At 68.0% G+C, this 115343-nt stretch carries 93 protein-coding genes and 3 tRNA genes (2 of these 96 only partly in view); 41 read left to right on the top strand and 55 right to left on the bottom strand.

Translation table 11 applies throughout. The features are described from left to right. A protein-coding gene (locus tag K6V06_RS08200) for a response regulator (RefSeq protein WP_222241937.1) crosses the window boundary here: on the top strand, positions 1 to 475 show its 3' portion. The gene continues 188 nt to the left of window position 1, outside the view; 475 of the gene's 663 nt are visible here — the last part of the coding sequence; its start codon lies beyond the left edge, outside the window; its stop codon occupies positions 473 to 475. A gap of 104 nt (positions 476 to 579) precedes the next feature. Here the strand turns inward: K6V06_RS08200 and K6V06_RS08195 are convergent, their stop codons facing one another. Continuing rightward, positions 580 to 2082, bottom strand: coding sequence for a sodium:alanine symporter family protein (locus K6V06_RS08195; RefSeq protein ID WP_222241935.1), 1503 nt, complete (start codon positions 2080 to 2082; stop codon positions 580 to 582). Positions 2083 to 2479: 397 nt separating this feature from the next. Here K6V06_RS08195 and K6V06_RS08190 point away from each other — a divergent pair, with 397 nt between their 5' ends. Both K6V06_RS08190 and K6V06_RS08185 read left to right on the top strand, forming a co-directional pair. Further along, entirely contained in the window at positions 2480 to 3091 is a 612-nt protein-coding gene (locus K6V06_RS08190; RefSeq protein ID WP_222241933.1) for an HAD domain-containing protein, read from the top strand. Between the two features lie 83 nt (positions 3092 to 3174). Next, positions 3175 to 4158 carry a hypothetical protein gene (locus tag K6V06_RS08185; RefSeq protein WP_222241931.1) on the top strand — a complete coding sequence of 328 codons (984 nt, stop codon included), beginning with the start codon at positions 3175 to 3177 and terminating at the stop codon, positions 4156 to 4158. Positions 4159 to 4186: 28 nt separating this feature from the next. Here K6V06_RS08185 and K6V06_RS08180 read toward each other — a convergent pair whose 3' ends face one another. After that, positions 4187 to 5080, bottom strand: a complete 894-nt coding sequence (locus tag K6V06_RS08180; protein WP_222241929.1) for a c-type cytochrome — start codon at positions 5078 to 5080, stop codon at positions 4187 to 4189. A gap of 350 nt (positions 5081 to 5430) precedes the next feature. On the opposite strand from K6V06_RS08180, the gene K6V06_RS20680 reads away from it, so the two are divergent. After that, a complete protein-coding gene (locus tag K6V06_RS20680; protein WP_370637416.1) occupies positions 5431 to 8640 on the top strand; it encodes a transglycosylase domain-containing protein in 3210 nt (1069 codons plus the stop codon). Positions 8641 to 8879: 239 nt separating this feature from the next. Beyond that, a complete protein-coding gene (locus tag K6V06_RS08170) occupies positions 8880 to 9698 on the top strand; it encodes a hypothetical protein (protein ID WP_222241927.1) in 819 nt (272 codons plus the stop codon). A gap of 32 nt (positions 9699 to 9730) precedes the next feature. Here the strand turns inward: K6V06_RS08170 and K6V06_RS08165 are convergent, their stop codons facing one another. Both K6V06_RS08165 and K6V06_RS08160 read right to left on the bottom strand, forming a co-directional pair. Further along, positions 9731 to 10741: an LLM class flavin-dependent oxidoreductase gene (locus tag K6V06_RS08165; protein WP_222241925.1), complete on the bottom strand. Its 1011-nt coding sequence runs from the start codon at positions 10739 to 10741 to the stop codon at positions 9731 to 9733. 211 nt (positions 10742 to 10952) lie between these two features. Further along, entirely contained in the window at positions 10953 to 11927 is a 975-nt protein-coding gene (locus K6V06_RS08160) for a DedA family protein/thiosulfate sulfurtransferase GlpE (protein ID WP_222241923.1), read from the bottom strand. A 285-nt stretch (positions 11928 to 12212) separates the two neighbouring features. Here K6V06_RS08160 and K6V06_RS08155 point away from each other — a divergent pair, with 285 nt between their 5' ends. After that, positions 12213 to 12464, top strand: coding sequence for a GlsB/YeaQ/YmgE family stress response membrane protein (locus K6V06_RS08155; RefSeq protein ID WP_222242042.1), 252 nt, complete (start codon positions 12213 to 12215; stop codon positions 12462 to 12464). 46 nt (positions 12465 to 12510) lie between these two features. Here the strand turns inward: K6V06_RS08155 and K6V06_RS08150 are convergent, their stop codons facing one another. Continuing rightward, positions 12511 to 16629, bottom strand: a complete 4119-nt coding sequence (locus tag K6V06_RS08150) for a BTAD domain-containing putative transcriptional regulator (RefSeq protein ID WP_255581698.1) — start codon at positions 16627 to 16629, stop codon at positions 12511 to 12513. Between the two features lie 310 nt (positions 16630 to 16939). Here K6V06_RS08150 and K6V06_RS08140 point away from each other — a divergent pair, with 310 nt between their 5' ends. Next, a complete protein-coding gene (locus K6V06_RS08140) occupies positions 16940 to 18331 on the top strand; it encodes a tetratricopeptide repeat protein (protein WP_255581697.1) in 1392 nt (463 codons plus the stop codon). A gap of 216 nt (positions 18332 to 18547) precedes the next feature. Then, on the top strand, positions 18548 to 20143 hold the full coding sequence (locus K6V06_RS08135; RefSeq protein WP_222241921.1) for an ATP-binding protein: 1596 nt from the start codon (positions 18548 to 18550) through the stop codon (positions 20141 to 20143). Positions 20144 to 20236: 93 nt separating this feature from the next. On the opposite strand, the gene K6V06_RS08130 is transcribed toward K6V06_RS08135, so the two are convergent. Then, entirely contained in the window at positions 20237 to 21655 is a 1419-nt protein-coding gene (locus tag K6V06_RS08130; RefSeq protein ID WP_222241919.1) for a mannose-1-phosphate guanylyltransferase/mannose-6-phosphate isomerase, read from the bottom strand. Positions 21656 to 21746: 91 nt separating this feature from the next. Here K6V06_RS08130 and K6V06_RS08125 point away from each other — a divergent pair. From K6V06_RS08125 to K6V06_RS08075, 11 genes are all read left to right on the top strand, one after another. Further along, a tRNA-Asn gene (locus tag K6V06_RS08125) sits at positions 21747 to 21822 on the top strand. Positions 21823 to 21826: 4 nt separating this feature from the next. Beyond that, positions 21827 to 21902 (top strand) — tRNA-Gly (locus K6V06_RS08120). A gap of 32 nt (positions 21903 to 21934) precedes the next feature. Further along, positions 21935 to 22009: transfer RNA gene (locus tag K6V06_RS08115), tRNA-Thr, on the top strand. 324 nt (positions 22010 to 22333) lie between these two features. Further along, the gene (locus K6V06_RS08110; RefSeq protein ID WP_222241917.1) at positions 22334 to 22720 is read left to right on the top strand and encodes a cupin domain-containing protein; all 387 of its coding nucleotides are present in this window, start codon (positions 22334 to 22336) and stop codon (positions 22718 to 22720) included. Positions 22721 to 22801: 81 nt separating this feature from the next. Continuing rightward, on the top strand, positions 22802 to 23752 hold the full coding sequence (locus K6V06_RS08105) for a tripartite tricarboxylate transporter substrate binding protein (RefSeq protein WP_222242038.1): 951 nt from the start codon (positions 22802 to 22804) through the stop codon (positions 23750 to 23752). Positions 23753 to 24121: 369 nt separating this feature from the next. Next, entirely contained in the window at positions 24122 to 25288 is a 1167-nt protein-coding gene (locus K6V06_RS08100; RefSeq protein WP_222241915.1) for an acyl-CoA dehydrogenase family protein, read from the top strand. Between the two features lie 3 nt (positions 25289 to 25291). Further along, the gene (locus tag K6V06_RS08095) at positions 25292 to 26530 is read left to right on the top strand and encodes a CaiB/BaiF CoA-transferase family protein (protein WP_222241913.1); all 1239 of its coding nucleotides are present in this window, start codon (positions 25292 to 25294) and stop codon (positions 26528 to 26530) included. 4 nt (positions 26531 to 26534) lie between these two features. Then, the gene (locus tag K6V06_RS08090; protein ID WP_222241911.1) at positions 26535 to 27299 is read left to right on the top strand and encodes an IclR family transcriptional regulator; all 765 of its coding nucleotides are present in this window, start codon (positions 26535 to 26537) and stop codon (positions 27297 to 27299) included. 125 nt (positions 27300 to 27424) lie between these two features. Beyond that, positions 27425 to 28303, top strand: a complete 879-nt coding sequence (gene hisN / locus K6V06_RS08085) for a histidinol-phosphatase (RefSeq protein WP_222241908.1) — start codon at positions 27425 to 27427, stop codon at positions 28301 to 28303. Between the two features lie 130 nt (positions 28304 to 28433). Beyond that, positions 28434 to 29174 (top strand): IclR family transcriptional regulator C-terminal domain-containing protein, encoded by a 741-nt coding sequence (locus tag K6V06_RS08080; RefSeq protein ID WP_222242036.1) that lies wholly within the window; start codon positions 28434 to 28436, stop codon positions 29172 to 29174. Positions 29175 to 29643: 469 nt separating this feature from the next. Then, a complete protein-coding gene (locus K6V06_RS08075; protein WP_255581694.1) occupies positions 29644 to 29811 on the top strand; it encodes an IclR family transcriptional regulator in 168 nt (55 codons plus the stop codon). A gap of 172 nt (positions 29812 to 29983) precedes the next feature. Here K6V06_RS08075 and K6V06_RS08070 read toward each other — a convergent pair whose 3' ends face one another. The 7 genes from K6V06_RS08070 to K6V06_RS08040 all read right to left on the bottom strand — a co-directional run bounded on the left by K6V06_RS08070 (position 29984) and on the right by K6V06_RS08040 (position 37445). Further along, the gene (locus tag K6V06_RS08070) at positions 29984 to 30730 is read right to left on the bottom strand and encodes a flagellar brake protein (RefSeq protein WP_222241904.1); all 747 of its coding nucleotides are present in this window, start codon (positions 30728 to 30730) and stop codon (positions 29984 to 29986) included. A gap of 140 nt (positions 30731 to 30870) precedes the next feature. Continuing rightward, positions 30871 to 31422, bottom strand: coding sequence for an RNA 2',3'-cyclic phosphodiesterase (gene thpR, locus K6V06_RS08065; protein ID WP_222241902.1), 552 nt, complete (start codon positions 31420 to 31422; stop codon positions 30871 to 30873). A 51-nt stretch (positions 31423 to 31473) separates the two neighbouring features. Further along, positions 31474 to 32022, bottom strand: a complete 549-nt coding sequence (locus tag K6V06_RS08060) for a methylated-DNA--[protein]-cysteine S-methyltransferase (protein ID WP_222241900.1) — start codon at positions 32020 to 32022, stop codon at positions 31474 to 31476. A 1-nt stretch (position 32023) separates the two neighbouring features. Further along, positions 32024 to 33571: a DNA-3-methyladenine glycosylase 2 family protein gene (locus K6V06_RS08055; protein ID WP_255581693.1), complete on the bottom strand. Its 1548-nt coding sequence runs from the start codon at positions 33569 to 33571 to the stop codon at positions 32024 to 32026. Positions 33572 to 33770: 199 nt separating this feature from the next. Next, positions 33771 to 35318 carry a UxaA family hydrolase gene (locus K6V06_RS08050; protein WP_222241896.1) on the bottom strand — a complete coding sequence of 516 codons (1548 nt, stop codon included), beginning with the start codon at positions 35316 to 35318 and terminating at the stop codon, positions 33771 to 33773. 79 nt (positions 35319 to 35397) lie between these two features. Then, positions 35398 to 36405 (bottom strand): tripartite tricarboxylate transporter substrate binding protein, encoded by a 1008-nt coding sequence (locus K6V06_RS08045; RefSeq protein ID WP_222241894.1) that lies wholly within the window; start codon positions 36403 to 36405, stop codon positions 35398 to 35400. Between the two features lie 110 nt (positions 36406 to 36515). Next, a complete protein-coding gene (locus K6V06_RS08040) occupies positions 36516 to 37445 on the bottom strand; it encodes a dihydrodipicolinate synthase family protein (protein ID WP_222241883.1) in 930 nt (309 codons plus the stop codon). A gap of 104 nt (positions 37446 to 37549) precedes the next feature. Between K6V06_RS08040 and K6V06_RS08035 the strand changes: the two genes are divergently transcribed. After that, on the top strand, positions 37550 to 38434 hold the full coding sequence (locus K6V06_RS08035) for a LysR family transcriptional regulator (RefSeq protein ID WP_222241881.1): 885 nt from the start codon (positions 37550 to 37552) through the stop codon (positions 38432 to 38434). 47 nt (positions 38435 to 38481) lie between these two features. On the opposite strand, the gene K6V06_RS08030 is transcribed toward K6V06_RS08035, so the two are convergent. From K6V06_RS08030 to K6V06_RS08005, 6 genes are all read right to left on the bottom strand, one after another. Beyond that, positions 38482 to 40323, bottom strand: coding sequence for an IlvD/Edd family dehydratase (locus tag K6V06_RS08030; RefSeq protein ID WP_222241879.1), 1842 nt, complete (start codon positions 40321 to 40323; stop codon positions 38482 to 38484). A 47-nt stretch (positions 40324 to 40370) separates the two neighbouring features. Continuing rightward, positions 40371 to 41300, bottom strand: coding sequence for a tripartite tricarboxylate transporter substrate binding protein (locus K6V06_RS08025; protein ID WP_255581707.1), 930 nt, complete (start codon positions 41298 to 41300; stop codon positions 40371 to 40373). A 559-nt stretch (positions 41301 to 41859) separates the two neighbouring features. Then, positions 41860 to 42678, bottom strand: coding sequence for a GntR family transcriptional regulator (locus tag K6V06_RS08020; RefSeq protein ID WP_222241875.1), 819 nt, complete (start codon positions 42676 to 42678; stop codon positions 41860 to 41862). A 133-nt stretch (positions 42679 to 42811) separates the two neighbouring features. Next, positions 42812 to 43219, bottom strand: coding sequence for a RidA family protein (locus tag K6V06_RS08015; protein ID WP_222241873.1), 408 nt, complete (start codon positions 43217 to 43219; stop codon positions 42812 to 42814). A gap of 165 nt (positions 43220 to 43384) precedes the next feature. Beyond that, positions 43385 to 44140: an aspartate/glutamate racemase family protein gene (locus tag K6V06_RS08010; RefSeq protein ID WP_222241871.1), complete on the bottom strand. Its 756-nt coding sequence runs from the start codon at positions 44138 to 44140 to the stop codon at positions 43385 to 43387. Positions 44141 to 44199: 59 nt separating this feature from the next. Beyond that, positions 44200 to 45720 carry an NCS1 family nucleobase:cation symporter-1 gene (locus K6V06_RS08005; protein ID WP_222241869.1) on the bottom strand — a complete coding sequence of 507 codons (1521 nt, stop codon included), beginning with the start codon at positions 45718 to 45720 and terminating at the stop codon, positions 44200 to 44202. A 356-nt stretch (positions 45721 to 46076) separates the two neighbouring features. On the opposite strand from K6V06_RS08005, the gene K6V06_RS08000 reads away from it, so the two are divergent. Both K6V06_RS08000 and K6V06_RS07995 read left to right on the top strand, forming a co-directional pair. Next, a complete protein-coding gene (locus K6V06_RS08000; RefSeq protein ID WP_222241867.1) occupies positions 46077 to 46448 on the top strand; it encodes a PHA-granule associated protein 4 in 372 nt (123 codons plus the stop codon). 308 nt (positions 46449 to 46756) lie between these two features. Continuing rightward, a complete protein-coding gene (locus K6V06_RS07995) occupies positions 46757 to 47266 on the top strand; it encodes a hypothetical protein (RefSeq protein ID WP_222241865.1) in 510 nt (169 codons plus the stop codon). A gap of 112 nt (positions 47267 to 47378) precedes the next feature. Here the strand turns inward: K6V06_RS07995 and K6V06_RS07990 are convergent, their stop codons facing one another. Continuing rightward, a complete protein-coding gene (locus K6V06_RS07990) occupies positions 47379 to 48539 on the bottom strand; it encodes an acyl-CoA dehydrogenase family protein (RefSeq protein WP_222241863.1) in 1161 nt (386 codons plus the stop codon). A gap of 194 nt (positions 48540 to 48733) precedes the next feature. Between K6V06_RS07990 and K6V06_RS07985 the strand changes: the two genes are divergently transcribed. Next, complete coding sequence (locus K6V06_RS07985; RefSeq protein WP_222241861.1) at positions 48734 to 49651, top strand: LysR family transcriptional regulator; 918 nt, start codon at positions 48734 to 48736, stop codon at positions 49649 to 49651. A 159-nt stretch (positions 49652 to 49810) separates the two neighbouring features. On the opposite strand, the gene eutC is transcribed toward K6V06_RS07985, so the two are convergent. The 5 genes from eutC to K6V06_RS07960 all read right to left on the bottom strand — a co-directional run bounded on the left by eutC (position 49811) and on the right by K6V06_RS07960 (position 56732). Then, positions 49811 to 50581, bottom strand: coding sequence for an ethanolamine ammonia-lyase subunit EutC (gene eutC, locus K6V06_RS07980; protein ID WP_222241859.1), 771 nt, complete (start codon positions 50579 to 50581; stop codon positions 49811 to 49813). A gap of 9 nt (positions 50582 to 50590) precedes the next feature. Beyond that, the gene (locus K6V06_RS07975; RefSeq protein WP_222241857.1) at positions 50591 to 51991 is read right to left on the bottom strand and encodes an ethanolamine ammonia-lyase subunit EutB; all 1401 of its coding nucleotides are present in this window, start codon (positions 51989 to 51991) and stop codon (positions 50591 to 50593) included. Positions 51992 to 52622: 631 nt separating this feature from the next. Continuing rightward, positions 52623 to 53759, bottom strand: a complete 1137-nt coding sequence (locus tag K6V06_RS07970) for a CaiB/BaiF CoA-transferase family protein (protein WP_222242034.1) — start codon at positions 53757 to 53759, stop codon at positions 52623 to 52625. A gap of 43 nt (positions 53760 to 53802) precedes the next feature. Next, entirely contained in the window at positions 53803 to 54792 is a 990-nt protein-coding gene (locus K6V06_RS07965) for a tripartite tricarboxylate transporter substrate binding protein (protein WP_222241855.1), read from the bottom strand. A 101-nt stretch (positions 54793 to 54893) separates the two neighbouring features. Then, positions 54894 to 56732, bottom strand: coding sequence for an acyl-CoA dehydrogenase family protein (locus K6V06_RS07960; RefSeq protein WP_222241853.1), 1839 nt, complete (start codon positions 56730 to 56732; stop codon positions 54894 to 54896). 301 nt (positions 56733 to 57033) lie between these two features. Between K6V06_RS07960 and K6V06_RS07955 the strand changes: the two genes are divergently transcribed. After that, a complete protein-coding gene (locus K6V06_RS07955; protein ID WP_222241851.1) occupies positions 57034 to 57249 on the top strand; it encodes a DUF378 domain-containing protein in 216 nt (71 codons plus the stop codon). A gap of 99 nt (positions 57250 to 57348) precedes the next feature. Here the strand turns inward: K6V06_RS07955 and K6V06_RS07950 are convergent, their stop codons facing one another. Next, positions 57349 to 58395: a J domain-containing protein gene (locus K6V06_RS07950; RefSeq protein WP_222241849.1), complete on the bottom strand. Its 1047-nt coding sequence runs from the start codon at positions 58393 to 58395 to the stop codon at positions 57349 to 57351. 139 nt (positions 58396 to 58534) lie between these two features. Between K6V06_RS07950 and K6V06_RS07945 the strand changes: the two genes are divergently transcribed. Further along, the gene (locus K6V06_RS07945) at positions 58535 to 59452 is read left to right on the top strand and encodes a LysR substrate-binding domain-containing protein (RefSeq protein WP_222241847.1); all 918 of its coding nucleotides are present in this window, start codon (positions 58535 to 58537) and stop codon (positions 59450 to 59452) included. On the opposite strand, the gene K6V06_RS07940 is transcribed toward K6V06_RS07945, so the two are convergent. Further along, positions 59453 to 60136: a cysteine dioxygenase gene (locus K6V06_RS07940; protein ID WP_222241845.1), complete on the bottom strand. Its 684-nt coding sequence runs from the start codon at positions 60134 to 60136 to the stop codon at positions 59453 to 59455. It abuts the gene before it with no gap. A gap of 238 nt (positions 60137 to 60374) precedes the next feature. Here K6V06_RS07940 and K6V06_RS07935 point away from each other — a divergent pair, with 238 nt between their 5' ends. The 4 genes from K6V06_RS07935 (at position 60375) to K6V06_RS07920 (ending at position 63842) form a co-directional block, all read left to right on the top strand. Beyond that, the gene (locus K6V06_RS07935; protein WP_222241843.1) at positions 60375 to 60629 is read left to right on the top strand and encodes a FeoA family protein; all 255 of its coding nucleotides are present in this window, start codon (positions 60375 to 60377) and stop codon (positions 60627 to 60629) included. Positions 60630 to 60653: 24 nt separating this feature from the next. Then, the gene (locus K6V06_RS07930; RefSeq protein WP_222241841.1) at positions 60654 to 62543 is read left to right on the top strand and encodes a ferrous iron transporter B; all 1890 of its coding nucleotides are present in this window, start codon (positions 60654 to 60656) and stop codon (positions 62541 to 62543) included. A 27-nt stretch (positions 62544 to 62570) separates the two neighbouring features. Then, the gene (locus tag K6V06_RS07925; RefSeq protein ID WP_222241839.1) at positions 62571 to 62897 is read left to right on the top strand and encodes a DUF6587 family protein; all 327 of its coding nucleotides are present in this window, start codon (positions 62571 to 62573) and stop codon (positions 62895 to 62897) included. Positions 62898 to 63140: 243 nt separating this feature from the next. Then, a complete protein-coding gene (locus K6V06_RS07920) occupies positions 63141 to 63842 on the top strand; it encodes an OmpW family protein (RefSeq protein WP_222241837.1) in 702 nt (233 codons plus the stop codon). A 23-nt stretch (positions 63843 to 63865) separates the two neighbouring features. Here K6V06_RS07920 and K6V06_RS07915 read toward each other — a convergent pair whose 3' ends face one another. The 4 genes from K6V06_RS07915 to K6V06_RS07900 form a co-directional block, all read right to left on the bottom strand. Continuing rightward, positions 63866 to 65356 carry an AMP nucleosidase gene (locus K6V06_RS07915; protein ID WP_222241835.1) on the bottom strand — a complete coding sequence of 497 codons (1491 nt, stop codon included), beginning with the start codon at positions 65354 to 65356 and terminating at the stop codon, positions 63866 to 63868. A gap of 64 nt (positions 65357 to 65420) precedes the next feature. Further along, positions 65421 to 66362, bottom strand: a complete 942-nt coding sequence (locus K6V06_RS07910) for a tripartite tricarboxylate transporter substrate binding protein (RefSeq protein ID WP_222242032.1) — start codon at positions 66360 to 66362, stop codon at positions 65421 to 65423. 136 nt (positions 66363 to 66498) lie between these two features. Next, positions 66499 to 66849, bottom strand: a complete 351-nt coding sequence (locus tag K6V06_RS07905) for a hypothetical protein (RefSeq protein WP_222241834.1) — start codon at positions 66847 to 66849, stop codon at positions 66499 to 66501. Next, on the bottom strand, positions 66846 to 68219 hold the full coding sequence (locus K6V06_RS07900) for an acyclic terpene utilization AtuA family protein (protein ID WP_222241832.1): 1374 nt from the start codon (positions 68217 to 68219) through the stop codon (positions 66846 to 66848). The genes K6V06_RS07905 and K6V06_RS07900 overlap by 4 nt, the downstream gene beginning before the upstream one ends. Before the next feature lie 170 nt (positions 68220 to 68389). Here K6V06_RS07900 and K6V06_RS07895 point away from each other — a divergent pair, with 170 nt between their 5' ends. After that, positions 68390 to 69298, top strand: a complete 909-nt coding sequence (locus K6V06_RS07895) for a LysR family transcriptional regulator (protein WP_222241829.1) — start codon at positions 68390 to 68392, stop codon at positions 69296 to 69298. Positions 69299 to 69527: 229 nt separating this feature from the next. On the opposite strand, the gene K6V06_RS07890 is transcribed toward K6V06_RS07895, so the two are convergent. Further along, positions 69528 to 70961: an MmgE/PrpD family protein gene (locus K6V06_RS07890; protein ID WP_222241827.1), complete on the bottom strand. Its 1434-nt coding sequence runs from the start codon at positions 70959 to 70961 to the stop codon at positions 69528 to 69530. Positions 70962 to 71143: 182 nt separating this feature from the next. Beyond that, positions 71144 to 72046 (bottom strand): LysR substrate-binding domain-containing protein, encoded by a 903-nt coding sequence (locus K6V06_RS07885; protein WP_222241825.1) that lies wholly within the window; start codon positions 72044 to 72046, stop codon positions 71144 to 71146. A gap of 1110 nt (positions 72047 to 73156) precedes the next feature. On the opposite strand from K6V06_RS07885, the gene K6V06_RS07880 reads away from it, so the two are divergent. Genes K6V06_RS07880 through K6V06_RS07870 form a run of 3 tightly spaced genes read left to right on the top strand, consistent with a single transcriptional unit; the run spans position 73157 to position 77959 of the window. Then, complete coding sequence (locus K6V06_RS07880) at positions 73157 to 75079, top strand: PrkA family serine protein kinase (protein WP_222241823.1); 1923 nt, start codon at positions 73157 to 73159, stop codon at positions 75077 to 75079. A 36-nt stretch (positions 75080 to 75115) separates the two neighbouring features. Beyond that, positions 75116 to 76378: a YeaH/YhbH family protein gene (locus tag K6V06_RS07875; RefSeq protein WP_222241821.1), complete on the top strand. Its 1263-nt coding sequence runs from the start codon at positions 75116 to 75118 to the stop codon at positions 76376 to 76378. Between the two features lie 57 nt (positions 76379 to 76435). Then, on the top strand, positions 76436 to 77959 hold the full coding sequence (locus K6V06_RS07870) for a SpoVR family protein (RefSeq protein ID WP_222241819.1): 1524 nt from the start codon (positions 76436 to 76438) through the stop codon (positions 77957 to 77959). A 113-nt stretch (positions 77960 to 78072) separates the two neighbouring features. On the opposite strand, the gene K6V06_RS07865 is transcribed toward K6V06_RS07870, so the two are convergent. Continuing rightward, complete coding sequence (locus K6V06_RS07865) at positions 78073 to 80520, bottom strand: mechanosensitive ion channel domain-containing protein (RefSeq protein ID WP_255581690.1); 2448 nt, start codon at positions 80518 to 80520, stop codon at positions 78073 to 78075. Between the two features lie 302 nt (positions 80521 to 80822). On the opposite strand from K6V06_RS07865, the gene fusA reads away from it, so the two are divergent. Beyond that, the gene (gene fusA / locus K6V06_RS07860; RefSeq protein ID WP_222241817.1) at positions 80823 to 82925 is read left to right on the top strand and encodes an elongation factor G; all 2103 of its coding nucleotides are present in this window, start codon (positions 80823 to 80825) and stop codon (positions 82923 to 82925) included. Between the two features lie 35 nt (positions 82926 to 82960). Here fusA and K6V06_RS07855 read toward each other — a convergent pair whose 3' ends face one another. From K6V06_RS07855 to K6V06_RS07840, 4 genes are all read right to left on the bottom strand, one after another. Then, positions 82961 to 83830 (bottom strand): crotonase/enoyl-CoA hydratase family protein, encoded by an 870-nt coding sequence (locus tag K6V06_RS07855; RefSeq protein ID WP_222241815.1) that lies wholly within the window; start codon positions 83828 to 83830, stop codon positions 82961 to 82963. Positions 83831 to 83866: 36 nt separating this feature from the next. Then, entirely contained in the window at positions 83867 to 84547 is a 681-nt protein-coding gene (locus K6V06_RS07850; protein ID WP_222241813.1) for a histidine phosphatase family protein, read from the bottom strand. A gap of 180 nt (positions 84548 to 84727) precedes the next feature. Next, the gene (locus tag K6V06_RS07845) at positions 84728 to 86266 is read right to left on the bottom strand and encodes an acetolactate synthase large subunit (protein ID WP_222242028.1); all 1539 of its coding nucleotides are present in this window, start codon (positions 86264 to 86266) and stop codon (positions 84728 to 84730) included. 69 nt (positions 86267 to 86335) lie between these two features. Next, on the bottom strand, positions 86336 to 87127 hold the full coding sequence (locus K6V06_RS07840) for a GntR family transcriptional regulator (RefSeq protein WP_222242026.1): 792 nt from the start codon (positions 87125 to 87127) through the stop codon (positions 86336 to 86338). 389 nt (positions 87128 to 87516) lie between these two features. On the opposite strand from K6V06_RS07840, the gene K6V06_RS07835 reads away from it, so the two are divergent. Next, complete coding sequence (locus K6V06_RS07835; RefSeq protein WP_222241811.1) at positions 87517 to 88014, top strand: thioesterase family protein; 498 nt, start codon at positions 87517 to 87519, stop codon at positions 88012 to 88014. Positions 88015 to 88077: 63 nt separating this feature from the next. Here K6V06_RS07835 and K6V06_RS07830 read toward each other — a convergent pair whose 3' ends face one another. The 5 genes from K6V06_RS07830 to K6V06_RS07810 all read right to left on the bottom strand — a co-directional run bounded on the left by K6V06_RS07830 (position 88078) and on the right by K6V06_RS07810 (position 92916). Further along, positions 88078 to 89715, bottom strand: a complete 1638-nt coding sequence (locus K6V06_RS07830; RefSeq protein ID WP_222241809.1) for a sulfite reductase flavoprotein subunit alpha — start codon at positions 89713 to 89715, stop codon at positions 88078 to 88080. Continuing rightward, complete coding sequence (locus K6V06_RS07825; protein ID WP_222241807.1) at positions 89712 to 90806, bottom strand: FAD:protein FMN transferase; 1095 nt, start codon at positions 90804 to 90806, stop codon at positions 89712 to 89714. The genes K6V06_RS07830 and K6V06_RS07825 overlap by 4 nt, the downstream gene beginning before the upstream one ends. Positions 90807 to 90820: 14 nt before the next feature. After that, the gene (locus K6V06_RS07820) at positions 90821 to 91645 is read right to left on the bottom strand and encodes a DUF4198 domain-containing protein (protein WP_222241805.1); all 825 of its coding nucleotides are present in this window, start codon (positions 91643 to 91645) and stop codon (positions 90821 to 90823) included. Positions 91646 to 91732: 87 nt separating this feature from the next. After that, a complete protein-coding gene (locus K6V06_RS07815) occupies positions 91733 to 92257 on the bottom strand; it encodes a DUF2271 domain-containing protein (protein ID WP_222241803.1) in 525 nt (174 codons plus the stop codon). An 11-nt stretch (positions 92258 to 92268) separates the two neighbouring features. After that, a complete protein-coding gene (locus K6V06_RS07810; protein ID WP_222241801.1) occupies positions 92269 to 92916 on the bottom strand; it encodes a PepSY-associated TM helix domain-containing protein in 648 nt (215 codons plus the stop codon). A 497-nt stretch (positions 92917 to 93413) separates the two neighbouring features. Between K6V06_RS07810 and K6V06_RS07805 the strand changes: the two genes are divergently transcribed. Next, complete coding sequence (locus K6V06_RS07805) at positions 93414 to 94427, top strand: patatin-like phospholipase family protein (protein WP_370637415.1); 1014 nt, start codon at positions 93414 to 93416, stop codon at positions 94425 to 94427. 24 nt (positions 94428 to 94451) lie between these two features. Here the strand turns inward: K6V06_RS07805 and K6V06_RS07800 are convergent, their stop codons facing one another. The 4 genes from K6V06_RS07800 to K6V06_RS07785 all read right to left on the bottom strand — a co-directional run bounded on the left by K6V06_RS07800 (position 94452) and on the right by K6V06_RS07785 (position 98632). Further along, entirely contained in the window at positions 94452 to 95609 is a 1158-nt protein-coding gene (locus tag K6V06_RS07800; protein ID WP_222242024.1) for an acyl-CoA dehydrogenase family protein, read from the bottom strand. A 33-nt stretch (positions 95610 to 95642) separates the two neighbouring features. Next, the gene (locus K6V06_RS07795) at positions 95643 to 96521 is read right to left on the bottom strand and encodes a MaoC family dehydratase N-terminal domain-containing protein (RefSeq protein ID WP_255581688.1); all 879 of its coding nucleotides are present in this window, start codon (positions 96519 to 96521) and stop codon (positions 95643 to 95645) included. Between the two features lie 111 nt (positions 96522 to 96632). Further along, positions 96633 to 97454, bottom strand: a complete 822-nt coding sequence (locus K6V06_RS07790; RefSeq protein ID WP_222241797.1) for a CoA ester lyase — start codon at positions 97452 to 97454, stop codon at positions 96633 to 96635. Continuing rightward, on the bottom strand, positions 97451 to 98632 hold the full coding sequence (locus K6V06_RS07785; protein WP_222241795.1) for a CaiB/BaiF CoA-transferase family protein: 1182 nt from the start codon (positions 98630 to 98632) through the stop codon (positions 97451 to 97453). The genes K6V06_RS07790 and K6V06_RS07785 overlap by 4 nt, the downstream gene beginning before the upstream one ends. A 676-nt stretch (positions 98633 to 99308) precedes the next feature. On the opposite strand from K6V06_RS07785, the gene K6V06_RS07780 reads away from it, so the two are divergent. Then, the gene (locus K6V06_RS07780; protein ID WP_222241793.1) at positions 99309 to 99572 is read left to right on the top strand and encodes a hypothetical protein; all 264 of its coding nucleotides are present in this window, start codon (positions 99309 to 99311) and stop codon (positions 99570 to 99572) included. A 39-nt stretch (positions 99573 to 99611) separates the two neighbouring features. Here the strand turns inward: K6V06_RS07780 and K6V06_RS07775 are convergent, their stop codons facing one another. Beyond that, entirely contained in the window at positions 99612 to 100523 is a 912-nt protein-coding gene (locus K6V06_RS07775) for a DMT family transporter (protein WP_222241791.1), read from the bottom strand. Positions 100524 to 100879: 356 nt separating this feature from the next. Beyond that, on the bottom strand, positions 100880 to 101755 hold the full coding sequence (locus K6V06_RS07770) for an EAL domain-containing protein (RefSeq protein WP_222241789.1): 876 nt from the start codon (positions 101753 to 101755) through the stop codon (positions 100880 to 100882). Between the two features lie 307 nt (positions 101756 to 102062). Here K6V06_RS07770 and K6V06_RS07765 point away from each other — a divergent pair, with 307 nt between their 5' ends. The 3 genes from K6V06_RS07765 to K6V06_RS07755 all read left to right on the top strand — a co-directional run bounded on the left by K6V06_RS07765 (position 102063) and on the right by K6V06_RS07755 (position 107162). After that, positions 102063 to 104171 carry a diguanylate cyclase domain-containing protein gene (locus K6V06_RS07765; protein WP_222241787.1) on the top strand — a complete coding sequence of 703 codons (2109 nt, stop codon included), beginning with the start codon at positions 102063 to 102065 and terminating at the stop codon, positions 104169 to 104171. A gap of 162 nt (positions 104172 to 104333) precedes the next feature. Beyond that, positions 104334 to 105743 (top strand): class II fumarate hydratase, encoded by a 1410-nt coding sequence (gene fumC / locus K6V06_RS07760; protein ID WP_222241777.1) that lies wholly within the window; start codon positions 104334 to 104336, stop codon positions 105741 to 105743. Between the two features lie 483 nt (positions 105744 to 106226). Further along, a complete protein-coding gene (locus K6V06_RS07755) occupies positions 106227 to 107162 on the top strand; it encodes a 2-hydroxyacid dehydrogenase (RefSeq protein WP_222241775.1) in 936 nt (311 codons plus the stop codon). Here K6V06_RS07755 and K6V06_RS07750 read toward each other — a convergent pair. The 5 genes from K6V06_RS07750 to zwf are packed head-to-tail and all read right to left on the bottom strand — an operon-like array spanning position 107159 to position 112501. Beyond that, positions 107159 to 108580: a HAMP domain-containing sensor histidine kinase gene (locus tag K6V06_RS07750; RefSeq protein WP_222242020.1), complete on the bottom strand. Its 1422-nt coding sequence runs from the start codon at positions 108578 to 108580 to the stop codon at positions 107159 to 107161. The genes K6V06_RS07755 and K6V06_RS07750 overlap by 4 nt on opposite strands. Continuing rightward, positions 108580 to 109287 carry a response regulator transcription factor gene (locus K6V06_RS07745; protein WP_222241773.1) on the bottom strand — a complete coding sequence of 236 codons (708 nt, stop codon included), beginning with the start codon at positions 109285 to 109287 and terminating at the stop codon, positions 108580 to 108582. Before K6V06_RS07745 ends, K6V06_RS07750 begins: the two co-directional genes overlap by 1 nt. 30 nt (positions 109288 to 109317) lie before the next feature. Further along, entirely contained in the window at positions 109318 to 110304 is a 987-nt protein-coding gene (locus K6V06_RS07740; RefSeq protein ID WP_222241771.1) for a glucokinase, read from the bottom strand. A 30-nt stretch (positions 110305 to 110334) separates the two neighbouring features. Next, complete coding sequence (gene pgl / locus K6V06_RS07735; RefSeq protein WP_222241769.1) at positions 110335 to 111015, bottom strand: 6-phosphogluconolactonase; 681 nt, start codon at positions 111013 to 111015, stop codon at positions 110335 to 110337. Positions 111016 to 111055: 40 nt separating this feature from the next. Then, positions 111056 to 112501 (bottom strand): glucose-6-phosphate dehydrogenase, encoded by a 1446-nt coding sequence (gene zwf, locus K6V06_RS07730; protein WP_222242018.1) that lies wholly within the window; start codon positions 112499 to 112501, stop codon positions 111056 to 111058. Between the two features lie 204 nt (positions 112502 to 112705). Between zwf and edd the strand changes: the two genes are divergently transcribed. Next, positions 112706 to 114604, top strand: coding sequence for a phosphogluconate dehydratase (edd, locus tag K6V06_RS07725; RefSeq protein WP_222241767.1), 1899 nt, complete (start codon positions 112706 to 112708; stop codon positions 114602 to 114604). Positions 114605 to 114935: 331 nt separating this feature from the next. Here edd and K6V06_RS07720 read toward each other — a convergent pair whose 3' ends face one another. After that, on the bottom strand, positions 114936 to 115343 hold the 3' portion of the coding sequence (locus tag K6V06_RS07720) for a mechanosensitive ion channel family protein (RefSeq protein WP_222241765.1). Its footprint extends 477 nt past the window's final position; the window shows 408 of its 885 coding nt (coding positions 478–885); its start codon lies off the right edge, out of view — the gene reads right to left on this strand; it ends in the stop codon at positions 114936 to 114938.

Genomic DNA, 115343 nt, shown 5'->3' with positions numbered 1-115343 from the left:
CCGGGACGGTCTTGGCATGCTTGGCCAGCTGCGGCGCGGCCATCCCGGCCTGCGTATCGTCGTGCTGACAATGATGACCAATCCGCTGATCCTGCGCGCGATCGCCGATGTGCCGGTGCAGGGCCTGCTGCTCAAGGACTCGCCGCTTGACGAACTGATCCATGCGCTGGTCCAGATCGAGCGCGGCCTTTCGTATATCGGGCGCTCGGCTGCGCGGGTACTGGCCGAGTCGAGCGCGCGTTATCCCTGCCAGGACGAGCGCGCCGGCGTGCAAAGCCTGTCCGTGCGAGAGACCGAAGTGCTCAGGCTGTATTTGAGCGGCAAGTCGGTGACGCAGATCGCGTCGTCGCTCAGCCGCAGCGTCAAGACGATCAGCCGGCAGAAGAATTGCGCGATGCAGAAGCTTGGCGCGAGCAACGACAGGGAACTGTTCGACTACGCCGCCCGGCAGGACCTGCTGATGGCGTTGAGCTGAGCATGGCAGCGGCGCGCATCTTGCGCCCTGGGCGCGGCACCGAGGTCGGAAAAGAAAAAGGGACCGGACGATGCCGGTCCCTCCCGTTGTCGGCTCTCGGCCGATTACTCGCCGCCGCGCGGTTGCGGGACGGGCTGTGCCAGGGTGCCGGTCGTATCGATCTCCGTCGGCTCGCCCGCGGCGCGCTTCTCCCAGAACACGGCATTGGGGATGCCCAGCGGGCCAGGTACGAACTGCGGATCCAGACCCTGGCGCTTCTGCGCCTCATAGTCGCGCAGCGCCTTCAGCGCCGGCTTCTGCAGGATCAGGATCGCCACGATGTTCAGCCATGCCATCAGGCCAACGCCAATATCGCCAAGCGCCCAGGCCACCGTCGCGGTGCGCACGCAGCCGTAAAGCGTGGCCCCAAGGATCAATACCTTGAGCAGGAAGATCATCCACGGACGATGCAGCTTGCGGTTGATATACGCGACGTTGGTTTCCGCGATGTAGTAGTAGGCAACGATGGTGGTGAAGGCGAAGAAGAACAGCGCAATCGCGACGAAAGCCGCGCCAAAGCCCGGCAGCACGCTTTCCACCGCCTGCTGGGTATAGCCGGGGCCGGCTTCGATGCCGCGCAGGCCGGTATGCAGCGCCTCCTTGGCCGGACCGACGACGTTGTAGGCGCCGGTGATCAGCACCATGAACGCGGTGGCCGAGCAGACGAACAGCGTATCGACATAGACCGAGAACGCCTGCACCAGACCCTGCTTGGCCGGGTGCGACACCTCGGCGGCCGCCGACGGGTGCGGGCCGGTACCCTGGCCCGCTTCATTCGAGTAGACCCCGCGCTTCACGCCCCATTGCACCGCGAGGCCGAGCACCGCGCCAAAGGCCGACTCCATGCCGAACGCACTGCGCAGGATCAGCGCCACCACGCCGGGCAGCTGTTCGATATTGAGCGCGACGATGACGCAGGCCACGAGGATGTAGCCGAGCGCCATGAAGGGCACGACGATCTCGGCGAACTTCGCGATCCGCTTGACGCCGCCGAAGATGATCAGGCCAAGCAGGATCACCAGCACGGCGCCGGTGACGGCCGGGTCCACGCCGAAGGAATTCTGGATGCCGGCCGCGATGCTGTTCGATTGCACGCCGGGCATCAGCACGCCGCAGGCGATGATGGTGGCGACGGCGAAAATCCACGCATACCAGCGCACGCCCAGGCCCTTCTCGATGTAGAACGCGGGGCCGCCACGGTACTGGCCGTTGACGTTTTCCTTGTAGATCTGGGCGAGCGTCGATTCGACGAACGCGGTGCTGGCGCCAAGGAAGGCCATCACCCACATCCAGAACACCGCACCGGGACCGCCGAAGGTGATGGCGGTCGCGACACCCGCGATGTTGCCCGTGCCGACTCGCCCCGACAGCGACATGGTCAACGCCTGGAAGGAACTGACGCCTTCCGCGGAGGACTTGCCATCCAGCATCAGCCGGATCATGCCGAAGAAGTGCCGAACCTGCGCGAAGCGCGTGCGGATGGAAAAGTAAAGGCCGACGCCCAGACACAGGTAAACCAGTGCCGGGCTCCAGATGATGCCATTGACGGCATCGACCATTTCGTTCATGGCGAGTCTCCGAATGGATTTGTCAGGCGGGTGCCGCCCGTCGTTCAGCGGCATCGGCACCGATATGCGCCTCGCCGCCCCCTGGAAAAGGCGTAACCATACAACAAGCCGGATTCACTAGGGAGAACCCTGAGCTGTCAGCGGCAGGCCATCCCGGCGCGTTCTGTGAAAGGCATGCCCGCACTTTGTGTCGGCACGAAACAAAACGGTTTGGCGAGGCGCTGTTTTTACCGCGAAGAACAAAGTCTTACAGAACTGTTGCATCTGACCGGCACCGATGCACGGTACGCGCGCCCGCGCCGAGCGTACGCTACTTGTGACGCCAGCGCGGGCGCGCGCGCCACCCGTGCGCACGCTGCCCGCCGCTCCAACCGCTTCATCAGGATGCAAAGCCCTTATGTCCGATCGCCTCATCATGCTCGATGTGCCCGGAGTCCTCTTCTCCGAACGTTCCGCCGCCCGGCTCGGCGGCATACCGGAGCCCGGCATGCCGGGCGCGCTGCGGCGTTTCGATGCCGTCGCCGTCGGCTTCGTCCGCCGGCTGTTCGGTGTGACCGGCGCGCGCGTGGTGCTGCCTCACGAATGGGGCCATGGGGCCGCACAGGCGCTGATCCAGCAGCTTGACTTGCAGGTCCAGGCGTTCGCTCCCGACGCCCCGGGCGGGTTCGCCGGCCAGATCGACGCCTGGCTGGCGCGCCAGCCGGCCGCGCCCCGGATGGCCGTGCTCAGCGCGGACCCCGCCATGGCGATGTCGTTGTTCGGCGCGGCGGCGATCGTGGTGGACCCGGAAGTGGGCCTGACCGTCGACGATTACCGCCTCGCGCTGGACAAGCTCGGGGTAGCCGATCCCGCCGCCACCTGCCCGTCGGCAGCCCCCGATGCGGCGCTGCGCGAGCGCCTGCGCCGGCTTGGACGGTCGTTGCCGCATGCAGCCGGCACGGGCGCTGCCGTCCCCGCAAGCGGGCGCGGTGCCCCGGTTTCGACGGTAGCGGAGACCGCGCCCGCCTGAGTACGCGCACCTGCCCGCCGCTCGGCGGGGCCATTTAGCGGCGGCAGATGCACAACCGCGTCAACCGCCTGCATAATGCCGCCATGCAAGTCTGCTGCGCGACCGGCGGGGAAGCGCCAGTCAGCGACCCCTCCTACCGTGTCACAGGCGGTCATGTGCGCATGCCGCCCGGGACCTTCTTTTCCTGCTGGCGGGCAGGACTGGCGGCCATCGCGCTGCTGGCTCCCGGCGTATCGACGCCGCTCTTCGCCGCAGCCGAGCCCGTGGCCGACCAGCGGCGGCAGCAAATCTCCTCCAACGGGCCGTTGCCCGCTTCCGCAGACCTGGAGCGTCCGCCGATCTGCCTGGCACCCTGGTTTCGCGCAGGCGCGCGCGCGCAGCTCGAAGCGGATGGCAAGATGCCAATGTCGATCACCGTCACGGTGCACCAGCCCAGCTTCGCCGAGGACAGCTGCGGCGCCTGGATCGACATTCATTCGAAGTCCGCGCTTGCGGCGACCATGGGGCCGCCGGTCGTCATGGACCAGGTGCATCGCCTGAGCTTCGGTCCAGGGCGCATCGCCGATGGCGATGCCATCAGCAGCCATAACGCCACGATCAACGCGCAAGCCCGCTATGGCCGCCTGTTCGGCGTGGCGTCGTTCGAGGGCAAGGGGTTTCTCAGCTACGCAGGTCGCGACATCCGGGAAGGCATGACCCTGCCCGGCGAATCGCTGCGATCGAGTGCGAGTCTGCAGATCCACAGCCTGCATACCGGGGAACCGGTGACGACGATCGAGATACCGAAGGCTTCCATCGAAATCGGTTCGCGCCAGGTCGGCAAGGCGCAACGCATTGCCACCGCACTCGGGCCGCGCGACTGCCTGCCGATCCGCTTCGAAAAACGGACCTCGCTGGGCACCGTGCTGATCGGCGGCGAGCCCGAAGCGATCGACCCGTTCACGATGTCGGTGACCGACTGGTACTGCCCTTCCGAAGCGTTCGTGCTGCGCAGCGAAGTTCAGCAGGGTGATGACGTGCAGACCATAGACACCACGGCCATCGGCTTGCCCGAGGGAATGCGCTGACGCACCCGGCGGCCCGGTTTCGTGCGGTCTAGCGCGAGGCCTGCGTCAGCGGCAATTCGCGCAGATGGAGCCACAACGCGGTCAGGTCCGTGTCGCTCATCCTGCTGAGCGTGTCGAACGGCATGACCCGGCTCACTTCGCTGCCATCGGGCCGGCGGCCGCTGCGCATCATCGAGACGAAGCGCTCGGCGGTGTCGTAGCGGCTCATTGCCGCGCCGGGGCGCAAATCCGCGGCGGGGGGCCAGTCCGGCGGCGCGCCGGGAATCTTGCCGCCTGCGAGATTGGCACCGTGGCAGCCGATGCAGGAGTTGGCCACATAGGCGCCATAGGAAGCGGTCGCCGCTGGCGGCTGCGGCGCAGGCGGCGGCAAGGTGTGGTCGATCTTGGCGGCGGCGTCGCGGATCATGCCGTAGCCGTACATCGCCCAGACCAGCGAGGGCAGCTGTACCTCGCCCGAGCCGCCCGGCAGGGCCGGCAGGCTGCGGATATAGCCCACCAGCGCGGACAGGTCGTCGTCGCTGAGCTGGTTGTAGTCTTCGCTGGGCATGATCAGCAGCGGCCGTCCGGTGGGCGAGACGCCGTGGCGAATGGCCAGCACCCAGTCGACCGGCTCGTACTCCGCCACCTGGGGATTGCCGGCGGTGATGTTGGGCGAGCGCACGTACAGCCCCTTGCCATCGCGCAGCACCACCTTGCCGCGTCCATCGGCGCCGTGACATTCCATGCAGCCCCGCGAGTCGTACAGGTATTTGCCGCGCGCCAGTGCCTCGGCATCGGTGCGCCATGAGACCGGTGCCGCGTCGACGTCCACCCTGCGCTCGGCCTTGCGCTCGCCCAGCCAGATCCCCACTCCGAAGGCGATGGCGGCGAGCAGTGCAAGCCCCCCGAGCACGCCGAATCCGATCCACCATACCCGTCTCACCGCGCACCCCTCCCGAACCGTTTCCACGCCGTTTCCGAACCGAATGGCAGGAAACGCAGTATTTGAGCGAGGCCGCACAGGCCGGGTCGGTGCGCAACCTCACCAAGCGGGAAAACCCTCGGCGTATTTGTGCAACACGGGAGGGAGAGCAGAACGCACAAAGTGCTCCATCCGCTCCTCGCTTTGGTCGCCCGCCGGGACTACAGCAAATTTCCCTGTCCACAACGCTCCCAAGTGCGACGCAGGCATGGATACTTACGTGGAAGGCAAGCGGCCCGTAGCGCGCAATGACGCTTCACTCGCGTTTCGATTTACGTATCCGATCGACCAACTGCATCGTGCTTCGAACCGTGCCACGACGAATCTGGCCCATCCTTCTGCTGGTGGCTCTGGTGGGCTCCGTTTGCTATTTCGCCGCCCATCTGGTCGCCGAGGAACTGCGCACCTCGCGCTGGCAATCGCGCTACTTCTGGGAATGGAGCCAACGGCTGACCTGGCAGACCGCTGCCGGCCCGAGCGACCGTATCCGCTTCCCGGATGCCGGTCCCTATGACATGCGGATGGGCTATGCACGCCTGCCGCACTACACCGAGATGCTGGAAGCGCGCGGCTTTGTGCGCGTGCATCAGGTCCGCATGTCCGACGCCCTGCTCGATTATCTGGACCGCGGCCTGTATCCGCCCTATGCGGAAAAGACCCGCGCCGGCCTCGCCCTGCTCGATTGCCATGGCGACAGCGTGTCGGTGCAACGCTTCCCCGAGCGGCATTACCGCGACTTCGCCGACGTGCCGCCGGTGATCGCGCGCTCGCTGCTGTTCGTCGAGAATCAGGGGCTGCTCGATCCCGAATACCCCACGCGGAATCCGGCACTGGACTGGCGCCGGCTCGGGCGGGCCGGACTCGATCAGGTGTTGAGCGTGGTGGACCGCAATCGCGAGACACCGGGCGGCAGCACCCTCGCCACGCAGATCGAGAAGTACCGGCACTCGCCCAATGGACGCACGTCCTCGGTCGAAGAGAAGCTGCGCCAGATGGTCTCCGCATCGGTGCGCGCCTATCGCGACGGGCCCGATACCAGCCGTGCCCGCGAGCGCATCGTCACCGAGTACCTGAATACCGTGCCGCTGTCGGCCCGTAACGGCCATGGCGAGATCCACGGCATCGGCGACGGCATGTACTACTGGTACGGCGAGGATTTCGACACGGCAAACCGGCTGCTGCGCCAGCTCGGTCATGGCGACCTCGGCCCGCACGACGCCTTGCAGGACGAGCCGCCCCACCCCATCCGCGAGGGCATGCCGAAGGGCATGCAGGAGGCGGTGGAAAGCGGCTTGCGTCCGGGCCAGACGGAGGGGTTGCGCACCGTTGCACAGGCGGTGATGCCCGATGCCCCGACCAACGCGGCGCAGGCCGTGACGCGCCGCACCCCCGGCACGACGCTCGATCCGCGCCAGGCGCAGGTCTACAAGCAGGCGCTGTCGCTGATCATCGCGCAGCGCCGGCCGTCCTACCATCTGCGCCGTTACGACACCAATCTCGAGCCGCTGACGGACAGCTACCTGCGTTTGCTCGCCTCGGCCGGGGTCATCTCGACGTCATTGCGCGACGCCGCGCTGGCGGCGCGGCTGGACAAGGCGCCGGTGCCGACGCTGCCGCCGCCCGACCCCTTCGTGACCCGCAAGGCGGTCAACCAGGTGCGCGCCGACCTGTCGCGGATGCTGGGCGTGGGCAGCCGCTACGACCTGGACCGGCTCGACCTGACCGTCTCCAGCACCATCAATACGCAGGCGCAACGCCTGGTCACCGATACGCTGATGCGGCTGCGCGACAAGGACGCCGCGCGCGAACTTGGTCTGTACGGCAAGAACATGCTGAACGAGGGCGACGATCCCTCGCGCCTGGCGGCCAGCTTCACACTGTTCGAGCGGGTGGGCAATGCCAGCTACCTGCGGATCCAGGCCGACAATATCGACCAGCCCTTCGACCTGAACAGCGGCGCCCGGCTGAACCTGGGCTCGACCGCCAAGCTGCGCACCATGATCACCTATCTGGAGATCATCGCGGAACTGCACCAGCAGCTCTCGGCCATGACGACGGCGCAGCTGCGGGCACTGCCGGTGGCGCCGACCGATGCGCTGCGCCGCTGGGTCGCCGATCAGCTGATCGCGCAGCCGGACCTGTCCCGCGCGGCGCTGCTCGAAGCGGCAATGGAGCGCAAGTATGCCGCGGGCGCCGGCGAGGCGTTCTTCACCGGCGGCGGTCTGCAGACGTTCTCCAATTTCGACCGCTCGGCCAAGGTCGAACCGATGACGGTACGCCGCGCGTTCCAGCATTCGGTCAACCTCGTCTTCATCCGGATGATGCGGGACATCGTCCGCTACGAAGTCCATCGCGAGGTGCCCAACGCCGCCGAGCTGCTGGCCGAGCGCGACGCCCCAGGGCGGCGGGAATGGCTGGTGCGATTCGCCGACGAGGAAGGCAGCCAGTTCCTGACCAGCTTCTATCGCAAATATCGCCCGCTGGACAAGGACGGTCGGATCGCCCTGCTGCTCGAGCGGGTGCGGCCGGTGGCGGTACGGATCGCGGTGGTGCTGCGCAGCGCCGATCCGCAGATGGACGAGCAGACCTTCGCCCGCCATCTGCGCGCGAAGCTGGGCAAGCCGGCGTCGTCGGCCCTGGACGAAGGCGAGGTGCTGGAGCTGTACGACAAATACGGCCGGGACAAATTCTCGTTGAACGACCGCGGTTACCTGTCGCGCATCCACCCTCTCGAGCTGTGGCTGCTCGACTATCTGAACCTCCATCCGGAGGCGACGCTGGACCAGGCGCTGGCCGACAGCAAGGACGTGCGGCAGGAGGTCTACAGCTGGCTGTTCCGCACGCGCAGCAAGGCGGGGCAGGACAACCGCATCCGCATCCTGCTCGAGCGCGATGCCTTCGTGCGGATCGGCGAGCGCTGGCGCCGGCTCGGCTACCCCTTTGAATCGCTGACGCCGTCGTACGGTTCCGCCGTCGGCGCGTCGGGCGACCGCCCGGCGGCACTGGCGGAGCTGGCGGGCATCGTGCTCAACGGCGGCGTGCAACCGTACACCGAGACGATCCGCGAACTTGACTTTGCCGTGGGCACGCCCTACGAAACGCGCTTCCGCCTGCAGCCGCGCGAGGGCAAGCGGCTGCTGGATGCGGACGTGGCGGCGCTCGCGCGGCGCTCGATGCTCGACGTGGTGGAGGGCGGCACCGCCCGCTCGGCGTCCGGCGCCTTCCCGGCCGAGCTCGGCATGGCGCTGGGCGGCAAGACCGGCACGGGCGACCACCGGCACATGGTGTTCGGCCGCGGCGGCTATGTCATCGCCTCCCGGGCAGTCAGCCGGTCGGCCACCTTCGTCTTCGTCATCGGCGAGCGCTACTTCGGCACGGTGACGCTGCACGTGCGCGGACCGCAGGCGGCGCGCTACAGCTTCACCAGCGCCCTGTCGGTACGGCTGCTGCGCGCGCTGGCGCCGACAGTGGTGGCGATGAACCCGCAGGCCGGGCCCGCGCCGCTGGCGTGCACCCACTGACTCCCGTGCGGATAGCGCGGGCGTCTCGTTCACCCGCCGCCGGCCGCTCGGCCGCAGCGGCAGGAGTGCCCATCTGTTCGTTGCCCCACCAAACCCGCCCCGCGCCGCCACGCCTGCGTCGCGCGGCGACTATGCCGGCGCGGTTCCCCCGCATACCATCGGTTCAATGGCTGGCGCCGGTTCCAACGGGTCGAAACGCATTGCCGGCGACGCCAACGACCAACGGGAATGGAGGGACTTTGACCAGCTATATCGAGGAGTACTGCGCGCGCATCCGCCGAGGCGGCGCGCCCGCCGTCATTGCGCAGCCTGTGGTAGTGGACAGTGAAGGCGCCTACCGGATGAGCTACGTACCGTTCGAGCATACGAATGCGACGGCGCGTCTGGTGCTGGTCAGCCTGACGCCCGGCCACATGCACGTGCGGCTGGCCGCGCAGACCACCGAGACGCTGCTGCGTTCGCACGCCGCCGAGCGGGTGATCGAATGCGAGAACAAGCGTCAGGTCGAACTGGGCGGACCGCTGGTGCGGCCGAACCTGGTGCGCATGCTGGACCATTTCGGCATCCCGGCGCTGCTGGGACTGCATGGCGCATCGGCGCTGTGGGAGGAGAGCTTTCATCTGCTGCAGCCGCTGGCACTGCTGCCGCACGCGGCCACGCGCCGCGGCCTTGCCTTCGACGGCTCGTTCGAGGAGATGATGAGCGTGACGATCTATCGCCACGCCTACCAGCAGCTGTTCCTGGACCGGCTCGCGCGCATCCACCCCGAGGCCGTGTGTATCGCGTTCGGCCGTACCGCCTGGGCGGGGCTCGGCCATGCGGTCGAGCAAGGCGTGCTCAAGCGGGAGCAGTTGCTGGGCATGATGCCGGTGCCGGCACGCGCGGGCAGCATGGTGCGCTACTTCCTCGGCCAGATCGCGCCGGAAGCGCTCTCGCCCAATGATCCGGTGCGCCACCGCACCGCGTGGCTGGATGGGGCACGACAGGAGCTGATCGAAGCGGTCAGGCGCCGGCGCCAGGACGGCGCACCGCGGGGGATCGCCAGCGCCGCCGCCTGACGGCGCAACGCCGGGAGCAATGCACGGTCTGCCTACAGCGCCGGCCTGGCCTGCACTGCGCGGGCTGCGCGCGCCGCCAGATCGAACGAATGCAGGCGGGCATCGTGATCGAAGATCTGCGCGGTCAGCATCAGTTCGTCGGGCCGGAATTCGTCGACGAATTGCTGGATGCCGGCCTGTACCGCGGCAGGATCGCCCACCACCGAACAGGCCAGCGAGCGGCGAATATGGGCGGCCTCGGTTTCGCTCCAGCGGCTTTCGATGTCGTCCACCGGCGGCTGGATGCGGCCGGGCGTGCCGCGCACCAGGGCCAGGAACTGCAATTGCAGCGAGGAGAACAAGCGGCGCGCCTCCTGCTCGGTGTCGGCGGCGAACACGTTCAGGCCGAGCATGACATGGGGTCTGTCCAGCGTCTCGGAGGGACGGAAGGTACCGCGGTACAACTCGATGGCCTGGCGCATGAAACCTGGCGCGAAATGCGAGGCAAAGGCGAACGGCAGGCCCATCGATGCGGCAAGCTGGGCGCTGAACAGGCTCGAGCCCAGCAGCCACAGCGGTACCTTCAGGCCGGCGCCCGGCACCGCGCGCAGCCGCTGGTGCGGACGCGGTTCGTCGAAATAGGCCTGCAGCTCCTCGACGTCCTGCGGGAAGGTGTCCGCGCTGTCCTGCGCGATATTGCGGCGTAGCGCACGAGCGGTCAGCTGGTCGGTGCCCGGCGCGCGGCCCAGCCCCAGGTCGATGCGGCCCGGATAGAGCGAGGCCAGCGTGCCGAACTGCTCGGCCACCACCAGCGGGGAATGATTGGGCAGCATGATGCCGCCCGAGCCGACGCGGATGGTGGAGGTACCGCCGGCCACGTAGCCGATCAGCACGGCGGTGGCGGCGCTGGCGATGCCGGGCATGTTGTGGTGCTCGGCAAGCCAGTAGCGGCGATAGCCCCAGCGCTCGGCATGCTGGGCCAGATCGAGCGAATGGCGCATCGACTGCGCGGCGTCGCTGCCTTCGGGAATCGGGGAAAGGTCGAGCAGGGAATAGGAAATCATCGTGGCGGCGGGCAAGAGTTGGGGGACTGCCGGCGGACTGCCCGAGCCGGCGCCATGGCGCCCTCGGCCGGGGTCCGTCTTGTGGCTGCCGGCGCGCGGTGCGGCGGGCCAGCGTCGAAAGCGTCCACTATAGGCCGTCTCCAACCGCGTTGTCAGAAGGGTCTAAATCGACACCCTTGCCGCCAGCGTTGCCGTCGCGATCAGGTAACTTCTACATCGCAACCAACGGCGGCTGGTCCGGATCCCCGCCCTGCGCCTCGGTTCCGGCACGGCTTTGCTGTGCCTGTTTCCACGCGTCATAGCCGCCGGCAAGGGCCCAGGTGTTGGCATAGCCAGCCGCCACCAGCCGCTCGGCCAGGATCGCCGCCGACAGCTCGTTCGGGCAGGCGCAATAGACCACCACGTCGGCGTCCTGGGGATGCTCGTTCAGTAGTGCCAGGGGCGCCTCGGGATCGACCAGCAGCGCGCCGGGGATGCGCTCGATGGCGCCGTCCGGCGCCCGCACATCCAGCACCACCGGCAGGCGTCCCGCCACCCGGCGCGCTTCCAGTTCGTCCACGCTCATGCGCGGCACCCGGCGGGTGCGGCGCAGCAGCCGGCGTCGGGCGTGCCAGCGCCAGCCAAGAAACGCCACCAGCGCGCCCGCCGCGATCATCAGTGCCGCATGGCCATAGGTGCCGACCGCGTCGAGTACCTGATCGATGGCTCGATGAAAGGCCGCGCCCACCATCAGCGCCCCGCCGGCCCAGACCACCGCGCCGATGGCGTCGTAGAAGAGGAACACCGAATAGCGGGTACTGGTCATGCCGGCCATGGCGGTGGACAGCGCGCCGGCGCCGGGCAGCAGCTTGGAGAACACCAGCGAGCGAGGGCCGAGCCGCAGGTACAGAGACTGGGTCTGCCGGATGCAGCTGTCCTGCGACAGCGACACCTTGCAGATGGTGCGCAGCATCGGCGCGCCCAGGCGCTTGCCGGCGAAATACCACAGGCTGTCGGCGATCAGGCAGGCCAGCACCACCGCGCCAAGCACCGCCGCGATCGATGGGCCGGTGCCACGCATGCCGAGCGCGCCGGCCACCAGCAGGATCGGATAGGCGGGCAGCGGCACGCCTGCCTGCTCCAGCAGCACGTTCAGAAACACCAGACTCAGTCCATGCTGCTCCAGCAGCGCCTGTATGGCATTCACGTCGATCTCCGGTCCCGCTCGGGATACGAGGCTGGTACGCGGCGGCAAGCGCGGGTACCCATGGCGGGACACGTTCCAGGGAAACGGTTGAAAGGACCGCCAGTTTGCCAGCCCCCGGCGGTTCCTGCGCGTCCGGCAATTGCATGCTGGCTTCAAATTTGCTGAAGCGGGAAGCGGCGCCGGGGACTCGCGAGCCGGAGCATGCCATGGCAAGATGGCAGCACCGCGGCACACGCCCCCGGCCCTACCCTTGCCAACCGTAGTCAACTGCAGGAGAAGATGCTTATGCTGTCATTCCTCGGTACGATCCTCGTCGGCCTCATCGTTGGCCTGATTGCCCGCGCCATCAAGCCCGGCGACGACAAGATGGGCTGGATCCTGACGATCCTGCTCGGTATCGGCGGCTCGCTGGTTGCCGGCTATGTCGGCCAGGCGCTGGGCTGGTATCGCCCCGGAGAGCCAGCCGGCTGGATCGCCTCGGTGATCGGCGCGATTGTGCTGCTGGCGATCTACGGGATGGTCAGGCGCCGCAGCTGACCGAGGCGGGTCGGGCGCGGCGCGCCTGTATGCCGCCCCCACGGTCTCAGGCCGCCGCCCCGAACCGCCGCAAGACGGCGTCGATGCGGCCCAGGGCGTCGTGCAGCCCCGCCTGCGCGCCCTCGGCCCGCAGTGCCCGCAATTGCGCCAGGCGCGGCTGCCCCGCAGGGCGGCCCGCCCGCTCGTCCCGTCCAAGCGCTGCCAGCAACTGCGCGCGCCGCACATGAAAACTGCCCCAGGGGAACGGCTCGGCCGCCATGTAGTCGCGTAGCGCATTGGCAGCGCGCTCGGCGGCCTCCCAATCGCCGGCCTGCAATGCCACCTCGATTTCCGCCTCGTACAGGTCCAGGTGGCAGTGGCTGACGCAGCCCTGCGCCAGGATGCGCTCGCCCTCCTCGATGGCGGCACGCTGGCGGTCCGGGTCGGGAGTGATCCGGGCCAGAAAGCCGAGAATCATGGGTCCCGAATAGCGCAGGCCCGTGGCATGGCTCAACGCCATCGCCTCGGCCAGCATGCGGTCCACCTCGGGCCCGGGACTGGCAGGCGCCTGGCCATCCGCGCGCAGCTTCGCCAGCGCCAGCGCGCGCCTGCCCAGCAGCTCCGCCTCGAAGCGCCGGGCGCCGAGCCGGCGCGCGACCGCCAGGCCCTGCTCGGTGTGGCGCAATACCGCGGCGAAATCGCCGCTCAGCTGCGCGGTGGAGGCCATCACGTCCAGCGCCAGCACCTCGATGCGCGTGTCGCCGATCCGGTGGGCGATGCGCAAGGCCGCCTCGCAGTTCTCGTGCGCCTGCGGCAAGGCATGGCACATCAGGTCCACCACGGCCACCATCGGCAGGTTGGCGCCTTCGATGCGCACAAACCCCTGTTGCCGCGCCAGCGCGACGCAGCGGGCAAACTGCTCGCGCGCCGTCACCATCCGGCCCTGCTGGTACGAGGCGTCCCCCAGCCCACCGAGCGCCCGCACTTCCCCCAGTGCGGAATGGGCGGCCGCCGCGTGATGCAGGGCCTTCTGGTGGGCCGCCAGGCACGCTTCCATATTGCCCATGGGGAAATGCACGTTGCCGCGCAACGATTCGATCTGGGCCAGCATCTCGTCGGTGCCGGTGGCCAACGCCGCCCGATGCGCGTGTTCCAGCGCGCTCAGCGCTTCCTGGTACCGATCCAGCAGCCGCAGCGAGGCGGCCACGCCAAACCAGGCGCGCGCCTGCTGGCTATCGTCGGCGGCGAGCGCCACCGCCTGGCGAAAGGCGTCCAGCGCGTCGGCGGGCTGGCCCAGGTCCAGCATCAGTTCGCCGCGCAGGCAGTCCAGCGATTGGCGCACGCGGTCGTCGGGCGCCTTTTCCACCAGCTGCAGCGCCCGCTCGACCAGCCGCAGCGCCCGCTCGTTGCGGAAGTGCGTGGCCTCGTGCCGCGCGGCGGCCTCGTAGGCGCGCGCCGCGTCGGCATCGCCGGCCGCTTCGAGATGCTCGGCGTGCAGCGCGGGATCGCGGGACCGGTACCAGTCGGCCGCCCGGCGATGCAGCGAGAGCCGGCGCGACTTGAGCAGCGAGGCATAGACGGCCTCGTGAATCAGCGCGTGCATGAACAGGAAATCCTCGCCCTCGGGCCGCACCATGGCCTGGCGCACCAGCGCATCGCAAGGATCATCCGAGCGCCCGAGCAGATAGCGCAGCGCGGCGGGCGAGAAGCGCTGCCCCAGCACCGCGGCGGCCTGCAGCGCCAGCCGGTGCTCCTCCGGCAGACGATCGAGCCGCGCCAGCACGATGCTCTGCAGGCTGCCCGGCAGCGCGTCGGCGTCCGACCCGCTTTCCGCATTGCGCAGCAGCTGGTCCAGAAAGAGCGGATTGCCTTCCGCCCGCCGGATGCAGGAGTGTGCCAGCAGGGGACCCACATGCCGGTAGCGCGTCGCCAGCTCCCGCGCCTCGTGTTCGTTCAGCGGACCCAGGTCGATGGTGGTCAGCGACGCATTGCCGGTGGCGGCGCGCCAGGCGCTGTCCAGCAGATCCTGTTCCGGACGCACGGTCAGCGCCAGCACCAGCGGGCAGGTGCGCGTGGCGCCGGCCAGCCGCGCGAGGCAGGCAAGCAAGGCCCGCTCGGCCCAGTGCACGTCTTCGACCACGATCAGCAGCGCCTTGCGCTCGCTGCGTTGCGTGGCCAGCGATACCAGGCAGCGCTGCGCGCCCTGCTGGCGCACCGCCGGCTCCATCGCCGCAAGCGCCGCCGCCTGCGCGGGGGTGCAGGGAATGTCGAGCAGGTCGCGGGCGAACGCCTCGTCCTCGTCCGCGAGCCTTCCCGCCGCCACGGCCTGCGACACGGCTTGCGACAGCGCGTCGGCCCCCGCATTCGCGGCGACGCCGAACAGGTTGGCCATCAGCATGCGCAGCGGATCGCCGGCGCGGTCCACGCCAAAGTCGAGCACCAGCGCACGCAGCGCGTCCATGCCGTGCTCGCGCGCCAGCGCCAGGAACCGCTCGGCCAGCCGGCTCTTGCCGATGCCGGCCTCGCCCCGGATCACCACCACGCGCCCCTGCCGCGTGCGCAGACAGTCGCCGGCAACCCCGGCCAACTGCACCAGCTCCGCGCTGCGGCCGACAAAGGCGTGCTGGGGCGCGGTTTCCGCGGGGTCCAGAAAGCGGCGCACCGCCCATAGCGGAATCGGCTCCGGAATTCCCAGCATGACCAGGTCGGTCAGATGGCTGGCATCGAGCCGGCCCGGCAGCGCGAGATACACGCGGTTGGATACCACCGTTTGCCCCGGCTGCGCGTGCTCCATTACCCGCGCGGCCACGGCGACCGGGGCGCCGGTCAGCGTCATGCTGCCCCCCGATGCGCTGGCCGACAGCACCTGCCCGCTGGCCACCCCCACGCGCGCGCGCACCGGCGCGGCGCACCGCGGGCAGAGCGCCTCCAGCCCGCCGTGCAGGGCGGTGGCCACGTGCAGGGCGCGCTCGGCATCGTTGCCGTGGGCCACGGGCACGCCCAATACCACGGTCAAACGCGCCCCGAGAGCATCGGTGACATGGCCGCCGCAGCTGGCAGCCAGGGCGTGCCCATGGTCACGCCATCGCACCAGCACCTCGTGCATCTGCTCCGGGTCCAGCATGCCGGTGCCGGGCGACTCCATCGAGGCACTGGCAAGGTCGACTTCGGCGACGACGACCACCGCGTGGCGAAGCTCGGGACCCGGGGCGGGCATCGCGGCCGGCGACGGGCGTGCCGTGGCGTCCCCTGCCTGCGCTGCCCGATCCGGCATGGCGGCGGGCACCGTAGCCGGAGGCGGCGAGGAGGCGCTGTCCGTGCCCGGTGCAAGCGGCTGCGGCCCAGCGGCGCCTGAGGCGGGAGCCGCCGTCGCCGTACCGGCCGGCGTACCCAGGACACCGGGGACCGGCTCGGCGGCCTCGCCCTCCTCGTCGCCCAGTGCGGTGCCATCGACCGGTTCACCTGCACGCCGGCTGCGCAGTAGCGACTGATACAGCGCATCGGTCTCCGGCTCGGGGGAGACACCCAGCTCCCGTTGCAGCACCGCACGGCAGATCCGGTACTGCTTGAGCGCCGACGCCTGCCTGCCCTGCCGCTGGTACAGGCGCATCAGCGCCCGGTGGACCGGCTCGCGCAGCGGATCCATCGCCAGCAGACGCACCGCACAGGCGACCGCGCGCTCCAGGTCGCCCGCGGCGCGGTGCGCTTCCACCAGGCGCTCCAGCAACCCGCCGGCCAGGGCGCGCAAGCGCTCCCGCTCGATGGTGAGCCACTGGTCGAAGGCGGGCGAACCGGCGTCGAAGCCGTCGAGCAGGTCACCCCGATAGAGATCGGCCGCGGCCTGCAGCGCGGTGGCGTCGTTGCCGCGCAGATGCGTCTCGAACAGGACCACATCGGCGGTAATCCCCGACAACAGGACGCGGTCGCCTTCGGCGATCGACAGCACCTCGGCGCCTGCCGCGCGCCGAATCGCACTGAGCGCCTGGCGCAGGCTGGAACGTGCCTGCTCGGCGTTGCTGTCGGCCCACAGCAGGGCGGCGAGTTTGTCACGCGGCTGGGGCCTGCCCGCGGTGAGCGCAAGATAGGCCAGCACCGCGCGCGCCTTGCGCGCGGAAAGCGTGATGGCGTCTCCGCTTGGCGAGCGCAACGCGAAGCCGCCCAGCAAATCGAGACGAATGTCCGCCATGGCCAGAGCGCCCCTGGGGGCTTTGGTACTTGCGGTGGGAGCACTGCCGTACGGCCAGTGCCCGTGCGGGCGCGCGCTTTCGCGCAAACTGCCGCGCAGCTGTCCAGATAGTCGTTATAGACGACGCAGCGCGGCAATTCGGAAACGAATCGCGCATTCACGCCGCGCGAGCGGCCCAACTTTCACGCTTCTTTCACGCCGCGCCGCACGGACCCTTCACAGCCCCTTCCTACGCTTGGCCTTACCGGTTTCACCGGCAAGGGCCTGGCATTCCAGGTCCGTTGTATCCGCCTCGACCAAGGAAGACATCATGGAACACACCGACGCACGGCATCTGAAGGTCTCGTCCGGCAACAGCCGGTCGATCGAGCGCTACGACGCGGCGCTCGAGCTGTTCAACGGCTATTACGGCGACCCCCTGACGCTGATCGAAAACGCGCTCGCCGAAGAGCCGGACTTCATGATGGGCCACGCCATGCGAGCCGGACTACTGGTCACCGCCGGGGACGGCGCCGTGATGCCGATGCTGCGCCAGGCGCTGGAGCAGGCGGACGCGCACCTGGGGCGCGCCAACGAGCGCGAGCAGCGCCATCTGGCCGCCGCCCGTGCCTGGCTGGAGGGCGACTTCTGCCGCGCCAATCGCCTGTATGGACAGATCGTGGTCGATTACCCGCGCGACCTGCTGGCGATCCAGGTCGCTCATCTGACCGACTTTTTCCTCGGCCAGTCCAGCATGCTGCGCGATCGCGTCGCCCAGGTGCTGCCGCACTGGAATGCCGCGGTGCCGGGCTTCAGCCATGTGCTCGGCATGCATGCCTTCGGTCTGGAAGAGACCTTCCTGTACGAGCAGGCGGAAGAGCGCGGCCGCTTCGCGCTGGAAATCAATGCGCGCGACCCCTGGGCCATCCATGCCGTCGCGCATGTGATGGAGATGCAGGGCCGCACCGATGACGGCATCGAATGGCTGCAGGCACGCGCCGCGGACTGGTCGCAGGACAACATGATGGCCGTGCACAACTGGTGGCACCTGACGCTGTTCCACCTCGAGCGTTGCGACACGGAGCGCGTGCTGGCCCTGTACGACGAGCGGATCCGCTCGGGCCATTCGGCCGTCGCGCTGGATGTGATCGACGCCAGTGCGATGCTGTGGCGGCTCTGCTTGCGCGGCGTCGATGTCGGGGACCGCTGGAAGGAGCTGGCCGACACCTGGGAGGCGCGCGGCGCCGAGGGGCAGTACGCCTTCAACGATGTCCACGCGGCGATGGCCTACCTGGGGGATGACCGGCCGGCGGCGTTCGCCCGGCTGGTCGCGGCGATGGAGCGGGCGGCGCGCGGCAGCGGCGCGAACGCGGCAATGTCGCGCGACGTCGGCCTGCCGGTGGTGGAAGCGCTGATCGCCTACGAGGCGCGCGATTACGATCGCGTCATCGAGTTGCTCGGCGCGACCCGGCTGATCGCGCAGCGCTTTGGCGGCAGCCATGCCCAGCGCGACGTGCTGAACCTGACCCTGATCGAGGCGGCGTTGCGGGGTGGCAACACCCGGCTGGCCCAGGCGCTCGCCGCCGAGCGGACGGAGCTCAAGCCGATGAATCCGAGCCTGCATCGGCTGGCCCAGCGGGTGCGGGCGCTGGCGATCGAAGACGACCTGGAGGCGGCAGAGCAGCGCACCTCGCCGGTGGCAGCCGTGCAGCGGGCCGCCTGAGCGGCATCGCCAACACGGGGGTCGCGCCTTGTCGAGCTCCCTCCCCGAGTGCTTCGGCCAGGGACCGGATGCGGCGCCGCCCCGCGGTTTGCAACTCGCAGCCCCGTCCTTGACGGGGCTTTTTTCCCGCAATGTGGCCCTTGCGGCCATTGCAGGGTGGCCGGGCAATGTGCATTAGTTGTATTCTTCCGACATCTTCAAGCGGAAGCGAATGCCATGCCATCCACCCCCACCCCCGCACGGGGGGCACCGGCAAGACCCGCGCAGACGGACACCGGTGCACGCCTCGAAAGCCGCTATCAGATGCTTGTCGAGGCCATCCAGGACTACGCCATCTTCACGCTCGACCCCCGCGGCAATGTGACCAGCTGGAACCGCGGCGTGGGCAAGATCAAGGGCTATGCCGCCCACGAGATCATCGGGCGCCATTTTTCCTGCTTCTACACGCCGGATGCCGTCGCTCGCGGCTGGCCGGAATTCGAACTCGAGCAGGCGGCAAAGATCGGGCGCTTCGAGGACGAGGGCTGGCGCGTGCGCAAGGACGGCACGCTGTTCTGGGCCAACGTCATCATTACCGCGCTGTACGACGAGCATCGCAATCTCGAAGGGTTCGCCAAGGTGACCCGGGACATGAGCGAGCGCAAACGGCTGCAGGAACTCGAAGAGTCGAGCCGCCGCATGAGCCAGTTCCTGGCCACGCTGTCGCATGAACTGCGCAATCCGATCGCGCCGATGCGCAACGCCGTCAACCTGATGCGGCTGGAAGGCGTGGCGGTGGGCAGCGCGGCCAGCACGACGCTGAGCCACTGCCAGGCGGTGCTGGACCGCCAGTTGACGCACCTGACGCGGCTGGTGGACGACCTGCTGGATATGGGACGAATCACCTCGGGCAAGGTCGAGCTGCAACTGAGCCGCGTCGAGCTGTCGGACATCGTGGCGCGCGCGGTGGAGTCGGCGCGCCCGTCGCTGGACCGTCGGCGGCAGCAACTGGACCTGCGACTGCCGCCGATGCCAGTCGTGCTGCGGGCCGACTCGATCCGGCTGATCCAGGTCTTGCAGAACCTGCTGCTGAACTCCTCCAAGTTCTCGCCCCCGGCCAGCCGGATCGAGGTGTCCTGCCAGCTGGAAGCGCAGGCGCTGGAGCTGCGCGTGCGGGACGAAGGGCGCGGCATCGCGGCGGAGGACCTGGAGAACGTCTTCGACCTGTTCTTCCAGAGCAAGGCCGGCGCCAAGGTGTCGGAGGAAGGCGGCCTTGGCATCGGCCTGTCGTTGTGCCGGTCGCTGGTGGAACTGCATGGCGGCAGCATCCGGGCCAGCAGTGCCGGCGAAGGGATGGGCGCCACCTTCACGGTGCGGCTGCCGCTGGGGCTGGCGCCGGCGGAAGAAGCGAGAGACACGCGGGTGCCGGAGGCCACGCGCCAGCTGCGCGTGCTGGTGGTCGACGACAACCGCGATTCGGCCGACAGCCTGGGCATGCTGTTGCAGGTGCTGGGACACGATGTGCGCGTGGCCTACGATGCCGAGGAAGCGATGGAGCGCTCCAGCGACTTCGTGCCCGATCTCGCCCTGCTGGACCTGGCGATGCCGATGGTCGACGGCTTCGCCCTGCTGCGGGGCTTGCGCGCGCTGCCGGAGTGGCAGCACACCGTCTACGCCGCGATGACCGGTTTTGGCCAGCCGGGCGACCGTGCGGAGAGCAAGGCCGCCGGCTTCGCCTTCCATATCGTCAAGCCGGTAGAGCTGCCCAAACTGCAGATGCTGCTGGCGGTGGTGGAGAGTGGACAACTGCCGGAGGCGGACGAACGCGGGTAAGCCGGATAGGGGGCGTGCCTGCTCGCCGGGTCGGCTCGCCTTGAATGAACCCGGTGCATGGACCTGGTGCATGGGTCCGGTCCACCGTCCGGCTCAGGCTCCTCGCCCGTAGTTGTCTTCGAACCGGATGATGTCGTCCTCCCCGAGATACGAGCCCGATTGCACTTCGATCAGCTCCAGCGGAATCTTCCCCGGATTCTCCAGGCGGTGGCGAGCACCGAGCGGAATATAGGTCGATTGGTTCTCGGTCAGCAGCATCACCTTGTCCTCGTTCGATACGCGCGCGGTGCCGCGTACCACCACCCAGTGCTCGGCGCGGTGGTGATGCATCTGCAGGCTCAGTGACGAGCCGGGCTTGACCACGATGCGCTTGACCTGGAAGCGGTCGCCATGGTCGATGCCTTCGTAACTCCCCCAGGGGCGGTACACGCGGCGGTGCGTGACGGACTCGCAGCGATGGCACTCGTTCAGACGCTCGACGATCTGCTTGACGTCCTGGGTCCGGTCCAGATGGGCGACGAGCACCGCGTCCGCGGTCTCCACGATCACCAGGTCGCTGACGCCAACCGCTGCAACCATGCGGTGTTCGGCCCGGATATACGAATTGCTCGCCCCCTCGGTCAGCACGTCGCCGAGGGTGGCATTGCCGTCGTCGTCGCGCGGCGCGATTTCCGATAGCGCGGCCCAGGAGCCGATGTCGTTCCAGCCAAGGTCGGACGCCGCCACCACCGCGGCGCGGCCGGTCTTCTCCATCACGGCGTAGTCGATCGACAGCTCGGGGCTGGCGCTGAACGACGCCTCCTCCAGCCGCAGGAAATCCTCGTCGCGCGAGCTCGCCTCGAGCGCCTCGCTCGCGTGCCGCAGAATGGCAGGCGCATGCTGGCGCAGTTCGTCCAGAAAGGCCGAGGCCTTGAACAGGAACATGCCGCTGTTCCAGTAGTAGCCGCCCTCCTGCAGGAAACGGCTCGCCGTGGCGTCGTCCGGCTTCTCGACGAAGCGGTCGATCTGGTAGACGCCGTCCCGCAGTGGCGTGCCGCGGCGGATATAGCCGTACCCCGTATGCGGGCTGGCCGGTTCGATGCCGAACGTCACCAGGAAGTCCTCCTTCGCGACCTCGGCCGCCATCGCGGTCAGTTCCGCGAAGCGGCTGGTGTTGCAGATGACGTGGTCCGATGGCATCGCCAGCAGCAAGGCATCGCCGCAATCCTGGAGCGCGAGCAATGCGGCCACCGCGACGGCAGGCGCGGTATCGCGCCCCACCGGCTCCAGCACGATGGCGGACGCCTCGATGTCCGCGCTGCGCAATTGCTCCGCGGCAAGAAAGCGCTGCTCGGCGTTGGTAATGACGATAGGCGGGGCCGCGCCCGCGACGCTCCTCGCGCGCAAGGCGGTCTGCTGGACCAGCGTCTGCTGACCGACCAGGGCGAGGTACTGCTTGGGGAAACCGCCACGCGACATGGGCCACAGCCGCTTGCCGCTGCCGCCGCACAGAATCACAGGGATGATTTGCATGTCAACTCCGTGGTATCGCAAAAGCTGCAATTGGCTTGCAGTAACGGCAAAAGCGATAGTAGAATCCGGCCTCTTCGCATTGCGATGCAATTCCCCGATAGCTCAGTCGGTAGAGCGACGGACTGTTAATCCGCAGGTCCCTGGTTCGAGCCCAGGTCGGGGAGCCATCAAGCGGGAGTAGCTCAGTTGGTAGAGCGCAACCTTGCCAAGGTTGAGGTCGCGAGTTCGAGACTCGTCTCCCGCTCCAAATGCCGGTTCGTCTGAACCCGGCTATGCAATGCCCATGTGGCTCAGTGGTAGAGCACTCCCTTGGTAAGGGAGAGGTCGGCAGTTCGATCCTGCCCATGGGCACCATCCCCATTGCCGTTCCCCCCATCTCGTTTTCGTGCAGCGCCACGGCCTTCGCCGGCCCGAGTAGCGTGGCCTTTTGCCGTTCGGTCGTGTTGTCGTCGCCGCGGGCAGTCGTAGCGGAAACGCAACTTCCAGGCCAGACGCGCGCCTTTCCTTTCGGCTGACGCCGAACGCTCCACCGTTGCGGTCCCTCCGCCAGATCCCTGCTGCCGCAGGACGTTTGACGCGCCCTCGTTTACCCGCGGGAAGCGGAAAACGCCTTGACCTTCTACTTCACGTATATGAATACTTATTCGAAATACGGAAGGAAACGGAAGCGGAGCAGACATGCAAGACCACCCTACCTACTTCGTGTCGCTGGCCGACACCCCCGGCTACCACCCGGCCAACCACGTCGGCACGCTGAACCGGCGCCTGATCGGTCCCGACACCGTCGGCGCCCGCCAGCTCGAGGTCGTGCACGGCACGATCGAAAAGGGCAAGGGCGCACTGCCGCATGCGCATCCGGGCATCGAGCAGGTTTGCTATGTGCTCGAAGGCCGGGCGCTCGCCGAAGTGGGCGGGCAACGGCGCGAGCTGGGCCCCGGGGATTGCTGCTTCTTTCCCGCCGACGCCATGCATGTGTTCACCGTGATCAGCGACGAGCCGGTGAAGGTGCTGGTCATCTATTCGCCGCCGTATGAGGAGTCGCCCGAGCGCGTGCGGCGGCCCTAGCCAACGAGGCAGTGCAAGGCAAACAAAACCACAACGAGGAGACATGCCATGAACAAGCAATGGAAGCGCACGCTATCGCTGATGGGCGTATGCGCGGGTCTGCTGGGGTTAGCCGCCAGCACGCCGGCTCTGGCGCAGAACTTCCCCGACCGTCCGGTCAAGCTGGTGGTGCCGTTCGCGGCGGGCAGCGGTACTGACGCGGTCGCACGGCTGACGGCCAAGCATCTGGGCGATGCGCTGGGGCAGCCGGTGCTGGTGGAGAACAAGCCGGGCGCCAACGGTACCATCGCCGCCGAATACGTCGCCAAGGCCGCGCCCGACGGCTATACGCTGTTCATGACGACCAACACCACGCACTCGGCGAACCCGTCGCTGATGAAGCAGCTGCGCTACGACCCGGTCAAGGACTTCGCGCCGGTCGCCCGCATGGGCAACCTGCCGTTCATGCTCGTGGTCAGTCCGTCGCTGCCGATCCGCACCGTCAGCGAGTTCATCGCCTACAGCAAGGCGCATCCCGGCATGTCCTACGGCAGCGGCAACAGCACCGGCATCGTCTCCGGCGCGACGCTGGCGCGCATGGCGGGGCTGAACCTGCTGCACGTGCCGTACAAGAGCACGCCGCCGGCGATGACCGACGTGATCGGCGGCCAGATCCAGCTGATGTTCGTCGACTTCGCCGCGGGCATCGCCAACGTCCGCGCCGGCAAGCTGCGCGCGATCGGCGTCACCACCGCACAGCCGAGCAAACTGTTGCCCGACGTCCCGCCGCTGGCGAGCGTGCCCGAACTGAAGGGGTTCGACATCACCTCCTGGAACGGCGTGTTCGCGCCCGCCGGCACGCCTGCGCCGGTGATCGAGCGGCTGAACCGCGAGCTGGTGGCGATCGTCTCCAATCCGCAGCTTGCCTCGCAGTACAACGCCTTCGGCTTCGAGCCGATCGGCAGCACGCCCGGGGAGCTGGGCAAGTTCGTCTCGGCCGAACTGGACAAGTGGTCGCGGCTGGTGCGCGATGCGGGGATCAAGCCGGAGTGATCCGTTTCGCGCTGGTTTGCCAGCGCCACAGTCGTTCGCACAACTGTTGTCGTCCCCGCGAACGCGGGGACCCAGTGGCTTGAAAACCGCGATGTCGCTGAACGAAAGACGCTGGGTCCCCGCCTGCGCGGGGACGACGGGGTGGTCGGCAAGCGCCGCCGTCCTTCGCACACCCCTGTCGTCCCCGCGAACGCGGGGACCCAGTGGCTTGAAGACCGCGATGTCGCTCAACGAAAGACGCTGGGTCCCCGCCTGCGCGGGGACGACGAGGTGGTTGGCAAGCGCCGCCGTCCTTCGCCACCCCTGTCGTCCCCGCGCAGGCGGGGACCCAGTGACTCAGACCCACCAAAACACTCGATCGAGGCTCCCTTGAACTTCGAACTGACCGATCAGCAGCATGCCATCGTCGAGGCCGTGCGCAGTGTCTGCGCGCCGTTCGACATGCACTACTGGGACGAGCGGGACCGCACCGCGACGTTTCCCCATGACTTTCACCGCGCCCTGTGCGAAGGCGGCTGGCTGGGCGTAGCGATGCCCGAAACGCTGGGCGGCGCGGGGCTCGGCATCCTGGAAGCCGCGCTGGTGATGCAGACCATCGCCGAGTCCGGCGCGGGCATGAGCGGCGCCTCCGCGGTGCACATGAACGTCTTCGGCCTGAACCCGGTCGTGGTGTTCGGCTCGCCGCAGCAGCAAACCCGTTTCCTGCCGCCGCTGATCGCGGGCCAGGAAAAGGCCTGCTTTGCCGTCACCGAGCCGGATGCCGGGCTGGACACGACCCGGCTCAAGACTGTCGCGCACAAGGTCGAGGGCGGCTATTCGGTCAGCGGCCGCAAGATCTGGATCTCCACGGCGCAGGTGGCCGACCGCATGCTGCTGCTGGCCCGTACCCGGTCGCTGGCGGAGGTCGGCAAACCGACCGAAGGACTGACGCTGTTCTACACGGCGCTGGACCGCGAGCGCGTGGAAGTGCGCGAGATCGACAAGATGGGCCGCGCGGCGGTCGATTCGAACATGCTGTTCATCGACGAGCTGTTCATCCCCGAGGAGGACCGCATCGGTGAAGAGGGCCGCGGCTTCGAATACATCCTGCATGGGTTGAACCCGGAGCGCATCCTGATCGCCGCCGAAGCGGTGGGCCTCGGTCGTGCGGCCCTGTCGATCGCCACCGAGTATGCAAAGGAACGGGTGGTGTTCGGCCGCCCGATCGGCACCAACCAGGGCGTCCAGCATCCGCTGGCGCTCGCGTGGATGCAGCTGGAGGCCGCCAACCTGATGGTGATGAAGGCCGCGGCCCGCTACGACGCCGGACTGCCCTGCGGCGCGGAAGCCAACGCGGCCAAGTACCTTGCCGCGGAAGCCGGCCACAACGCCTGCCAGACCGCGGTGCTGACGCTGGGCGGCATGGGCTACTCGCGCGAGTATCGTGTGGAGCGGCTGCTGCGCGAGTCCTACATCCCGCGCATTGCACCGGTGAGCCCGCAGCTGATCCTGTGCTTCATCGCCGAGCGCGTGCTCGGCCTGCCCAAGTCCTACTGAACCATGGCACCTGATCCGATCCCAGCCTGGCAGCCGGACGACGAGGCCGGCGAACACAAGCCGACCGGGCCGCTGGCCGGCGTGCGTGTCGTCGACATGACGTCGGTCGGCATGGGTCCCTATGCGACGCAGATCCTTGGCGACATGGGTGCCGACGTCATCAAGGTCGAAGCGCCGGAAGGCGACGTGTTCCGCCATGCCGAACCCGCGCTACACCCGGCGATGGGCGCGGCGTTCCTGAACCTGAACCGCAACAAGCGCTTCGCCATGCTGGACCTGAAGCGCGACGGCGACCTGGCGGCGCTGAAGACGCTGATCGCCGGCGCCGACGTGTTCGTCTCCAACGTACGGCCCGCCTCGCTGCGCAAGCTGGGGCTGGACTATGCCACCCTCGCGCCCGATCATCCCCGGCTGATCTACTGCGGTGCCTACGGCTACGCCGACGACGGCCCCTATGCCGGGCAGCCGGCCTTCGACGACATCATCCAGGCCCGCAGCGGCATGGCCGCCTTCCAGGGCGCGAACGAGGACGGCCCGCGCTACGTCAACACCATCCTCGCCGACAAGGTGGCGGGGTTGACGGTGGCCTACGCGATTCCAATGGCGCTCTACGAGCGCGAGCGCTCCGGCCGCGGGCAGGCGATCGAAGTGCCGATGTTCGAGACGCTGGTGTCCTTTCTCGCGGTCGAGCAGCTGGCCGGCCAGACCTTCGTGCCGCCCCTGGGCGCCGCGGGCTACGGGCGCGTCATGTCGCCGCATCGCAAGCCTTACCGCACCAGCGACGGCTATCTGGCGCTGCTGCCCTACACCAGCGCGCAGTGGACGCGGTTCTTCGCGCTGGCCGGCCGCGGCGACCTGGCCGCCGATCCGCGTTACGCAACCCCGGCCGGGCGCAGCGCCAATATCGACACGCTGTACGCCACCCTCGCGGACATCGTCGCCACCCGCACCACCGCGCAGTGGCTGGCGCTGCTGCGCGACGCAGACATCCCGCACGGCGAGGTACCCGCATTCGACGCGGTGCTCGACGACCCGCACCTGCGCGCAACCGGCTTGGTGCGGGAATACGACCACCCCACCGAGGGGCGGCTGCGCACGGTGGGCATTCCGACGCGGTTCTCGCGCACGCCGGGTAATATTCGTCGCCTGCCGCAAGCGCTCGCCTCCCGTCAGCGGGAGCAGGAGCCGGCGCCACCAGACGATGCCACGCGGGCCGGCCCCGCGCGCAACAGCCCAGGATGACAGCATGACCACCGCCGAGCCCGCCGAGCGCAGCGCCGCCAACGTCAAGACGGCGCTGCGCGTCATCGAGATCATGGAGATCTACGCCCGCGAGGGCCGGTCGCTGACGCTGACGGAGCTCGCCAGATTGCTTGGGGCGCCAATGTCCAGCTGCCTGGGGCTGATTCGCACGCTGGCCTCGCTGGGCTACCTGTACGAATCCGGCCGGCGCCAGGGCTATTACCCGACCGGCCGACTGCTGGCGATTGCCGAACGCATCGCCGCCAACGATCCTCTGCTCGAGCGCGTTCAGCCGGTACTTGAGTCGCTGCGGGACGAAACCGGCGAAACGGTGATCTTCGGCAAGCTGCGCGACGACGGCCGCGTGCTGTACCTGGCCGTGTTCGAGTCGCGCAACCCGGTGCGCTACACCGCCTCGGCGGGCGAGCACCGGCAGGCCCACACCAACTCCATCGGCCGCGCGTTGCTGGCGGCGCTGCCCGACAGCGAGCGCGATGCCGTACTGGCCAATGCCAGTTTCACGCCGCTGACGGCCCGGACACTGCCCGATCGCGCCGCGTTGCAGGAAGAACTGGCCCACAGCCGGCAGCGCGGCTGGGCCCGCAACTTTGGGGAATCGCTGGCCGACCTGGGCGCGATCGCGATGCCGGTGATGCTCGGCGGCGCCATGTATGGCATCTCGGTGGCCGGTCCGCTGTACCGCGTCGAACCGCGTGAAGCCCAGCTAGCCGCGCCGCTGCGCGCGGCGGTGCGGGCACTGCAAGGTTGACCGCGGGTGCCCTCGGCGGCAAAGCCTGATACGATTTTCGCTTTTCCGGCCCGGCAGGGCCCGTCGGCTTGCCGGCGAACCGGCCGCTGCTGGCTCGCCCGCATCCGCTTTCTCCTCTCGTCGCCATGACACCGACTGATTCCGCTGCTTCCGCCGCCTCCGCAAATTCCGCCAACGGCCCCCGGAGCGATCCGGCCCTCGCCGAATACCTGGCCTTCGCGCACGAGCTGGCCGATGCGGCGGCATCCTGCACGCTGCCCCTGTTCCGCTCGCGCATGGCGGTGGACGACAAGAGCGCGGGCCGCGACGTCGCGCAGCCCGCGCTGCGCTACGACCCGGTGACCGAAGCCGACCGCCGCGCCGAAGCGGCGATGCGCGAGCGCATCGCGGCGCGCTATCCCCAGCACGGCATCCTCGGCGAGGAACACGGGCGCGTCGCAGGGCAGACGCCGTGGACCTGGGTGCTCGATCCGGTCGACGGCACCCGCGCCTTCATCTCGGGCCTGCCGCTGTGGGGCACGCTGATCGCGCTGAACGATGGCACGCGACCGGTGCTCGGCATCATGGACCAGCCCTTCACCGGCGAGCGCTTCCATGGCGATGGCCGCGCGGCCATGCTGCGGCGCGCCGGGCACGAAGAGCGGCTGTCCAGCAGTGCGTGCGAAACGCTGGCCGATGCCACCGTGATGTGTACCACTCCGCAGATGTATGCCGACGAGGCCGACTGGAACGCCTTCCAGCGGGTCGCGCAGCAGGCACGCCTGCTGCGCTATGGCGGCGACTGCTACGCCTATTGCATGGTGGCGGCCGGGCACGTCGACGCCGTGGTGGAAGCCGGGCTGCAACCCTACGATGTGCAGGCGCTGATCCCGATCATCGAGGGCGCCGGCGGCGTGATGACCGACTGGAACGGTGGCGACGCCCAGCAAGGGGGACGCGTGGTGGCGAGCGCCAACCCGCGCCTGCATGCGCGTATCCTGGCCACGCTGCGTGCCGGCAGCTGATCCAGCCGCCATGACTGCGCGCAAGCCGTCCGTGCCGGGCACGGGCCCTTCTACTGCGGCCGCACCGGTGCGGCTCGACGCCCCGGCCCGCCCGCAGGGGCTGGAGCGCTATGCCGGCGATCCCAATTTCATGCTGTCGCTGGCGCGCGGGCTGACGGTGCTGGAGGCCTTCTCGGAGCGCAAGCGTCCGCTCACCATCGCCCAGGTGGCCCAGCGTACGGGGCTGTCCCGCGCCTCGGTGCGCCGTTGCCTCTATACGCTGGAGCAGCTGGGCTACGTCAGCCAGGAGGACGGCCGCTTCGCGTTGCGCCCGCGGGTATTGCACCTCGGGCACGCCTATTTCTCCTCCACGGCGCTGGTGGCGCAGGCTCAGCCCATCCTCGACCAGCTCAGCCGCACGCTGAACGAAACCTGCGCGCTGGCGATCCTCGAGGACACCGACATCCTCTATCTGGCGCGTTCGGAAGTGCGCCGCGTACTGACCCACGCGCTCGGCATGGGCAGCCGGCTGCCCGCCTTCTGCACGTCCGTGGGCCGGGTGCTGCTGGCGGACCTCGATCAGGCGGCGCAGGACGCCTATTTCAGCCGCGCCGATCTTCATCCCCGCACCGTGCAGACCAAGGTCACCCGCGCCGAGCTCGAGCGCTGCTTCGTCCAGGCCCGCAATGACGGCTATGTGATCGTGGACGAGGAGCTGGAGCCGGGTCTGCGCGCGATCGCGGTACCAGTGCCGGACGAGAGTGGGCGCGCGGTGGCCGGGATCAGCGTCAGCGTGCGCGTCGGCGAAGTCGATGAGCCGGACATGGTGCGGCGCCTGCTGCCGGCCATGCGCGAAGCCTCTGCCGCAATGGCTCGCCTCATTACTGGCTGAGCGCTGCCAATTCCACGTGAAGCAATCCCGCCTTTGGTGCGGATTGCATGGCGCCGCCGGAAAATTTCCCGAATTGGATGTATCGGGGATCACTGCATCCCCGATTTATTTTCGGTACGTGTGCGGGAAATGTGCGCGAAATGTGCGCGCAACCGGCACGCAACAGGCGCATGAGCCGGCACTCTTCTGTGATGTCGTGCGTTTCCCGTGACCTTCGCGAGGTGCCGGCATTTGTGCCCGGGCCGTGGCGCTTCTCTCCGTTTTGGCGGTCACTCGAAGAAACAGTGGGTAAAAGCCTCTATGTTCGTTTTAAACGGATTCGTACAAATTCGATAGAATCGACGCTCGTTGGAGCGAATTGCATTGCAAGTCGCTCCAAATGAGTGATCGGGGCGACACTAATATGACTTTCGAAAAACTCTCACTCGGGGCAATCGTTGCGGACATGCGCAGCGGGGAGCGGCCGCTGATGCCGGCAGAACATGCCTATCTGGCCGAGCTGCGTCAGCGCATCGCGGCAGGGTCGGAGAACCTGTGGGACATCCTGGCGAATGAAGGCATGCCGAGCAATGGCGGCCGGCTGTCCGGGGATGTGATGCTTGCCATCACGATGGTGGCACAGACCAAGCCGCAATGACGGCTTGCGCGGTCCTGCCGCGAGAGGCCGGATCCGCTGCTTTCGCCGAGTCGGCGAGCGATTTGCCGCCGGCATCTTTTGACCGGCGTCTTCCAACACGGCTTCCGTCCAGGCACCGCCTGCTCGCCTGACTCAAGCCGGCCGGCCCGCCGGGGCGAGCCGGCACCGCGCCTTAGCCGCGGTGCGCCAGTTCCAGCGCGAACACCAGGCGCTGCAGCATGTTCTCCACGCGTCCGTCGATATTGACGAAGGTGCAGCCGAAATGGTGGATCGCGCTCTCATCGCGGCCCACCAGCCAGTGGCCGACCACGCGCAGATCCAGATCCAGTTTGCCGAGCTGCCCGAAATCCAGGCGGGCCCGCGACAGCTCCGCACCCACCGGAAGCTGCGCGTCGCCGACGGTGCGCGAGCGCAATCCCACGCCGGAGAGCGACAGGTCCGAGATATCGAGCTTGACAATGCGGCCGTCCTCGAGACGTCCCTCGCACGAGTAGCTACGGGTCACCAGCGTGCGCGCGCGGAAATGCCGGCGGCGCTGGAAGTGATAGAGCTTGTCCGGGAACAGCGCCTGCAGCGCGGGGCCACCCTGGAAATCGATCGGCGTCGCCGTTCCGATCTCGAAATTGACCGGCACGCCGCGCAGCGAGGCCGCGAACGCGTTCTTCTTCGATTCCATCACCGCCTTCGATTCGTCATCGGTGCGGCACCAGTCGAACACGAAGGTACGGCTGGACGGGTCCACATGCAGCAGTGCGGTGACGGTCTCCCTGGCGCGGTCAGTGCGCACGTTGACCGTGCACTTCTGCCAGGCGAGATCGCGCAGCACAGTGCCGATCTGCGACGAATGGGTTAGCCGGTACTGCTCGTCCGCCGCCAGATGCTGCGGCTGCGAGGCTTCGGTGGACTCTTGGGGGTTCATGGGAATACGCGGTGCTGGATACGGACGCGCGCGGCGCACGCGCGACTGGCGCCCTGCCGCCGGCAGGCGGTGAGGACTCTAGTGCAAAAACGGCCAGAAGCGGACAAAACTTTAGCCCGACTTCCGTGGGGTTGTCCGGCTTATGCCGCGAGCGGATAGCCGCGCCGCTGGCGATGCTCGGCGCCGCCGGGCAGCAGGCGGCTCTCGTACAGGATGAAGCGCGATACCGTCCAGCCGGGGAACGTCATGCCGCCATGCTGTGCCAGCCATTGTTCGACCGCTGCGGCACCGGTGCGCGGCCCGATGCGCGCCACGGTCAGATGGGGATGCCAGGCGCGCCGCTCGCGGGCAATGCCGGCCGCCTGCAATGCCGACTCCACTGCGGCCTGCAACGCCAGCAGCGCCGGCTCCGGCCGGACACCGGCCCATAGCACGCCGCCGCCGCGTGCGCCCGCAGGGGAACCGAAGCGACCCACGCCCTCGACGGCCAGCGCGAAAGGCGACGCCCGCACGCGGGCAAGCGCTGTCTCGATGCCAGGAATGCCGGCTTCATCGACTTCGCCGATGAAGCGCAGCGTCAGGTGGATCTGGCTGGCCGGCGACACGCGCAGCCCCGCACCTGCCGGCACCGTGGCGCGCAGGGCGATGGCCAGTTCCGCTGGCGTATCAAGGGCGACGAATAGCCGCGTCAAATCCGGCTCCTGTCATCGTGACGATGCTCCGGTCGATGCAGCGTTGGCGTATCAGGCCGCCAGAGGCGAGCCCGCCCACTCGCTGCACCGCAGCCCAGCGCGCCAGCGCGCGTCGCCCTCGATGCCCAGCAGCGCCTGCTTGCGCTCGATGCCGCCAGCATAGCCGGTCAACGCACCTGCGGCACCCAGCACGCGGTGGCATGGCACGATCACCGAAACCGGATTGCGCCCCACCGCCATGCCGACCGCACGTGCGTGCGCGGCGGGCAGGTCCAGCCTGCGCGCCAGCGCGCCATAGCTCACGGTTTCGCCAAAGGGAATTTCCTGCAGCGCTTGCCAGACACGCTGCTGGAAGGCGCTGCCCGCCAGGCGCACCGGCAGGTCGAAAGCGCGGCGTTCGCCCGCGTAGTACTGGCCGAGCTGCTCGATTGCCGCATCCAGCAGGCGGCGGACAGGACCGTCCTCGCCACTGGCTGCCAGCGCGAACGGCCCGGCCGGGTGATGCTTCTGGCCGGCGAAGAACACGCCGGTCAGCGCATCCGCCTCCGCGCGCAGCAGCATGGGGCCAAGCGGGCTGGAGAAAGTTCGATAGTGCGTCATGTCACGACTCCTGCAAGGGCGCCACCTCCGGCGCCGGGATGATCGCAGCGGCCTGCGCAGTTGCGCCGGTGCTGCGTGTCTGCGCCGTCTGCTCGGCATACCGCTGCCACAGGTGCATCGCCGCATAGGCGCGCCACGGCGCCCACTGCGCGGCGTGGCGGCGGACCTGGCCGGCCGTGGCCATGCCCATCACCTTGCGCAGCGCGTAGTCGCTGGCGGGAAAGGCATCCGGCCATCCCAGCGCGCGCATGGCGACATACTGCGCCGTCCAGTCGCCCACGCCGTCGATGTCGCACAGGGCGGCCACCGTCTGCTCGGGCGGCGCTTCTGCTTCCAGGGACAAGGCACCGCTCGCGACAGCATGGGCAATCCGGTTCACGGTGCGCGCCTTGCCCGGCGGAATGCCGCACGCTTCGAGTTGCGCCGGGGCAAGTGCCGCCAGATCGGCGGCGGCAGGAAAGCACAGCCGCAGCTTGCCATCGGGCGCGGGAATCGGCATGCCGTGCGCGGCGACCAGACGGCCCAGCATGGCCCGCGCCTGCGCCACCGACACGACCTGCCCCAGCACCGCGCGCACCGCGATCTCGAAGCCGTCCACCGCGCCCGGCAGCCGCATGCCGGGCGTCGCCGCCGCCAGTTCCCCGAGGTGCCCGTCCACCACGTCGGGCCGGCAGCCAAGGTCGCACAGCCGCCGCACCTTGCCCAGCACCTGCGGCACGGCATGGGCGAGCGTGGGCGACACGGCGACCCGCAGCAGGCAGCGCGACGGCACCAGCGTCAGCCGGAACCACCCGCGATGGACGCGGCCAGCCACCTCCACGGCGACCGTTCGCCCGTAGCTGCCACCATGCATATCCGGCACGAATTGCTCGACGCCCTCCACCACGCGCGCGCCAAGGAATGCCATCAGTGCAGGCCATGCCATCGGGGGGCGGTAGCCCAGCTCGAACACCAGCTCGTCGGCCGAGACTTTCGCCGCATTGCCGCGCCGGATGGTGCCCGGCGCGATGCCGTAGCGCGAGCGCAGCAGCTCGTTGAAGCGCCGCACGCTGCCGAAGCCGGCCGCCATTGCCACCTCGGTAATCGGCAACGCGGTATCGGTCAGCAGGCGCTTGGCCAGCAGCAGACGTTGGGTCTGCGCGTACTCCAGCGGCGTCACGCCGTACTGCGCCTGGAACAGCCGGCGCAGATGCCGATCGGTCACGCCGATGCGCGCCGCCAGCGCGGGCAGATCGGCGTCGGCAAGGAATCCCTCTTCGATCAGCCGCGCCGCCGCCTGCGCCAGCCGGCCGGACAGTTCGGACAACGCATGACCCGGCGCCAGCTCGGGCCGGCAGCGCAGGCAGGGCCGATACCCCTGCTTCTCCGCCGCCGCTGCGGTGGGGAAGAAGGTGCAGTTCTCCCGCTTGGGCGTGCGCACGGCGCAGATCGGGCGGCAGTAGATGCCGGTGCTCGATACGCCGACGAAAAAGCGCCCGTCGAACCGGCGGTCGTGCGAGACGATCGCGCGATAGCAGGTATCGGGGTCGAGGGAGGATTCGCGTTCCATGGTTCGCATCCTACCGCGCCCAGGGAAAGCGGATTGGCCGGATCCGGACATCAAAGTCCGGAGGTGCGTCGGTGGTGGGCTGCCCTCTCCCCCGGCCCCTCTCCCGCAAGCGGGCGAGGGGAGCAAACCCGCCGTGTTTCGCTTCGTGCCGGTTTTCCCCCTCTCCCGCAGGCGGGCGAGGGGAGCAAACCGGGTGGCCTCAGCTCATGATGCCGATATGCCAGGGCACGAACTCGTGGTCGCCCAGCCCCAGCATCTCGCTCTTGGAGCGATGGCCCGAGGCGGTGCGCAGCATCAGCCGGAAGATGTCCTCGCCGACTTCCTCAATGGTCTTCTCGCCATCCAGGATCACGCCACAGTTCAGGTCCATATCCTCCTCCAGCCGGCGGTACATCGGCGAGTTGGTCGCCAGCTTCAGGCTCGGCACCGGCTTGGCGCCGAACATCGAGCCGCGTCCGGTGGTGAAGGCGATCAGATTGGCGCCGCCCGCAATCTGTCCCGTGGCGGACACCGGGTCGTAGCCCGGCGTGTCCATGAACACCAGCCCGCGTTGCGTGACCGGCTCGGCGTAGCGATAGACCTCCATCAGCGGGCCGGTACCGCCCTTCATCGAGCTGCCCAGCGACTTCTCGAAGATGTTGGCCAGGCCCCCCATCTGGTTGCCTGGGCTCACCTGTCCGTTGATCTGCACGTCCCGGCCGACCGAATATTCCTCCTTCCACCAGCGCACCCGCTCCGCCAGCTTCTCGCCCACCGCGCGACTGGCCGCGCGCCGGGTCAGGGTATGCTCGACGCCGTAGATTTCCGGCGTTTCCGACAGGATCGCCGTGCCACCGTGGCGCACCAGCAGATCCACCGCCGCGCCCAGCGCCGGATTGGCCGTGATCGACGAGAAGCCGTCCGAGCCGCCGCATTGCAGGCCCACCACCAGATGGCTGGCCGGCACGGTGCGGCGCTCCACCGCATTCACCTCGGGCAGCATCGCCTCGACCGCCGCGATGCCTGCCTCGATGGTGCGGCGGGTGCCGCCGCTTTGCTGCATCACGAAGGTCTTGAGCAGCGGACCGTCCGCCAGCTGCTGCGTATCCAGCAGCCCCGGCAACTGGTTGCGCTCGCAGCCAAGGCCCACGATCAGCGCACCGCCCAGGTTGGCGTGGCGCGCATAGCCGGCCATGGTCCGGCGCAGCAGGTCCATCGGCTCGCCGGTCATCTCCATGCCGCAGCCCAGCGAATGGCTGAAGGCCACCACCCCGTCGATATTCGGATACGCCGCCAGCCGCTCCGGCGTGAAGTACTCGGCGATCTTGCGCACCACCGTAGCGGAGCAGTTCACGGTCGACAGGATGCCCAGATAGTTGCGCGTGGCGACGCGCCCGTCGCGGCGAACGATGCCTTCGAAGGTGGCCTGCTGCCCGGCCGGCACCGGCTCGACGGGCACGTAGTCGCGGCCATAGGCGTAGTCGCGCTCGTACTCGCGAAAGTCCACGTTGTGCGAATGCACGTAGCTGCCGGGCGCGATATCGGTCGCGGCGAAGCCGATGCAGACGTTGTACTTGACGATCGGCTCCCCGGCGCGGATCAGGCGCGCGGCGATCTTGTGGCCGGCGGGCACCTGCCCGCGCGTGGTCCAGTCCTCGCCGGGGATGGCGGTGCCGATGCCCACGTCCATGCGCGCGACGAGCACGTTGTCGGCCGGATGCAGACGGATGCACGGTCCGATGACACGTTTTTCTTGGCGAGAGATCATGCTTGGGTCTTCTATTACGGTTGAAACGGGCGGATGACGGGAGGAACCCGGACCGGCGTTGCCGGCCCGGCGTGCCGGATCACTCCGGCTGGATGCCCGCCGACTTGACCACCTGGGCCCACTTGGGCACCTCGGCGGTCATGAACTTGCCGAACTGCTCGGGATTGGTGCCGACGATGGTCAGTCCCTGCTCGGCGAACTTTGCCTGCATGTCGGGCGTCTTGAGCGCCTGCTGCACCTCGTCGCTGATCCGCTTGGCGACCGGGCGCGGCGTGCTGGCCGGCGCGAACAGCCCGTACCAGGTCAACACCTCGAAGTTCTTCAGGCCCGCCTCCGCAACGGTGGGAAGCTGCGGCAGGCCCGGCGCGCGCTCCAGGCTCGATACCGCGATCGCCTTGAGCTTGCCCGACTTGATCATCGGCGCGACCACCGGCAGGTTGGCGAACATCAGCGGCACCGTGCCGGACATCACGTCGGTCAGGGCCGCCGACTCTCCCTTGTAGGGAATGTGGGTCAGCTTGACCTCGCTCATGCTCTTGAACACCTCGCCGGCGATATGCTGCGGACCGCCCGCGCCCGAGGACGCATAGCTGGCGATCTTGCCGCCCTTGGCCAGCGCGACCACCTCCTGCACCGTGGCGGCGGGCACCGACGGATGCACCACCATCACCAGCGGCATCGACACCATCTGCGTCACCGGCAGAAAGTCCTTGAGCGGATCGAACGGCAGCTTGGCGTACATGCTTGGCGCGATCACCATCGTCGATTGCGAAGCGAGCATCATCGAATAGCCGTCGCCGGGCGACTGCGCGACGTTCGCCGCCGCGATGGTGCCGGTCGCGCCAGGGCGGTTCTCCACCACCACCGGCTGGCCCATCTGCTGCTGCAGGCGGGCGCCGATCTGCCGCGCGACGATGTCCGCGCCTCCGCCGGGTGCAAAGCCCACCACGATGCGGATCGGCTTGCTCGGATAGTTGTCGGCGTGCGCCGGCGGCAGTGCGCCGGTCGCGGCAAGGGCGGCGACTGCCAGCATGCCGCCGCGCAGCAGGGTACGGCGCACGCGGGAATGGGTGCGATGCGATGTCATGGGGAGTCTCCTCTACGGTTGTATTTGTGTGGTTTGCGCGGGCCTGGGCCCGGCGGCACTGCCTGACGACCCAACGCGCTGCAACGGCCGGCACGACGCCGAGCGAGGCGCTATCCGCGCAGCTGCTGCGCGCCCGGCATGCGGAAGTCCAGCGCCGCCAGCGCATCGTGCAGGCCCTTGCGCTGCGCCGGGTCCAGTTCGGTCAGCGGTGGGCGCACCGTGCGCCAGGCATCGTCGCCGCTATGCTCGGCGATGGCCTCCTTCATCGCGGCGATCATCGGATACTGCTGGAACGCGGCGCGCGTGCGGTTCAGCGCGGCTTGCTGCGCATCCGCATCCTCGCTGCGCCAGTTCTGCGCGAGCGCGACGATCGGCCCCGGATTGACGTTGGCGGTGGCGGTAATGCAGCCGGCCCCGTTGGCGCGCAGCGTATCGAGCAGCAGCGTTTCCGTTCCGGCCATCACGCGAAAACCGCGCGGCCCGAAGCGCTCGATCATCGCGCTCGTATTGCTCCAGTCTCCCGAGCTGTCCTTGACACCGGCGACCACGCCCGGGAATGCATCGAGCAGCCGCTCGATCAGCGCAAGGCTGAGCGGCACCTGGCTCACCGGCGGGATGTGATAGAGGTAGACGCGCAGCGCGCCGTCACCGACCTGTTCGATCACCTCGGCAAACGCGCGGAACAGCCCTTCGTCGCTGACGCCCTTGTAGTAGAACGGCGGCAGCATCAGCACGTTCTGGCAACCCGCGCGTACCGCATGCCGCGTCAGTGCGACCGCGTCGGGCAGCGCGCAGGCGCCGGTGCCCGGCATCAGCATCGACGGCGAGACGCCGGCCTCGAGCAGCGCGTCCAGCAAGCCCTGCTTCTCCGCCACCGACATCGAGTTGGCCTCGGAGTTGGTGCCGAACACGGCGAGCCCCACTCCCTGGTCCGCCAGCCAGCGGCAGTGCCGCACGAAGCGGTCGGTTGCCGGGGCATAGCGCCGATCGAACGGTGTCAGCACCGGTGAATAGACCGTGAGCTGGCGGGTTTCGGCCATGGTTTGTCTCCTCGTTTATGCGAATTGAGGCCGATTCTAGGTTGGGCCAGAATGCAAAAACAGTATTGATTGGCATATTCAAACGATAAGGACTTTGTGTTCCCATGGACGTGCGCTATCTGCAGAGCTTTGTCGCGGTGGTCGAGCACGGCTCGTTCGCCGAGGCCGCCCGGCGGCTGGGTCTGACTCCCGCCGCCATCGCCGCGCGCGTCAAGGCGCTGGAGGAAGCGCTGGACACCGCGCTGGTGCGCCGGGCCGGACGGACCGTGCTGCCGACCCAGGCGGGGCTGAAGATCCTGGGGAAGGCGCGCGGCGTGGTGCGCGATGTGCGCGACCTGCGCGCCGCGGCCAATGACGACAGCCTGCTGGGAGAACTGCGCCTGGGGGTGTCGACCTCGGCGCTGACGGGGCTGTTGCCGCCGGTGATGCGCGAACTGTATGCCGCCCATCCGCAATTGAAGATCTTCGTCGAGCCGGGCTCGTCTGGTTACCTGTATCGGCGCGTCGTCGCCGGGGAACTGGACGCCGGCATCATCGTCGAGCCGCAGTTCGCCATTCCCAAGGCGTTCGACTGGCGTGTGCTGGTGGAGGAGCCCTTCGTCGTGCTGGCCCCGCCAGCGCTCGCCCATCGCCACCCGCACGAGCTGCTGGCGAACGAGCCCTTCATCCGCTACGACCGCGGCATGTGGGGCGGCATGCTGGCCGACCGCTATCTGCAGGAACACGGCATCGTGCCGCAGGAACGGCTGGAGATGGACGCCCTGAACGCCATCGCGGCGATGGTGCATCAGGGCATCGGCGTGTCGCTGGTGCCCGACTGGATCATGCTGGAGGCGCCGGGCCTGCAGGTCGCACGGCTGCCCCTGCCGACGCCGGCGCCGGTGCGGCGCGTGGGCTTCCTGTGGTCACCGCATGCGCCGCATGCGGGGCTGTCGCGGTTGTTTCTTGAGCAGGCGGAGCGGGTGCTCGGGCGGAATCGGACCGAATGAATGTTGCGCTGGGGCGAGGCGTTTCGTCACCTCGCCCGCCTTCCCGCTTACCGCTCCCCGCCGCCGGGCTGGTCCGCCCCCTCCGCCCGCAGAAAATCAAAATCCACCCCCTTGTCTGCCTGCGTCACGCTTTGCAGGAACAGCTTGAGGTAGCCGCGCCCGGCACTCGGCGTGGTCTGGGGCAGCGCCGCCAGGCGTTGCTGCAGTTCGTCGTCCGAAATCAGCAATGACAGCTCGCGGCGCTGCACGCTGAGCCGGATCCGGTCGCCGGTGCGCACGCACGCCAGCGGCCCGCCGATCGCCGACTCGGGCGTGACGTGCAGCACCACGGTGCCGAAGGCCGTGCCGCTCATGCGTCCGTCGGAGATGCGCACCATGTCCTTGACGCCCTGGCGCGCCAGCTTGCGGGGGATCGGGATATAGCCGGCCTCGGGCATGCCGGGCGCACCCTTCGGGCCGATACTGCGCAGCACCAGCACGTCGTCGGCATGCACGTCGAGATCGTCGCGGTCGATCCGCTCGATCAGGTCCGCGGCATTCTCGAACACCACGGCCCGACCCTCGTGCTCCATCAGGCCGGCATCGGCAGCGGACTGCTTGATGATCGCGCCGCCGGGGGCGAGGTTGCCCTTCAGGACCGCCATGCCGCCCTGCGGATAGATCGGATTGTCGACGCTGCGCACGACATCCTGGGCAAACCCGGGGCCGGCGCGTTCGATTTCCTCGCCCAGGGTCCTGCCGGTGACGGTCAAGGCATCGAGCCGCAGCAGCGGCTTCAGTTCGCGCAGCAGCGTGGCCATGCCGCCGGCGCGATGGAAGTCCTCCATGTAGTGCTGCCCCGAAGGCTTCAGGTCGAGCAGCACCGGCGTTTCCCGGCCCATCCTGTCCAGCAGCTGCAGATCGATATCGTGGCCAAGCCGCCCTGCGATCGCCGCCAGATGCACCAGTCCATTGGTCGAGCCGCCGATTGCCAGCAACACCCGCATCGCGTTCTCGAACGCGGCCGGTGTCAGCACGCGGTCGATGGTCAGTCCCTCACGCGCCATCGCCACCGCGCGCGTGCCGGTCTGCTCGGCGATCCGGATGCGGTCGGCGGTCACCGCCGGCGGCGACGCGCTGCCGGGCAGCGCGATGCCCAGCGCCTCGGACAGGCATGCCATGGTACTGGCGGTACCCATCACCGAGCAGGTGCCGACGCTGGAAACCAGTTGATCGTTGACGTGCGAGGTTTCCTCGGCATCGATCTCTCCCGCGCGAAAGCGCGCCCAGTAGCGGCGGCAATCGGTACAGGCGCCGACCCGCTCGCCGCGGTGCGAACCGGTCAGCATCGCACCGGTGACCAGCTGGATGGTCGGGATGCCGGCCGACGACGCGCCCATCAGCTGCGCCGGCACCGTCTTGTCGCAGCCGCCGATCAGCACCACCGCGTCCATCGGCTGCGCGCGGATCATCTCCTCGGTGTCCATCGACATCAGGTTGCGCAGATACATGCTGGTCGGCGCGGCGAAGCTCTCGTGGATGGAGATGGTGGGGAAATCCATCGGCAGGCCGCCGGCCAGCATGATGCCCCGCTTCACCGCCTCGATCAGCTGCGGCATATTGCCGTGGCACGGGTTGTAGGCGCTGCCCGTGTTGGCGATGCCGATCACCGGCCGATCCAGCGCGCCGTCGGTATAGCCCGCCCCCTTGATGAAGGCCTTGCGCAGGAACAGCGAGAAGCCCTGGTCGCCATAGCTGGTCAGTCCCTTGCGCAGTCCGGTGCTGCCCGGCGACTGGTTGCGCCCCGCATCGTCGGCCGCCGGGGTGTTCGCCGGCTTGTTCGCCGGCTTGTTCGCCGGCTTGCCGGCCTGATTGCCCCCACCCTCGGGTGCGTCCGCTTTCTTCGTCATCGTCATCGCTGATTGGTTTGCAGATGGATTTGTTTGCGGGCCGGTGTTCAGTCCCCGGCCTTGATGCCGGCGTCGTCGATCACCTTGGCCCACCGGTTCACTTCCGCGCGCAGTCGCTCGCCCGCCTGCGCGGGATCCGTGGGTTCCGCCGCGTACACGCCCTGGCCGAGGAACTGCGTCTTGACGTCCGGCATCTTCAGGATCTGCGCAAGCGCGCGGTTCAGCTTCTGCACCACGTCGGCTGGCGTGCCGGCCGGCGCGAGTACCCCGAAGGTGGAGGCCACATCGAGCACGCCCATGCCGAGCTCCGCGGCAGCGGGCACGTCGGGCAGCATCGAAATCCGCTTGGGCGTGGTGACCGCCAGTGGACGAAGTTGCCCGGACTTGATGAAGGGCTGTGCCGCCGGCACCGTCTCGACCATCATGTTGACCTGCCCCCCGACCAGATCGGTCATCGCCGGGCCGCTGCCCTTGTAGGGAACGTGGACCATGTCGATGCCGCCTTCCTTGCGCAGGATTTCCGCGGCCATGCGCTGCGGGGCGCCCGGCCCGGACGAGGCGTAGTTCAGCTTGCCCGGATTGGACTTGCCATACTGCACCAGCTCCGGCAGCGTCTGCACCGGCAGCTTCGGATTGACGACCACCACCAGCGGCACCGAGCCGACCACCATCACCGGCGTGAAGTCCTTCAGCAGATCGTAACGCAGGCGGCCCTTTTCCAGCGTGGCCATCGTCGAGTGCGAGGTCAGCGCCCCCATCAGCAGCGTATAACCATCCGGCTCCGCGCGCGCCACCGCCTCGGCGCCGATATTGCCGCCGGCACCGCCGCGGTTCTCCACCACCACCTGCTGCCCCAGCGCATCGCCCAGGCGCGCGGCGACGATGCGGCCGATCACGTCGGTCGCGCCACCGGGGGGATAGGGAATCACCAGCTTCAGGGGCTTGTCGGGATACGCGGCCCAGGCCGGGGCCGGCATGGTCACGGCCAGCGATGTCAACGCCAGCAGCGCAAGCGTGCCGCTCGTGCGGCGGCGCAGACGGCTGAAGCGCGGTCCGGCGCCCTGGCCCTTCGGCAGGGCATCGTCGATCTCATCCGACACAGGGGACCGGACTGCGCCGGCACTGACGGTGGGGTGCGTCATGTCGTCTCCTCGCTATCGTTATGGGTAGCGCGGCCCTCCCGTGTGCGGTCGGGCCACGCCACGCCATTGTGGCGAGACGCAGCCCAAAGAAAAATGCGCTTCCCGGATCGATAAACCAAAGAGATTTTGTTGTCTGGGCGCTCGCCACGGCAGGCCCGTGGCGCCGGGCCGTGTCAGTCTTGCCGGGGGGCTGCCGCCCGCACTAGCGCCGCGGTGCTCAGGCCGCGGCGGTACATCGACGCCCCGCTACCCTCTCCCCCGACCCCTCTCCCGCCGGGGCGGGAGAGGGGAGCGAACCGATAGCGTCGTGCGAGGGCCCTCGGTTTTCCCCCTCTCCCGTTTGCGGGAGAGGGCCGGGGAGAGGGCATCGGGCGTTTGCTCCCTGCAGGGTCTCTTAGCTGCGGCCGAAGATGCTGTGAAAGTCCGGCACGCTGTCGCCGCGCACCGTCAGGTCCAGCGAGTCCTCGATATGCCGCAGATGCACCGCCATGCGCTCGCTGGCCTGGGCGGCGTCGCGCTGCGCGATGGCGGCGATCAGGTCCCGATGCTCGTGCTCGGGGCAGGCGGGCGTACCGGGACGGTCATACAGCGTGATGATCAGGCAAGTCAGCGACACCATCTCGCGCACCAGCTTTTCCAGGATCGCGTTGCCGGCCATCTCGGCCAGCAGGATATGAAACTCGCCGGACAGCCGGATCACCGCCGCGCGGTCGCCGCGCGAGCGGGCGCGGTCTTCTTCCTGCGCATGCCGCTGCAGGGCACGCACGCGAGCCGGCGTGATGGTCTCGGCAAGAATCGCCACCAGCTGCGGCTCGACGAACCGGCGTGCCTGGAACACCTGCCGAGCCTCGTCCACCGTGGGACTGGCAACAAAGGCACCCCGGTTCGGTATCAGCGTCACCAGCTTTTCGTGGGCCAGGCGTGCGAACACCTGCCGAATCCGGGCCCGGCTCGCGCCTGTCACCTCGCATAGCCGCTCCTCGACCAGCTTGGTGCCGGCCAGCAGCCGGTGCTCCATGATGGCGGTCAGCAGGCGCAGGTAGATCGCCTCGGTCGCGCTCGCCTCGCCGGCATTGTCGGGGGCACTGGCGGCCCCGCCGTTGGCTGCGCGCCCGCCTTCGCCATCGCCGGCGTCGGCATCGTGAAGTACAGGGCTGGAGGACGTGGCGGTGGCGTCGGCTTGCTGACCGGTCCCACGTTTTCTGGCTGGCATTGGCAACGCGATGTCAGGGCATCGTTCGGATCGACGATGAAATTCTGACATATCGGGCATGGGCCCTGCTGCGAACCTTCGACGGGAATTGCCCACCTGACCTCCATGGCGATGCGCCCCCCGAACGCGGGGCTCAGGACGCGGCGCTGTCTTCCGGCAGTTTCGCGATCACCTTGATCTCGAACTGGAAGCCGTACAACCACGTCACGCCGACGGCCGTGACATTGGGATACGGCGCGTCGCCCCAGAACTCCGACACCACGTTCCAGATGGTCTCGAAGCGCGCCTCGGGCTCGACGATGAACACCGTCACATCCACCACGTCATCGAAGGTGCAGCCGGCCGCTGCCAGTGTCGCGTTCAGGTTCTTGAACGCCAGCCGGACCTGCGCCTCCAGCTCCGGCTCGGGCGAACCATCGGGCCGGCTTCCTACCTGCCCGGAGACAAACAGCAGTCCATTGGACCGTACCGCCGCGGAATAGCGGTTCTTCTCGTACAGCGCCTGCCTGCCGGCGGGAAATACCACATCGCGCTTGGTCATCGTTCTCTCCTTTCAAGCGAGTTGCAATGGACGGATGGACATGGCGTCCGTCCCGGAGAGACTCTAATCAGCGCCGGCCTGCGGATAAACCGCCCCTCGCGGTTTTCACTGTTGGCGTGAGCCGAACAATCAACCCGACAAGAGCCGTGCAGGTGGGCGCAAGCACTACATCGAGGTGTCGCCCTCCTGCCGAAGCGCCCAGGGCGCCAGCATGCCGCTGTACGGCTTCGGCAATGGCCGCGCCCAGTCGCCGCGTTTGCTGGTGCGCAGCCGCAGCGCCACCATGCCCTCGGCTAGCTTGACGGCGCTGGCCACGCCATCGATCACCGCCGCCCGGATCGCATCGGCAATTTCATCGCACAGATCCGCCATGCCGGCGCAGCCGAGCACGATGCAATCGCTGCGGTCCTCCGCCAGCGCGCGGCGGCATTCTTCGGTAATGATTCGCCTGGCGTCGGAGCCCGGCTTGTCCAGATCGAGCACCGGCAGATCGCTGGCGCGCACGTTGCGGCAGAAGCGGGTCATGCCGTATCGCTCGGCCAGATGCCAGGCCATGTTGCAGGTCCGCTCCAGCGTGGTCACCACGCTGAACCCGGTGCCGATCAGGCTCGCCATATGCATCGCCGCTTCCGCTATTCCCAGCACGGGGCCGCGCGCCAGCTCGCGCGCCGCGTACAGTCCGGGATCGCCGAAGCAGGCGATGACGTAGGCGTCGACACCCTCGTCCTCACCGCGACGCACCTCCTGCAGCAATCCCGGCACGCTCAGCGCCTCGTCGTAGTAGCTCTCGATCGAGGCCGGCCCCATCTGCGGACTGACGGCCACGATCTCGGTATCGCGGGCTGCCACCGCGCGGGCGCAGGCGCCGATCTTCGCCGTCATGCCTTCGGTGGTGTTGGGGTTGATGATCTTCAGCTTCATCCGCTCGTTCCTGCCGGGGTAGTCGGCGCGGCCGGGATGGCCGCGCATTGTAGAAAACGTCAGGCGGTGCCCGTTCGCAATGCCGCCGTCATATGCGCCGGCATCATGCGCGGCGCCAGGATGCGATAGAGCACCAGCGCGATGCCCATGCCGATGAACCAGCTGAAGTTCGCCAGCCCCTGCAGCGCCGGCACGACGACGCACAGCACGGGGATCGCCGCGGCGGGAATCATGGTGAAGATGGCGGCACGGTTGTAGCCATTGCGGTACCAGTAGGTGCCGCGTCCATCCATCGTGTAAAGGTCGTCCACCACGATGCGCTGCCGGCGCACCAGGTAGTAGTCGGAGATCAGGATGCCGAACAGCGGGCCGATGAACGCGCCGAGCACATCGAGCGTGTAGTGGATGACCTGCGGGTTGTTGTACAGATTCCAGGGTGTGATGAAGATCGACCCCACCGCCGCGATCATGCCGCCCGCGCGCCAGCTGATATGGCGCGGCGCGACGTTGGAGAAGTCGAACGCCGGCGAGACGAAGTTGGCGACGATATTGATGCCGATGGTCGCGACCATGAAGGTGAAGGCCCCCAGCACCATGGCGAAGGTGCTGTCGATCTGCCCCACCGTTTCCACGGGGTCCGTGATGAGCCGGCCGAACACCGGCAGCGTCGCCGCCGTGGTGATCACGGTCAGCAGCGAGAAGCCCAGGAAGTTGATCGGCAGGCCCCAGAAGTTGCCGCGCCTGACCGAGCCGAAATCGCGCGCATAGCGCGAGAAGTCGCCGAAGTTCAGCATCGGTCCGGAGAAGTACGACACCACCAGGGCGATCGCGCCGAGCATCACGGGAACCGCTTCCCAGCCCTCGTACTTGATCGAGGCCAGCGTCAGGTTGATGTTTTCCCACCCCGCGCGGTTCACCAGCCAGATCGCCAGCGCGATCATCACCACATACACCGCCGGTCCCGCCCAATCGATGAATCGGCGAATGCTCTCCATGCCCGTCCAGAACACCAGCGCCTGCAGGAACCACAGCGTCATGAAGGCCGCCCAGCCCAGCGTCGACAGGCCGGCAAAGCCATGCTGGGCGACATCGGCGTAGGGGGCGAGCGAGGGAAAGAAGTGCAGGGCCAGCACCAGGAAGGCGTGCGAGGCCAGATAGGTCTGGATGCCATACCAGGCCACCGCGATCAGTCCACGGATCACGGCGGGAATATTGGCGCCCAGGACACCGAACGAGGCGCGGCAGATCACCGGGTACGGCGTGCCGGTCAGCTGGCTCGGCTTGGCGACCAGATTGCAGAAGAACTGCACGATGACGATGCCCACCAGCAGCGACACCAGCACCTGCCAACTGGACAGGCCGAGCGCAAACAGGCTGCCGGCGGTGATATAGCCCCCCACGCTGTGCACGTCGGACATCCAGAAGGCGAAGATGTTGTAGCTGCTCCAGGTCTGTCGCCGTAGCGGCGCCAGGTCCTCGTTGGTCAGCCGTTCGTGGTAGCCCGGCTTGATCAGGGCATTGTCGTGCGGGTGGGTGCCGACCAGCTCGTCGGCCGCGGCAGGGGCGCTTGCAGGCATCATCGTCGTGTCTCCTCTCGGTGGGTGCCGAAGGAAGGCCAGCCGGGACGGCTACCACGGCACGTCGTACAGACGCGACCGCCCCGCACCCGCCCGGGCGCCGACACAAGACTTCGGCGCCACGACGACGATCCCGGCCGCGGCTGTCGCACTGCAGTTGCTCGGTGGCGTCTTGTGGGCGCTCTGATCCGACTAATGCTGTTGTCTTGTCTTCAGGATTGTCTACAAAACTGTAGATTTATGTTTACGACGTTCTAGGCGACGGCCGAGCGGTTGTCAATGTTGGAGAGCCCGCAAATGCGCCTTGCCGATTCCCGGTTTGAACTGTATATTCATACAGTATTCGTCAGGGAGGACGCATGTCAAACGCCAGAGCCGCTAGCCGAACCGAAGCGTTGCGCCTGCTCGCCGGCACCAAACCGCTGACACTCCAACTGGACTACGAGTCCGGATGGCAGGACGCGGTGGAACTGGGAAGGCTGGGCGAGAAGCGCGGCATCCGGGTGCAGTACCGGGGGCAGGAGAGCATCGCGGTGCGCTGCCCGCAGGCGCTTGCCGCCGGTCTTGCCCGTCCCAAGCTCACCTACCGGCAACGCAATCTGTATTGCCTGTTCGACCTCAAGGACCTGCCCGACAGCGAACTGCAGGCGCTGGAGGCGAAGGCCAGCCGGCTCGGCGACTACGTGCTTGCCGGCCACCTGATCCGCCATGTGGACTCGGTCTGGTCCTGAAGGGGCCACCGAGACAAGCTCAGCAACAGGAAAGCGGCGCACTGAATCGACACTGACGCCGCACCGGTCGCCCGATAATTCCCGCCGCTTTGCGAAAGAAGGGCCCGGGGGGCTGCCGCAGCATCGCAGGTACCTCAACAGGGTTACCCCAACGCGCGCCCCGAAGCCAACCGCCGCAACGGCCTTGCCGCGCTCCCCACGTCGCCCGGTGCCTGGCTCGCTGCGTTGCCGCTTTGGCGATCCGGGCGAGGCGCCCAGGCGTCCCCGCCGCACCAACCAGCTGTCGATCATCGGAGACCCGGTCACCCATGTCGGATTGGTTCGAGGTAAAGGAGCCCTTGCTCTGTTGCCTGCAGCAGAGCCTGGCAGGCTGGCAAGCAGCGGTAGACCGCATCCTCGCGCAATCCGGCATTTCCGCCATGGAGTGGCGCCTGCTGCGATACCTGCACGCGCATCGAGGCGCGGCTGCTTCGGTTGAACCGCCCGACCCGCCGGTGCTGGAGAACGGCCGATACGAAGAGGCGGTCTGTAGCCTGGTGGAGCGGGGATGGCTGGAAGCGCGTCCCGCGCGGGATGGCCTACCCATCCTTCGAGCAGGCGCCGTGCGGCGGCTGGAGCGGCTGGCGCAGGCAATCAAGGCACTGCAATCGGTCTGGCTCGCGCCCCTGAGCCTCGAAGAGCGCGGCATGATGATCTGCTGCCTCAGCAGGATGCAGCGGCAACTCGCAAGCGCGACGCCGAGGACGGGCGAGTCGGACTACTCGACTGTCGAGCAGGGCTTGCCGCCTGTGGCGTCTTCTCGCCGGCGTCTGGGTTAGGCTTCCAGCCGGTGCGCTGGACCGATTACACCAAATTATCCTCGGTCGGTATCACCATACCCACGGCGGATAATTGGCGGTAACGCGATGAACCGGCGCACCTCAGCGCCAATCAATCCCGCAGCAGGTGCTTGGCGATGATCATCTGCTGGATCTGCGTGGTGCCCTCGTACAGGCGCAGCAGACGCACGTCACGGTAGAAGCGCTCGGCCTTGTACTCGGAAATATAGCCGGCGCCGCCATGGATCTGCACCGCGCGGTCGGCGACACGGCCCACCATCTCGGTACAGAACATCTTGGTGCACGAAGCCAGCATGCTGACTTCCGGATCGGTCTTGCCGGCGCCGCCCTTCGCATCGTAGCGCTGCGCGCAATCGCGCACCATCGACAGGCCTGCGTACAGTTCCGCCTGGCTGTCGGCCAGCATGCCCTGGATCAGCTGGAATTCGCCGATGGGGCGGCCGAACTGCTTGCGGTCCTTTGCATACTCGACCGCGTCGGTCAGCAGGCGATGGGCCATGCCGCAAGCCAGCGCCGACAGGTGCAGACGGCCGCGGTCCAGCACCTTCATTGCGGTCTTGAAGCCGACGCCCGGCACCCCGCCGATGATGTTCGCCGCCGGCACGCGCACGTTGTCCAGCACCACGTCGCAGGTCTTGGTGCCGCGCTGGCCCATCTTCTTGTCCGGCTTGCCCAGCGAGATGCCCGGCGTATCGGCCGGGATGATGAAGGCGGAGATGCCGGACGCGCCCGGACCGCCGGTACGGGCCATCAGCGTGAAGGCGCCGGCGCGCGGGGCGTTGGTGATGAAGCGCTTGGTGCCGTTGATGACGTAGTGATCGCCATCGAGCTCGGCCTTGGTCTGCAGCGACGCCGCGTCCGAACCGGCATTCGGCTCGGTCAGCGCGAACGAGATGATCAGTTCGCCGCTGGCGATGCGCGGCAGATAGGCCTGCTTCTGTTCCTCGGTGCCATCCATCAGGATGCCCTGCGAACCGATGCCGACGTTGGTGCCAAAGACCGAGCGGAACGCCAGCGCGGTATGGCCCAGGTCGTACACCACATCGCATTCCTGCGACATCGACAGGCCGATGCCGCCGTAATTCTCGGGAATCGAGATGCCGAACAGGCCCATGTCCTTCATGTCGGACACGATGTCGGCGGGGACGTCGTCGGTCTCCTCGAGGATATCTTCGGCCGGCTTCAGGCGCTCGTCGATGAAGCGCTGCAGGGAAGCGCGCAGCAGCGAGAAGGATTCGGTATCGAGGGTCATCACTATCTCCGTCGGGATGCGGTAGCCGGAAGCCGGGCGCAGGATGCCGCACTACTGAAAGCGCGAACGCGCCGGCGATTGGCCGTCATGGTACGCCGACCAAGGATTTTGACAATCCACCGTTTCTTGGACAGAATCGCCAGTCTCACTTGACAATCCAGCCGCCGGGCTGGATTTCCCCGGCTTGCCTCGTCATGGACCTGAACGCCCTGCGCCTGTTCGTCGATATCGTCGACGCCGGCAACCTTTCCGCCGCCGCGCGCAAGCTGCGCATGACGCGGGCGAACGTCAGCTACCGGCTCAAGGCGCTGGAGGAGGAACTCGGCGTGCAGTTGCTGCGCCGGACCACGCGCCATGTCGAAGCCACTCCCGTCGGTGCGGGACTGTACGAGCACGGCCGCAATATTCTGGCGGAGGTGGCGGCGGCCAATGCGCTGATCAGCAATCTGGGCAACACGCTGCAAGGGCATGTCCGCCTCTCGGTGCCGACCGGCCTCGGACATGCGCTGCTGTCTCCGTTGCTGGTGCAGTTCAAGCACCGCTATCCCGATATCACCCTCGATGTGGTGTTCGACAACCGGGTGCACAACCTGGTGTCGGAAGACGTGGAAGTCGCGCTGCGGATCATCTCGACCCCGCCCGATTCCGTGGTCGCCACCGAGATCGGCGTGGTGGACTGGGTGGTGTGCGCCTCCCCCGCCTATCTGGCGGCCCATCCGGCGCCGCTCGCGCTGGGCGATCTGCGCAGCCACAAGATCGTCTGCGCCTCGCCGGTGGGCCAGAAGCTGAAGGCCTTCGGCACGCGCGGGCAGCAGGAGCAGCGCGAACAGGTATCGCTCGATCCCGCGCTCAGTTCGGAGAACTTCGCCTTTCTGAAGGACGCGGTACTGGGAGATGTCGGCATCGGCATCTTCCCGCTATACGCGATCGCCCGCGAGTTGCAGGCGGGTCTGCTGACACCGGTGCTGACCGACTACCGCATCAGCGTGTTCGGCAGCCGGCTTTACATGCTGACCCTGCCCAACCGCTACCAGACCATGGCGACCCGCTGCCTGCTGACGTTCCTCAAGACGGAGCTGCAGGCGGTGTGGCCGCGGCTGGAGCAGCGATAGCCCGAGAGCTGAGCGCGCGCTGCCCCCTCCCCCGGCCTCTCTCCCACAAGTGGGAGAGGGGAGCGAACCGACAGCACAGCGACCCGTCCTCGGTGTGCTCCTCTCTCCCGCCCAGCGGGAGAGGGGCCAGGGGAGAGGGCCAGTGAGCCCTCACCACGGCTACTTCCCAGTTCCTGCCAGCGTCCCCGCCGCATCGCTCTCATCCTTGAGCCGCACGCCACTGCATCCGAGCGCCGCCGCGCCGCGCAGCAGCCAGACCAGCCGCGCCGCCGCTGCCCGGTACGGCAGTCCCTCCGGACGGACATTGGAGATGCAGTTGCGCTCGGCATCGGACCGGCCGGGCCGCGGGCCGTACGTCAGGTAGAGTCCGAGGCTGTCGGGCGAACTGAGGCCTGGCCGTTCGCCGATCATCATCACCACCTGCCGGGCCCCGAGCAGCTGGCCGATCTCGTCGCCCAGAGCCACGCGGGACTGTTCCGCGAGGACCACGGGACCGATGCGCCAATCGGGCAGCAGCTCGCGCACGGCCAGCAACACCGGCAGCGCATGCCGCTGCGCCGCCTGCGCCGACAGACCGTCGGCGATCACGAAGGCGACATCGCACGGGCTCGCCGCCGCGCTGGCGCGCAGGCGCTCCTGGCTATCGGCATCCAGCGTCCGGCCCAGATCGGGACGGCGCAAGAAATGCGCGCGGTCCGGCGCCGCGCTGTGCGCGCGCACGCAGCCAAACCCGGCCTGTTCGAGCGCCAGCAGCAACGGCGCGACATCCAGCGGCTGATGCACCGCGTCGCGCGCCTGGGCGTGGGCCAGCCCGAAGGCGAGCAGGGCGGCGGTGGGTTGGCTGTTGCCGGCGCGCCCCAGGGCGATGCGCGCGTGGGTGAACTGGCGCAGCCGCTGCCAGGGACTCGGGGGAACGAGGTCTGCCGACATGGCCAGCTCCTACAAGGTGTGCGCGAGTTGCAGCAACGGCGAGGAGGCGCTCTCTCGCGCCCCGGCCGGCGTCTCCACCGGTCGGCCATCGGTCCCGAGGATGCCGCTGCGCTGCAGCCAGCCCTCGAACTCCGGCGCCGGGCGCAATCCCAGCGCTTCGCGCAGATAGAGCGCGTCGTGGAACGCGGTGCTCTGGTAGTTCAGCATGATGTCGTCCGCGCCCGGCACGCCCATGATGAAGTTGACCCCCGCCACGCCGAACAGCGTCAGCAGCGTATCCATATCGTCCTGGTCGGCCTCGGCGTGGTTGGTGTAGCAGATGTCGCAGCCCATCGGCACGCCGAGCAGCTTGCCGCAGAAGTGGTCCTCAAGGCCGGCGCGGATGATCTGCTTGCCGTCATACAGGTACTCCGGCCCGATGAAGCCCACCACCGTGTTGACCAGCAGCGGCGAGAACGCCCGCGCCACCGCATAGGCCCGCGCCTCCATGGTCTGCTGGTCCACGCCGTGATGCGCGTTCGCCGACAGTGCGCTGCCCTGGCCAGTTTCGAAATACATCAGGTTCTCCCCCACGGTACCGCGACGCAATGCGAGCGCGGCCTGCCGCGCCTCGCCCAGCAGCGCCAGGTCGATGCCGAAACCCGCGTTGGCCCGTTGGCTGCCGGCGATCGACTGGAACACCAGATCCACCGGCGCGCCGGCCTCGATGGCCCGCAGCGTGTTGGTGACGTGGGTCAGCACGCAGGACTGGGTCGGAATCTCGTAACGCTCGCGCAGCTCGTCGATCAGACGCAGCAGCGCCACGATGGCGCCGACGTTGTCCCCAGCCGGATTGATGCCGATGGTGGCATCGCCACAGCCGTACATCAGCCCGTCGATGATGGAGGCGGCGATGCCCTTCGGATCGTCGGTCGGGTGGTTCGGCTGCAACCGCACCGAAAGCCGGCCGGGCAAGCCGATCGTATTCCGGAAGCGCGTGACCACGCGGCATTTGCGCGCGACCGCGATCAGGTCCTGGTTGCGCATCAGCTTGCTGACCCCGGCCGCCATCTCCGGCGTGATGCCGGGCGCGATAGCGGACAGCCGCTCGCCATCGGTTTCATGCAGCAGCAGCCAGTCGCGGAACTCGCCGACGGTCAGCGTCGCTACCGGCGCAAACGCGGCGCTGTCATGGCTGTCGACGATCAGCCGGGTGACCTCGTCAGCTTCGTACGGCACCAGTGCTTCCTGCAGGAAGTGCGACAGCGGCAGATCGGCCAGCGCCATCCGCGCCGCCATCCGCTCCTCCTCGCTGGCCGCGGCGACGCCCGCCAGCTGGTCCCCGGAGCGGGCCGGACTGGCGCGGGCCAGCAACGACTTCAGGTCCTCGAAGACGTAGCGGCGCACGCCGACGGTTTGGGTGAAGGCCATGGCGACTCCCGGGCGCTGACCGCGCTGTCCCGTCCCCTGTGGCAGGGCCGGGGACTAGCGGCCTGGATCGATGACACATGGTAGCGCGGGAGGGCGGCCGAAGGGGAACGTGAGGGGACGCGGGCGGAGCGTACCCGTTTCTGCGGGCGGACCGGGCCGGGATTGTGGCGGATGCAGGGCGAGCGTACCCGTTTCTGCGTGCCTGCACCGGGATCGTCGGATCGCGGGGGGATTGCGCGGATGCGAGAGGCGCTTGCCCTCTCCCCCGGCCCCTCTCCAGTCTGTACATCCCCAAGCGGGCGAGGGGAGCAAACCCGCGGCATGTGGTTGTCCAGCGCGGGTTTCGAAGGGGAGTGGTGGAAAGCCGCTGGGTCCCCGCCTGCGCGGGGACGACGGTCGTGAATTACCGTGGTGACCGACCCGTCGTCCCCGCGCAAGCGGGGACCCAGCGTCTCTGCTGTTTCTGCTGCCCTTGTCCGTCTCTGCTCTACTGCGCGCCAGCGCGCCATCGATCAAGAACCCGGGTCCGCAGAAACGGGTACGCTTTGGCGAAATGCCACCCGCATCCCTGCCGGTTTGCTCCCCTCTCCCGCCCCGCGGGAGAGGGGCCGGGGAGAGGGCAGCGCGGCGCTCAGTCCTCCTCGCGCGGCAGGAACCGCTCCCCCTCGGTCAACGGCACGTGCCGATACGTCGCCGGGGTGCGCGACAGCTTGACCGGCGCGCCCAGGCCCCGATAGCCGCCTTCCATCTCCACCACCATGCCGCGATGCCGGGTATGCGGGTGCTCCAGCGCACCGGGCACCGACAGCACCGCCGCGCACGGCACACCGGCCTTGACCAGCGCATCGGCCAGCGCCTTGCCATCGCGCTCGCGCAACAGCGCCTCCAGTTCGGCCTTCAACGCCTGCCGGTTGACCGATCGCGCTCCCGCGCTGGCATAGCGTTCGTCGTCCGCCATCGCCGGCACATCGAGATGCTGGCAAAGGATGCGGAACTGCCGGTCGTTGCCGACAGCCAGAAAGACCGGGTCGGTTGCCGTCGCCACCGTGTCGTACGGATAGATGTTGGGATGGGCATTGCCGGTGCGCTGCGGCGTCTTGCCGCTCATGAACCAGTTCGCCGCATGCGGATGCAGCAGGGACAGCCCCGAGTCGTACAGCGCGGCCTCGACGAACTGGCCGCGGCCGCTGCGCTCGCGCTCCTGCAGGGCGAGCAGCACGCCCAGCGCCGCGTTGAGCCCGGTCACCATATCGACCACCGGCAGTCCCACCCGCAATGCATCGCCGTGCGCCTCGCCATTGATGCTCATGATGCCGGCCATCGCCTGGATGGCGGCATCGTAGCCGGGCAGCCCGCCCAGCGGCCCATCCGCGCCAAAGCCCGAGACCCGGCAATGCACGAGGCGCGGAAAGCGCGCGGAGAGCGCGTCGTAACCCAGCCCCCACTTCTCCATGGTGCCGGTCTTGAAGTTCTCGATCAGCACGTCGGCCTCGCCTAGCAGGGCGAGCAGGATCTCGCGCTGCCCGGCATCGGTCAGATCGAGCCGCATCACCCGCTTGTTGCGATTCAGGCCGATGTAATAGGAGGCGACGCCGTCGTCGCGGAACGGCGGCCCCCAGGTGCGGGTGTCGTCGCCCTGCGGCGGCTCGATCTTGAGGACGTCGGCGCCGTGGTCGCCGAGAATCTGTCCGCAGTAGGGTCCGCCCAGGATGCGGGACAGGTCCACCACGCGGATGCCGGCCAGCGATCCCCTGGCTGCTTGCGTCATCATGTCTCCTTGCTGATTGCCGTGGCGCCGCCAAGGGCGCGGTTCAATCCAGCTGGGCGCCGGACTTCTGCACCACGCTGCGCCATTTGCCCACTTCCGCCTGGATGAAGCCGCCCAGCTGCTCGGGCTTGGTCGAAGCGGGGAACTCCAGCCCCTGGCCCTGCAGCGTCTTGCGCACCTCCGGCTGCTTCAGCGCATCGGCAAAGGCGCCGTTCAGCTTCGCCACCACCTCGCGCGGGGTGCCAGCAGGCGCGACGACACCGAAGAACACCGAGACGTCGAAGCCCGGCACGCCCTGCTCCGCCACGGTGGGCACATCGGGCAGCGCCTGCGAGCGTTCGGTCGTGGTCACGCCCAGCGCACGCACCTTGCCGCTCTTGATGAAGGGCAGCGCGGTCAGCACGTCGGTAAAGGTCATGCTGACCTGCCCGCCGAGCAGGTCGTTCAGCGCGGGCCCGGTGCCCTTGTACGGGATATGGCGAAAATCGGTGCCGGCCAGGTTGTTGAACAGCACGCCCGCCAGATGCGACGAAGCGCCGTTGCCGGACGAGGCGTAGGTCAGCTTGCCGGGATTGGCCTTGCCGTACGCGATCAGTTCGGCGACGTTGCGCGCGGGCACCGACGGGTTGACCACCAGCACATTGGGCAGGTGGCCGATCTGGATGACCGGCGCGAAGCTCTTGACCGGGTCGTAGTTGATCTTGCGATAGAGACTGACATTGATCGCCAGCGGCGCCGAGGTGCCGAACATCAGCGTGTAGCCGTCGGGCTCGGCGCGCGCCACCACTTCGGCGCCGATATTGCCACCGGCGCCAGCGCGGTTTTCCACCACGACCGGCTGGCCGAGGCTGTTTTTCAGCGAGGCGGCGAGCGTGCGCGCCATCGCGTCGGTGGGCCCGCCCGGAGGGTAGGTCACCACCATCATGATGGGTTTGGACGGAAAGTCCTTCTGCGCCACCGCGGGTGTCATGCCGGCGCAAAACGCGAGGGTGGTGACGGCAGCCGAGGCCGCGAAGCGGTGCCAGTGGATCATGTCAGGTCTCCTGTGGGTCCGGACGCTCGCTGGCTGCCTGCTGTGGCCGCCAGGGCGTCTTCTCTTGCAATGCCGATGGGTTCAATACGAGTGGCTGGCGCTCAGAACAGATTGACCTGTCGCACCGCCTCCGCCTGCGGATGCGGAGCAGCGCCGGCATCCGGGCTGACGGTCTGGACCAGCCAGTCCGGCTCGGTAGTGCCGGCCAGTGGATCGCCTGGCAGCACGCGATGGATCAGCACCAGCTGGGCCAGCCGCATACGCCGCACCGAACCGATCCGCCCGGCTTCCCAGGCCATCGCCACGGCGCTGGTGACGTGATACAGCGCGGAGGCAGCCTGGCGCGCCAGCACGTCGCCGGCGTCCCGCGCGCTGGCCGCAGCGTCGGCCAGCGCGCAGGCCCGCTCCAGCGTATGCAGGAACACGGCCTGGGCCTGCGCATGCAGCGACGTGTCTTCCAGTAGCGCGAGCAGATGCGCACGCAGTACCGGCAGCGCGCCTTCGCGTCGAACGGCCCGCAGCACGTCGAGGGCGACGATATTGCTGGTGCCTTCCCAGATTGAACCGAGATGCGCGTCGCGCACCAGGCGCGGGTCGCTCCATTCCTCGATATAGCCGCAGCCGCCGCGCATCTCCATTGCGTCGCCGGTGACCTTGCGCGCGTCCCGGCAGGCGCGGAACTTGATCAGCGGCGTCAGGATGCGCATCAGCGCATAGGCGTCGGCCTCGCCGGCATCGGCGCGCCGCAGTGCCTCCGCGGTCTGGAACATCATGGTGCGCGCCTGCTCGGTCGGCAGCGTCAGTTTCAGCAACTGCCGGCGCATCAGCGGCATGTCGATCAGCCGCCGGCCGAAGGCGCGTCGCTCACGCGCGATGAACAGACCCTCGCTCAGCGCGCGCCGCATCAGTCCCGCGGCCCGCATGCCGTTGGACAGCCGCGAGTTGTTGATCATGTCGGCCATCTGCACGAAGCCACGGCCCGGGTCGCCCACCAGCCAGGCATGAGCGCCTTCCAGACGGATCTCGCCGCTGGCCATCGAGCGCGTGCCCAGCTTGTCCTTCAGCCGGATGATCCGGTAATGATTGGGGCTGCCATCGGGCAAACGGCGCGGCAGCAGGAACAGCGACACACCCTTGATACCATCCGGCGCGCCCTCGGGTCGGGCCAGCACCATCGCCAGTTCGGCATCGGGATTGGAGCAGAACCACTTGTCGCCGCTCAGCCGCCAGTCCGCTTCTCCATCGACGGCCGCCGGCACATGCAGCGCGCGGGTGGCCGTTGCCGCCACGTCGGAACCGGCGCCCTGCTCGGTCATGAACATCGCGCCCTGGTACAAATCCTCGAAGACCTCGGTGGTCAGCGACGGCAGATAGCGCGCCACCAGTTCGGGGGCGCCGAACTTGCGCAGCGTCCGCGTCAGCGAATCGGTCATCGACAGCGGGCAGCACAGCCCGAACTCCGCCTGCACGAACAGGTAAGTCAGCGCGTACTTGGCGGCGGGCGGCATGGGCGCCGGCCATCCGAGCGCACCGCCGCGATGCGACAGGGCCGCCAGGCCGAACTCCGAGAACGCGACGCGCTCCATCTCCACATACGCCGGGTGCTTGTCGATGCGCTGCGCGTCGATGCCGGTCCGGGTGCGCACCGAGAGCGTCGGGGGATGGTGGTCGGCCGTATTGGCCAGCGTATCCAGCACGCCGCCGGCAAGCTCTCCCATCCGCCGCAGGTGCGGCAGCAGGTGCCGGCACAGATCCTCGGGCAGATAGAGCGGCAGCAGCGCGCGCAGATCCGGATCCGCGTCGAACAGGTTGACGCCGTGCTGGTCCGGCACGGGGTGGTCCGCATCATTCGCTGAGCGGCCTGGCGCCGGCTGCGCAGCGGCGATCTCCGGGACGGCGGGCGCCGCGACGGCGGCCCACAGGGTGGTTCGAGCGGACATGGCGTGTCTCCTGACGGTTCTTGCGCAACCCGGTCTTGTGCGAGTCGTCTTGCACGGCGGCGTCGAGGCCGCGGGCATGGCGCCGGGTATGGCTGTCAGGGAATTATTCGCCGGGCGATCGATATGCGTCCAATACCGAAAATGGCTCGGTCGATCTGATTTTCATATCGGCGTGCGGCTGGCCGGCGTTCTGGCGGTCGCGCGACGGAAGCCGCGGATTTCACAAGCAACAATGCTTGGGTATGGTTGTTGCTGATTGACAGCCCAGGCAAATCCGCCTGCAACCTCTCAGGAGATTCCCATGGCACGTCCGACCTCCACTCTGGGTGCGATCAGTCTGATTCTGTTGATTATCGGAGGCCTGAACTGGGGCCTGGTAGGAATCGCGAATTTCGATCTGGTCGCCGCGATCTTCGGCGAAGGCTCGATTCTCTCGCGCATCATCTACATTCTGGTCGGCCTGGCAGCGCTGGTCGCCGCTGCCATGTTCACGCGCCTGGTGCGCGTTGCGCCCTAGCACTTTGGCGACGACGTTGTAGGAAGTACCTGCGGCCGCTGCCGTCCGGCGGCCCGCCGCAGGCCGGAATGGCAAGCGGACGGCGTGACAGCATGCCCGTCAGAGCATTCCGCCAGGACCTATTTCGCGCAGCAGCACCTGCTGGCGGTCCGTCAGCGGGCGCATCCGGTTTGGCAGATCGATCGCCACGGTCAGCACCAGGTCCCCGGTGCGCTGCCGCGCCCGATCGTACAGGCCCTGGCCTGGCACGCGGATCACCGTGCCGGCACGGGTCATCGGCGGAATGTCCGCGCTGACGGTCTTGCGAAAACACGGCACGCCGACCCGCCCACCCAGGCATGCCAGCACGAAGTCGATGCGCAATTCGCGCGTCAGATCCAGATCCTCGACCCCGAATACCCGGTCCTTGCGCACATGCACCCGGCACAGCAGATTGCCGTTGGGGCCGCCGTGCAGGCCGGGCCCGCCCATCCCCTTTGCGCGCAGCACCGTGCCATCGATTACCCCCGGCCGGATCTGCACCTGCAGCACCTTGTTGATGCGGATCTTGCCGGTACCGCCGCAGTGCTCGCACGGTTGAGGCTCGGTGCCGCGCCCGGAGCAGTGGTTGCACATCGCCTGCCCGTTGAACAGGCCACGGCGGATTTGCCCGGAACCGCCGCAGTGGCTGCAGGGGCGGTTGCGCATGCCGCTGCCCTCGCAGCGCAGGCAGTCCACCGCCGCGCGCACGCGCGTGGTGGCGGTGCCGCCGAGCACGGCCGTCTCCAGCGGGATACTGGTTTCGCACACGTAGTCGGCGCCCGGCTTGCCGCCGGCCGGCCCCGCTCCGGCGCGCGCGCCGGCCGGGCGTGGCTTGGCTCCGGCATGCTGCCACGCGCGCGGCCCGGCGCGACCGGCTTCGCCAGCGCCGCCGTGCCCATTGCGGGGTGCGCTGCGCTCGGCATCGTAGGCGGACCGGCGTGCCGGATCCTTCAGCGCCGCAAATGCGTGCTGAATCCGCTTGAAACGTTCCTCCGCCGCGCCGGGATTGTCGGGATTCCGATCCGGATGCCAGCGCATGGCCAGCCGCCGGTACGCCAGCCGGATATCCTCCTGACTGGCGGTAATGGCAATGCCTAGCGTCTGGTAATGGTCATGGTACGTCACGGGTCCCTTGTATCAGCCTCCGGCGTGGCGGCATTCCTCCTTTGCCGGCCATCCGGACAATATCGGCAATGGCAGGTGATACTGTAGCCGCTTTCCGCATCCCCCCAATGTGCTCGCCCGCACTCGAAGGGCACACCGCATGGAATTCCGCCACCTTCGCTATTTCCTCGTGCTCGCCGAGGAGCTGCACTTCGGCCGCGCCGCGCGCCGCCTGTCCATCTCGCAGCCGCCGCTGTCGCTCAATATCCAGCAGCTGGAGGCGTCGGTCGGCGCGCGCCTGTTCGAGCGGGACAGCAAGGGCGTGCGGCTGACCGCCGCGGGGCGCGCGTTTCGCGAAGCGGCGCTTGCGCTGATGGCCCAGGCGGAAGATGCACGGCTGCTGGCGCGGCAGATCGAGGCGGGCGCGATCGGGCGGCTGCGTGTCGGCTTCGTCGGCTCGATGCTGTACCGCGGATTGCCGCAGAAGCTGCAGGAATTCGCCCAGCTGCAGCCCGGCATCGAGGTCGCGCTGACCGAACTGAATTCGCAGGAGCAGATCGATGCGCTGCTGCACGACCGGCTCGACGTCGGCTTCATCCACACTGGCCGCGTGCCGGACGAACTGGCGGCGCGGCTGGTTCACCGCGAGCCGTTCGTCTGCTGCATGCCGCAGGGTCATCCCTTGGCCGCGCAGGCAACCGTGCCGCTCAGCGACCTGCGCGAGCAGCCCTTCGTCCTCTTCTCGCGCCATGCCTCTCCGGACTACCACGCCCGTATCGTCGACATGTGCGCTGCCGAGGGGTTCTTCCCGCAGATCCGCCACGAGGTCCGGCACTGGCTGTCGGTGGTGTCGCTGGTTTCGCAAGGGATGGGCGTGGCGGTCGTGCCGGCTGCGCTGCAACGTTCGGCGCTGGCCGGCGCCGAGTTCCGGCCACTGATCTATACCGGCGTCACATCGGACGTGTATTGCGTATGGAAGGCGGGTCCCGACCATCCGGCGCGAAACCGCTTCACGGCGATCTTCCCGGAGCGGGTTCCCGCGGAGCCGGACGAACCGCCCGATGGTGACCGGCGCTAGTCAGCCCGCGTCTCGCGGCCACAGGTTCGGCGTGTAGCGGTTCGCATAGCCGGACACGAAGGGCTTGCGCTCGCCGCTCGCCGGGTCGAAGACGTGACGCCGGATGCGGCCGATATTGCCGCCGTACAGATGGATACTGACCGAGACGCGGTCGTCGAAGGCATTGCGCACGCGGTGGATGTCGCCGCTGGCCGGGGACACGCCGGCCACTTCCCCCGCTCGCAGGACGGTTTCCGGCCTCACCTGCACCAGCGCACCCGTCGACGCAGCGCCGGCGTCCCGCAGCCGGTAAGGCGTCTCCACCTCGGCGCCGCGCAGCACGCCAATCCAGCCCCAGACGGTGTGATCGTGCACCGGCGTCGACTGCCCCGGTCCCCAGACGAAGCTCACCACCGAGAAGCGGTCCAGCGGGTCGCCGTACAGCAGGTACTGCTGATAGTAAGTGGGATGCGGCTGCGCGAACTCGTCCGGCAGCCAGCCATCCTGCTGCACCAGTTCGTGCAACAGCGGTCTGGCGCCCCGCGCCATGGCGTCCGCATCGTTGCGGGTTCGGTCGGCCAGTGCGGCGACGGCGGCGACGAAGTCACGCAGCGCGGTGATGTCGCCCGCCCTCCCCGACACTCGCTCGGCCACCCTCTCGCCTGCCGGGCCGGCAGCGCCCGTAGTGAAAGGTTCGATGCCCATGCCGATCTCCTCCCCCGTTTCGTCGACTCCCGCCCGGTTGTGATCTCCCGTTCATCCCGCTGTTATCTGCAGGGATTCGGCGGTTTCATCCCCGGATGCGTGCAAAGTGATCCGGCGCCATCCCCCACCGCGCCCGGCGGCAAGGGTTTGCGGGTACAATGCAAACGATTCTCATCTGCGTCATAGCGCGCAGGATTCCGACAAAACCAGGCAGGACCAAGGATTCCAGGATTTCCCTATGCGGTTGTCTGATTTGCCGCGGCGTACCGCCGCGATCGTGCAGTCGGTTGACGATAGCACGCCGAACGATCCCGTGGCTCGCCGGCTGCGCGAGCTGGGCTTCGTGCCCGGCGAGGCCGTGCAGATCATTACCGCCGGTCCGTTTGGCAAGGATCCCCTGGTCGCCCAGGTCGGTGCGACGCGCTTCGCGCTGCGGCGGACCGAGGCCGCGCGCGTGACCGTGCAACCCGCGGACGCCACCCGATCCGCCTGAGGCCGTTTTTCGATGACTTCCGCCATGTCCGCAGCACCCGCTGCTCCCCGTGCCACCGATTCCGCCTCGCCGCTGCGCATCGCGCTGGTGGGCAACCCCAATTGCGGCAAGACCGCGCTGTTCAATCGCCTGACCGGCAGCCGCCAGAAGGTCGCCAACTATGCCGGCGTGACCGTCGAGCGCAAGGAGGGCTTCTTCGTGTCGCCTTCGGGCCGGCACGTGCGCATCCTGGATTTGCCCGGCGCCTACAGCCTGCACGCCACCAGCCTGGACGAGGCGATCACCCGCGACATCGTCACCGGCCAGCGCGCCGGCGAACCCGTTCCGGACCTGCTGGTCTCGGTCGTCGACGCGACCAACCTGCGCCTGCACCTGCGCTTCGTGCTCGAACTGCGCCGGCTGGGCCAGCCCATGGTCGTGGTGCTGAACATGAGCGACGCCGCCGAGCGCCGCGGCATCCGCATCGATCACGAGAAGCTGGAAGCGGCGCTGGGCGTGCCGGTGGTCAAGACCGTGGCGGTGCGGCGCGGGGGCGCCGCCAGCCTGCTGGCATTGCTCGATCGGGAGCTGCCGGGTGCGCCCACGGCACCGGTTTCCGCGGTAGCCGACCCGGTCAACGACATCGACGCCCATACCGAAGTCAAGAAGCTGCTCGACGCCGCGGTGACCATGCCGGAAGCGTCGGCCATGCTGGAGGACCGCATCGACCGCATCGTGCTGCATCCGGTGCTGGGCCTGGGCATCCTCGCGGTGCTGCTGTTCCTGATGTTCCAGGCGGTGTTCTCCTGGGCCGAGCCGGCGATGGGCGCCATCGAAGGCGCGGTCGGCTGGGCCGGGGAAATGGTGGGCGGCATGCTGCCCGAGGGACTGCTGCGCAGCCTGCTGGTCGACGGCCTGATTGCCGGCCTGGGCAGCGTGGTGGTGTTCCTGCCGCAGATCCTGATCCTGTTCCTGTTCATCCTGATCCTCGAGGAAAGCGGCTACCTGCCGCGCGCGGCCTTCCTGCTGGACCGGCTGATGGTCGGTGCCGGCCTGTCCGGACGCTCGTTCATCCCGCTCCTGTCGAGCTTCGCCTGCGCGATTCCCGGCATCATGGCGACCCGCTCCATCCAGGACCCGCGCGACCGGCTGACCACCATCCTGGTCGCGCCGCTGATGACCTGCTCGGCGCGCCTGCCGGTCTATGCGCTGCTGATCGCCGCGTTCATTCCGGAACGCACGGTGCTCGGCTGGTTCAATCTGCAGGGCGTGGTGCTGTTCGCACTGTACGTGGCCGGCATCGTCAGCGCGCTCGCCGTGGCCTACGCGCTCAAGTTCTTCCGCCGGGACCGCACCGAGCATCCGCTGCTGATGGAACTGCCGGCGTACCGCGTGCCGAATCCGCGCGACGTGCTGCTCGGCTTGTGGGAACGCGCTCGCATTTTCCTGTCGCGGGTAGGCAAGGTCATCCTCGCGCTGACCGTGCTGCTGTGGTTCCTCGCCACCTTCCCGGCCCCGCCGGAAGGCGCCACCGAGCCGGCAATCGACTATAGCTTCGCCGGCATGATCGGCCGCGCGCTGGAAGTCGTGTTCGCGCCGGTCGGCTTCAACTGGCAGATCTGCATCGCGCTGGTGCCGGGACTGGCCGCTCGTGAAGTCGCGGTCGGCGCGCTGGCGACCGTCTATGCGCTGTCTGGCGGCGAGGAAGAAGTCGCCGCCCAGCTGGCGCCGATGATCGCCGCGCAATGGTCGCTGGCCACCGCGCTCGCACTGCTGGCGTGGTTCGTGTTCGCGCCGCAGTGCATCTCGACGCTGGCCGTGATCCGCCGCGAAACCAACTCGTGGCGCGTGATGGCCGCCTCCACGTTGTATCTGGCCGGGCTCGGCTATATCGCCGCCTTCATCACCTACCGCGTCGCGTTGATGTTCACCTGACGCGCCGCCCTCCGACACGCCATGCCCATGTCGCTCTACCAAGCCTTCGAAGCCCTGCTGGTCCCCGCCATCGTGCTGGTCTGCGCGATCTCGGTGGCGGCGCGCTATATGCCGCGCACGCGGGAGCGCATCAAGGCAGGTCTGGCGGCGAGGTTGGGCGGCGGCAATGCGCAGGGCTGGCGCGCGGCACTGGTGCGCAGGCTGGCGCCTGCGCAAGTCGCCGGTTGCGCCAGCGGCTGCGACAGCGGCGGATGCAATACCTGCGGTTCTGCTACAGGCGCGTCGGCCGCTGCAGGCGGGACGCGCGACCAGCCGCCGCAGGAGCAGACCATCCGCTTCGTGCGCCGGCGTTAAGGCAGTCAAGGACGCCAAGGGCGCTCCCGCGTCATTTGGGCGTACGCAGAAATGGGTACGCTCGCAACCCACGATCGCCATCCCATCTGATCCAGATCAATCGGCGGAGTCCGCGCTACGCCATCCAGCGAAGTGCCTTGCGCTGCATCAAGTCGGGCAACCGCCCTGTCGGCCACACTGGTTCGCAAGTCCGAAAGCAGGACCGATCGACTTGCAACCCTAATCTGGCCCACAGGCTTTGCCATGACAACACGCGAGCTTCTCCCCTCCCGCTTCTCCAGCGCCGCCGCTTCGCGCACGGCCAACCCCTCGGCCCCTCGCCGGGGCTATCGCACGCTGGCAGGCGCCGCACTGCTGGCGCTGCTGCCGCTGGCCGCCATCGCCGACACCGGTGCGCAGGCCGAGGGCAACTGGATGGTCCGGCTGCGCGGCACCTATCTGGACATGGCGGACAAGTCGGACCCGGTCGGCGGCGTGGGCGCCGCCGACCGCATCGGGGTCGACAACAAGTGGATTCCGGAGCTGGATGTCAGCTACTTCTTCACGCCGCATATTGCCGCGGAGCTGGTGCTGACCGTGCCGCAGAAACAGAACGTCTATCTTGACGGCGGCAAGATCGGCACCTTCCGCCATCTGCCGCCCTCGCTGCTGCTGCAGTACCACTTCGCGCCGCACAGCACGTGGCGGCCCTATATCGGCGCGGGTATCAACGCGACCCGCATCTGGGACGCGGAGCTGGCGGGCAACACGCTGGCGCTGGACCGCTGGAGCGTCGGCCCGGTGCTGCAGATCGGCATGGATTACCGGCTCACCCGCAACTGGTTCCTCAACGCCGACATCAAGAAGACCTGGATCTCCAGCGACGTCAAGGCGGCGGGCGCGAAGCTCTCGCAGGCGAAGCTGGACCCGTGGCTGTTCAGCGTCGGTATCGGTTACCGCTTCTGATCGCCGTCCGGGTCCGCGCGGGCTTACCGGAACGCAGGTTCGTCGAAGCTGCGCAGCTTGCGCGAGTGCAGGGCCTCCACGCCGCTCTCGCGCAGGATGCGGATCGCTTCGAGGCCGATGGTCATGTGCTGGCTCACGCGCTGGCGGTAGAACGCATTGGCCATGCCGCGCAGTTTCAGCTCGCCATGCAGCGGCTTGTCGGAAACGCACAGCAAGGTGCCATAGGGCACGCGCAGCCGGAAGCCGTTGGCCGCGACGGTGGCGCTCTCCATATCGATGGCGATGGCGCGCGACTGGTTGAAGCGCGCATACAGCGAGCGTGACTTCAGTTCCCAGTTGCGATCGTCGGTCGATACCACCGTGCCGGTGCGCATGCGCGTCTTCATCTCGGTGCCGGACAGGCCCGTCACCCGCGCCACCGCCTCCTGCAGCGCCACCTGGATTTCCGCGATTGGCGGCACCGGTACCCACGGCGGCAAATCCTGATCCAGCACGTGGTCGTCGCGCACATAGGCGTGGGCGAGCACGTAGTCTCCCAGCTGCTGCGAGCGTCGCAGGCCGCCGCAATGCCCTACCATCATCCAGCAATGCGGCCGCAGCACCGCCAGATGATCGGTCATGGTCTTGGCGTTGGAGGGACCGACGCCGATATTGACCAGCGTGACCCCCAGGCCGTCCTCCCGCACCAGGTGATAGGCCGGCATCTGCGGCAGCGCGCGCGGGTAGAGCGACGCCTCCGGATCGGGCTCGCCAAGGTTCTGCACCACGTCGCCCGGCTCGACGAAACGGACATAGCCGTCGCCGCCGCCCTCGGCCATCAGCGAGCGGCCAAGGGCAACGAACTCGTCGACATAGCGCTGGTAATTGGTGAACAGCACGAAGCGCTGGAAGTGCTGGGGCGCCGTGCCCGTATAGTGGTACAGCCGTTGCAACGCCAGGTCGACCCGCTCGGCGGGAAACAGCGACAGCGGCCAGGCCTGGCCGGGCACCGGCTCATAGGTGCCGTTGGCAATCGCATCGTCGATGCGGCTCAGTTCCGGCAGCACGAACGAGGCGGCCAGTTCGCGCGCCTGCGTGTAGCTGATGTCGGTGGTCGAGGCTTCGATGACGAACGGCAGCGGAATCGGCCGCCGGCTGGTGCCGACCACCACCGGCACGCGGTGATAGCGGATCAGCCGTTCGATCTGGTCCCGGTAGTAGTCGGCGAACAGGTCCGGGCGCGTCAGCGTGGTGCCGTAGACGCCGGGGTACGCGACCGTGCCCCAGGCCGGCCGGCTGTCGGTCACCAGTGTTTCCAGATTGACCGACACACCGAGATAGGGATAGCAGGCGTGGGCCGCCGACGGCAGCGGCGCACCCTGGACGAAGGCTTCGAAGCGCGCCTGGATGGCGGCGACGGAGCGTTGGTAGATCTCGCCGATGCGCGCGAGCGCGGCTTCAGGGTCGGCGAATTCGGCCAGATGATCGGCCGGATGAGCGGAGGAGAGAGTCGGCGCTTGCATGGCGTCGATCATACTCCGCCGCCGGGCCGGCGTGGAGCGAGCGCCCCCCCCGCGCGCCCGCGTCGTCAGGCAGCCCTTACTCCGGCTGGATGTTCGCCGCCTTGATGATGCGGCCCCACTTCTGCGACTCCTCGCCCTGGAATTTCGCCAGTTCGGCCGGCGTGCTGGTGAAGACCTCGGTGCCGGTATTGCGGTAGAACGGCGCGGCGGTCTCGCTGCGGGCGGCCTTGACCATCAGCTCGTTCAGCTTGTTGACCACCGCCGGCGGCGTGTTGGCCGGCGTATAGGCCGCGAACCAGTAGCTCATCTCGTAGCCCTTGACGCCGGCCTCGTCGATGGTCGGCACCTCCGGCGCCAGCGGCGAGCGGCTCTTGCCGGAGACGCCCAGCGCGCGCAGCTTGCCGCTCTTGACCTGCGGCAGACCGGTGGCGGTATCGGTGATCATCATCTGGATCTGGTTGCCCAGCAGATCGGTCACCGCCAGCGGATTGCTCTTGTACGGCACGTGCAGCAGCTTGACGTCCGCCATCTGCTGGAACAGCTCGCCCGCAATCCTCGACGACGAACTGCCGCTGCCGAAGCTCAGCTTGCCGGGCTGTTTCTTTGCCAGCGCGATGAACTCGCCGACGGTCTTGACCGGCAGCTCCGGGTTGACCACCATGATCTGACCGCCCTTGCCCAGTGCCGTGATCGGGGAGAAGTCCTTGACCGGATCGTAGGGCAGCTTCTTGTACAGGTGCTCGTTGGCGGCGTGGGTGGTGTTGGTGGTGATCAGCACCGTGTAACCGTCCGGCGCGGCCTTGGCCACATCGGAGGCGGCGATGAAGCCTTGCGCGCCCGGCTTGTTGTCGACCACCACGGTCACCTTCGAGTCGGTGGTCATCGCCTGCCCGATCGCGCGCGCCAGCTGGTCGGTGGCGCTGCCCGCGGCGAACGGCACGACAAAGCGGATGTTCTTGTCCGGGTACTCGGCCAGGGCCGGGGCCGAGGCGGCGCCCAGCGCGAGCGCCGCTGCCATCAGCGTGCCGATCCGGCGGGCGGCGTGGCGGCCTGTGTGGTGGGACCCCTGTCGAGATGCATGCATGGTTGTCTCCTCTGGCATGTCTGTTTGGATTGGATCGGACCAGCTGGCCCGTTTTATTTCGAACGGGCGATCAGCTGCCCGGCCTCAATCTTGGCGGCATCGGCACCTGCAGTTGCAGCAGCAGGAAGGACAGCGCCTTGCCGTGCGCGTCCAGGTTCAGCGCATCGTTGACGCCGCCGTCCAGCACGCCGTCGAGCACGAAATTCATCGCGTGCAGGGTCGGCACGACATAGCGCCTGACCGACGACGGCTGCCGGTGCCGGAACAGCTCCCTTACCGCATCCTCGGTCACGTGTTGCAGCAGATGCGGGAAGTCGCGCTCGTCGTAGGCGATCACGCTGATATTCGAACGGTCGCCCTTGTCGCCGGTGCGCGCATGCGCAAGCTGGTACAGGCGGATGGTGTCGGTCGTCGTTGTCATTGCTGCTCCATCCGGTAGCCGCTGGCCACTGCATCGCGCGGCACCAGGCAGGACATCGCGTTCAGCCGCCGGCGCAGTCCGGTGCGCACGCCGCCGCCGCCCGCCGGTCCGCAGCAGTACAGCGCATTGACCTCGCGCAGCAGCGCCTCGGCAACACCCTTGTCCTCGTGGGCCAGCGCCACGCGCAAGCGCACATCGGCGACCTGGTCCTCGTCCGGCTGGGGGGCCGACACCCATCGTCCGGCGTCGTCGCCCAGCACGCTGAGCACACCGATCAGGTCCAGGCGAATGGGGACGCCGTGGCCGAGCATGTCCATGCGCCGCCGTACGATCTCGCCGGCCAGGCGCGCGCGCGCTGCCGCGTTCGGCCCGGCATAGGAGATCTCGCCCTCGGCGATCCAGCCGCCCTCGTAGAACAGATTGGCCTTCAACGAATCCGGCCGGGCATGGCCGCGAATATTGCGCACCGCGACGCGGTCCGGCCCGAGCTGTTCGACCATGACCGCGCTGATGTCGGCCACCACGTCCGGCGTCAGATACGCGGCCGGGTCATGCACCTCGTACAGCAGTTGCTCCTTGACGGTACGCAGGTCGACGCATCCGCCAGTGCCGCGAGCCTTGCCGACCTCGATCCCGCCATCGGCATCCAGCCGCACGATCGGGTAGCCGACCGCGTGCACATCGGGCACGTCCTTGATCCCCGGGTCGGCGAAATAGCCGCCGGTAACCTGGGCCCCGCACTCGAGCAGATGGCCTGCCATCGTCCCGCAGGCGAGCCGGTCCCAGTCGTCCCAGGACCAGCCGAAATGCGCCAGCGCCGGGCCGAGCGCCAGGGCCGGGTCGGCGACACGGCCGCACACCACCACCTGCGCGCCGCCACGGATCGCCTCGGCGATGCCGCGCGCGCCGATATAGGCGTTGGCGCAGACGAAGCGGCTCTCGGGAAACGCGTCGCCGAGGATGCCGCGAAGCAGCGTGCGGCCGGTGTCGCCGGACAGGTCGTCGCCGTACACCACGGCCACGCGCGGCACCGGCAAGCCAAGCTCGGCGGCGAGCGCGGCAACGCGGCGCGCCGCGGCCTGCGGATTGGCCGCGCCGAAGTTGCCGACGATGGGAATGCCGTGCTGCATGCACAGCGCCAGCACCGGGCGCAGCAGCGCTTCCAGCAGCGGCTCGTAGCCATGCTCGGGGTCGCTGCGGCGAGCCAGCTGGGCAAGCGCCAGCGTGCGTTCGGCCAGCGTCTCGAAGATCAGCGCCGCGGGACCGCCATCCTCGATCAGCGTGCGCACCACCGGCAAGGCGGCATCGATGCGATCTCCGGAGAAGCCGGCGCCGGAGCCGATGGAAAGCGGAGGAAGCCTGTCTGCCATGGTGGGATTCGCTGCGTTTGAGGCCTGCCCTTTCCGGTCTCGCCGCGCTGTGGGACACGCCGACGGAGCCAGTAAAGGCCTTGGGTCAGCGCATTCTAGGCATAGATACCGATAGCCGAAAAACGGATTATTTGGATTAATCCAGCGATCGGATCGATCAATCGCCTGCCATGAACCTGTCGGTCAAGCACCTGCGCGCCTTCTCGGCGCTGACCCGCGAGCGCAACTTCACGCGCGCCGCGCAATCCTGCCATCTGTCGCAGTCGGCCTTCAGCGCGCTGATCCGCACGCTGGAGGAGCAGGCCGGCACCCGGTTGTTCGAGCGCACCACCCGCTTCGTGGAACTGAGCGCCGAGGGCCGGCGCTTCGAGGAGGTTGCCGAGCGGCTGCTGGCGGACTTCGAAACCGCGTTCGCGGACCTGCGCGACCATGCCGAACGCCGCAAGGGACGGGTCGCCATCGCCGCCCTGCCGTCCATCGCCGCCGGCGACCTGCCGCCGCTTCTGGCCGCCTTCCATCAGCGCTACCCGGGCATTGCGCTGGCCCTGCACGATGTTCTCGCCGACGGCTGCATCGACCTGGTACGACGCGGGCGGGTCGACTTCGCACTGGCCCCCGCGCCCGCACACGATGGCGACCTGCGCATCGAGCCCCTGGTCGCGGACGGCTTTCACGTTGTCTGCCCCGCCGATCATCCGCTCGCGCGCAAGCGGCGCATCCCGCCGTCCGCGCTCGCCGGGCTGCCCTTCATCCATCTGTCCCGCACCAGCAGCGTGCGCCAGCATCTGGACGCGGCGCTGCACCCGATGCGGGTCAACGGAATCATGGAGGTCGAGCATCTGGCCACCGTGGCCGGGCTGGTGGCGGCGGGGCTGGGCATTACCGTGGTGCCGTCGCTGGCGCTGTTCCAGTTCCAGTTGCCGGCGTTGGCCGTGCGGCCCCTGCAAGCGGATTCGCTGGTGCGCGACATCTGCCTGGTGCGGCTGCGCGACCGGGGCGATTCCGCTGCGGCCAGCGCGATGCTGGAGATGCTGTTCGCCCACTTTGGCAAGCCGGTGCCGTTGGGGGTGGCGGGTTAGAACGGGGGGTGAGCTGCCCTCTCCCCCGGCCCTCTCCCCCGGCCCCTCTCCCCCGGCCCCTCTCCCCCGGCCCCTCTCCCCCGGCCCCTCTCCCCCGGCCCCTCTCCCGCAAGCGGGCGAGGGGAGCGAACCGACCGCCGTGTGAAAATCTGCCGGTTTGCTCCCCTCTCCCGCCCAGCGGGAGAGGGGCCGGGGGAGAGGGTGACGTCGCCCGGGCGCGGCAGGAAGGCTATCGCCCCACCAGCGGCAGCCAGTCGGCCACGTCCGGCGCCTGATCCAGCGTCCAGACGCGCTCGATGATGCGGCGCATTTCGTCCGCGCTGGCGCCCTCCCTGAACGCGGCCAATTGCAATGCCTTGTCCTGCAGTTCGGTGCGCGACAGCGTATTGTCGGGATCGCCCTTGGGCACATCGACACGCGCCTGCACGGTGCGGCCGTCGCGCGTGCGAACGGTCACGCGGCCGATCCATTGCCGGGGGTAGGCGGCGTCGATTTCCTCGTCGCGCTCCATCCGCACCAGCTTGCGGAACTGCGCCACGCGAGGATCCTGCAGGGCGTGCTGCTCGAATTGCGCCAGGCCCGCGTGACCATGCCAGGTCACCAGTCCCAGCACCGTGCCCATCGAGAACTTGGCCTGGTGGATGGTGGTCGGGTCTACCACGGGACCAAGCACGTCGATCGCGCCCTGGTGCACGTGCGCCACCACTTCCTCGATCTGCGCAGGGTCGATCCCCTCGCGCGCGAGCGCCGTCTTCAGCGCGTCCGCTGCCGGATGCGTATGCCGGCACGATGCGAAGAACTTGAAGGACGTCTCCGCCAGCGCCCAGCGTTCTCCTAGGCGGTCGGTCAGGCGGGCGGGATCCGCATCGCTGGACATCCCGGCCGCCATGCCCTGCGCCCCCTCGAGAATGCGGCGCGCACCAGTGAAGCCATCGCGGGCCAGCCAGGCCGACATCAGGCCGTCCGCCGCCGCCTTGGCGGTATGCAGCTGCTTGGAGTCGGCTGCGTCGCGCAGGAATTCCCACAGCCCGGCCGCCTGGGTCCCGGCCGAGCCGAGCGCATGGTTCATCTGCGCGCCGTCCAGGCCAAGCAGCCGCGCGACCGCTGCGGCAGCCGCCAGCGTACCCACCGTACCGGTGGTGTGGAATACGCGGTAATGCGAGCGCCCCAGATATTCGCCGATGCGGATGCCGGCCTCATATCCCGCCACCGCCGCGCACAGCAGTTCGGCGCCACTGTGACGGCCGCTCTGCGCTGCGGCCAGCACCGCGGGAAAGACCACGGCGGCCGGATGGAATACCGAGCCGTTGTGCACGTCGTCCTGCTCCACCACATGCGAGGCCGCGCCATTGATCAGCGCCGCGAACCACGGCGACGTCCGGCGCCGATCGACCAGGACCTCGCACGGACCGTCCGCCGGTCCCATGGCGGCGGCGAAGGCTTGCAGCGTGCGCACGGGCGGCGCGTCCTTGCCGGCAAGGGCCGAAGCGATCCAGTCGAGAAAGAGGTCCTTGGCCCGTTCGACCACCGGCGCGGGAATGTCCGCCAGTTCGATGCCCGCCAGGAAGTCGCACAGCTGGCGGGTCGGATACAGGTCGCTGACCGAGCCCGACGCTGCAGGAGTGGCGGGAGTGGCGGAGGCGAGGGTGGCGGCGTCGAGCATGATCGGTCAGCGATGTCGGGTTACGGGCCTGAAGGGGGCGCATCGGGCGGCGCATGGGAACGCCTCGCCAGCAGTATTCCGCAACCGCGCCGCGCTGCACATTCGCCTTTGCCAAAGCACGGCTTAGTGAGAGCCGAGCAGCGCGCGGCAGAAGCCACCCTGCCAGGCCAACGCACACGGCGTCAGACCGGCTCGCGCGCGGCCACGGTCAGGTATTCAACCAGCGTCTCGGCGAACTTCGGCAGCTCCCGGCCGGGGCGGCGCACCAGTTGCAGGTCCCGCCGCGCCCAGTCGTCCTCCAGCCGGATGAAGCGCAGCACCTTGCGGCTGGCATAGCGTCTCGCGCAACTGTTCGGCACGATGGCGATGCCGGCGCCGGCCTCCACCATCCGGCAAACCGCGTCGAAGCTGCCGACCTGGATGCGCAAGCTGATCCGCTTGCCCATGCCGCTGGCGATCCGGTCAAGGAAGGACTGGATCGCGCTGAATTGATTGAGCCCGACGAATCGGCAGGTGTCGACCAGTTCGGCAAAATGCAGCCGCTTGAACTCGGGCAGGGGATGGTTGACCGGCGCGATCACGATCAACTCGTCGCTGCAAAGCTGCATCGCGTCCAGGTCCTGTGTCGCCACCCCGCCGGCGACAATGCCCAGGTCCGCCGCGCCGGCACTGATCGCGGAAACGATCTCTTGCGACAGGTGCTCCTCGAGTTCGACATCGATGTCCGGATTCTCGGAGAGGAAACGCGACAGCGCGGTGGCGAGGAACGAGTTCGTTGCCGTGGTGTTGGCCAGCAGCCGGACCTTTCCTTTCACGCCCTGCGCATAGGGACGCAGGTCCGCATGCAGGCACTCCAGCTCGCGAAACACTTCGCGCGCGTGCAGCAGCAATGCCTCGCCCGCAGGCGTCAGCCGGACCCCCTTGACCTGTCGTATCAACAGCTGGGTCTGAAAGGCTTCCTCCAGTTGCTTGATGCGCGTGCTTGCCGCTGGCAGCGACAGAAAACTGCGCTCGGCCGCGCGTGTCAGGTTCTGTGTTTCGCCGACATTGAGGAAGAGCCGCAGGTCGGTAAGATCGTAGCGCATGGGTGGCGGATGAAATCGGGCAGACCGCGAATTTACCGTATCGCCGCATGGCGACCGGCATCGAGCCAACGCCGCGCCGGCGGCAACCTGTGTGCGTCGACACCGCACTGTTCCTCCGGTATGGCTATCCAAAGGCGTAGCGACGATGGGTACAAACCCTGAACCCAATGTTGCCAACGTCCCCGGCAGCGGCGCCGGCCGCTTCCATCGTCGTCGCGCCACTGCGCGATCGGCGAGGAACAGGAAAATCACCGCTTCGGCAGCGGGCGCGCACGAGGCGGGCACCGCGCCCTCGTTTGCTGGCACTGTCACCGGATGGCTGCCAACCACTGGCCCGTAAATTGCTGAACGATGGCAACGCGGCGTCGTCATTGCGCGCCGCTGGTTCACGCACCGCAACAGAGCGCGCGCGTCTCCTCCAGGGCAAGGGCTTTCCCCAAAGACCGGAACCCCGGATCGAAACCGCCTCTCCAAGCTGCACATCGCGGCACATCGATGGTGCCGGCCGTGGACGCAGTCAGGCAATGGTGCGAACAAGGAGACTGGATTGCATCGACGCATGCAGACCGCAGTCGCTGACCGGCGAATTCTCATGGAGGACTCGCCCTCGCCACAGTCATTGCTGGCGCCAACCGGCACCACGCGCAATGGTGTTGGGCCATTGCCACCAACGCAGCGTGCACCCTTGCCTTGTCGCGACACAGCAGGGTTCCGACACGCAATTCACCGATCGGTTGCGAGATTGCATCAAGCGCGCGTCGCGCTCGCTGTAACCGCAGCAAACGTTACAAACCGGCCTGTGCACCGCCTGCGGGAAAGGTGTAAGGTGTGTTCGACACTGTGCACGCGTCCCCTTCGCGCCGCCGCTCGAACGCGCCGCCGATGCATGCCGATCGCAAGAGGAAGCCGGGCCCGGGAGCTGTCTCATGTGGCCAACGAGTCCTTCCCAGCCGTCGATCTTTGACTATGATGAAGTAAAGCCTTCGCAACATGGTCAGCCTTCCGCCAAGCCGGGGTGGCGGTCTTTCAGGGGCTGATTCGTGGTTTGAAATAGGGCGTCTATCGCAGACGAACACATCGCCTCGGACGTGACTCTGACGGGAGTGAGGTATGGATATTTTCGGCCACTACGCCACGCGCTTCGAAGCTCGCAAGGAAGAGGAATACAGCATCCAGGAGTACCTGGAGATCTGCAAGAAGGATTCCACTGCCTATGCGTCCGCTGCCGAGCGCATGCTGGCTGCGATCGGACAGCCGGAACTCGTGGATACCCACCATGATCCGCGCCTGTCCCGGCTCTTCTTCAACAAGGTCATCAAGATCTATCCCGCATTCCGCGAGTTCTACGGCATGGAGGACACGATCGAGCAGATCGTTTCGTTCTTCAAGCACGCGGCACAGGGCCTGGAGGAACGCAAGCAGATTCTCTATCTGCTCGGGCCTCCCGGCGGCGGCAAGTCCTCCCTGGCCGAGAAGCTGAAGGCATTGATGGAGCAGATTCCCATCTATGCGCTGAAGGGCTCGCCCATCCATGAATCGCCGCTCGGGCTGTTCTCGCCCGAGGAGGACGGCAAGATTCTGGAAGAGGACTACGGCATCCCCAGGCGCTACCTGAATACGATCGCCTCGCCATGGGCGGTCAAGCGCCTGCATGAATTCAATGGCGACATCACTCGCTTCCGCGTGGTCAAGCTGCGGCCTTCCGTGCTGTCGCAGATCGCGATCGCCAAGACGGAACCGGGCGACGAGAACAACCAGGACATCTCGTCGCTGGTGGGCAAGGTGGATATCCGCAAGCTGGAGGATTTCCCGCAGGACGATCCCGATGCGTACTCGTATTCCGGTGGTCTGTGCCTGGCCAACCGCGGCCTGCTCGAGTTCGTCGAGATGTTCAAGGCGCCGATCAAGGTCCTGCACCCGCTGCTGACTGCGACGCAGGAAGGCAACTACAAGGGAACCGAAGGCTTCGGCGCGATTCCTTTCGACGGCGTGATCCTGGCCCACTCGAACGAAGCCGAATGGCAATCATTCAAGGCGGACAAGAACAACGAGGCGTTCCTCGACCGGATCTACATCGTCAAGGTGCCGTACTGCCTGCGTGTGTCCGACGAGGTCAAGATCTACGACAAGCTGATGCGCAGCAGTTCGCTGTCGGCCGCGCCGTGCGCGCCGAACACGCTGAAGATGATGGCGCAGTTCGCGGTGCTCACGCGCATCAAGGAGCCGGAGAATTCCAACATCTTCTCGAAGATGCGCGTCTATGACGGCGAAAGCCTGAAGGACGTGGACCCGAAGGCGAAGTCGTATCAGGAATACCGCGACTACGCCGGCATCGACGAGGGCATGAGCGGATTGTCCACGCGCTTCGCCTTCAAGGTGCTGTCCAAGGTCTTCAACTTCGACAACACCGAAGTGGCGGCCAATCCGGTGCACCTGCTGTACGTGCTCGAACAGCAGATCGAACGCGAGCAGTTCCCGCCGGAGCAGGAAGCCAAGCTGCTGTCGTATATCAAGGAGTATCTGACCACGCCCTATGTCGAGTTCATCGGCAAGGAGATCCAGACGGCGTATCTGGAGTCGTACTCGGAATACGGGCAGAACATCTTCGACCGCTACGTGGTGTTCGCCGATCTGTGGATTCAGGACCAGGAATATCGCGACCCGAACACCGGCGAGATTCTCGACCGCAATGCGCTGAACGACGAACTGGAGAAGGTGGAGAAGCCCGCGGGGATTTCGAATCCCAAGGACTTCCGCAACGAGATCGTCAACTTCGTGCTGCGGGCGCGCGCCAACAACGGCGGCAAGAATCCGAACTGGACCAGCTACGAGAAGCTGCGCATGGTGATCGAGAAGCGGATGTTCTCCACCACCGAGGACTTGCTGCCGGTCATTTCCTTCAACGCCAAGTCGTCGCGCGAGGATCAGGAGAAGCATCAGAACTTCGTCAACCGGATGGTCGAGAAGGGATACACGCCGAAGCAGGTGCGATTGCTGGTCGAATGGTACTTGCGCGTCAGAAAATCATCGTAATGGCGCCGGCACGAGGCCTCTGAACGAGGGCATGATATGGCTACGGTCATAGACAGGCGCGAAAACGGCGGCAACAAGAGTGCCGTCAACAAGCAGCGCTTCATCAAGCGCTATCGGGAACAGATCCGGCAGGCTGTCGCCAAGGCGGTGTCCGGCCGGAAGATCATGGACATCGAACAGAGCGGTCAGGTGTCCATTCCGGTCAAGGATATTTCCGAGCCGGTGTTCCATCACGGCCAGGGTGGCAAACGGGAGTGGATCCACCCTGGCAACAAGAAGTTCATCCGCGGCGACAGTTTCGACCGTCAGCAGCAAGGGGCGGGGGGAACCGGCTCGCGGGCCAGCGACTCGGGGGAAGGCGAAGACGATTTCGTCTTCACCCTGTCGCGGGAAGACTTCCTCAATTTCTTCTTCGAGGACATGGCGCTGCCGGACATGGCCAAGCGCCACCTGGCCAAGATCGCCGAAGTGCGCAAGGTGCGCGCGGGCTACTCGATCGACGGCACGCCGTCGAACCTGTCCGTGCTGCGCACCATGCGCAGCTCGCTCGGGCGGCGCATCGCCTTGTCCAGTCCCTACCAGAAGCGCCTGCGGGCACTGGAGAAGGAGTACGAGGAAACGGTCGAGGAGGACGGCCCCTCGTCGATCCAGGCGCTGGCCATGCAGCAGGAGATTCGCATGCTGCGTGGACGCATCGACCGTGTGCCCTTCATCGAGCGGCTGGATTTGCGTTACAACAACCGCATCCTGAAGAAGCGTCCGCAGGCGCAGGCGGTGATGTTCTGCCTGATGGACGTGTCCGGCTCGATGGACGAGAGCCGCAAGGACCTGGCCAAGCGATTCTTCATGCTGCTGTATCTGTTCCTGAAGCGGAACTACGAGCGCATCGATGTCGTCTTCATTCGTCATCACACCGTGGCAAAGGAAGTCGATGAGGAAGACTTCTTCCACTCGCGCGAGTCAGGCGGTACGGTGGTGTCCAGCGCGCTCAAGCTGATGATCGAGGTCATCCACAGCCGCTACCCGGCCAGCCAGTGGAATATCTACTGTGCGCAGGCGTCCGATGGCGACAATTGGGCGGGAGATTCCGAGCTGTGCGGCCGGCTGCTGCGCGAGGCGATCCTGCCGCTGGTGCAGTACTACGCTTACGTGGAAGTCGCTTCCGAGGAACCGCAGAACCTGTGGGAAGAATATATGGCGGTCAAGGGCTCGCACGAGAACTTCGCCATGCAGCGGATCATTGGGGCCGACGAGATTTATCCGGTGCTGCACGATCTGTTTCAGAAGAAGGCGGCCTGAGGCCGCTTGACACCGGTGCGGCAGACGCACTTGCTGCGCATCGATTCGGAGCGGGATATGGCATACCTTTCTACCGGGTCGGAATGGACCTTCGAGCTGATCCAGCGGTACGACCGCGAGATCGCGCGCATCGCCGCGGACTTTGGCCTGGACACCTATCCGAACCAGATCGAAATCATTACCGCCGAACAGATGCTCGACGCCTATGCGTCCGCGGGGCTGCCGGTCGGATATAACCACTGGTCCTACGGCAAGCATTTCCTTTCGTCCGAACGCAGCTATCAACGCGGGCATATGGGCCTGGCCTACGAGATCGTCATCAACTCCAATCCATGCATCGCCTATCTGATGGAGGAGAACACGATGCCGATGCAGGCGCTGACCATCGCGCATGCCTGCTATGGCCACAATGCCTTCTTCAAAGGCAATTACCTGTTCCGCACCTGGACCAATGCGGACGCCATCGTCGACTATCTGCTGTTTGCCAAGAATTACGTGCAGGAATGCGAGCAGCGCTACGGCGAGCAGGAAGTGGAACTGCTGCTCGACTCCTGCCACGCGCTGCAGAACTACGGCGTGGACCGTTACAAGCGGCCCAAGAAGCTGTCGATCACCGAGGAGCAGGCACGGCAGGCCGAGCGCGAGCACTACCTGCAGATGCAGGTCAACGACCTGTGGCGGACCTTGCCGACGCACCGGCCCCGGCACCTGATCCAGGACGACACCCCGGAGGCGGATCCGACCTTCCCGCCCGAGCCGCAGGAAAACCTGCTGTACTTCATCGAGAAAAACGCGCCGATGCTGGCGCCGTGGCAACGGGAAATCGTTCGCATCGTGCGCAAGGTGGCGCAGTACTTCTATCCGCAGCGCCAGACCAAGGTGATGAACGAGGGCTGGGCCACGTTCTGGCATTACACCATCCTGCACGAGCTGTACGAGCAGAAGCTGGTCAACGACGCCTTCATGATGGAGCTGCTGCAGGCGCATACCAATGTGATCTATCAGTCTCCTTACCATAGCCCGTACTACAGCGGACTGAACCCCTACACATTGGGCTTCCTGATGTTCCAGGACTTGCGCCGCATGTGCGAGCACCCGGAGGAGGAAGATTACCGCTGGGCACCGGAGATCGCCGGGGGCGACTGGCGCAAGACGCTGGACTTCGCCATGCGCAACTTCAAGGATGAGAGCTTCATCCTGCAGTTCCTGTCGCCACGCGTGATTCGCGAACTGAAGCTGTTCTCCGTGCTGGACGATGACCGCGAGAGCAAGCTGCGCGTGACTGCCATCCATGACGATGAAGGCTACCGGCGCATCCGCCAGCTGCTGGCGGCGCAGTACGACCTCTCCAACCTCGAGCCCAACATCCAGGTGACCGGTGTCGACCTCGGCGGGGATCGCTCGCTGACCCTGAGGCATCAGCAGAGCGAGCGCAGGCCCCTCGCCTCGGGATTCGAAGAGGTGATCCGGCATGTCACCCGACTATGGGGATTCACCGTCCGCCTGGAGGTGATCTATGAGGATGGCCGGCGGGAGATCAAGTACGAATGCCGGCCGGAAAAGCGGAGAAAGGCGGCTTAGGAAGAGCCTCGCGGAGGCCTCTTTCAGCGCTGAAACGAAGGCCTTCGCCGGCCCGGCCCTGCGTAGCTCGGTGATACGCCCCGGCGTGGCCCCAGATTTACCGTTTCGCGATCCTACGCGGCCGGCTCCACTCCCTGCGGCAACTCCTGCCCGTTGTCCCCGATGAGCCCGCGATTCGCCGCATCGACCTGTAGCGTCATATAAGGCGACGCCATTCGAATTCCGGCCTGGTCGAACTTGTGCTTCAGCGTGCCGTTGAAGGCCCGCGTGATCTCGAACTGGGCCAGCGGTCGCGTCTTGAACTGGGCGAGGATCACCGGCCCCGACGGGTCGAAGCGATCCAGGCCGAGGATGTCGAGCCCGGACAGCAGCTTGTGCGCATAGCGCACGTCTCCCGCAATCTCGGCGCCAGCCTCGCGGATCAGTGCCACCGCGCGGTCGAAATCGCTGTCGTAGCGCAGCGCGATATTGAATACCGCAAACGCGTGGCCGCGCGAAAGGTTCTTCACCGACTTGATCTGGCTGTACGGCAGCACGTGCAGCGCCCCTTTTGCGTCGCGCAGCTTGACGGTGCGGATCGTCATCGCTTCGACGGTACCGCTATGGTCGGGCAGTTCGATCACATCGCCGATGGCCACCGAATCCTCGATGACCATGAACAGCCCCGTGATCAGGTCCTGGACCAGGGTCTGCGCGCCAAACCCGATCGCCAGGCCGACCACGCCGGCGCCGGCCAGCAGCGGCGTGACGTTGACACCGATGCTGGCCAGCACCGCGATCAGCACGATCACCAGCAGCGCGACCAGCACGGCGTTGCGCAGCAGGGGCAGGATGGTCTTGGCGCGCAGGCTCGGGGGCTGCCCCCTGCCATGGTTGGGCGACAGCGCCTGGGTGATCGCCGTATCGACCAGCAGCCAGACCAGCCACGCCAGCAGCACGGTGCCAAGCGCGCCAAAAATGGCGTCGCCAAAGCGCCTGCCCAGCTCGGTCGATTGCATCAGCTCCAGCATCGAGCTGCCCCAGACGCGGCTCGCCATTTCGATGAAGGTCAACCAGATGCCGATACGCACCAGCGTCATGGCGAAGCGGGCAAAACGCGCGACGTAGATGGAGCGCCGCTGCCAGGGGCGCTGCTGCAGGCCCTGCGACGCCTTGGGCGAGCGGCCGGTGAACACGGTCAGCATCAGCGCGACGACGATCAGCGCCACCGAAATCACGGTGCGGCGCAGATAGTCGTCGGCCTGGCCGGCAACCATCAGCGTACCGATCACCGAAGCGGTGACGATGACCAGCGCGGGAAGATGCCAGGTCGCGCCGATCAGCCGCAACAGGTCGGTCATGGCGGGATGCTGCTGGCGGAAGCCCTGCGGCCGGTTGGCAATCAGATGCCCGACCGGGCGACGGAAACGGATGCAGAACCAGGCCATCAGCAGGGCGGCGGCGACATTGGCCAGCGTCGACGCCACGGCGGCGGCGTTCACGCCGAGTGCGGCGACCATGTGCGCATTGATCGCGGCATCGCCGAACGCTGCCATTGCGCCGATGGCGAACAGCAGCGTGCGTGAATGGCCATGCAGGTCGCGCACCGCGGCCTGACGATGCGAGCCGGAGAAGACGGCGAACAAGGTTTGCGACACCGCCGACAGCACCGCGCCGACCACCACCGAGTAAGCCAGTGCCATCGCAATCAGTCCGGCCGGCGACTGCAGCGACAGCCGCGAGGTGACCCAGATGGTCACGCCGAAGGCCACTGCCAGCGGGCCGACATGCCGCAGCATATAGATGGCGACATCGGTCCATGACGGCACCGGGGGCAATCCCTGGCGGGGTCCTTGCCGTGCTGCGCCGGTCCCGGCGGCGGCCTGAGCGGCGGCTTGTGCACCGGCTTGAGCGGCGGCTTGTGCGGCGGCGTCGGCCACCGTCTCGGGCGCGGCTGCCCGCGGCCCTGCCGCCCCCGCGCCCCGTGGCCTGGTGCGCTGCAGCCAGCGCTTGCCCGGCCACCGGGCACGCGCAGCGCCGGCATGCAGCAACGCGGCGATGGCCACCCAGCCCCCAAGCACCACCACGAACATCTGCAACGACACCATCGGATTGCCGGCGCCATGGCTATGCAGCGCGCTACGCAGCTCATCCCGGGCGAAGCGCAGCCGCCAGCCCCAGTAGTGCCATGGCCCGCGGTCCTTGCGCAAACGGTCGTCAACCTGCTCGACCGCGTCGGCGATGGCGCCGACCAGACCGTCGCCGCCTGCGTCCGCCTCGGACGCAGGCACCTGGGCCGCGCTGGCGCCGCCCGCCACGCCTTCGCGCAGGGCCTGGAGCTGCCCAACCAGGGCTTCGCGCTGGCGCTCGTCCTGCAGTGCCTGGATGACATGGTCGATCGACTGCGCCAGAGGGGCGCTCGCCGGGGCAGCCGAAGCGCCGGGTTCCGCCGCGCCCGGGGTGGACGCGGCAGCGGATTGCTGGGCAAAGGCGGGCAGCGACGTGCACAGCAGCAGGAGCGCCATCGCCAGCCAATGCGGCAAGGACAGGCGCAATGGAACGGAGAGCGTGCCAGCAAGCATTGACGTTCTCGGAGTGGGACAGCAGCGGAGGGCCGGACACCGTGCGCGGTGTTGGCGAAACCCGGTGGCCAGACGGCACACCCTATCCGGGGCACTGTAGCCGATGGTGGACGGCGCCGGCACCGGAGATTGGCCGACATGCCGGTTCCGGCACCCGCCCGACATCCGGCCGCCAGCGCCGCAACGCCCCCGGACCGGTCGTGCCCGGGCTGGCCCGTCCCTTGCTCGCACCTGAGTGGTGCGGCCAACGCCGGCGCCGCAGAAGTGCTACTCTAGCTTCCCACTTCTTCAGGAGGTTGGCCGTGCCCCGCAAGACTCCCATCGAGCGTTACCGCAACATCGGCATCAGCGCGCACATCGACGCCGGCAAGACCACCACGACGGAACGCATCCTGTTCTATACCGGGGTCAGCCACAAGCTCGGCGAAGTACACGAGGGCGCCGCGACCATGGACTGGATGGAGCAGGAACAGGAACGCGGCATCACGATCACGTCGGCTGCGACCACCGTGTTCTGGAAGGGCATGGCCGGCAACTATCCCGAGCATCGGATCAACATCATCGACACGCCTGGGCACGTCGACTTCACCATCGAGGTCGAGCGCTCGATGCGCGTACTCGACGGCGCCTGCATGGTCTACGATGCCGTCGGCGGCGTGCAGCCACAGTCGGAGACGGTCTGGCGCCAGGCCAACAAGTACAAGGTGCCGCGCATCGCGTTCGTCAACAAGATGGACCGTGTCGGCGCCGACTTCTTCCGGGTGCGCGAGCAGATCGCCGAACGGCTCAAGGGCGTGGCGGTGCCGGTGCAGATTCCCATTGGCGCCGAGGATCACTTCCTGGGTGTGGTCGATCTGGTCAGGATGCAGGCAATCGTCTGGGACGAGGCGAGCCAGGGTGTGCGCTTCGAGTACCGCGAGATCCCGGCCGAACTCGTCGAGACGGCCAATACATGGCGCGAGCGCATGGTCGAGGCCGCGGCCGAGGCCAACGAGACGCTGCTGGACAAGTACCTGGGCGGCGAACCGCTGACCGAGGCGGAGATCAAGAGCGCGCTGCGCCAGCGCACCATCGCCAACGAGATCGTGCCGATGCTGTGCGGCAGCGCGTTCAAGAACAAGGGCGTGCAGGCGATGCTGGACGCCGTGGTGGACTACCTGCCCTCCCCCGCCGATGTGCCGGCGATCCTCGGCCACACCGAGGACGACGGCGAAGCCGAACGTCATCCGAACGACGACGAGCCCTTCTCGGCGCTGGCCTTCAAGATCATGACCGATCCGTTTGTCGGGCAACTGATCTTCTTCCGGGTCTATTCCGGCGTGGTCAACTCCGGCGACACGGTCTACAACCCGGTGAAGTCCAGGCGCGAGCGGCTGGGACGCATCCTGCAGATGCACGCCAACACGCGCAACGAGATCAAGGAAGTGCGTGCCGGCGATATCGCCGCGGCCGTGGGGCTGAAGGAAGCGACCACGGGCGACACGCTGTGCGACCCGGCCAACGTGATCATCCTCGAACGGATGATTTTCCCCGAGCCGGTGATCTCGCAGGCAGTGGAGCCGAAGACCAAGGCCGACCAGGAGAAGATGGGCATCGCGCTGAACCGGCTGGCACAGGAAGATCCGTCGTTCCGGGTCAAGACCGACGAGGAATCGGGACAGACCATCATTTCCGGCATGGGCGAGCTGCATCTGGAAATCCTGGTGGACCGGATGAAGCGCGAGTTCAACGTCGAGGCGTCGGTCGGCAAGCCGCAGGTCGCCTACCGCGAGACCATCCGGCAGGCGGTCAAGGATGTCGAAGGCAAGTTCATCAAGCAGTCGGGCGGGCGCGGCCAGTACGGCCACGTGGTGATCGACCTGGAGCCGCAGCCGCAGGGCAAGGGCTACGAGTTCGTCGACGCAATCAAGGGCGGCGTGGTGCCGCGCGAGTACATCCCGGCGGTGGACAAGGGCATCCAGGACACGCTGAACGCCGGCATCCTGGCCGGCTTCCCGGTGGTGGACGTCAAGGTGACGCTGGTGTTCGGCTCGTACCACGACGTCGATTCGAACGAGAACGCGTTCCGGATGGCGGGCTCGATGGCATTCAAGGACGCGATGCGCCGCGCCCGTCCGGTGCTGCTCGAACCGATGATGTCGGTGGAAGTGGAGACGCCCGAGGAGTTCACCGGCAACGTGATGGGCGACCTGTCGTCGCGGCGCGGCATCGTGCACGGCATGGACGAGATCGCCGGTGGCGGCGGCAAGATCGTGCGCGCCGAAGTGCCGCTGGCGGAGATGTTCGGCTATTCGACCTCGCTGCGTTCGCTGACGCAGGGCCGCGCGACCTTCACGATGGAGTTCAAGCACTACGCCGAGGCGCCGGTCAACGTGTCGGAGACGGTGATGAGCGCCAGGCGCTAGCCTGCCTGCCGGGTCGCAGGCAAGGCAGCCGCCCTTCAGGCGAAGGGCGGTTCGCTGCGCCAGTCGAAGAAGTCCGGCAAGTCCCGCGACACGGTTTGCGGGAACGCCGCCGGCCGCTTCTGCAGGAAGGCCTCGATCCCCTCCTTCGCATCGTCGGACCGGCCACGCGACTGGATCGCGCGGCTGTCCAGCCGGTGCGCCTCCATCGGATGGCTGGCGCCGGCCATCCTCCAGATCATCTGGCGCGCCATCGCCACCGACACCGGGGCGGCATTGTCGGCGATCTCCCGGGCCAGCGCCATGGCTGCCGGCAGCAGTTCGTCGGGCGCATGCAGCGAGCGGACCAGCCCGCGCTCCAGCGCCTCCTGCGCGGAGAAGACCCGTCCGGTACAGCACCATTCCAGCGCGGTGGAGACTCCGACCAGGCGCGGCAGGAACCACGACGACGCGGCCTCGGGCGTGATCCCGCGCCGCGCGAACACGAAACCGAACTTCGCCTCGGTTGAGGCCAGCCGGATATCCATTGGCAGCTGCATGGTCACGCCGACCCCGACCGCTGCGCCGTTGATGGCCGCGATCACCGGCTTCAGCGAGCGGTAGATGCGCAGCACCACGCGGCCGCCGCCATCGCGGTGCGGCTGCTGGGCGGGGGCGCCGTAACGCTTCTCGTAGTCGAAGGTCTCGCCGCCGGAGGCCAGATCGGCGCCTGCACAGAAGGCGCGGCCGGCCCCCGTCACCACTACCGCGCGCACGGCATCGTCGGCGTCGGTCATGTCGAAGACATCGAGCAGCTCGGCCATCATCACCGCATTGAACGCGTTCATGCGCTCCGGGCGGTTCAGCGTGACGGTGGCAACGCCGTCGGCCACGGCATAGCCAAGGGTCTCGAAAACGCGGTCGGTCATCGGTTCTGTCTCCGGCATCGCCAGCGGGCGGGACGATCAGGCGAAGGTAATGGCCTCGCGCCGGTCGGCCCGCTCCAGATGGGGAATGTTGTTGAAGCTGAGCAGCCGCTGGGTATTGCGGCCGCAGATGATTTCGCAGAAGGCGGTGTTGCGGAACTGCAGGTTCAGTTCGATCGCGGTTTGCGCCGGCGCGTGCAGCAGGTCGGCCACCGCCCGCCCGATCGCTCCGCCGGAACTGACCACCAGGATCGCGTCCTCGCGGCCCGCGCCCTCGGCGCCGTGCAGCAGGCCGGCGGCCACACGCTTGCCGAATTCCTCCCAGCTCTCGGGCATGCCGTGCAGCGTGCCCGCCGTCCATGCCGCGAAGGCGGCGCGGAAGGTGCGCCAGTAATCCGCATAGTCGCCGTTCTGGTGCGCCCGGTGGTCGGCGCCCCCGGTGTGCGCGCAATAGAGCGCTTCGCCGTCGTATTCGTTGAAGCCGGGATGCGTCTCGATCTCCAGGCCCGCGCCGGCCTCGCCCATCGCCGCCAGGATTTCACTGGCGGTGTCCTGCTGGCGGACCAGCGAGCCGGCGATGGCGCGGTGGAACGTCACGCCGCGCTCAAGGAAGTACTCGCCAAGCCAGCGCGACTGCTGGCGTCCGTTGGCGGACAGGCAGTCGTAGTTGGCGGCGCCGAACGAGGCCTGTCCGTGGCGCACGAGAAAGAGCATTGCCATGATGTGGTGACCTCGTGAAGGATCGGCGAGGTGCCGGGATTTGCGGCGATTGTAGGCGGGCCTTCAAATCCGCACCAAGCGATTGGCGGAATCTGCATGGCGGGTATGGGCGGGGTGCATGACGAGGGGTGGCCGATGGGAGCGCTCGTCGGCCCTCTCCCCCGCCCCGCCGCGACCCGCTCAGATCACCAGTTCGATCAGGAACGGCCCCTTGCGCTTGTTGCCGGCGGCGAACAGTTCGGCGAACTGTTCCATGTCCACCGCGCGCGCCGCTTCGACGCCCATGCCCTCGGCCAGCTTGACCCAGGCCAGGTCGGGATTGCCGATGTCGAGCATGTCCAGCGCCGTCTTGCCCGGGTTGGCCCCCACGCCGGCCAGTTCGCCCAGCAGGATCGCGTACTTGCGGTTGGCCAGCACCACCACGGTCACATCCAGCTGCTCGCGCGCCATGGTCCACAGCGACTGCAGCGTGTACATGCCGGAGCCGTCCGCCTGCAGCGCCACCACCCGGCGGTCGGGACACGCCACTGCCGCGCCGACTGCCAGCGGCAGGCCCTCGCCAATGGCGCCGCCCGTCAATTGCAGCCAGTCGTGCGGGGCCGCATGCACGGTGCCCGGATAGAAGGCGCGGCCGAAGCTGACACTCTCCTCGACGACTACCGCCTGCTCCGGAATCAGCACCGCCAACGATTGCGCCACGGCTTCGGAGGTCACCGCGCCCCTGGGCAACTCGGTGGGCGCGGGCACGTCACTCAATTGCACCGGACGGCCGCCAACGGCATCGGCCAGTCGCGCCAACGCATCGGCCAGGTCCTCTTCCGGTCGCGCCAGCACATGGATCAACGCGTCCTCCGGATACGGACGTGCCGACTTGCCCGGATACGCAAAGAAGGTGACGGGGGCCGGCGCGCCGACGAGGATGACGTTGCGGATGCCGGCGAGCTTGCTGCGCGCGATATCGCCGACATAGGGAATGCGCTCCACCGCCAGCCGGCCGCGTCCGCGCGACACCCGCGCGTTCGACATCGGCGTGATCAATCTGGCGTCGGTCGCGGCCGCAATGCGGTGCGCGTCGGCAAGCGCCTGCTGGCGCAGGGCCGAGCCAGCCAGCACGAGCAGTGTCGGCTGGCCCGAGCGCAGCAGGCGCGCCGCATGCTCGATCGCATCGGGCGATACCCGCGGCACCGGCACGTCGGGCAGCGGCTGGGCGACGCGCCCGCCGGCATCCCAGCACACATCCGATGGCAGGATCAGACTCGCGACGCCGCCCGGCGCGGTGCGTGCCGCCTGCACTGCGGCGGCTGCATCCGCGCCCACCTGGTCGGCGCGCTGCGCGGTGCGGGTCCATATCGAGACCGGTCGCGCCCAGCCCTCGGTGTCCGCGGTCAGCGGCGCGTCCAGCGGCCGGTGATAGGTCGCCTGGTCGCCGATCAGGTTGACGATCGGCGTCTGCGCGCGGCGCGCGTTGTGCAGGTTGGCCAGCCCATTGGCAAGACCCGGCCCGCAATGCAGCAGCGTCGCGGCGGGCTTGTCCGCCATCCGGGCGTAGCCGTCCGCGGCGCCCGTCACCACACCTTCGAAGAGACCGAGCACGCAGCGCATGCCCGGGATCCGGTCCAGCGCCGCGACGAAGTGCATCTCGCTGGTGCCGGGGTTGGCAAAGCAGGTGTCCACGCCACAGGCCAGCAGCGTCCTGACCAGGCTCTCGGCGCCATTCATCGTCTGCGCGGCATCACCGGTGTTATGCATGGCGGCGGGAGGGGAGTCGTTGTTCTGCATGTGTCGTCCTCAGTCCTTGGTGTCTGGATGGTGGTTGGATGGGGTGGCGCGCCCGCGCGGCGCGAGCAGATCGAAATCCAGGCAAACGAACTCGGTCGGGAATTCGATGCGCGCGAAATAGACCAGTCGATCGTCGACGCAGGCAAAGCGGCGCAGCTCGGCCACCGGCGCTCCCACCGGCAGCTCCAGCGCGGCCGCGGAATCCGCGCCCGCAGTCAGGATCGACAGTCGCTGGCGCGCGGCGCCGATGCGCACGCCGGCCAGCCGGTCGAGCACCGGCACGGTCGCGCCCTGGCGGAAGGCGCCCGGCTCGCGCGCGAACAGTTCGTCCTCGATATAGACCTCGCCGAAGGCGAACGGCCGCCCGTCCACCCGGTGCAGCCGGCGCAGGAAGCGGTATGCCGGTGCGCGCCGGGCATCGCACGGCATGCCCAGATCCTGCGGCAGCGACACGGTCTGGCCCGGTTCCAGCAGCGCCTCGGTGCCAAGCCGTTCGCCCACTTCGATCGCTTCGTCCCAGGTGACGGGCAGGCGCAACGGCTTGCGCGCGGGCCGGGATGCGCTGACGAAGGTGCCGCGCCCGCGCGAGCGCTGCAGCAGGCCTTCGCCATCGAGGACCGAAAGCGCATGGTGCATGGTCATGCGCGCGACGCCGTACTCGCGACAGAGCGCGTCCAGCGAGGGGATGCGCTCGCCTTCGCGCCACTCGGCCCGCTCGATGCGCCGGCGCAGGATGGTTGCCAGCTGCAGGTAGACCGGCTGCCGGCTGCGGGCCAGCAGCGCGCTGAGCGGGTCCGGCATCGATGCCGCCGCGGGGGCGCCGGCGGCCGGGGTCGCCACGGTATCGCCGCGCAGGGGCGTGGGGTCGTCCCGGGCAGGCGAAGAAACGGAGGCGGCGTGGCGAGGGGGCATGGGAGCAAGGAAAGCCGCGGCGTTCGACGCCACGAGAATGTCCCACTCTACAAAGGTCTAGGTCCCTAGACCACTAGGGTTTACCGGCACCCGGCGACCCAGGAAGTGAGGCCGGGGCCTCAGGGCAAGGCCAGCCTCGCATGTGCGCTCGAACACTCTTTCTATTCCCCTCTCCGTGCGGTGACGCCTACGCCGCCATTGCACTGAGAATGCACCATGCCCCGCTTGCGGGCAGGCGCGGCTGCCGCCAGCAGCCATTTCGATACTGGAGTATTTCCATGCAGATGCGAGACGTGATCCCCCAAATCCTGAACCGTGGCGCCGTGGTGCTGCCCCATGATCTGGTCGAGACCACACCTCAGAAGACGTTTCACCACGCCATCGATATCTATCTGAAGGACTCGAATGCGTTCATGAACACTTACTTCGCCCGCTACTTCGAGTGGCAGGGCATCTGCCGCGAACGCTGGTTCCATGAGTGCATCCATGGCAACCTGCTCGCGGCGGACGGCGTGTTCGTCACCAAGCGGGCTCATCAGGAGTATGTCGAGGAGACCTTCCCCTTCCAGCGCGTCGACTGCCACCTGAACACCTTCCAGGTGCGGCAGTGCTCGGCGTATCTGCTCTTTCGCTTCTCGGTGGAAGGCCGCCCGGTATCGATGGGCTACCAGCAGATCGTCTTCGCCGGGAAGGACAAGCGCATCACGCGCTTTCCGAAGGAAATCCTGGAGCGGGTGCGCGAGTATGAAGTGATTGCACCGGCGCTGACCAGCTAACGGCGCAGGACCGCCGGCCCGAGCATCGCGCTCGGGCCGGCGGGTTCTACATGCAGCGGACGGTCAATAGACGTCTCGACGGTAACGGCCGCTCTCGGCGAGGGCGGCCAGCCCGTCGCTGCCGAGCACGGCTTCCAGCGCTTCATGGACGCCGCTGGCCATGCCTTGCAGGCTGCCGCAGACCTGGATGGTGGCGCCCGCCGCGATCCACTCGCGTACGGTGTCCCCCGCCTGCCTGACCGCGTCCTGCACATAGCGCAACTGGCCGCCATCGCGGGACCAGGTGCGGTCGATCCGGCTTAGCACGCCCTGCGCCTGCCAGTGGCGCAACTCCTCGTCGTAGAACGCGTCGGTCGCGGCGCTGCGCTCGCCGAACAGCAGCCAGTTGCGCCGATGGCCCGCCTGCGCGCGCGCCTTGAGCAAGGCACGCAGGCCGGCAATGCCCGTGCCGTTGCCGATAAGGATCAATGGGCGCTCGTCGCCGGGCGGATGAAAGCCGCGATTGACCCGCACGCGCAGCGCAATGTCCTGCCCCGGCTGCGCATACTCGGTCAGCCAGCCCGAGCCGACTCCCAGCCCGCCATCGGCGTGCCGGGTCTGGCGCACCAGCAGTTCGATCGCGCCGTCGGCCGGCAGCGAGGCAATCGAATACTCGCGATGCGGCAGCGGTGCCAGCGCATCGACCAGCGCCTGGGGCGCGACGCCTCGCATCGCCTGCGCCTGCGCCGCGGTGAACGGCAACCGGGTGGCCAGCGCCTCGCGCAGCGTGCTCGGCGCGCCATCGCATTGCACCGCCGTGTCGCCGTCCAGCGCGAGCGCGTGCAGCAGCGCCTGCACCGCATGCGGTGGGAGCCGCGGACCGATCTCGGCGATATCGCCTGCGCTCCATGACAGCGCGCCATCGTCCGCGGTCCGGCTGTCTGCCGGCACCAGCCGCAAATGGAAAGCGGGGGCGCCGGCGCTGCCGGCATTTGCCAGCTGCCGCGATTCCAGCCGCCAGCGTTCATAGCGAGGCCGTTCCCAGTCGGCGATCTGCGTGCCCCCCGCCAGTGTCGACAGATGATTCTGCCAATGGCGCAACGCCCCGGGGTCGCCGTTGTCGACTTCGACCAGATCGAACAGCGGCTGCGCGTGCTCGCGCTGCAGCCAGCCGGAGACGGCATGGCCGAACGCGCAATAGTTGGCGTAGCTGCTGTCGCCCAATGCCAGCACGCCATAGCGCAGCGCCGGCAGGCCGCGCTCGCGGTCCTGCGCCAGCCTTGCCGCTGCCGCGAGCTTGCGCCCAAACCCGGATGCGCTATCGGGGGCATCGCCTTCCCCGGTGGTACTGACGATGAAAAGCGCCCGCCGGCAAGTGGCGAGGTGTGCGGGCTGCAGGTCGGCGAACGATTGCAGCGAGACGGCAATGCCCGCCTGCTGCAGCGAATCGGCGGTCCGGGCGGCGATCTGCTCGCCGAAACCGGTCTGGCTGGCATAGGCGACCAGCAACGCATCGTCGCCTGACCCCGCGCGCATGGCCGACGGACCGCGGCGGCGCTTGCGGCGGTGCAGATCGACGATGCCGGCGCAGAAGCCCGCGTAGGCGAGCGTCACGCCGCCCGCGCTGGCCAGGCGCTCCGGCACGACAACAGCCAGCGCCACACCGCCAGCGAAGGCGAGCGCCGCCAGCGCGGTGGCGACGGAGATGCGGGGGCCGCTCATGCCAGCATCGCGGCGAAGGCCGGCGACAGCCGTTCGACGAAGCCGTCCGGAGTACGCAGCAGCATCCGCGCGGCAATGGCGCGCTCGGTGGCGAAGCGCATGCCCGCCTCCGGTCCCAGGACCGTCAACGCGGTGGAAAGCGCGTCGGCCAGCATGCACTGCGGATGCACGACCGTCACGCTCGCCACCGCATGGCTGATCGGGTAGCCGGTGCGCGGATCGATGGTATGGGAGTGGCGCCGTGCGCCATCCTGGAAATAGCGGCGATAGTCGCCAGAAGTCGCCACGGCGATGCCGTGCGCCGCCAGCGCGATCGGACCCGGCAGCGAAACGGTCGCGTGTGACACGGCATGTCCGGCCTCCAGCGGTGGCGTCTCGAGTTCGACCCACCACGGCATGCCATCGGGTTTGAGTCCTTCGCCGCGCAGCTCGCCCCCCACCTCGACCAGATGGTGCGCAACGCCATTCGCGCGCAACCACGCCGACACGGCATCGACGCCATGCCCCTTCGCGATCGCACACAAGTCCAGTTGCAGGCCACCGGGCTGTAACGCCCGCCCGCCCTCGCTGTCGACCTCGACCTTGCGCCAGCCGCATCGCCCGCGGGCCAGTTCGACTGCGGCGGCCTGCGGAGCAGCGGCAACCGCGCCGGCAGGGCCGAACCCCCACAGATCGACCAGCGCCGCCGCGGTCGGGTCATAGGCGCCGCCGCTGTCGCGCGCCACCGCCAGCGCGGTCTGCAACACCTGCAGGCACGCCGCCGGCAAGGCGATCCAGTCGCCCGGCGTAGCGCCGTTATAGCGGCCGATGGCGCTGTCGTCGCGCCAGTTGCTCATCTGCGCAACGACCTCGTCCAGCACGGCCTGGATGCCGGCCTCGATTGCCTCCGGCCGCAAACCTGGCGACAGCAGACACCGTACCGACCACGTCGTGCCCATCGTGTGGCCCGACAGATCATGCAGCAGCACGCCCGCCTCAGACAGCCGCGCCGGTGCGGCGGCAGTCAGCGGTACCAGCACGCGGCGCCTGGCCGATGCGGCGGCAAGGGCTGCAGGCGCCGGCCCGCGTTGCTGTGCATACTGCAAGTGCATCGAGCCAGCGCTCCTTACTGCGGCAAGACTTCGAACGTGGCCATGTAGGCTGCACGGCGCGACTTGGCCTGCGGCACGCTGACCTTGTCGTCACGGACTTCCGCTTCGATCCAGTACATGCCGGGCGAGGGCCACTTGATGCTGAACTTGCCGTTGGCGTCGGTCTTCACCTTCATCTCGCCCAGCTGGTCGCGATAGCGGTTGCCGCCCGGCACCACCTCGATCTCCACGTTGGCCGCCGGCTTGCCGTCCAGCAGCAGGCGGAAGTTGGCCGGCTCACCGGAGAACAGGTCGTTCGGATGGGTTTCGGGCGCCAGTTCCAGGCCCCGGCCGGTGGTGCGCAGCACCGTCTCGGTCGGCTTGCCGGCGGTGACGAACGTCTCCAGCCGGGTATCGGCCTGCGTCACCTGCAGTTCCTGCGCGTTCGCTGGCACCTCCGAGGCGAAGGCCTGCGGCGAGCCGCGCCAGCGCCTGGGCTTGCCGTTTTCCTTCCAGCTGGCGAACAGCCCATTGTTGACCACCGCCAGCTTGTATGTGCCCGGCTGGGACAGGTGCACGTCGAAGGTGCTGCGATACCGGCCCGTGCTCTGGTTCTCGGCCTTGATCGCATCGCCGTCCGGACCGGTCACGTTCAGGTTGTCCAGGCGCAGCGGGACGTGCTCGAAGTAGAACAGGTCGTTGGACACCGCGGCATCGACGGTCACCCAGGGGTCGCTGCCGGACAGCACGGTCGCCGACGGCAGCAGCCATTGACGGTGGGCGTGGGCGGCGAGCGGCATCAGCGCGGCAAGGGCAAGCGCGGACAGACGGGCGGCGACGCCAAGCGATGGGGATTTCATGGACAACTCCTGTTCAATGGAAGATGGTCGGCGCCTGGTCGGCGATGCGTGGATGGAATCTGCGGACAGCGGCGGGCGATCCGCTCGTCACGGCTTGACGCTGACCGTCACCGCGCCGAGCTCGTGCTGGCCCTTCGCCTGCGCCGACTTCGTGCCCTGCGGCGGCCAGCTGAACGGGACCTTGAGCAGTTCGCGGCCGCCGACCTCGCGGGCCGCCTCGACTACCAGCTGATAATCACCGGCGGGCAGCTTGCCCAGCGGCGCCTTGCCGTCGGTGAAGGTCACCGAATGCTCGCCGGGGGCACGCGTCGCGCCGGAGACGCCATCCATCGGCATCTGCATCTCGCGCCCTGCCTTGCGCCACCACTGGCGCATGTCCTTGAGCCACTTGGTGCCTTCCGCGTCCTTGAGCTTGACGTCGTACCACACCGCCAGCGTGGTCGCAGGCGACTGGTCCGCACGCTCGACCCACATGGCGACATAGGGGCGGTGATATTCGGCAACGGTGAGCTTCGGAATTTCCACCTTGACGTTCAACTCGGCCGCCACGGCAGGGCCGGCGAACGGCGCGGCGGCCATGCCGGTCAGGGTGACGGTAAGCAGACGGCGCATATTCGACCTCGTTAGTGAATGAACAGAATTGCCAGCAGCAGCGGCACGACCAGCCCGAGCCCGACGAGCGGCCAGGTGGCGACGCGGGCGCCGGCATGCATTTTCAGCAAGAACAGCCCGGTGATGCAGAACACCAGGCAGGCGAACGCGAATGCGTCCAGGAACAGGCTCCACGCGGCGCCGGTATTGCGGCCCTTGTGCAGATCGTTCAGGTAGGAGACCCAGCCGCGCGTGGTCAGCTCATATTGCGCGTCACCGCTGTCCAGCGCGATGCTGACCCAGGCGTCGCCGCCAGGACGGGGCAGCGCGACATAGATTTCGTCCTCGGACCATTCCGCTTCGCGCCCGCGCACCTCGATCCGAAGCGCCTCGCGCAGCCATTGCGCCAGGTTCTCCGGCACCGGACCCTTGCCGTCGTCCGCCTCGCTTCGCGCCTGCTCGCGCAGCGCCTGCACCAGCGCCGGCGGCGCCTCTGCCGAGCGGGTAATGGTGCGCGGGCTGCCTTCGATCTGGCCCGCATGGTTCAGCGTAAAGCCGGTAATGGCGAACAGCAGCATGCCGATCAGGCAGATCGCCGAACTGATCCAGTGCCACTGATGCAGATGCTTGAGCCAGAAGGCCCGGCGCTGCTGACCCGTGCCCAGTTGTGTATCGATCATTGTGTTCTGCTCGCCGCCGGCGGCCGGCCGACGACGAGCCGGTATTGTGTTGCGGAAGGGATTGCCCGTACTGCACTTTCCCTGCCTTCGCTGGAAAACGAACGGCCGCGGCATCGTACACCGGCTTCCCGCCTGGAGAGTGTTCGATGGCGGTAGGCGCGGCAGACCGAAAGGATAATTGTTCTCATTTGGAACCGCAATTGCCGTGTGAGGCGCGCGTGTTACGGTTCCTTACAGCGCGCAGCGGGGCGCAGCGGATTCGTTGCTGCCGGGAACCGGCGCTGCTTCGGAGTCACCTGTGCTCACAGGATCGATCACGGTCGGGCGAGATGGCGAAGGGCATTTTCCTGGCAGGCGAGCGTCATACCTCTGCAAGGGGCGGAATACGGCCCTCACGTAACTTTACCGTCACCTTCGCGCCGGCTCACGGCGCAATCCTCAAGGAGCTCGTCATGGCACCCCCCAAATCCCCCGCCCCCGGTCCAGCTGGTGAACCCGTGCGAGTGAACCTCGCACTGCAGGGCGGCGGCGCGCACGGCGCCTTTGTCTGGGGCGTGCTTGACCGCCTGCTGGAAGAACCGTGGTTGATCGTGGACAGCGTGTGCGGAAGCTCGGCCGGGGCGATCAATGCCGTGATCGCCGCCAGTGCGCTGTCCAACGGCGACAAGGCGGTGGCGCGCGCCCGCCTTGCCGGTTTCTGGGAAGGGCTGGCCGGGATGGGAACGGTGACGCCGTTCCGCCGCGGTCCGCTCGATGTACTGCTGGGCCGCTGGAGTCCCGACACCTCGCCGCTATTGGCGGCGATGGACTTTACCGCGCGGATGGTCACCCCCTTCGACCTGCAGGGCCCCACTTTCCTGCCGTTCCGGCAGTTGATCGCGAGCAGCATCGACTTCGACGCGCTGGCCACCGGCAAGGTGCGGGTCTTCATCACCGCCACCCACGTGCGCACCGGCGGCCAACGCGTCTTCGACAATGGCTCGATACACCCCGACGCCCTGCTCGCCTCGGCCTGCCTGCCCACGCTGTTCAAGGCCGTGCAGATCGATGGAGAGCCTTACTGGGACGGCGGCTATCACGGCAACCCGAATCTGGCACCGCTCATCAGGGGCAGCACCGCGCTGGACACCATCCTCGTGCAGATCAACCCTGTCAGCCGGGCCGATGCGCCGCTGGTGGGGCGCGACGTGGCCAGCCGGATCAACGAGATCGCCTTCAATGCGGCGCTGTTCAAGGAATTGCGGATGGCGGCGATGCTGCGCGAAGCCAGTCCGGCGCCGGATACCGAAGCGGGGCGCTGGGCGGCAATGCGGTTTCATCGCATCGCCAGCGAATCGACGCCGCTGCTGGGCTATGCCTCCAAGTACAACGCGGAGTGGGCGTTCTTCCAGACCCTGCGCGACGAGGGGCGGCAGGCCGCGCAGGACTTCCTGGATGAGCGGGGCGACGCCCTCGGGCAACGCTCCTCCATCCAGCCCGAGGACGTCTTGCCGGCAGCTTACGGTGGCTAAGCGGTAGCCGAGCACCGGCGCCCGTCAGAACGACCGGGGCATCCCGAGCAGATGCTCGCCGACGTACGACAGGATCAGGTTGGTGGAAATCGGCGCCACCTGATACAGGCGCGTCTCGCGGAATTTACGCTCGACGTCGTACTCGGCGGCGAAGCCGAAGCCGCCGTGATACTGCAGGCAGGCGTTGGCCGCTTCCCACGACGCGTCGGCGGCCAGCAGCTTGGCCATGTTGGCCTCCGCACCGCAAGGCTGATGGCTGTCGAACAGGGCCGCGGCCTTGAAGCGCATCAGGCTGGCCGCCTCGATGTTGACGAAGGCCCGGGCGATCGGAAACTGCACGCCCTGGTTCTGGCCGATGGGCCGGCCGAACACGACGCGCTCGTTGACGTACTTCGTCACCTTGTCGATGAACCAGTAGCCGTCGCCGATGCACTCCGCGGCAATGAGGGTGCGCTCGGCGTTCAGTCCATCGAGGATGTACTTGAAGCCCTTGCCTTCCTCGCCGATCAGGTTCTCGGCCGGCACCTCCAGGTTGTCGAAGAACAGCTCGTTGGTTTCGTGGTTGACCATGTTGGGAATCGGCCGGACCGTCAGGCCGCGGCCGATCGCCTCGCGCAGGTCTACCAGGAAGATCGACATCCCCTCCGACTTCTTCGCGCATTCGGCCAGTGGCGTGGTGCGCGCCAGCAGGATCATCAGGTCGGAGTGCTGGATCCGTGAGATCCACACCTTCTGGCCATTGACGATATAGCGGTCGCCCTGCCGCACCGCGGTGGTCTTGATCTTCGTGGTATCGGTGCCCGTGGTGGGCTCGGTCACCGCCATCGACTGCAGGCGCAGTTCGCCGCTGGCGATGCTGGGCAGGTACTGCTGCTTCTGCTGCTCGGAGCCGTGACGCAGCAGCGTGCCCATGTTGTACATCTGGCCATGGCACGCGCCGGAATTGCCGCCGGCGCGATTGATCTCCTCCATGATCACCGAGGCCTGGGTCAGGCCCAGGCCGGAGCCGCCGTACTCCTCGGGAATCAGCGCGGCCAGCCAGCCGGCGGAGGTCAGTGCATTGACGAATTCCTCGGGGTAGCCGCGCTCCTCGTCGATCTTGCGGAAATACTCGGCAGGAAATTGTCCACACAGATCGCGCACGGCTTCGCGGATTTCCTGGTACTCGTCGACTCGATTCAACACGTTGGTCTCCAGCTGGCGGTTCTCTGACGATCAGTTCAATTCGGCGCTGGCCGACATGGCCAGCGCGCCGTCCTCGTGGCGAATCCACAGGGAGAGGGACTTGCCATCCTCGTTGCGCTTGCCGCAGATGAAGACGCGCTGCGGCACGAAGGTCGGGCGTACCCCGCGGAACGAGAAATGCGCGATGGTGGCCTGCGGCAAGTTGGCACGCACCAGGTCCACCAGCAACATGGCCTGCAGCGGGCCGTGCAGGATCAGGTCCGGATAGTGCTCGGCCTCGGTGACGTACGGTTTGTCGTAGTGGATGCGATGACCGTTGAAGGTCAGCGCGGAAAAGCGAAACAGCAGTACCGGGTCGGTCGTCACTTCCTGCACCCACTCCTCGTCGGTGGGCGCGGCGACCGGATCGGGCATCGATGCGCCCGGCACCGCGCTTTCGCGATAGACGATGTCGTGCTCTTCGGTCAAGGCCAGACCGCCGGGGCCCGAGAAGCGATGCTCGACAGTGACAAAGGCAAGCGCGCCAGTGCGGCCGGTTTTCGCCCGCACGTCAAGAATGCGCGACTCCCTCGTTGCGGTGTCGCCAATACGCAGGGGCTGGTGGAACGAGAGCCGGCCGCCCGCCCACATGCGACGGGGCAACGGTATCGGCGGCAGGAAGCCGCCACGGCTGGCGTGGCCGTCCGGGCCGAGATCCGAGCGCCGGTGCAGCGGCAGGAAATAGAGCCAGTGGCGCAGCGGCGCCAGCGGATCGCCCTTGGCCGCGGCGGGCGCCTCCTGGTCCAGGGTCGCGGCCAGGGCCTTGACCGGATAGGCCGTGATGTCGTCCTCGGCCTGCTCGGTCCTGCCGATCCACTGCTGCAATGTCGCGATGTCCATGCCGTTGATATCCATGCCACTGGTGTCCATGCCATCTTCCTGATGTGTTGGTTGTCGCTACCATGCATACGCGCTCCCGCGCCTCCAATCTGGAAGATCGGCACGCGACTTTTCGCGGGTTGGAACGCAAGGCCGCCACGCCTAGGCCGAGCCGCGCTCGCCCACCTGTTCGAGCAACGCGCGAGCGCGGGCGATGACCGGCGCATCGACCATCTCCCCATCGAGCTGAAAGGCGCCGCTCTCCACCCGCGCCTGCTCCAGTACCCGGCGCGCCCAGGCCAGCTGCGCCGGCGCCGGCCGGTAAGCGTCATTGACATGCGGCACCTGCGACGGATGGATGCACAGCTTCGCGCCGAAGCCGAGGCGGCGCCCGCGCCAACTGGCGGCGCGCAGTTCTTCCACGTCCGCGATCGCGACCGTGACGCCATCCACCGGCGCGCCGATGCCAGCGGTGCGAGAGGCGAGCACGAGCAGCGAGCGGAAGGTCAGCAGTTCAAGGTCGTCGCCCTCGATAGCCAGTTCGGTACGAAAGTCCACCGTACCGAACACCAGCCGCTGCACGCCGGGCGCCGCCGCCACTTCCGCCGCTCGGGTCATGCCGGCCGCGGTCTCGATCAGCGGCAATAGGGCCGCGCGCTCGGGCAGGCGCGCGCGGGTCTGCGCAATCTGCTCCTTCGCCTCGGCCTTGGGCAGGATCACGCCGTGCACGCCGGGATGCCGGCACACCCGCAGGTCGTCCTCGAACCAGCGGGTCTGCGTGCCGTTGACCCGGACCATGCCGCTGCCGCCGGCCGCGAGATAGTCGTCCAGCAGGGCGCGCGCGCGCTCCTTGTCGGCGGGTGCGACCGCGTCCTCCAGATCCAGGATCACCATGTCGGCGCCGCTGGCGTGCGCCTTGGCGAAGCGCTCCGGCCTGTCCGCCGGCACGAACAGATAGGAGCGGGGCAGCGTGGCGCCGGTCATCCGATCGCCCCTTCCGTCTTCAGGCGAGCGATATCGGCTTGCGCATAGCCGAGCTCGGCGAGGATCGCGGCGCCGTGCTCGCCCAGCGCCGGCACCGGGTCCATCCGCGGCGTGAATGCGTTGGAACGCCCGGGCGGGAGCAGCGCGGGAATCGGCCCGACCGGCGAGCGCACTTCGGTCCAGCGCTGGCGCGCCTCCAGTTGAGGATGTGCCCACACGTCGGCCATCTCGTTCATGCGGCCGTTGGCGATCTGCCCGCACTCCAGGCGCTCGATGACCTGTTCGACGGTCAACGACGCGAACGCGTCGGCAATGATCCGCGCAAGCGCGTCGCGATGGCGGGCGCGCATGGCGTTGCCGGCAAAGCGCTCGTCGGCGGCCAGCTCCGGCCGCTCCAGCACGACGCGGCAGAACACGTCCCACTCGCGCTCGTTCTGCAGGCCGAAGATCACCGTCTTGCCGTCGCCTGCCTGGAAGGGGCCGTAGGGATAGATGGTGGCGTGGGACGCCCCGGCTCGCGGGGGCGGCGTCGCGCCATCGTAGGCGTAGTACATCGGATAGCCCATCCATTCGACCATGCTCTCGAGCATCGACACGTCGATATGCGCGCCGCGGCCGGTCTTGCCCCGCTGCAGCAGGGCGGCCAGCACATTGCTGTAGGCGTACATGCCGGCGGCGATATCGGCGATGGAGCAACCGGCCTTGGACGGCGAGTCCTCGGTGCCGGTGATGGAGATGAAGCCCGACTCCGCCTGGATCAGCAGGTCGTAGGCCTTGCGGTCGCGGTACGGGCCGTCGTTGCCATAGCCGGAGATGTCGCAGACGATCAGCCGCGGATAGCGCTCGGACAACGCCGCATAGGACAGGCCGAGCCGGTCGGCCGCGCCGGGGGCGAGGTTCTGCACCAGCACATCGGCCTCGGCAAGGATCTTCTGCAGGATCGCCGGCGCCTCGCCATGCTTCAGGTCCAGCGCCAGGCTCTCCTTGGAACGGTTGGTCCAGGTGAAATGCGACGACATCCCCGCGACGCGGTCGTCGTAGCCGCGCGCGAAGTCGCCGCTCCCGGGCCGCTCGATCTTGATGACGCGCGCACCAAGGTCGGCGAGCTGCCGCGTGCAGAACGGCGCGGCGATCGCATGCTCGAGGGAAACCACGGTAATGCCATCAAGGGGACGCATAGAGAATCGCTTGCAGAAAGTGTGCAGGTCGCGAGGACCGTTTTCGAAACGCGGCCTCGCCTGGTAGCCGGCCGTCATCGCCGGCCTTGCGCACCAAGTGTCCCAGCCGGGCAGCACCCCGACAATCTCGATTTCACGAACCGGACGTTCGGGTCCTCCGAAACCTGCCGTCCTGCCGCAGGCCGGTGGCAGACGTAAAAAATTGTGAGATTGCGCACATGGACGCTTGTAATGAGATCGATTCTCATTTACTATGGCATCACTGCTTCGGCACCGACAGCACCGAGAACAAGGTTCCGGCTGGAGGGGCGCCGACGCAGTGGCACGGGATGATGTGCAACAGCGTGCCGACCAGATTTCTCGCGTGACGCCTTCCCGGCGTTCCGCACACCGTCTTTTGTGGGGACCGCTCCGTACCGCGGAGCGTTTGGCAGTAGCCAGCCACGACAGGGACCGGGGAAGCCACCAGACCCCGCTGAATCGGTCACCAACCTGACGTGGCAAGCAAAGCCACCTTTTTATTCCTGCGCGCTGTGCCGCCCGCCGGCACGGCGCTCTCCTCCCGGCAACGCCGGCACCATGCGCAGCCGGGCCGCCCCGGCACGCCAGCAGACGACGCACGGCGCCACGCTTCGTGCGCGTCGGGCCCGGGGCACGCTGCAATGGAGCGATCCCGATGCAACGCCTGCCAACATCCCTGAGCGAACTGAAGTCCATCCTCGTGCAAACGCTGCGTCAGCAGCCGGATTGCCGGGACTGCCGCCTGCATGCCGTCTGCGTGCATCGGCCGGACCATACCGGTTGCAACTGGAGCGCCGAGGTCGATATTCCCGGCCGCGACGCCGAGGGCGTCCGCGGGGAGTTGCGCGCGGCGCGACGCGTCATCACGCTGGTGCGCGAGCGTTACAACGTCGGAGCCTCGCTGCGCACGGCCAGCTGAGCCCCGCGCCCTACCCTCTCACCACGGCAGGCCCCGCGATCAGGACCGCTCCGGCAGCGCTGCGGCGCGAGGCGCGGCCGGCCGCAGGACCATCCAGACCGCCGCGCCAATCAGCGCGCCACCGGCGGCATGTGCCCACGACAGCGACTCGCCCAGAAACAGCGCTCCCCAGACGATGCCGAAGGGCGGGATCAGGAAGGTCACGGTCAGTGTGCGCACCGGCCCGATATCCGCCAGCAGCCGGAAGTACAGGATGTAGGCGAGCGCGGTGCACACCACGCCCAGCGCCGCCATCGCGGCCCACACCGACGGCGTCGCATCGGGCAGTGTGTTGTTCATCGACAGGGCGCCGACACTGAACGGCAGCAGGAACAGCGCCGCGCCGACCATGCTGCCGCCGGCAACCAGCCGCGCGTCCAGGCCGCCCTGCTCCGTGATCCAGCGCCGGGCCAGGAAGCCGGCCAGCCCGTAGCAGGCGGTAGCCGCCAGGCACGCCAGCGCGCCAAGCAGGACTTGACTGCTGAAGGCGACCGGCCCGGTGCGGGTGAGCACCGCCACGCCTGCCACCCCCAGCACGACGCCTCCCGCCTTTGGCAAGGTAAGCCGCTCGCCGAAGCACAGCGCGCCAATCAGCACGCCCATCAGCGGTGTCATCGCGTTGAAGACCGCCGAGTAGCCGGCGGGCAACCAGAGCGCCGCCACGGAGTACATCACGAACGGGATGCCGGAGTTGATCACGCCCAGCGCCATGGTGGCTCGCCACTTGCCCTGCATCTGCCATGACACGCGCAGCGCGGCCAGGATCGCGGCAAGAGCGAGTCCGCCGATCAGCACACGCACGAAGGCAGCGGTCAGCGGCCCCAGCACCGGCGCGCCGACGCGGATAAAGAGGAAGCTCGCGCCCCAGATGGCGGCCAGGGTGAGCAGGCGGGCAAGGTCGGACGGTTTCATGGAACAGGGACGAGAACGGGGCGGGATGGCGATTACAACGCCAGCGCCGGCGAACGGCTGGCGATTTTCGGACTTTCGCCTCGACGCATGGCGGCGGAAGCCTTATCCGGTCCGGACCTGTTGTGGCATAAAGACCACATGGTCCCCCTCCAGAAGTTGGAGGTGATCTAAAAGAGGATGACAACGGATATAGACAATCCTAAACTCTGTCCTGCGCCAGAGTTAATTGACCCCTCCGACGCATTCCCGACGAGCCGCCAGGCAACTGGCGGCTTCTTTTTTTCTCCCCCCCGGCGCCTTCTGCCTGGCGTACCCGTTTCTGCGGGCCGCCTCTTCCCAGGGAACGGCATCGCGGCTCACGTGGCGGGCATCCTGGCCACGCCGCTGCAGAAAGCAGCGAGGCGCGGCAGATCCAGGCCGCTGGCGAACAGAAAGCCCTGCACGGCGTCGCAACCCTGTTGCTGCAGAAAGGCCAGCTGCGCTTCCCGCTCGACGCCTTCGGCCACCACCTGCAGCGACAGACGGTGCGCCATCTCGATCATGCTCGCGATGACAATCCGGCTCGTCCCGACGGCATGCCGCAGTTCGTCGTCCGGTGCCGGCCGAGGACGCGGCGCCCGGGGCAATGAGGCAACGTCCTCCTCGCCATGCCCGATCCCGGCGATGAAGGATTGATCGATCTTGAGCTTGTCCACGGGCAGCCGGGCGAGGTAATGCAGGCCGGAATACCCGGTGCCGAAGTCGTCCAGGGCAATGTCGATGCCGAGTTGCCGCAATTGCTGCAGTCTCGCCACCGCCGCCGGACCGACTTCGAGACGGCATCCCTCGGTCACCTCGATGGTCAGGCAGTGGGCGGCCAGTCCGGTGCGGTGCAGCGTGTCGGTCAGCCAGCCGACGAAGCCGTCCTGCATCAGGTGCAATGGCGAGACATTGATGTTCAACGACAAGCGCAGCCCATGCCGCCGGTTCAGCGCCTGGATCTGGGCGCACGCCGTCGCCAGCACCCATTCGCCCAGCGGTACGGCCAGCCCGCGGCGCTCGGCGACGGGGATGAAGGCATGCGGGTCCATCACCCGGCCCTCCGGGGTCTCCCACGACAGCAGCGCTTCCACCCCCAGCATCTGCCGGTCGGACGTACGCAGGATCGGCTGGTAGCGCAGCGAGAGCCCGCCACCGCCCTGCAGCGCCCGATCCAGTCCAGAGGCGATGGTCTCGTCCTCGGCGTCGGCCATTGGCAAGTCGGAAGTCGGCGGGGTTGTCATGAGGCGGCGTCGCGGCGCGAAGTGGGGTGGAACAAGACACACGTGCAGTCCGCTTCCCGGGCCCGGCAAACCGCACTTTCCACGCGTCCCTCCAATATACCCCGTCGCCGTGATACCCCCGCTCGGTCTTGCGCGGCGCTGCACGCCGCGGGGCAACGGTAATCGCACAGACAATGCGGCGCAGAAGCGGCGTATCCCTCTCACTGACAGAGACTATCCAAATAGTATGTTAGGGTGACGACACAACCTCGCGATGAGGTCGTTTCCCGTTTCCAGCATGTCCTCTCGCCCACCTCGCCGGTTCAACACCGCGCCTGACGGACAGCATGGCGCCGAACGCCGCGCTGCTCGCCGCCAGAGCACCGAAGACATCGAGCCGGCACTCGATCCCGTCGCCGCCGGCAAGCGCCACGGCGAGCGCAAGTCGGTCCTGTCGCTGAAAGCCCGGATCGCCGTTCGCACCACCGCGTTCGCCGCCGTGCTGGGCGCGGGCATCGTGCTTGCGTCGCTGCACGCCGTGCACGGCGATCTGCGCGCGGCGCTTCAGGAACAGCAGGATTCGGTGGTCAAGCTGACCGCGCTGCAGATGGACACTGCCATCGAGGGACGGATGCTGTTCCTCGAACACGCCGCCCCCCGGCTGGCCGGGCAGATGGACGCCTCGCACGCCGACCTGATGGCAATCCTGCAGCAGAGCGTGCCAATTCCGCAGAGCTTCAGCCGGGTGGTGGTGGTCAACCAGCATGGCGAGCTGCTGACAAGCGGCGGCACCATCCAGGTGGCGGACCGCGCCTACTTCCGCGAGGCGGTCCGCTCCCGCCAGCCAGTCATCACGTCGCCGCTGCGCTCGCGGGAGGACGGTTCGACCGGGATCGTCTTCGCGGTGCCGATCCTGTCGAAGGACAGCAGCTTTCTCGGGCTGGTCAATGGCTGGATCGACCTCGCGGATGGCAATTTCCTGACCGAGATCGCGCATTCCCCGGTAGGGGCCACCGGCTACTACTGCCTGGTTTCCACCGGCGAGCATCCGGTCTATGTACAGCACCACGACCAGTCGCGCATCGGGCAGCCCGCCAGGGCGGTCGGCGAGACCTGCGGCGCGACGGCCAAGAGCAGCCGCTTCGAGTTCCTCACCCCGACAGAACCGGTGATCGCCCGATACCTGATGCCCAGCACCGGTTGGGAACTGGTCGGGGTGTTGCCCGCCGACGAAGCCTTCCAGCCCCTGCGCGCCATGCAGCGGCGCCTGCTTCGTCTGTCGGGGATCGCGGTCGCCATCTTTGTCGCGCTGAACTGGCTGATGGTCTGGCATCTGCTGTCGCCGCTCACGCGCCTGCGTGCAGTGGTACAGCAAAGTGTGCGCGATCCCGCTGCCTACGAGCGCCTCTCGCCTGGCCGCCGCGACGAGATCGGTGTGCTGTCCCGCGCCTTCGCCCGGCTGATGCGCGCGCTGGCCGAGCGCAGGGAACAGCTATACCGCAGTGAACAGCGGCTGCGCGCAGTCACCGACACGCTGCCGTCGCTGCTGGCCTCGGTGGACCTGCAAGGGCGCTATATCTTCAACAACCTTGCCTACGAGAAGGCGTTCGGCCTTCCCGTCGCCCAGCTGCACGGCATGACCATGCGCGAGCTGCTGGGCGACGAGCAATTCGAGCGCATCCGACCCTATCTCGAGCAGGCGTACGAGGGCAAGGTCAGCACCTTCGAGACCGAATTCGAGCAGCCCGAATACCACTGCGTCGAGACGACCTTTCGTCCGGAATGGAACGCCGAGGGCTCGCAGGTCGTCGGCGTCCATATCCATGTGCAAGACGTGACCGCTCGCCGGCTCGAGGCGAACCGCCTCGCTCGCCTGTCCCAGCTGGACCACCTGACGCAACTGCTCAATCGAAACGGTTTCGAGGCCCGTCTTGCCCAGGCCGTGCGCGACAGCGGCGAGAGCAACCGGTTGCTGGCGCTTTGCTATCTGGACCTGGACCGCTTCAAGGCCGTCAACGACTCGCACGGCCATGACGCCGGCGACCAGCTGCTGCAAATCTTTGCCCGCCGGCTGCATGGCTGCGTGCGCGAGCACGACGCGGTCTGCCGCCTCGGCGGCGACGAATTTGCCATCATCGCCGAGGACGTGGCGGGACCGGAGGTGCCGCGGCGCATTGCCGAAGCGGTCCTGCGCGCGGTCGCGGAGCCGTTCCTGATCGATGGTGCGCGGCTCGAAGTCGGCGCGAGCATCGGCATCGCGCTGGTCCGCGGCCGTGCGCTGAGCCCGCGCGATCTGACGCGCTGCGCCGATGCGCTGCTGTACCGCGCCAAGGCCCGCGGCCGGGCACGCTTCGAGATGGAGTGGGCCGAAGCGGTGATGGACAGCGGCCTGGACAAGAGCGCCTAGCCCGCGGGGGGCGATGCCGCCCCAAGCCCCGCCGCCTGGCAGGGACATCCGCCCCGAGCATGCGCCGGCGCACCGCCCGGCGTATTCTTGTGAACTTGCCGATCTGTCCGGTGGCGCCTGCCCCCTGGCGCGGTACGCCGGACGCAACCTCTGGAGCTTGCCATGCCTGACACCCAGCCTGACACCGCGACCCGCATCGAGAAAGACAGCCTGGGGGAAGTCCCGGTCCCCGCCGATCACCTGTGGGGCGCGCAGACCGAGCGGTCCCGGCAGAACTTCCGCATCGGCAGCGAAAAGATGCCGCCCGGGCTGATCGAAGCCTTCGCGGTGCTCAAGCTGTGCGCGGCCCGTGCCAATCGGGAGCTGAAGGTGCTGGACGAGCGGATCGCAGGCGCCATCGAGCAGGCCGCGCAGGAGATCATCGAGGGCCGCTGGCCGCAGGAGTTTCCGCTGTCGGTCTGGCAGACCGGCTCGGGCACGCAGACCAACATGAACCTGAACGAGGTGATCGCCAACCGCGCCATCCAGATGCTGGGCGGCACCGTCGGCAGCAAGACGCCGGTTCATCCGAACGATCACGTCAACGCCAGCCAGTCCTCCAACGACAGCTTCCCCACCGCGATGCATATCGCCGCCGCGCGCGCCGTGCAGCGCGAACTGCTGCCCGCGCTGGAGACGCTGCAGAAGGCGCTGGGTGCCAAGGTCGAGGAGTTCGCCGATATCGTCAAGGTGGGCCGCACCCACCTGCAGGATGCGGTACCGCTGACGCTGGGCCAGGAGTTTTCCGGCTACCAGGCACAGGTGGCCCATGCCCAGGTCCGGGTACAGCAGGCCGTGCTGCGCGCCATGCCCGTACCCCAGGGCGGCACTGCGGTCGGCACCGGGCTGAACGCCCCGGCCGGCTTTGCCACCGCCTTCGCACGGGCGCTGGCCGACTACACCGGGCTGCCCTTCGAGCCGGCGCCGAACCGCTATGCGTTGCAGGCCGCGCACGACGCGCTGGCCGACCTGTCCGGCGCGCTGAACACCACCGCCTCGTCGTTCCTGAAGATCGCCCGCGACTTCATGCTGCTCGGCTCGGGCCCGCGCGCCGGCTTTGCCGAGCTGCAACTGCCGGCCAACGAACCGGGATCGTCGATCATGCCGGGCAAGGTCAACCCGACCCAGGCCGAAGCGCTCGCCATGGTGTGCTGCCGGGTGATCGGCAACCATACCGCCATCACGCTCGCCAATGGCCTGGGCACGCTCGAGCTCAATGCCTACAAACCGGTGATCGCCTACAGCCTGCTGCAATCGGTGACCCTGCTGGCCGACGCCTCCGCCAGCTTCGCCGAGCATATGGTGGCGGGCGTGCAGGCCGATCGGGACCGCATCGCCGAACTGCTGGAGCGCTCGCTGATGCCGGTCACCGCACTCAATCCCCATATCGGCTACGACAAGGCCGCCGAGATCGCCAAGCTGGCGGTTCGCCGCAACCTCTCGCTGCGTGAGGCCTCGATCGAATCGGGACACCTGACCGAGGAGCAGTTTGCGCAGTGGATCGACCTGCGGGGGATGACGCGGGAGATCTAGCGGGGACTGGATTGGCACGGCCGGCGGGGACGGCGCGTACCCGTTTCTGCGGGCAGTCCATCGTTTGCGTACCCGTTTCTGCGTGACGGAGGCGGGACAGGGTTGGGCATAGGCGTACCCGTTTCTGCGTGCGGGATTGGTGGGTTCTCGCGTGGCTGCCCTCTCCCCCGGCCCCTCTCCCGCCCCGCGGGAGAGGGGAGCAAACCACCAGGGTGATGACCACCGCCGGTCTTTTCCCCTCGCCCGCCTGGGGGAGAGGGGCCGGCGGAGAGGGGCCGGGGGAGAGGGCACTCCAGCCCCCGCCATCCCAAAATCCGGACACTGCCTCTGCCAGGCGTACCCGTTTCTGCGTACGCCCCAACGCCGCAACCGCACGCGCCGCGCACCCCTACAATGTCACCCACGGTCGCACACCGACCCTGAACAACGTTCCTGCCTCTGACCAGGCCCGGCCATACCGGCCTCGCTGTTTCCTACCGCACCATGACGCCCAAGCTGCTGATCCTCAATCCCGTCTCCGAACCCCACCTCGCCCAGATTGCCGAGCATTACGACGTGCTGTACGCGCCCGACGACGCGCAACGCGCCGCGCGCATCGCGTCCGACGGCGCCGCCATTCGCGCCGTGCTGACCATCGGCAGCATCGGCCTGACCGCGGCGGAAATGGACGCGATGCCGGCGCTCGAACTGGTGTGCGCGCTGGGCGCCGGGTACGAGAATATCGACGTGCAGCATGCGCGCGCGCGCGGCATCGTCGTCGCCAATGGCGCGGGCACCAACGACAGCGCCGTGGCCGATCACGCGATGGCGCTGCTGCTCGGCGCCGTGCGCGCGCTGCCGGATCTGGACCGCGCCACCCGCGCGGGCCAGTGGCGCACCGCGCTGCCGCTGCGCCCGGGCATCGCCGGCAAGCGCCTCGGCGTGCTGGGTCTTGGCACGATCGGCCGGCGCATCGCGGCGCGCGCGGCGGCCTTCGACCTGGAGATCGGCTATCACAGCCGCAGTGCCCGCACCGATGTGTCGTATCGCTACTTCGAGGACGCCCTGTCGCTTGCACAGTGGAGCGACTTCCTGATCGTCGCCACGCCGGGCGGCGCCGGTACCCGCCATATGGTCGATGCCGCAGTGCTGGCGGCGCTGGGACCGCAGGGCTTCATCGTCAATATCGCGCGCGGCAGCGTGATCGACACCGCGGCGCTCGCGGTGGCGCTGCGCACCGGTGCGATCGGCGGTGCCGGCCTGGATGTCTACGAATCGGAACCGGCCCCGCCGCTGGAACTGCTTGACTGCCCCAACCTCGTGCTGACGCCGCATGTCGCCGGCTGGTCTCCCGAGGCCATCGATGCGACGGTGCGGCTGTTCCTGGAGAACGCACGCCGTCACTTCGCCGGCGAGCCGGTGCAAACCCCGGTCGGCTAGGCCGCCTCGTCCGCAGAAACGGGTACGCTCGCGGCAGGAAAGACGATGCGCACGCGCAAACCGGGCGCATTGTCTTCCAGTGAAATGGCGGCGCCATGCGCCTGCGCAATCTCGGCGACGATGGCCAGCCCCAGGCCGCTGCCGCCACTGGGCGCATCGGGCGGGCGATAGAAGCGGTCCAGCACGCGCTCGCGCTGGTCCGCCGGAATGCCGGGCCCATTGTCCGCGACGGTCAGCACCACGCCAGGCCCCTGCCCCTGGCCGTGCCGCGAGCCGACATCAGCAAACCCGAGCCGGACATCCACCCTCGCGCCAGACGCTGTGTAGCGCAGCGCGTTGTCGATCAGGTTCGTCAGCAGGATGCGCAGGGCGTCGCCATCTCCCCGCACCAGATAGACGCCCTCGGCACGATCGCTGCCGGGCGGCACCGCCGCTTCCAGTCCGAGGTCGATGCCCGCGTCCAGCGCCGCCTGGCTCATCTCGGCCACGGTCGCCGCGCACAGCGGCTGCAGATCCAACACCCGTTGCGCCACGGGCGCCGCGTTTGGCTCCTGCCGCGCCAGCGTCAGCAATTGCGCGACCAGATGGGTCAGGCGCTCCAGCCCCTCGCGCAGGCGGCCCAGCGCCTCGCGCCGCGCCGGCTCCGAGTCGGCGCGCTCCACCAGTTGCGCCTGCAATTGCAGCGCCGTCAGCGGGGTCCGCAGGGCATGGGCGGCGTCGGCGACGAAGCCGCGCTGCGTTTCGATGGCCTTTGCCAGCCGCGCCAGCAGCTTGTCCAGCGCCTCCGTCAGCGGCGCGATCTCCTCGGGCATGCGGCGCAATGCCAGCGGCGCGAGCGCATTGGCGTCGCGCTCGCCGACCTGCCGGGCGATTTCGCGCAGCGGCCGCAGTCCTCGCCCGACCGCGATCCATACCAGCCAGCCAAGCAGCGGCAGCAGCAGAAGCAGTGGCGCCACGGTGCGCAGCGCCATGCGTGCCGCCACCTCGCTGCGGGCGCTCAACGGTTGCGCGATCTGCACCACCGCCGGGCCCAGCTGTACGCTATAGATGCGGAATTCGCCGTGGTCCGTCGTCACATTGGAAAAGCCCAGCTCCGCGCGCGGCGGCAGCGCCGGGCGCGAGTGCGACAGATAGAGGCTGCGCCCGTTGCCATCCCAGATATGGATGACCACCTCCTCGCCGGAGCCAAACAGCGAATCGCGCCCCGGGTCCAGCGCGGTGCCGGGAGGCGGCAGCGGCGGCAGCATCGGTCCGCTGAACTGGCTGGGCAAGGCGGCGGCCATCTGCTTCATCTGGTAATCGAACAGGGCGTTGGCTTCCTGGCGCGCCTGGCCGTAGATCAGGGCCGTTGCCACCGCGATGCCGGCCAGCAGGCCGAGCGCCAGCCACCACAGCAGCGTTCGCTGGATCGAACGCATCACGCCCGGCCCTCCTCGTCACCGGTGTCACCTGCGCCGCCCGCACCGTCCAGGCGCGGGCACACATAGCCGACCCCGCGGATATTGCGGATCAGGCCCGAGCCGAGCTTCTTGCGCAGGCCGTGCACGTAGACCTCGACGGTATTGCTGCCCACCTCGTCATCCCAGCCATACAGCTTCTCCTGCAACTGCGCGACCGACCAGACCTGCCCGGGCCGCGACAGCAGCGCGGCCAGCAGTGCGTACTCGCGGGCCGACAGCCGCACCGGCTGACCGTCCAGCGTGACATCTCGGGTGGCGGGATTCAGGCATACCGCGCCATAGCGCACCAGTGGCTCGGCCCGGCCTTGCGCACGACGGGCCAGCGCGTGGATGCGTGCAATGAGTTCCTGCAGATCGAAGGGCTTGACCAGGTAATCGTCCGCGCCGGCGTTCAGCCCGGCGACGCGGTCGGACACCGCATCGCGCGCGGTCAGGATCAGCACCGGCGTACGGCTGCCACCTCCGCGCAGGCCCGCCAGCACGTCCAGCCCCGAGCGCCGCGGCAGCCCCAGGTCCAGCAGCACGATGTCGTGCTCCGGCATCCGGGCAGCCGCCAGGCCCGCCTCGCCGTCCCGTACCCAGTCCACGGCGAAGTTCTCCTGGCGCAGCCCCAGGCGCACCGACTCGCCGATCATGGCGTCATCCTCGATCAGCAGAACGCGCATCGCCACTCCTTGCTGCGCGGGCGTGCCGCCTCACGCATCGCCAATTGCCTCGTGCAGCGCATGGGCCAGCCCCGGCAGCGCGGGGTGGCTGGCCGTGATGACATGCACCGGCACCGGTTCCAGATACTCGCGCATGCGGCCCTTGTCGACGAAGCGCTGCGCGAAGGAGGACGCCCGCACTGCGTCGACATAGCGCGGCACGATGCCGCCCCCGATATAGACGCCGCCGCGCGCGCCCAGCACCAGGGCAAGATTGCCCGCCATGCTGCCGAGCAGTCCGCAGAACGCTTCGAACGCGCGCCTGCACACGGGATCGCCGCCGCGCACCGCGCCTTCGGCCACCTCGGCAGGACTGAGCCGGGCGGACGTGGGCGTATCCGCTTGCGTACCCATTTCTGCGAGGAGCGCGGCGTGGATGCAGGTCAGCCCCGCACCTGACAGCAGCCGCTCCGCGGAGACACGGCCATGCTCGCGCCGGGCCGCGCGCCATGCCAGCCACTCGTCGTCGGTCTGCGGCATCAGCTCGATATGTCCGCCCTCGCCTGCCAGCGCGATGGGCGCCGCGCCGCCCCGGCCGGGCACCAGTCCCGATACGCCCAATCCCGTGCCGGGACCGAGCAGTGCCAGCGGCGCACCGTGGATGGCCTGCCCTTCGCGCAGCGGCGCCAGTTCATCGGTCCGCAGGTAGGGCAGCGCCAGCGCCAGCGAGGTGAAGTCGTTGAGCGCGAGCAGCGTGCGCAGGCCGAGCGATTGCCGCATGCCTTCGATCGAGAAGGCCCAGGCGTGGTTGGTCAGCTTGACGTGATCGCCCGTAACGGGGTTGGCAAGCCCGATCGCGGCATGGCGCGGTGCCGGTCCGGGAAGCTGCGACAGGTAGTGCCGCATCGCGTCTTCCAGCGAGGGGAAGTCGGCCACCTTCAGTGCCGTCACGTCGCCGAACTGTGCTGGTCCGTGCTGCAGGGCGAAGCGGACATTGGTGCCGCCGACATCGGCGAGCAGGCGGGGATAGTCTGTCATCGATCGGATCTGGAGCGTGTCAGCGGGTTGTCAGGCGCTATAGACATCAAAGCCGTGCCGGTGCCGGCCGGCGATCAGCCCGACTGGCAGCGCGGGCGTGGGCGTCGCGATGGCCTGCTCGAACACGGCCGCCTTGGCCGGGCCGGCAAAGGCCAGGAATACCCGTTCCGTGGCCAGCAGCGCAGCCAGGTTCAGCGTGACGCGCGCATGGGGCGCCTGCCCGGGGTGGGTCACCAGGTACCCGGGCGCCGCTTGCGCCAGCGCGTCGCCCAGCTCGGGCGCGTCGGCGAACAGCGAGGCGGTATGACCGTCCTCGCCCATGCCCAGCACGGCGACATCCGCCTGCCGGTAGCCGCTGGCCAGCCGGCGCAGCGCCTGCTCGGGTGCCGCCGCCTCCTGCGCGTCCTGGATCAGCGGCACGAAACCCGCCGCCGCCGCGGCGTCGCGCAGCAGATGCTCGCGCACCAGCCGCGCGTTGCTGTCCTCGTGCTCCGGCGGCACCACGCGCTCGTCGACCAGCGTCACCGTAATGGCATCCCATCGCAGCGGCCGATAGCGCAGCCGCTCGAACATCGGGATCGGCGAGCGTCCGCCGGAGACCGCCAGCACCGCGCTGCCGCGCTCGGCCAACAGCGTGTCCAGGGCATGGGCAACGGCCGTCGCCAGGGCCTCGGCCTGGTCGATTGCCGTGGGATATTCGAAGCGTCGCATCGGCAAACTCACTTGGACGGATGGAGAGGGCAGGCCCTCGCTAGATCTCCTCGTACCACAGCGCATCGTCGCGCGAGAGCAGCGCGGTCGATGCCGCGGGGCCCCATGTTCCCGCAGTGTACGGCCTGGGAGACCCGCCCTCGGCCCAGGTATCGAGGATCGGCTCGACCCAGCGCCAGGCCTGCGCCTGCTCGTCGCGGCGCACGAACAGCCCCAGCTTGCCGCGGATCACGTCAAGCAGCAGCCGTTCATAGGCACCCGCACGGCGGCCCTTGAACGAGTTGCCGAAGTCCAGGTCGAGCGAGGTCGGCGTCAGCGCCACGGTGTCGCCCGGCTGCTTGACGAGGAAATACAGCCGGATGCTCTCCTCGGGCTGCAGCCGGATCACCAGCCGGTTCTGCGGCATCACCGTGACGGGGCGCGGAAAGATCGCGTGCGGCACGTCGCGGAAGTGGATCACGATCTCGGCCACGCGCGACTGCATCCGCTTGCCGGTGCGCAGGTAGAAGGGCACGCCGGCCCAGCGCCAGTTGGCGATCTCGGCCTTGATGGCGACGAAGGTCTCGGTGCGGCTGTCCGGGGCGATGCCCTTCTCCTCCAGATAACCCGGCACCGGCTGGCCGCCCACCGCGCCGGCGCGATACTGTCCACGCACGGTCTTTTCCGCGACTTCCTGTGGCGTGATCGGCTTGAGCGCCTTCAGGATCTTGATCTTCTCGTCCCGGATCGCGTCCTCGGACAAGCTGGCCGGCGGCTCCATCGCGACCATGCACAGCAGTTGCAGCAGGTGGTTCTGCACCATGTCGCGCAGCGCGCCGGTGCGGTCGTAGAAGTCGCCGCGCGACTCCACGCCCAGCTCCTCCGCAATGGTGATCTGCACGTCCTGGACCCACTCGCGGCGCCACAGGGGCTCGAACAGCGCATTGCCGAAGCGGATCGCCATCAGGTTCTGCACCGACTCCTTGCCCAGGTAGTGATCGATGCGGTAGATCTGCTCCTCGCCGAAATAGCGCGCCACCGCGGAGTTGATCGCATCGGACGACTCCAGGTCGTGCCCCAGCGGTTTCTCCAGCACGATGCGCACGTTCGGATGGTTCAGTCCGGTGCGCGCCAGTTGTTCGCAGATGGGGACGAAGATATGCGGCGCGGTGGCCAGGTAGCAGACCAGCACCTCGGGGGAGCGGGCATGCACTCGCTCGGCAAGCACGTCGAAGTGAGCCGGCACATTCGCGTCGGCCTGCACGTAGCTGATGCGCGAAATGAACTCGGCCCACGACTGCGGCGTCGCCCCTTCCGCCCGCGCCCGCGTGCCTTGCTCCAGCGAGGCCACATAGTCCTCGGTGGACATCGGATGGCTACCCGTCGCGATGATGCGCGCCGCGGGATGCAACTGCCCGGCGCGATGGGCGTCGAACAAGGCCGGAAGCAGCTTGCGTCGGGCCAGGTCACCGGTGCCGCCGAACAGCACCATGTCGAAATCGGGCATGCTCACCCTGCACTCCTTGTTTTCCTGTTGCTCCGATGGCCGGCGGCCAGCGCTCCCGGGCAGTTTACGTGAGTCCCGGGCGCATGGCGAGCCACGCCGCGGGTGCGCGGCAGGCCATTCTGCGCTAGGCTGAAAGCCGGCCCGGGCCGCCCAGGAGCCCGGATCGCGCTGCCATCGATACCAGAACCCCACTGGAGATTCACCATGCCTCATCCCGTACTCGAGCAGGTCACCGCGCGTATCGTCGCGCGCAGCGCGCGAACCCGCTCGGCCTATCTGGCCCGCACCGAGGCGCGCGCCGGCGACAAGGTCGAGCGGGCGCACCTGTCCTGCACCAACCTTGCACACGGCGTCGCCGCCATGCCGGACGAAGCCAAGATCCGGCTCAAGGTCGAGGAACGCCCCAACCTGGCCATCGTCTCTGCCTACAACGACATGCTGTCGGCCCACCAGCCGTACCTGCACTTCCCCGCCTGGATCAAGCAGGCCGCGCTCGAGGCCGGCGGCACCGCGCAGTTCGCCGGCGGCGTGCCGGCCATGTGCGACGGTGTCACGCAAGGCATGGAGGGCATGGAACTGTCGCTGTTCTCGCGCGACGTGATTGCGATGGCCACCGCCGTCGCGCTGTCGCACCAGATGTTCGACGGCGCCCTCTACCTGGGCATCTGCGACAAGATCGTGCCCGGTCTGGTGATGGGCGCCCTCACCTTCGGCCATCTGCCGGCCGTCTTTGTTCCCGGCGGCCCGATGCCGACCGGGCTGCCCAACGAGGAAAAGGCAAGGGTGCGGCAGCTGTACGCGCAGGGCAAGATCGGCCGCGACGCCCTGCTCGAAGCCGAAAGCCGCTCCTATCACGGGCCCGGCACCTGCACCTTCTACGGCACGGCCAACTCCAACCAGATGCTGATGGAGATCATGGGGTTGCATCTGCCGGGCACCGCCTTCATCAATCCGGGCACCGAGCTGCGCGAGGCGGTCACGCGCGAATGCGCCCGCCATGCCCTGACGCTGACGCACAAGGGCGCGCGGTATACGCCGATCAGCAAGGTGCTGGACGAGCGCGCCTTCGTCAACGGCATCGTCGGGCTGCTGGCCACCGGCGGCTCCACCAACCACACCATGCATCTGATCGCCATGGCGCGCGCGGCCGGCATCCTGCTGACCTGGGACGACTTCGACGAGCTCTCCGCCGTCGTGCCATTGCTGGCGCGCGTCTACCCCAACGGTGAAGCTGACATCAACGGCTTTCAGGCCGCCGGCGGCATGGCGGTGATCGTGCGCAGCCTGCTGGCGCGCGACCTGCTGAACAACGATGTCACCACGGTGGTGGGAACGGGCCTGGAGGACTACACCCGCGAGCCGGCGCTGCGCGACGGCAAGCTGACATGGATCGACGGACCGGACGACACGCTGGACCCGGGCATCGTGCGCGGCAAGGGCGAGCCGTTCGCGCCGGACGGCGGCATCAAGGTGCTGGACGGCAATCTCGGGCGCGCGGTGATCAAGACCTCGGCGGTCAAGCGCGAGCATCAGGTCGTCGAAGCGCCCGCGCGCGTGTTCCTGCGCCAGGACGATTTGCTGGCCGCCTTCAAGCGCGGAGAACTGGAACGCGATTTCGTCGCGGTACTGCCCTGGCAGGGCCCGGCGGCCTGCGGCATGCCCGAGCTGCACAAGCTGACGCCGACGCTGACGGTGCTGCAGAACCAGGGCTTTCATGTCGCGCTGGTGACCGACGGCCGCATGTCGGGCGCGTCAGGCAAGGTTCCGGCGGCGATTCACGTCTGTCCCGAGGCGCTGAAGGGAGGCGCCATCGGCAAGATCCGCGACGGGGACATGGTGCGTGTCGACGCCCCGGCAGGCGTGCTGACGGTGCTGGTGCCAGATGAGGAATGGGCGGCCAGAACGATCGAAGTGCCGGACCTGAATGGCTACCGCCACGGCATCGGCCGGGAGCTGTTCGGCAATTTCCGCCGCCATGTCACGACGGCGGAGGCCGGCGCCTGCAGCCTGTTCGACGAGGAAGGCACGGCCGACGAGACCGCCGCTTCCGCGGGCGAGCCGCTTGCGGCGGATGCCAAGGGGAGGGAGACGGCGGCGGGGTAAGGCGGGGAATGGGCCGGTGGTCTGCTGCCCTCTCCCCCGACCCCTCTCCCGCTGGGCGGGAGAGGGGAGAACACCCGAGGTGTTCCAGGCGCTGTCGGTTTGCTCCCCTCCCCCGCTGGGCGGGAGAGGGGAGAACACCCGAGGTGGTCCAGGCGCTGTCGGTTTGCTCCCCTCCCCCGCTGGGCGGGAGAGGGGAGAAGACCCGAGGTGGTCCAGGCGCTGTCGGTTTGCTCCCCTCTCCCGCTTGCGGGAGAGGGGTCGGGGGAGAGGGCCAGCGAGGGCCAGCGAGGGCCAGCAAGCGCCAGCAACGCCGCCGCCCTCACCACCCTCGTCAGTTCAACGACCGATGCGCTTCCCCATCGATGCGGATGGCCGCCTGCCCCTTGTCGCCCACGCGCAGTTCCTGCACCGGCACCGCAATGCCCACGCCGATCGCATTGAGCTCGCGCTTGATCCGCTCGTAGAAGGCGTAGCGCACGTTCCAGTAGTCGTTGTTGGTGGTCCAGCAGCGCACGTTCAGCGTCACGCCTTCACTGGTGAAGTTCACCGCCATCGCCTCGGCCGGCGGGTCCGACAACACGCGCGATTCGCTCGCCAGCATGCCGCGCAATGCCTGCAGCGAGGCGGCGACGTCGGCACCAAACGGCACCGTGACCTCGATATCGAGGCGCCGGGTCGGGTTCTCGCTATAGTTGGTGATCGCGCTGCCCCAGATCTTGCTGTTCGGCACGCGCAGGCA

This window comes from Cupriavidus sp. AU9028 (assembly GCF_019795295.1).
GTDB lineage: Bacteria > Pseudomonadota > Gammaproteobacteria > Burkholderiales > Burkholderiaceae > Cupriavidus.
Note: the sequence above shows the minus strand (reverse complement) of the source record. Positions and strands in the feature narration are given on the sequence as shown.

What these genes read in the sequence shown, in the direction of transcription:
- K6V06_RS08195 (WP_222241935.1), bottom strand. Translation starts at nt 2,082, where the DNA reads ATGAACGAAATGGTCGATGCCGTCAATGGCATCATCTGGAGCCCGGCA.
- K6V06_RS08190 (WP_222241933.1), top strand. Translation starts at nt 2,480, where the DNA reads ATGTCCGATCGCCTCATCATGCTCGATGTGCCCGGAGTCCTCTTCTCC.
- K6V06_RS08185 (WP_222241931.1), top strand. Translation starts at nt 3,175, where the DNA reads ATGCAAGTCTGCTGCGCGACCGGCGGGGAAGCGCCAGTCAGCGACCCC.
- K6V06_RS08165 (WP_222241925.1), bottom strand. Translation starts at nt 10,741, where the DNA reads ATGATTTCCTATTCCCTGCTCGACCTTTCCCCGATTCCCGAAGGCAGC.
- K6V06_RS08155 (WP_222242042.1), top strand. Translation starts at nt 12,213, where the DNA reads ATGCTGTCATTCCTCGGTACGATCCTCGTCGGCCTCATCGTTGGCCTG.
- K6V06_RS08150 (WP_255581698.1), bottom strand. Translation starts at nt 16,629, where the DNA reads ATGGCGGACATTCGTCTCGATTTGCTGGGCGGCTTCGCGTTGCGCTCG.
- K6V06_RS08140 (WP_255581697.1), top strand. Translation starts at nt 16,940, where the DNA reads ATGGAACACACCGACGCACGGCATCTGAAGGTCTCGTCCGGCAACAGC.
- K6V06_RS08135 (WP_222241921.1), top strand. Translation starts at nt 18,548, where the DNA reads ATGCCATCCACCCCCACCCCCGCACGGGGGGCACCGGCAAGACCCGCG.
- K6V06_RS08130 (WP_222241919.1), bottom strand. Translation starts at nt 21,655, where the DNA reads ATGCAAATCATCCCTGTGATTCTGTGCGGCGGCAGCGGCAAGCGGCTG.
- K6V06_RS08110 (WP_222241917.1), top strand. Translation starts at nt 22,334, where the DNA reads ATGCAAGACCACCCTACCTACTTCGTGTCGCTGGCCGACACCCCCGGC.
- K6V06_RS08105 (WP_222242038.1), top strand. Translation starts at nt 22,802, where the DNA reads ATGGGCGTATGCGCGGGTCTGCTGGGGTTAGCCGCCAGCACGCCGGCT.
- K6V06_RS08095 (WP_222241913.1), top strand. Translation starts at nt 25,292, where the DNA reads ATGGCACCTGATCCGATCCCAGCCTGGCAGCCGGACGACGAGGCCGGC.
- K6V06_RS08090 (WP_222241911.1), top strand. Translation starts at nt 26,535, where the DNA reads ATGACCACCGCCGAGCCCGCCGAGCGCAGCGCCGCCAACGTCAAGACG.
- hisN (WP_222241908.1), top strand. Translation starts at nt 27,425, where the DNA reads ATGACACCGACTGATTCCGCTGCTTCCGCCGCCTCCGCAAATTCCGCC.
- K6V06_RS08080 (WP_222242036.1), top strand. Translation starts at nt 28,434, where the DNA reads ATGCTGTCGCTGGCGCGCGGGCTGACGGTGCTGGAGGCCTTCTCGGAG.
- K6V06_RS08075 (WP_255581694.1), top strand. Translation starts at nt 29,644, where the DNA reads ATGCCGGCAGAACATGCCTATCTGGCCGAGCTGCGTCAGCGCATCGCG.
- K6V06_RS08070 (WP_222241904.1), bottom strand. Translation starts at nt 30,730, where the DNA reads ATGAACCCCCAAGAGTCCACCGAAGCCTCGCAGCCGCAGCATCTGGCG.
- K6V06_RS08060 (WP_222241900.1), bottom strand. Translation starts at nt 32,022, where the DNA reads ATGACGCACTATCGAACTTTCTCCAGCCCGCTTGGCCCCATGCTGCTG.
- K6V06_RS08055 (WP_255581693.1), bottom strand. Translation starts at nt 33,571, where the DNA reads ATGGAACGCGAATCCTCCCTCGACCCCGATACCTGCTATCGCGCGATC.
- K6V06_RS08050 (WP_222241896.1), bottom strand. Translation starts at nt 35,318, where the DNA reads ATGATCTCTCGCCAAGAAAAACGTGTCATCGGACCGTGCATCCGTCTG.
- K6V06_RS08045 (WP_222241894.1), bottom strand. Translation starts at nt 36,405, where the DNA reads ATGACATCGCATCGCACCCATTCCCGCGTGCGCCGTACCCTGCTGCGC.
- K6V06_RS08040 (WP_222241883.1), bottom strand. Translation starts at nt 37,445, where the DNA reads ATGGCCGAAACCCGCCAGCTCACGGTCTATTCACCGGTGCTGACACCG.
- K6V06_RS08035 (WP_222241881.1), top strand. Translation starts at nt 37,550, where the DNA reads ATGGACGTGCGCTATCTGCAGAGCTTTGTCGCGGTGGTCGAGCACGGC.
- K6V06_RS08030 (WP_222241879.1), bottom strand. Translation starts at nt 40,323, where the DNA reads ATGACGAAGAAAGCGGACGCACCCGAGGGTGGGGGCAATCAGGCCGGC.
- K6V06_RS08025 (WP_255581707.1), bottom strand. Translation starts at nt 41,300, where the DNA reads ATGCCGGCCCCGGCCTGGGCCGCGTATCCCGACAAGCCCCTGAAGCTG.
- K6V06_RS08020 (WP_222241875.1), bottom strand. Translation starts at nt 42,678, where the DNA reads ATGCCAGCCAGAAAACGTGGGACCGGTCAGCAAGCCGACGCCACCGCC.
- K6V06_RS08015 (WP_222241873.1), bottom strand. Translation starts at nt 43,219, where the DNA reads ATGACCAAGCGCGATGTGGTATTTCCCGCCGGCAGGCAGGCGCTGTAC.
- K6V06_RS08010 (WP_222241871.1), bottom strand. Translation starts at nt 44,140, where the DNA reads ATGAAGCTGAAGATCATCAACCCCAACACCACCGAAGGCATGACGGCG.
- K6V06_RS08005 (WP_222241869.1), bottom strand. Translation starts at nt 45,720, where the DNA reads ATGATGCCTGCAAGCGCCCCTGCCGCGGCCGACGAGCTGGTCGGCACC.
- K6V06_RS08000 (WP_222241867.1), top strand. Translation starts at nt 46,077, where the DNA reads ATGTCAAACGCCAGAGCCGCTAGCCGAACCGAAGCGTTGCGCCTGCTC.
- K6V06_RS07995 (WP_222241865.1), top strand. Translation starts at nt 46,757, where the DNA reads ATGTCGGATTGGTTCGAGGTAAAGGAGCCCTTGCTCTGTTGCCTGCAG.
- K6V06_RS07990 (WP_222241863.1), bottom strand. Translation starts at nt 48,539, where the DNA reads ATGACCCTCGATACCGAATCCTTCTCGCTGCTGCGCGCTTCCCTGCAG.
- K6V06_RS07985 (WP_222241861.1), top strand. Translation starts at nt 48,734, where the DNA reads ATGGACCTGAACGCCCTGCGCCTGTTCGTCGATATCGTCGACGCCGGC.
- eutC (WP_222241859.1), bottom strand. Translation starts at nt 50,581, where the DNA reads ATGTCGGCAGACCTCGTTCCCCCGAGTCCCTGGCAGCGGCTGCGCCAG.
- K6V06_RS07975 (WP_222241857.1), bottom strand. Translation starts at nt 51,991, where the DNA reads ATGGCCTTCACCCAAACCGTCGGCGTGCGCCGCTACGTCTTCGAGGAC.
- K6V06_RS07970 (WP_222242034.1), bottom strand. Translation starts at nt 53,759, where the DNA reads ATGACGCAAGCAGCCAGGGGATCGCTGGCCGGCATCCGCGTGGTGGAC.
- K6V06_RS07965 (WP_222241855.1), bottom strand. Translation starts at nt 54,792, where the DNA reads ATGATCCACTGGCACCGCTTCGCGGCCTCGGCTGCCGTCACCACCCTC.
- K6V06_RS07960 (WP_222241853.1), bottom strand. Translation starts at nt 56,732, where the DNA reads ATGTCCGCTCGAACCACCCTGTGGGCCGCCGTCGCGGCGCCCGCCGTC.
- K6V06_RS07955 (WP_222241851.1), top strand. Translation starts at nt 57,034, where the DNA reads ATGGCACGTCCGACCTCCACTCTGGGTGCGATCAGTCTGATTCTGTTG.
- K6V06_RS07945 (WP_222241847.1), top strand. Translation starts at nt 58,535, where the DNA reads ATGGAATTCCGCCACCTTCGCTATTTCCTCGTGCTCGCCGAGGAGCTG.
- K6V06_RS07940 (WP_222241845.1), bottom strand. Translation starts at nt 60,136, where the DNA reads ATGGGCATCGAACCTTTCACTACGGGCGCTGCCGGCCCGGCAGGCGAG.
- K6V06_RS07935 (WP_222241843.1), top strand. Translation starts at nt 60,375, where the DNA reads ATGCGGTTGTCTGATTTGCCGCGGCGTACCGCCGCGATCGTGCAGTCG.
- K6V06_RS07930 (WP_222241841.1), top strand. Translation starts at nt 60,654, where the DNA reads ATGTCCGCAGCACCCGCTGCTCCCCGTGCCACCGATTCCGCCTCGCCG.
- K6V06_RS07925 (WP_222241839.1), top strand. Translation starts at nt 62,571, where the DNA reads ATGTCGCTCTACCAAGCCTTCGAAGCCCTGCTGGTCCCCGCCATCGTG.
- K6V06_RS07920 (WP_222241837.1), top strand. Translation starts at nt 63,141, where the DNA reads ATGACAACACGCGAGCTTCTCCCCTCCCGCTTCTCCAGCGCCGCCGCT.
- K6V06_RS07915 (WP_222241835.1), bottom strand. Translation starts at nt 65,356, where the DNA reads ATGATCGACGCCATGCAAGCGCCGACTCTCTCCTCCGCTCATCCGGCC.
- K6V06_RS07910 (WP_222242032.1), bottom strand. Translation starts at nt 66,362, where the DNA reads ATGGCAGCGGCGCTCGCGCTGGGCGCCGCCTCGGCCCCGGCCCTGGCC.
- K6V06_RS07905 (WP_222241834.1), bottom strand. Translation starts at nt 66,849, where the DNA reads ATGACAACGACGACCGACACCATCCGCCTGTACCAGCTTGCGCATGCG.
- K6V06_RS07900 (WP_222241832.1), bottom strand. Translation starts at nt 68,219, where the DNA reads ATGGCAGACAGGCTTCCTCCGCTTTCCATCGGCTCCGGCGCCGGCTTC.
- K6V06_RS07895 (WP_222241829.1), top strand. Translation starts at nt 68,390, where the DNA reads ATGAACCTGTCGGTCAAGCACCTGCGCGCCTTCTCGGCGCTGACCCGC.
- K6V06_RS07890 (WP_222241827.1), bottom strand. Translation starts at nt 70,961, where the DNA reads ATGCTCGACGCCGCCACCCTCGCCTCCGCCACTCCCGCCACTCCTGCA.
- K6V06_RS07885 (WP_222241825.1), bottom strand. Translation starts at nt 72,046, where the DNA reads ATGCGCTACGATCTTACCGACCTGCGGCTCTTCCTCAATGTCGGCGAA.
- K6V06_RS07880 (WP_222241823.1), top strand. Translation starts at nt 73,157, where the DNA reads ATGGATATTTTCGGCCACTACGCCACGCGCTTCGAAGCTCGCAAGGAA.
- K6V06_RS07875 (WP_222241821.1), top strand. Translation starts at nt 75,116, where the DNA reads ATGGCTACGGTCATAGACAGGCGCGAAAACGGCGGCAACAAGAGTGCC.
- K6V06_RS07870 (WP_222241819.1), top strand. Translation starts at nt 76,436, where the DNA reads ATGGCATACCTTTCTACCGGGTCGGAATGGACCTTCGAGCTGATCCAG.
- K6V06_RS07865 (WP_255581690.1), bottom strand. Translation starts at nt 80,520, where the DNA reads ATGCTTGCTGGCACGCTCTCCGTTCCATTGCGCCTGTCCTTGCCGCAT.
- K6V06_RS07855 (WP_222241815.1), bottom strand. Translation starts at nt 83,830, where the DNA reads ATGACCGACCGCGTTTTCGAGACCCTTGGCTATGCCGTGGCCGACGGC.
- K6V06_RS07850 (WP_222241813.1), bottom strand. Translation starts at nt 84,547, where the DNA reads ATGGCAATGCTCTTTCTCGTGCGCCACGGACAGGCCTCGTTCGGCGCC.
- K6V06_RS07845 (WP_222242028.1), bottom strand. Translation starts at nt 86,266, where the DNA reads ATGAATGGCGCCGAGAGCCTGGTCAGGACGCTGCTGGCCTGTGGCGTG.
- K6V06_RS07840 (WP_222242026.1), bottom strand. Translation starts at nt 87,127, where the DNA reads ATGCCGGACCCGCTCAGCGCGCTGCTGGCCCGCAGCCGGCAGCCGGTC.
- K6V06_RS07835 (WP_222241811.1), top strand. Translation starts at nt 87,517, where the DNA reads ATGCAGATGCGAGACGTGATCCCCCAAATCCTGAACCGTGGCGCCGTG.
- K6V06_RS07830 (WP_222241809.1), bottom strand. Translation starts at nt 89,715, where the DNA reads ATGAGCGGCCCCCGCATCTCCGTCGCCACCGCGCTGGCGGCGCTCGCC.
- K6V06_RS07825 (WP_222241807.1), bottom strand. Translation starts at nt 90,806, where the DNA reads ATGCACTTGCAGTATGCACAGCAACGCGGGCCGGCGCCTGCAGCCCTT.
- K6V06_RS07820 (WP_222241805.1), bottom strand. Translation starts at nt 91,645, where the DNA reads ATGAAATCCCCATCGCTTGGCGTCGCCGCCCGTCTGTCCGCGCTTGCC.
- K6V06_RS07815 (WP_222241803.1), bottom strand. Translation starts at nt 92,257, where the DNA reads ATGCGCCGTCTGCTTACCGTCACCCTGACCGGCATGGCCGCCGCGCCG.
- K6V06_RS07810 (WP_222241801.1), bottom strand. Translation starts at nt 92,916, where the DNA reads ATGATCGATACACAACTGGGCACGGGTCAGCAGCGCCGGGCCTTCTGG.
- K6V06_RS07795 (WP_255581688.1), bottom strand. Translation starts at nt 96,521, where the DNA reads ATGGACACCAGTGGCATGGATATCAACGGCATGGACATCGCGACATTG.
- K6V06_RS07790 (WP_222241797.1), bottom strand. Translation starts at nt 97,454, where the DNA reads ATGACCGGCGCCACGCTGCCCCGCTCCTATCTGTTCGTGCCGGCGGAC.
- K6V06_RS07785 (WP_222241795.1), bottom strand. Translation starts at nt 98,632, where the DNA reads ATGCGTCCCCTTGATGGCATTACCGTGGTTTCCCTCGAGCATGCGATC.
- K6V06_RS07780 (WP_222241793.1), top strand. Translation starts at nt 99,309, where the DNA reads ATGCAACGCCTGCCAACATCCCTGAGCGAACTGAAGTCCATCCTCGTG.
- K6V06_RS07775 (WP_222241791.1), bottom strand. Translation starts at nt 100,523, where the DNA reads ATGAAACCGTCCGACCTTGCCCGCCTGCTCACCCTGGCCGCCATCTGG.
- K6V06_RS07770 (WP_222241789.1), bottom strand. Translation starts at nt 101,755, where the DNA reads ATGGCCGACGCCGAGGACGAGACCATCGCCTCTGGACTGGATCGGGCG.
- K6V06_RS07765 (WP_222241787.1), top strand. Translation starts at nt 102,063, where the DNA reads ATGTCCTCTCGCCCACCTCGCCGGTTCAACACCGCGCCTGACGGACAG.
- fumC (WP_222241777.1), top strand. Translation starts at nt 104,334, where the DNA reads ATGCCTGACACCCAGCCTGACACCGCGACCCGCATCGAGAAAGACAGC.
- K6V06_RS07755 (WP_222241775.1), top strand. Translation starts at nt 106,227, where the DNA reads ATGACGCCCAAGCTGCTGATCCTCAATCCCGTCTCCGAACCCCACCTC.
- K6V06_RS07750 (WP_222242020.1), bottom strand. Translation starts at nt 108,580, where the DNA reads ATGCGTTCGATCCAGCGAACGCTGCTGTGGTGGCTGGCGCTCGGCCTG.
- K6V06_RS07745 (WP_222241773.1), bottom strand. Translation starts at nt 109,287, where the DNA reads ATGCGCGTTCTGCTGATCGAGGATGACGCCATGATCGGCGAGTCGGTG.
- K6V06_RS07740 (WP_222241771.1), bottom strand. Translation starts at nt 110,304, where the DNA reads ATGACAGACTATCCCCGCCTGCTCGCCGATGTCGGCGGCACCAATGTC.
- pgl (WP_222241769.1), bottom strand. Translation starts at nt 111,015, where the DNA reads ATGCGACGCTTCGAATATCCCACGGCAATCGACCAGGCCGAGGCCCTG.
- zwf (WP_222242018.1), bottom strand. Translation starts at nt 112,501, where the DNA reads ATGCCCGATTTCGACATGGTGCTGTTCGGCGGCACCGGTGACCTGGCC.
- edd (WP_222241767.1), top strand. Translation starts at nt 112,706, where the DNA reads ATGCCTCATCCCGTACTCGAGCAGGTCACCGCGCGTATCGTCGCGCGC.